This window comes from Vibrio sp. AIC-3, assembly GCF_013114515.1.
Lineage (GTDB): Bacteria > Pseudomonadota > Gammaproteobacteria > Enterobacterales > Vibrionaceae > Vibrio > Vibrio crassostreae_C.
Window position 1 is genome coordinate 1 of record NZ_VTXG01000010.1, and the last position, 115,343, is coordinate 115,343.

Consider the following 115,343-nt stretch of genomic DNA (forward strand, 5'->3'; position numbering starts at 1 on the left):
ATGACTGTTGAGCTAATCGCTCCAATCGCAATGGACGAAGGTCTACGTTTCGCAATCCGCGAAGGTGGCCGTACAGTTGGTGCTGGTGTTGTAGCTAAAATCTTTGCATAAGATTTGACGAACCACTAGTAAAAAGGGCATCATTTGATGCCCTTTTTCTGCGCTAAAAAAAGAGTTGGATGTTTTGACATCGATTTTTGCTCTTAGCAAAGAATTAAACGGTCTTTTTGACTAAAATGACTGTTAGATGTGTTGTTTTGCAACGCAAAGGAATGTGCCCTGCAACAGCGGGGTTATTGTCGTCTATATTTAAGACTTATCACAGGTTGGTTTTATGAAAGCAAACGCTGAAACTCCTGATAGCTCAGGTGCAGCAGATACAATGAAGTGGATTGTCGCTTTTGTTCTGTTGGCTGCTGCTGTTGTGGGTAATTACCTGTATGGTGAATTGTCTGTTGTAATTCGCGCTGCAGGTGTAGTTGTGCTGATTGCTGCCGCACTAGGCGTTGCAGCAACAACAACTAAAGGTAAAGCTGCGATCGATTTTGCAAAAGAATCTCGTATGGAGATTCGTAAAGTTGTTTGGCCTACTCGCCAAGAAACTATGCAAACTACATTGATCGTTTTAGCTGTATGTATTGTTATGTCTCTAGTGCTTTGGGGAATTGACGGCATTATGGTCCGTCTAGTTTCTCTAGCAACTGGGGTGTAGAGGGTTCTGATTCATGAGTGAAGCTCCAAAAAAACGTTGGTATGTAGTTCAAGCCTTTTCTGGCTTTGAAGGTCGTGTTGCACAGTCGCTACGCGAGCATATTAAAATGCACAACATGGAAGAACTATTTGGCGATGTGCTAGTACCTACTGAAGAAGTAGTGGAAATGCGTGCAGGCCAACGCCGTAAAAGTGAACGTAAATTCTTCCCTGGCTACGTATTAGTTCAAATGATCATGAATGATGAATCATGGCACTTAGTACGCAGCATTCCGCGTGTTATGGGCTTCATTGGTGGTACCTCTGATCGTCCTGCACCAATCACTGATAAAGAAGCTGATGCTATCTTGAACCGTCTAGAGAAAGCGAGCGAGTCTCCACGTCCTAAGACAATGTTCGAAGCGGGTGAAGTGGTTCGTGTGAACGATGGTCCATTTGCTGACTTCAACGGTACTGTTGAAGAAGTAGATTACGAGAAAAGCCGCATTAAGGTATCTGTATCGATCTTTGGTCGTGCAACACCGGTTGAGCTTGAATTTGGTCAGGTTGAAAAACTGGACTAAAACTCTAAGTTTTGAACAAGCTGTGGATAAATACTTCATAAGTTGTTCAAAATAAAAGAGTATAAAAAATCACCTTTTTAGGGTTGTTAAAGGCGCGAATTATGATTATAATTTCGCGCCTTTTTGCTTCTGTGGAAGTGAAAAAGAGTTAATTGAATTTATGGGGAGCTCGCCTTGCGGCTAGCGCATGTACCCAAAATATTAGGAAATATCATGGCTAAGAAAGTTGAAGCTTATATCAAACTGCAAGTTGCAGCTGGTATGGCAAACCCAAGTCCACCGGTTGGTCCTGCTCTAGGTCAACACGGCGTGAACATCATGGAATTCTGTAAAGCGTTCAACGCAAAAACAGAATCTGTTGAGAAAGGTCTACCTACTCCAGTAGTTATTACTGTTTACAACGACCGTTCTTTCACGTTCGTAACTAAGACTCCACCTGCTGCTGTTCTTCTTAAGAAAGCTGCTGGCGTTAAGTCTGGTTCAGGTCGTCCAAACACTGAGAAAGTTGGTACTGTTACTGACGCTCAAGTTCAGGAAATCGCAGAAACTAAAGCTGCTGATATGACTGGTGCTGACATCGAAGCAATGAAACGTTCTATTGCTGGTACTGCTCGTTCAATGGGCCTAGTGGTAGAGGGATAAGATCATGGCTAAACTTACTAAGCGTATGCGCGTAATCCGCGACAAAGTTGACTCAACTAAAGAATACGAAATCAGCGAAGCTGTTGCTCTTCTTAAAGAACTAGCGACTGCTAAATTCGTTGAGTCTGTAGATGTTGCTGTTAACCTAGGCATCGATGCTCGTAAATCTGACCAAAACGTTCGTGGCGCAACAGTGCTACCTCACGGTACTGGCCGTGACATCCGCGTTGCTGTTTTCACTCAAGGTGCAAACGCAGAAGCTGCTAAAGCTGCTGGCGCAGATATCGTTGGTATGGAAGATCTTGCTGAGCAAGTGAAAAAAGGCGAAATGAACTTCGACGTAGTTGTTGCTTCTCCAGATGCAATGCGTGTTGTTGGTCAACTAGGTACAATCCTAGGTCCACGCGGCCTTATGCCAAACCCTAAAGTTGGTACTGTAACTCCTAACGTTGCTGAAGCGGTTAAGAACGCTAAAGCTGGTCAGGTTCGTTACCGTAACGACAAGAACGGCATCATCCACACTACTATCGGTAAAGCATCTTTCGAAGCTAACCAGCTTCAAGAGAACCTAGAAGCACTTCTAGTTGCTCTTAAGAAAGCTAAGCCTTCTTCAGCTAAGGGTTCTTACCTGAAGAAAGTAAGCATCTCTACTACGATGGGTGCTGGTGTTGCTGTTGATCAAGCTAGTCTTGATACTCAAGCAAACTAATTTGCTTAGGCGCAGATTTAGTGTATACTTCTGCGCCTAATATTTGTGGTTGGGTGGTTTTAAAGCAATTTGAAATCATCTATCCCAAGACCGTAGGCGCTGTCGATTTTCATTAGATTATTGATAGCTTAATAAAACCTACGTAGGCGATGTTGTGGTTTGAAGTGGATTTATTCATTTTTAAATAACATCGTAAACGCTCAATACATTTTGTATTGGGTGCTGTAATCACAACCAGAGGTTAATCCAAATGGCTTTAAATCTTCAAGACAAAAAAGCAATTGTTGCTGAAGTCAACGAAGCTGCCAGTGGTGCACTTTCTGCAGTTGTAGCTGATTCTCGTGGCGTTGAAGTTGGCGCAATGACTTCTCTACGTAAACAAGCTCGCGAAGCGGGTGTTTACATGAAAGTTGTTCGTAACACACTAGCACGCCGTGCGGTTCAGGGTACAGACTACGAGTGTCTAGTAGACACTTTCACTGGTCCAACTCTGATCGCGTTCTCTAACGAGCACCCAGGTGCTGCAGCGCGTCTTTTCAAAGACTTCGCTAAAGAGAACAAAGATTTCGAGATCAAAGCTGCTGCATTTGAAGGCGCAGTTACTGATGCTGAAGTACTAGCGACACTACCAACTTACGACGAAGCTATCGCACGCCTAATGATGTGCATGAAAGAAGCTTCTGCTGGCAAGCTGGTTCGTACTATCGCTGCACTACGTGACCAAAAAGAAGAAGCAGCGGCTTAAGCCTTGCTTTTCACTGGTTGCAAATTAAACTTATTGTTGACTTAAAAGAGAATTGTTATGTCTATTACTAACGAGCAAATCCTAGACGCAGTTGCAGAAATGTCTGTAATGCAAGTTGTTGAGCTTATCGAAGCTATGGAAGAGAAATTCGGCGTTTCAGCTGCAGCTGCAGTTGTAGCTGGTGGCGCAGCTGGCGGCGACGCTGCTGCTGAGCAAACTGAATTCGACGTTATCCTAACTGCTGCTGGCGCTAACAAAGTACAAGTTATCAAAGCTGTACGTGGCGCAACTGGCCTAGGTCTTAAAGAAGCTAAAGGTCTTGTAGACTCAGCTCCTGCAGCGCTTAAAGAAGGCGTTGACAAAGCTGAAGCTGAAGCTCTTAAAGCACAGCTAGAAGAAGCTGGCGCTTCTGTTGAAATCAAGTAATTATTACTTAATTTCATAGCCGCAAGGCTAATGGCTGGTGGTTTATTAACCACCGGCCTTTTTGCGCTGTAGGGCTATGACGAAATTTCCGCTGTTTAACCGTCATAATCCGAGCAAAAAAACAGTCATTTTTTCGAAATGATTGTTCACTACCACTAAACAGCTGTTTGTCACCACCCCCTCTGAAGAGTGTTTTGGGTGGTTTGGGTCACTTATCAGCGAGCTGAGGAACCCCATGGTTTACTCTTATACCGAGAAAAAGCGCATCCGTAAGGATTTTGGTACTCGTCCACAAGTTTTGGACATTCCATACCTGTTATCGATCCAGCTTGATTCTTTCGACAAATTCATCGAACAGGATCCAGAAGGTCAATACGGTCTTGAAGCTGCTTTCCGTTCTGTATTTCCAATTCAGAGCTACAACGGCAATTCTGAGCTGCAATACGTTAGCTACCGTCTTGGTGAGCCAGTTTTTGACGTTAAAGAATGTCAAATCCGCGGTGTTACTTACTCAAAGCCACTACGCGTAAAACTACGTCTAGTTATCTTTGATCGAGATGCACCAGCAGGTACTGTAAAAGACATTAAAGAACAAGAAGTCTACATGGGCGAAATTCCGCTTATGACAGACAATGGTACTTTCGTAATTAATGGTACCGAGAGGGTTATCGTATCCCAGCTGCACCGAAGCCCAGGCGTGTTCTTCGACAGTGATAAGGGTAAGACCCACTCATCAGGTAAAGTTCTTTATAACGCACGTGTAATTCCTTACCGTGGCTCATGGTTAGACTTTGAGTTCGATCCTAAGGATAACTTATTCGTACGTATCGACCGTCGTCGTAAGCTACCAGCATCGATTATTCTTCGTGCACTTGGTAAATCGACTGAAGAGATCCTAGATCTGTTCTTCGACAAGGTGAACTTCGAAGTTAAAGACCAAACTCTTCTTATGGAGTTGGTTCCTGATCGTCTACGTGGTGAAACTGCGTCATTCGACATCGAAGCAAACGGAAAAACTTACGTTGAGACTGGTCGTCGTGTTACTGCTCGTCATATCCGTCAACTTGAAAAAGATGGCGTTGAGCACATCGAAGTACCAGTAGAGTACATCGTTGGTAAAGTTGCATCTAAAGATTACATCAATGAAGCAACTGGCGAGATCATCGTTGGCGCGAACCAAGAGATTAGCCTAGAAGCACTTGCTAACCTGTCTCAAGCAGGTCACAAGTCTCTACAAACTCTGTTCACGAATGACCTAGATCACGGTCCATTCATGTCAGACACTCTACGTGCAGATAGCACAGTAGATCGCATCTCTGCATTGGTAGAAATCTACCGCATGATGCGTCCTGGCGAGCCACCAACGAAAGAAGCTGCAGAGTCTCTATTCGAAAGCCTATTCTTCTCTGAAGAACGTTACGACCTATCAACTGTAGGCCGTATGAAGTTCAACAGCTCTATCGAGCGTGAAGAAGAAGAAGAGCGCGGTACTCTGGATGAATCAGACATCATCGAAGTGATGAAGAAACTGATTGGTATCCGTAACGGTATTGGTGAAGTGGACGATATCGACCACCTTGGCAACCGTCGTATCCGTTCTGTAGGTGAAATGGCAGAAAACCAATTCCGTGTTGGTCTAGTTCGTGTAGAACGTGCCGTTAAAGAGCGCCTAAGCCTTGGTGACCTTGATGCAATCATGCCTCAAGATCTTATCAACGCTAAGCCGATCTCTGCTGCAGTTAAAGAATTCTTTGGCTCTTCACAGCTTTCACAGTTCATGGACCAAAACAACCCATTGTCAGAAGTTACGCACAAACGTCGTATCTCTGCTTTAGGTCCTGGTGGTCTTACTCGTGAGCGCGCAGGCTTCGAAGTACGTGACGTTCACGTAACTCACTACGGTCGTCTATGTCCGATCGAAACGCCTGAAGGTCCAAACATCGGTCTAATTAACTCACTATCTGCGTTTGCACGTTGTAACGATTACGGTTTCCTAGAAACTCCGTACCGTCGTGTAGTAGATGGTGTAGTAACAGAAGAAGTTGATTACCTGTCTGCAATCCAGGAAGGTCAATTCGTAATCGCGCAAGCAAACACCATTCTTACTGAAGAAGGTACGTTTGCAGATGAGCTAATCACAGCTCGTCAAAAAGGTGAATCTGGTCTTCACCCACGCGATCACGTTGACTACATGGACGTTGCGACAAACCAAGTAGTATCTATCGCTGCTTCGCTTATCCCGTTCCTAGAACACGATGATGCGAACCGTGCATTGATGGGTGCCAACATGCAACGTCAAGCTGTACCAACACTTAAGGCTGATAAGCCTCTAGTAGGTACTGGTATCGAACGTAACATCGCAGTTGACTCTGGTGTTACAGCGGTTGCTAAACGTGGTGGTCAAGTTCAGTCTGTAGACGCTTCTCGTATCGTAGTTAAGGTTAACGAAGATGAATTGGTACCTGGCGAAGCTGGTATCGATATCTACAACCTAACTAAGTACACGCGTTCGAACCAAAACACATGTATTAACCAACGTCCAACTGTACTTCCTGGTGAACCAGTTGCACGTGGCGATGTTCTTGCTGATGGTCCTTCAACAGACCTTGGTGAACTAGCTCTTGGCCAAAACATGCGTATCGCATTCATGCCTTGGAACGGTTACAACTTCGAAGACTCGATCTTAGTATCTGAGCGCGTAGTTCAAGAAGACCGTTTCACGACAATCCACATCCAAGAACTATCTTGTGTGGCTCGTGATACTAAGCTGGGTTCTGAAGAGATCACAGCTGATATTCCAAACGTAGGTGAGTCTGCTCTGTCTAAACTAGACGAGTCAGGTATCGTTTACATTGGTGCTGAAGTTAAGGGTGGCGACATCCTAGTTGGTAAAGTAACCCCTAAAGGTGAAACTCAACTGACTCCTGAAGAGAAGCTGCTACGTGCTATCTTCGGTGAGAAAGCATCTGATGTTAAAGATACTTCTCTACGTGTACCAAACTCTGTTTCGGGTACTATCATCGATGTACAAGTCTTCACTCGCGATGGCGTAGAGAAAGACAAGCGTGCACTTGAAATCGAACAGATGCAGCTTAAAGAAGCTAAGAAAGACCTAACTGAAGAGTTCCAAATTCTTGAGGGTGGCCTTCTTAACCGTGTTAAAGCTGTACTTCTGTCTGGTGGTTACTCTGAAGCTAAGCTTGATACTATCGGTCGTAAGCAATGGCTAGAGCAAGTTCTAGAAGACGATGCGCTACAAACACAGCTTGAGCAACTTGCTGAGCAGTGGGATGAGCTAAAAGCAGACTTCGATAAGAAGTTTGAAACTAAGCGTCGTAAAATCACTCAAGGTGATGATCTAGCGCCTGGCGTTCTTAAGATTGTTAAAGTTTACCTAGCGGTTAAACGTCGTATCCAGCCTGGTGATAAGATGGCCGGTCGTCACGGTAACAAAGGTGTAATCTCTAAGATTAACCCTGTTGAAGACATGCCATACGATGAGAAAGGTCAGCCTGTAGACATCGTACTTAACCCGCTGGGTGTACCATCGCGTATGAACATCGGTCAGATCCTAGAAGTTCACTTAGGTTTGGCTGCGAAAGGTATCGGTGACAAGATCAACCAAATGGTTAAGGAACAACAAGAACTGCATAAGTTCCGTGAGTTCCTACAGAAGGTTTACGATCTTGGTGATACTCGTCAGAAAGTTGATATTGCTGAACTGTCTGATGATCAAGTTCGTACACTGATCAAGAACCTACGTGGCGGTCTACCGATTGCTACTCCTGTGTTCGACGGTGCTTCTGAGTCTCTAATCAAAGAACTACTTAAACTGGGTGATCTGCCAGAATCTGGTCAGCTTAAACTGTTTGATGGTCGTACTGGTGATTCGTTTGAGCGTCCTGTAACTGTTGGTTACATGTACATGCTGAAACTGAACCACTTGGTTGATGACAAGATGCATGCTCGTTCAACTGGTTCTTACAGCCTAGTAACTCAGCAACCACTTGGTGGTAAAGCTCAGTTCGGTGGTCAGCGTTTCGGTGAGATGGAAGTATGGGCACTAGAAGCATACGGTGCTGCATATACTCTACAAGAAATGCTAACAGTTAAGTCAGATGACGTTAACGGCCGTACTAAGATGTATAAGAACATCGTAGACGGTAACCATAGCATGGAACCTGGTATGCCTGAGTCGTTCAACGTACTGTTGAAAGAGATTCGCTCGCTAGGTATCAACATCGAGCTAGAAGACGAAGAGTAATCCCTCCTTCTTTTTAAAAGAAGATAGGATTATTTGGTAAAAGGGAGCTTGCTACAGCAGTGAGCTCCTTTAACTCCTTACAGGAGCTGAATGTGAAAGACTTATTAAACTTTCTAAAAGCACAGCATAAGACCGAAGAATTTGATGCAATCAAAATCGGTCTATCTTCACCAGACATGATCCGTTCATGGTCTTTTGGTGAAGTTAAAAAGCCGGAAACAATTAACTATCGTACGTTCAAACCTGAACGTGATGGTCTGTTCTGTGCACGTATTTTTGGTCCAGTTAAAGACTACGAATGTCTTTGTGGCAAATACAAGCGCCTGAAGCACCGTGGTGTTATCTGTGAGAAGTGTGGCGTTGAAGTTACACAAACTAAAGTTCGTCGTGACCGCATGGGCCACATCGAGCTAGCTTCACCAGTTGCTCACATCTGGTTCCTAAAATCACTGCCGTCTCGTATCGGTCTACTAATGGATATCCCTCTACGTGATATCGAACGTGTTCTTTACTTCGAGATGTACGTAGTAACTGAACCAGGTATGACTGATCTAGAAAAATCTCAGATGCTTACTGAAGAAGAGTATCTGGATCGTCTAGAAGAGTGGGGTGACGAATTTACTGCTAAGATGGGTGCTGAAGCGATCAAAGATCTGCTTGCAACAATGGACCTTCATCAAGAAGTGGAAGAAATGCGCGAAGAGTTAGAAACGACTAACTCAGAAACTAAGCGTAAAAAAGTTACTAAGCGCCTGAAGCTAGTTGAAGCGTTCATTGCATCGGGTAACGATCCGCAATGGATGATTCTGACTGTACTTCCGGTTCTGCCGCCAGATCTACGTCCTCTAGTACCACTAGATGGCGGTCGTTTTGCGACTTCAGATCTGAACGACCTTTACCGTCGTGTGATCAACCGTAACAACCGTTTGAAGCGCCTTCTAGAGCTAGCTGCTCCGGACATCATCGTACGTAACGAAAAGCGTATGCTGCAAGAGTCTGTTGATGCACTTCTAGATAACGGTCGTCGTGGTCGTGCTATCACTGGTTCTAACAAGCGTCCTCTGAAATCTCTTGCTGATATGATCAAGGGTAAACAAGGTCGTTTCCGTCAGAACCTTCTAGGTAAACGTGTAGACTACTCTGGCCGTTCTGTAATCACAGTAGGTCCATACCTTCGTCTACATCAGTGTGGTCTTCCTAAGAAGATGGCACTTGAGCTATTTAAGCCGTTCATCTACAGCAAGCTAGAAACTCGTGGCATGGCTACGACAATCAAAGCTGCTAAGAAGATGGTAGAGCGCGAAGAAGCTATCGTTTGGGATATCCTGGACGAAGTAATCCGCGAACACCCAGTACTGCTTAACCGTGCACCTACACTTCACCGTCTAGGTATCCAAGCGTTTGAACCAGTACTAATCGAAGGTAAAGCGATTCAGCTTCACCCACTAGTGTGTGCGGCATACAACGCCGACTTCGATGGTGACCAAATGGCGGTACACGTGCCTCTAACTCTAGAAGCACAGCTTGAAGCACGTACACTGATGATGTCGACGAATAACATTCTGTCGCCAGCGTCAGGTGATCCGATCATCGTACCTTCTCAGGACGTTGTATTGGGTCTTTACTACATGACACGTGACAAGATCAACGTGAAAGGCGAAGGTATGTACCTTGCTGGCCCTGCTGAGGCTGAAAAGGCATACCGTACTAAGACTGCTGAGCTACACGCTCGCGTTAAAGTACGTATCACCGAGACTGTAGTAGACGAAGATGGTAACAGCACTACTGAAACGAAGATGGTTGATACAACTGTCGGCCGTGCAATGCTATGGCAAATCGTTCCAGCTGGCCTACCGTACAGCATCGTTAACCAAAAGTTAGGTAAGAAGCAGATCTCTACTCTTCTTAACGAGTGTTACCGTAAGCTTGGTCTAAAAGATACAGTAGTATTTGCTGACCAAATCATGTACGCAGGTTTTGCATACGCTGCACTTTCTGGTGTTTCTGTAGGTATCGACGATATGGTTGTACCTCAAGCGAAATACGATGAAATTGAATCTGCTGAAGAAGAAGTTCGCGAAATCCAAGAGCAATTCCAATCTGGTCTTGTTACTGCGGGTGAGCGTTACAACAAAGTTATCGATATCTGGGCATCTACGAATGACCGCGTTGCGAAAGCAATGATGGATAACCTATCTTCTGAAACAGTTATCAACCGTGACGGCGAAGAAGAACAGCAAGAATCGTTCAACAGCATCTACATGATGGCCGACTCGGGCGCACGTGGTTCTGCAGCTCAGATTCGTCAGCTAGCAGGTATGCGTGGTCTGATGGCGCGTCCAGATGGTTCAATCATCGAAACGCCGATCACAGCGAACTTTAAAGAAGGTCTAAACGTCCTTCAGTACTTTATCTCAACGCACGGTGCTCGTAAGGGTCTTGCGGATACAGCACTGAAAACAGCAAACTCGGGTTACCTAACTCGTCGTCTAGTAGACGTTGCTCAAGACGTTGTAGTACACGAACATGACTGTGGCACGCATGAAGGTATCGACATGATGCCTCACATCGAAGGTGGTGACGTTAAAGTTGCACTTTCTGAGCTTGCTCTAGGTCGTGTAGTAGCTGAAGACGTTCTTAAGCCTGGTACTGAAGATGTACTGATTCCACGTAATACTCTGATTGATGAGAAGTGGTGTCAAATCATGGAAGACAACTCAGTAGATAGCATGAAAGTGCGCTCTGTTGTTACCTGTGATGCAGACTTCGGTTGTTGTGCACAGTGTTACGGTCGTGACCTAGCACGTGGTCACCTAGTGAACCAAGGTGAAGCAGTTGGTGTTATCGCTGCACAATCTATCGGTGAACCGGGTACACAGCTAACGATGCGTACGTTCCACATCGGTGGTGCGGCATCTACTGCAGCAGCAGAGAACAGCATCCAAGCTAAGACAACTGGTACTGTGAAACTTCACAATGCTAAGTTCGTAGTTAACAAAGATAAGAAACTGGTTATCACTTCTCGTGCATCTGAGATGACGATTATTGATGAATTCGGCCGTACTAAAGAGAAGCACAAACTTCCTTACGGTTCGATGCTAACCAAAGGCGACAACGCAGCAGTTACTGCTGGTGAAGTTGTAGCTAACTGGGAAGCGCATACCATGCCAATCATCACTGAAGTGGCAGGTCGTATCCAATTCGTAGATATGATCGATGGTATTACAGTTTCTCGTCAAACTGACGATCTAACGGGTCTTTCTTCAAGTGAAGTTACAGACGCAGCAGCTCGCCCAGCAGCAGGTAAAGATATGCGTCCAGCTATCAAACTTGTTGATGAGCAAGGTAACGACGTAATGATCCCTGGTACTGATATGCCAGCTCACTACTTCCTACCTGGCAAAGCGATTGTAAACATCGAAGATGGCGCTGAAGTTGGCATCGGTGACACACTATCTCGTATCCCTCAAAAATCGAGCGGAAACAAAGATATCACCGGTGGTCTACCACGCGTAGCTGACCTATTCGAAGCTCGTAAGCCTAAAGAGCCTGCGATCCTTGCTGAGCACACAGGTACTGTGTCTTTCGGTAAAGAAACGAAAGGTAAGCGTCGTCTAGTAATCACTCGTGAAGGCGGTGACGCTTACGAAGAGATGATTCCTAAGCATCGTCAATTGAACGTGTTCGAAGGTGAGAAGATTGAACGTGGTGATGTAATCGCCGACGGTCCTGAAACTCCACACGATATCCTGCGTCTACGTGGTATCCACGCAGTAACTCAGTACATCGCGAACGAAGTTCAAGAAGTTTACCGCTTACAAGGCGTAAAGATTAACGATAAGCACATCGAGACTATCGTTCGTCAAATGCTACGTAAGTGTACAATCACTCATTCTGGTGACTCTCCGTTCCTACCTGGCGAACAAGTTGAGTACCACAATGTTAAGATTGCTAACCGTAAGCTAGAAGCTGAAGGTAAAGAACTAGTACGTTTCGAACGTGATCTACTAGGTATTACTAAAGCATCTCTTGCAACTGAGTCATTCATCTCAGCTGCATCGTTCCAAGAAACGACTCGCGTACTAACAGAAGCTGCGGTTTCTGGTAAGCGTGATGACCTTCGCGGTCTGAAAGAGAACGTAATTGTTGGTCGTCTGATCCCAGCTGGTACTGGTTTCGCATACCACCAAGAGCGTCAAAAACAACGTGAAGAAGAGCAAGAAGGTCCTTCAGCTGAACAAGCTACTGACAATCTAGCAGCACTTCTAAACGCTGGTTTCTCTTCAGAAGAGTAAGCTCTACGAGTAGTCTCTAAGAGATAAGAAAAAGGCACCTTCGGGTGCCTTTTTTGTATCTGGCGTATTGGTATTTAGCTATGACTTATAAAGTGATAGGTGTGCTTATCTAGCTGGTGAGGTTGGATTTATGTCCTGAAGAGTGCTCTTTGAGGCCAGTAAGATAAAGGGTAGAGATGACTAGGCTGATTAGGGCTGTAACCATATGCTTATGGCTAAAGGTCAGGGCGAGCGAGTAAGCTCTGTCTGAAAGGTTCTGGGTAGTTTGGATAACCTTACAGACAAAACAAAAAGCTTGCACAGAGGCAAGCTTGTTAAGGATTCGGCTAACTAAGCGCCTGGTGGAATCGCTAAACTGTCTGCAATAAGCTGGATAAGATTATCTTCTACTTCAAAACGTAGTTCGAGTAGTTCACCTACTTTGGACATATCTCCTTCGAAGTTAGGCAACTCATCGTCTGCATTTACTTTAACGTACTTATCATTGAATTCTAGAAGCGGCTCGGTTGTAAGTACGATCTTCGCGTAAGTTGTATCAATCTCGTCATTGGTTTTAAAGCCTGTTGCTTGCCATTTTTTCATGACCATATCGTAGATCTTAAAATGACCCTCTGAGATATAATCGACAACATGATCACAGAATGAGCTTATTTCTTTAGGGGAAGGGAGTTCAACAACGTTTGATTGCCCGTTGCTAGCTGGCTGCAAGGCACCTAGCTTACAATACTCAACGATTAGAGACTGTCGAGTTTCGAGCCAATGATCGATGACCTCATTAGAGCCACCCCATTGTTCTTGTACTTGTTTGAATTTATTTAGCATGACCATGTCCTCATGATCTGATCACAACCTTGTGATCAAGTAATTGCCTAAGCAGGGTCCATTTTATTGGTAGCTACTAAAAGTAATAGTTTGAATTATTCTCTGCTACAACTCTAGTATGAAATTAGATTGCCAGTAAAATGAACGAACTGCAAGCAATGAGGCATAGGGATGTTAAAAAAAAGTGATAACAAAATGACAGAGCAAGCTTATTGGTGCGTCATTTCTGGTAGTGATATTTGGGTTAATAATGATCAGTTTCCGTTTGGCTCTGCTGAAGAGCTTGGGCTGAGTGTGGAGCATGCAATCTGTATTGGTCAGCATCAAGGTCGCAAGGTGTATTGGCTCAACGATTGTGATGTGGAGAATGAGCTGAGCATGGTCAGCCTAAGAGAGTTACTGCACTGGCCTGAAGTGAGTTTCTTGACTGCAAGCAAAGCCATCCAATATGGGCATATGACTCAAAGTATGCGTTTTTGCCCTCAGTGTGGTGGTCGAAATCATCTCAACCATAACCAGGTGGCGATGCAGTGTGGAGATTGCCGCACACTTCATTATCCTCGTATCTTCCCGTGCATCATTGTCGCTGTGCGAAACGACAACAAGATATTGCTTGCGCAGCACCCAAGACATAAAACAGGCATGTATACCGTGATAGCGGGCTTCCTAGAGGTTGGAGAGACCTTAGAGCAGTGTGTGGCAAGAGAAGTCAAAGAAGAAACGGGTATCGATGTCGATAATATTCGTTATTTTGGCAGCCAGCCATGGGCGTTTCCATCGAGTATGATGATGGGCTTTCTCGCAGATTATGCTGGTGGTACGCTTAAGCCTGACTACAGCGAGCTATCGGATGCTCAATGGTTTGACGTAACAAGCCTACCTGATGTTGCTCCTGTTGGAACCATTGCGAGACAGCTGATTGAGAAAACCGTTGATGACGTGATGAAAGATGGTGTGACGGAGCAGATGCTAGAGCACTAATTTGCCTGTGATAGTATTTGGCCTATGGGTGGTCAAAAGCTAAAAAAACCCTCCACAAGTGGAGGGGGTAAGTAAGATGTCGTTATGAGATGCTGAGTAGTGACTACTCAGATGTTATAATTGTAATTTTCGCTAGCGAACAAATTTTTAACATGCTCCCGTAGTTGGGTGCAAATTAAGCATTGATTTAAAAGTTAATAACTTGATCTAGGTTGCAAAGCACACAGCTTTTACCCTTCAATCAGTGTTAGAATACTTGCCATCAAAACTAGACAAGATTGAATTGGAATTTAACGGAATGACCGAATTAAAAAACGATCGCTATTTACGCGCACTTTTAAAACAGCCTGTTGATTACACACCGGTATGGATGATGCGCCAAGCTGGCCGCTATCTTCCTGAGTACAAAGCAACGCGCGCTGAAGCGGGCGATTTCATGTCTTTGTGCAAAAACGCTGAACTGGCATCAGAAGTAACACTTCAACCTTTACGTCGTTTCCCGCTTGATGCGGCAATCTTGTTCTCAGACATCCTAACTATCCCTGATGCAATGGGCTTAGGTTTGTACTTTGAAACAGGTGAAGGTCCTAAGTTTGAGCGTCCTATCACGTGTAAAGCTGACGTAGAGAAGATTGGCCTACCAGATCCAGAAGGTGAGCTTCAATACGTAATGAATGCCGTTCGTCAGATCCGTAAAGACCTGAAAGGCGAAGTGCCACTGATTGGTTTCTCTGGTAGCCCATGGACTCTAGCGACATACATGGTTGAAGGTGGAAGCTCTAAAGCATTCACTAAGATCAAGAAGATGATGTACGCAGAACCACAAACGCTGCACCTGCTTCTAGACAAGCTGGCTGACAGTGTTATCGAATACTTGAACGCGCAAATTAAAGCGGGTGCTCAATCGGTAATGGTATTTGATACATGGGGTGGTGTACTGACTCCTCGTGACTACAACCTATTCTCACTGCAATACATGCACAAAATCGTTGATGGCCTAATCCGTGAAAACGAAGGTCGCCGTGTACCGGTTACTCTGTTCACTAAGAACGGTGGCATGTGGCTTGAGTCTATCGCAGCAACAGGTTGTGATGCGGTTGGTCTAGACTGGACAATCAACATCGCAGATGCAAAAGCTCGCATCGGCGACAAAGTTGCTCTGCAAGGTAACATGGATCCTTCAATGCTTTACGCTCAGCCTGAACGTATTCGCGAAGAAGTGGGCAGCATCCTTGAAGGCTTCGGCGACGGTGGTACAGGTCATGTATTTAACCTAGGCCACGGTATCCACTTAGATGTACCGCCAGAGAACGCTGGTGTATTCGTTGACGCTGTTCACGAATTGTCTAAGCCTTACCACAAGTAATTCTGAGTAAGATTATTGAAAGCGCTGTTGGGAAACCAACAGCGCTTTTTTATTGTCTGAAATTGGCATTTGATGGCGGTTTAATCTTATTGTGTGCAGTTAATCAGGCATTTGGATCATGGTAGGCCAAATGCTCTGAGATGTGTTTCCTGATATAAGGAATGACTTCATTTTCAAACCAAGGGTTCTTCTTGAACCAGATATTATTGCGTGGCGAAGGGTGGGGTAATGGCAAAAACTCAGGCGCCCACCTTTGCCAATCACGCACGGTTTCGGTCAATGTGCTGGTGGTTTTGTTTGTTAGGTAATGGTTTTGTGCGTACTGGCCAATCAGCAGTGTCATTTGAACATTGGGTAGAGATTGCAGCACTTTGTTGTGCCAAAGCTCCGCGCACTCTTTGCGTGGTGGGAGATCACCACTTTTCCCTTTCCCCGGATAACAAAACCCCATAGGCACAATCGCGACTTTTTGCTCGTCGTAAAAAGTATCGCTATCTATCCCTAACCATCCTCTTAATCGTTCGCCACTGGCGTCATTCCAAGGGATGGACGACTCATGCACCTTGATACCCGGCGCTTGACCTATGATCAGCAAGCGCGCGTTTGGATGCGCTTGAATCACCGGGTTGGCACCGTGTGATAGGTGAGGCTCACAAGCTCGGCATTGTCGAATCTCTTTAAGTAACGAAGAGGACATCAGTAACCTTTATCAAAATCGATGACATGATTAAGTGTAAAGCCATCTCGCCACTGTTTGTAATTCTCTGCGAAGATCTCGACTACTTGTCTTGGCTCACTGAGTGCAGCGATGTGTGGAGTGATGGTGACTTGCGGTAGTTTCCAGAAAGGATGTTCCTGAGAGAGGGGTTCACTTTCAAACACATCTAAAAATGCGTGTTCTACCCATCTGTTTTTTATGGCGAGCAACAAGGCTTTATTGTCGATACTTTCCCCTCGACCGACATTAAACAGCAACACATTAGAGCAGTAACCTAACGTGGTTTGGTTCAACAGCTGATAGGTTTCAGCGGTTGATGGCAAGGTGTTGACCACAATATCGGCCTGCTTAAGGGCAGCCTCTATCTCATTGATGTGGAAAGTCTCTTTAAAGGTTTCTTGTTTGGATGGGATGCCGGTACGGTTGACACCTATGGTATGAATACCAAAAGCCGCCGCGGTTTTTGCCAAATGACTGCCGATTGAACCTGTTCCTAAAATCACCATAGTTTTGTCAGTTAGGCTAGTATAAAGCTGTGGCTGCCAGTTTCGTTGTTGTTGATGCTGGTGGTAATGAGGGAAGTGTCTACAGTGACTGATTGTGTAACCCAATACGTATTCTGCGATAGCCGGACCAAAGATGCCTTTGACGTTGGTTAGCGTATAGTCCTGACGCAGATCTGGCTGAGTGAGTTTATTGATTCCGGCATAGGTACTCTGTACCCAGTCTAGCTCTTTAAGCTCGCCGAGGCGCTCTGCGATTAGAGGTGGTGACGCCAAGACAATCTGTGCTGATTTGGGGTTTTGAGTGATTTCTAGGTCGGGTAAATCCTGGTTTAGAATCAGTTGCGTATAGGTATCGTCATGCTCAGTAAGAATATAGAGCTTATTCGTAAAATTGTTCATCGGCTTACCTTTTCCCCCCAGGGTTTATCAAGTACACTTTCGCTGTCTTTTTCTGCAATTATTGAGTGACTATGCTTCAGAATCCACTGCAGGTTCGTCTTGAAAAGTTAGAACCTTGGCAACAAATTACCTTTATGGCGTGTCTATGTGAGCGTATGTACCCTAACTATGCCATGTTTTGTGAGAATACAGAATTTGCGGAAGCTCGAATCTATCGTGATGTTTTGGATAGCATTTGGGAAATCCTGACGGTTAAAACAGCAAAGGTGAACTTTGAGCGTCAACTTGAGAAGGTTGAAGAGCTATTCCCTAGCGGTGATGATTTTGATTTTTATGGTGTTTATCCAGCAATGGACGCATGCCAAGGCCTAGCAACGCTAATTCATGGTCTGCTTGACCGTGAACATATGTTGGAAGCGGTAATTAAAGTGAGTCAACAATCGGTGAAGACGGTTGCTGAGCTTGAGTTTGCTCAAGGCGCTGAAGAAGTGACGAACGAAAACCAGAAAGAAAACGAAGCGGTGTGTGAAGAGTGGGACGTTCAGTGGGCCATTTTCCGACCTCTACGTGAAACGACTGAGCGTGACTTAGAGCTGATCAAAGACCTACGCCACGAACTGCGTGAAGACCCAGTCAGTAACATTGGTGTTGCGCTATAATTCGCAATTGCACCAAGGTACGAATAAAAACAAAGGCTCCCTAGGGAGCCTTTGTGGTATCTGACGGTATCAAATTGAGATTAAGCGTCTTTTTTGTCTTCGTTCTACACTTTGTCTTTTGATGCCTTATCTTTTGATGCGTCGTCGTCATTCGTTGATTTTGCATCTGAAGAGTCGTTGTCTGCTGGAGTTTCTTCCTCGTCCTCGTCATCGCGGTTTTCGATAACACCGTGTGTCTCTTTCCACTTCTCCCAGCGTTGGAACGCCAGTTCTTGCATGTCAGTCGTCTTATCCGCTTCGTCGACAATCTCTTCGCCCACTAGGTGCTCAAAGATGTCTTCTAGGGTGATGATGCCCTGAATAGTGCCGTATTCGTCCACAACTAAAGACAGTTGCAGGCGGTTTGCCATCATCTGGTCAAAGGCCTTAGCCAAGCCCATGTTGTTCAGCAACACGTGGATAGGGCGCATTACTTCACCCAAAGCTTTCTCACCACAACCGGCTTGCTGCAATCTAAACAGCTCTAAGCGGTGAACAAAACCGATGATGTTGTCACTCTGCTCGCTGTAAACCAGCGGACGTGAGAATGGCGTGTCTTTATGTTGTTCTAGGAACGTATTCACACTCATTTCCGCATCAACACGGAATACCACTGGGCGCGGCGTCATTACCTGAGTCACGGGTACATCTTGAATACCCAGTAGGTTGCTCAGGATTTTTGACTCGCCTTCTGCAAATTCACCGCTCTCTTTTGCCAAAATCGCCATTGCAGATAGCTCATCACGCATTTTTGGTGCTTGGTGGCCACGAGCAAGACGTTTGGTGATCTGTTCTGAGAACCATACAAACGGTGTTAGGAAGAACACCATCCAACGAAGCACGCTTGCCGAAGCAGGAGCAAGTTGACGCCAGTAGGTTGCACCAATGGTTTTTGGAACAATCTCAGATAATACCAAGATACCTAGCGTTAGCACGGCAGAGAAGACACCTAACCATTGGCTACCAAAAACGACAGCCGCTTGTGCACCTGCTGTCGCAGCACCGATAGTATGGGCGATGGTGTTGAGCGTTAAAATTGACGCAAGCGGGCGGTCAATATCTGTTTTCAGTTTGTCTAAAGACTCTGCTGCAGGGTGCCCATTTTGTTTTAGTTGAGCAATGTAGCTCGGACTAATACTCAAAAGTACAGCTTCCAAAACAGAACAAATGAAAGAAACTCCAATAGCAATGGAGACGTAAATAGATAGCAGCAGCATGTTTGCCCTTAAATTAAATTGTACGCTTTAGCAGCGATTCAGCGTGGATTATAGTGAAAAAGTAGTGGCTAGGTCATCATTAATTTTGCTCTCAGCCCCTTTTAAACAAGGGCTTGCTTAATAAAATCAGTAACAAATTGTGAGTTATTACTCATATTATGGCTAAAACTACGGCATTAGAGCTAAAGATCGACGACAAACCTTTGCCAGATGGGGCATTTATGTTTTAGAGTGAATTGAATTCAAAAATACAAAGAAGGGAAACCTAAAATGAACAAGACTCAATTAATCGACTTTATTGCTGAAAAAGCGGACCTTTCTAAAGCACAAGCTAAAGCTGCTCTAGAAGCGACTCTTGGCGGTGTTACAGATGCTCTTAAAGATGGCGATCAAGTTCAGCTAATTGGTTTTGGTACTTTTAAAGTAAACCACCGTGCAGCTCGCACTGGTCGTAACCCAAAAACTGGTGATGAGATCCAAATCGCTGCTGCAAATGTTCCAGCATTTGTTGCAGGTAAAGCGCTGAAAGATTCAGTGAAATAATCTAAACTGTACCGAGGTAGTCGTATTCCACCTCGGTACAGGTTTTTATGAAAAAAGCATTTCTTCTCGTTTCACTATTATCTACATTTCTTATTGGCTGTTCTTCAACAAGCCCTCGCAAAAACCTAGAGCAATTTGAAACTCACACTGGCGGCCAAGTCATGGGCGACGCGACGAGTTTCTACTGGGTTACAAACAAGCTAACACAACCTCATACTTCAGCTGACTACGTCACTGTCGGCGATTACGGCTGGTACCAAACTGATTATGCTTGGTCAGAAGGCGTGCTTCGTGAATTCATTCGTGAAGGCGAGCAGCGTAACTCTTCTAATGAGCTGGTTCCCTATCGAGTCCATGTGCGTTTCAATAAGTCAGGCGAAGCTGTGTATCAACAGTATCGTATTGATAGCAAAATCTTACCTATCCAAGCCAAGCAGCTTGAAAACTATCAGAAAGAAGCGACGTCGGTTCTAGAGACCACAACGAAGCAGCATGATGAAGGGCTTAGGCTGATTCAGGGTTACTGGAATGGCAGCTCTTTTAAAACGTGCGCTGGTGGTGAGTTTGATCGCATTGAATTTAACCAGACCTTGCCAGGCTTCGTGATTGACCGATTGGCGTCTGTGGAAAGCTATGCGGCGTTTCTTGGCAGTGACTTACTCGGTAAGATGAGCGTAGAAGAGTTACTGATGCTGGCTGAAGACAGTCATGATTGTGTCGTTAGGCCATCATTGTTGAAAGAATAGCGAGTAATCAAAGGATTGAGAGTATTTGGCCTACTGTAGGCCAAGTGCTGATTTGTCTGTACAGACGCGGATTCCTAGAAAGATTGAGTAATAAAAAAGGCGCCTATTGAGGCGCCTTTTGTTGTTATTCGCTTACTGTCATTTGCTTACTATTATGAAAAGTAAGCGAGTAACCAAATTGATTACTGCTCTTGCTCGCGCGCAATCGCACGGTAACCAATATCATTGCGGTGGAACATACCATTCCAGCTAACTTGCTTCGTCAACGCGTAAGCGCGCTCTTGAGCCTCAGAAACCGTATTGCCCAGTGCTGTTGCACAAAGTACACGACCGCCGTTTGTCACAACGTCGCCAGCTTCATTATTTGTCGTACCCGCGTGGAAAACCTTTTGGCCTTCAACTTCGCTTGTTGGTAGTGAAATAACGTCACCTTTTGCGTAGTCAGCAGGGTAACCGCCAGCCGCAAGAACAACACCGATAGAAGCGCGTGGATCCCACTTCGATTCTGCTTCGTCGAGCTTCTCGTCGATAGCCATTAGGCAAAGTTCAACAAGGTCTGACTCCATACGCATCATGATAGGTTGCGTTTCAGGGTCGCCAAAGCGGCAGTTGTATTCGATAACTTTAGGTGTGCCGTCAGCATCGATCATTAGGCCAGCGTAAAGGAAACCTGTGTAAGGTGCGCCTTCTGCGTCCATACCACGTACCGTTGGGTAGATAACTTCCTCAAGGATACGGTTGTGGATTTCTGGAGTTACAACCGGCGCAGGAGAGTAAGCACCCATGCCGCCCGTGTTCGGCCCAGTGTCTTTGTCGCCAACACGTTTGTGATCTTGGCTGGTGGCCATAGGAAGCACGCTAGAGCCGTCAACCATTACGATGAAGCTTGCTTCTTCGCCTTCGAGGAACTCTTCGATAACAACGCGGCTGCCTGCTTCGCCAAAGGCGTTGCCCGCTAGCATGTCTTTGATTGCGTCTTCTGCTTCTTCAAGGGTCATCGCAACGATAACGCCTTTACCTGCCGCAAGACCGTCAGCTTTCACTACGATAGGAGCGCCTTGCTCGCGAACGTAAGCGATAGCTGGCTCAATCTCAGTGAAGTTTGAGTAGTAACCTGTTGGGATATCATGACGAGCTAGGAAGTCTTTAGTGAATGCTTTAGAGCCTTCAAGCTGTGCTGCAGCTTTAGTAGGGCCGAAGATTGGCAAACCTACTTCGCGGAATGCATCAACCACACCGATAACCAATGGTGCTTCAGGGCCCACGATAGTCAGTTCGATTTTTTTATCTTGAGCAAACGCGACTAAACCAGCGATGTCTTCAACGCCGATGTTTACGTTCTCTAGTTTTGGCTCAAGTGCAGTACCTGCGTTACCTGGAGCGATGAATACTGTTTCAACGTTTGGGTTTTGTGCTGCTTTCCAACCAAGTGCATGCTCACGACCGCCGGCACCAATAATTAGTACATTCATTTTATTTTACCTTTGATAGCTTCATCAGATTGCCGATTTCGGCGTCAAACATGCTCACTTATTGTCATAAGCTCCGCGTGTTTTCCTTGAACTAGGCAATCTGATTTTGCTCTAAAAATTAAAATTTCTCTTAATGTTGATGATAAAAACGCCAACATTAATGAACGGTTAAACGAATAAAAAAGGCTCTAGGAAAACCTAGAGCCTTGTTTTGATTAGTGGCGGAAGTGACGCATGCCCGTAAAGATCATCGCCATGCCGTGTTCGTCTGCTGCTGCGATAACTTCGTCATCACGCATAGAGCCGCCCGGTTGGATAACACACTTGATGCCAGCCTCTGCAGCCGCGTCGATACCGTCACGGAATGGGAAGAATGCATCTGATGCCATCACACAGCCTTCAACCTGTAGACCTTCGTCTGCAGCTTTGATGCCTGCGATTTTCGCAGAGTAAACGCGGCTCATTTGGCCAGCGCCAACACCAATTGTCATGTCGCCTTTCGAGTAAACGATAGCGTTAGATTTAACGTATTTCGCTACTTTCCAGCAGAATAGAGCATCTTTCAATTCTTCAGCTGTAGGTTGGCGCTTAGAAACCACTTTAAGGTCATCTTCAGACACCATGCCTTGGTCGCGGTCTTGAACTAGCAAACCACCGTTAACGCGTTTAACGTCAAAGCCAGTTGTCTTCGTTGTCCACTCACCACACTCAAGTAGGCGAAGGTTTTTCTTAGCCGCTACGATTGCTACTGCTTCAGCAGAAACTGATGGTGCAATGATAACTTCAACGAATTGACGCTCAGTGATAGCCGTTGCTGTTGCAGCGTCTAGCTCACGGTTGAAAGCGATGATGCCGCCAAATGCAGACGTTGGGTCTGTTTTGAATGCACGGTCGTAAGCTTCTAGGATGTCTTCACCTAGTGCAACACCACATGGGTTAGCGTGCTTAACGATCACACATGCTGGCTGGTCGAACTCTTTCACACACTCAAGTGCTGCGTCGGTGTCAGCGATGTTGTTGTAAGAAAGGGCTTTACCTTGAATCTGGCGAGCTGTAGAAACTGATGCTTCTTCAGGGTTTGCTTCAACGTAGAATGCGGCTGCCTGGTGGCTGTTCTCACCGTAGCGCATGTCTTGCTTTTTCTCGAACTGTTGGTTGAACGTGCGAGGGAATTTGCTCTTGTTTTCAGGAGAAGGTTCGTCACCTTCTTTGTTCTCACCGTAAGATGGAACCATAGTGCCGAAGTAGTTTGCGATCATGCCGTCGTAAGAAGCGGTGTGCTCGAATGCTGCGATAGCGAGGTCGAAGCGAGTCTCTAGTGTTAGAGATTTATCGTTCGCGTCCATTTCAGCGACAACGCGCTCGTAGTCGTGTGCGTTAACAACGATCGTTACGTCTTTGTGGTTTTTCGCTGCAGAGCGAACCATTGTAGGGCCGCCGATGTCGATGTTCTCAACAGCATCAGCAAGGGTACAACCTTCTTTAGCAACGGTTTCTGCGAATGGGTATAGGTTTACAACAACCATATCGATAGGGTTGATACCGTGAGTTTCCATCACGTCATCATCTTGGCCACGACGGCCTAGAACACCACCATGAACTTTTGGGTGCAGAGTCTTAACACGGCCATCCATCATTTCTGGGAAACCAGTGTAGTCAGATACTTCTGTAACAGAGATGCCTTTTTCAGCAAGCAGGCGAGCAGTGCCACCGGTAGATAGGATATCTACACCACGGTTAGCAAGAGCTTGTGCAAATTCAACGATACCAGTTTTGTCTGATACGCTGATTAGAGCGCGGCGAATTGGACTAGCGTTATTCATGCTTCCATCTTCCTCAAATTCATGGGGTTAAAATAAAGATATTTGCCAAAAAAGAACTTGTTTCTATCTTCTTAGCGTGGATTATCTTAGATACCAGTAAGAGATAAAATATTGGCCAGTTTTGGTAAAGACCTTTTGGGTTAGTCTTATGATTAAGCTATAAGATAACCAACTCCAAATTTGATGGCGCAGATTCTAACTAATTTATTACAAAAAAGCTCGCGCAATCGTTTGGCATCTCAAAATTAATTATGAAAAGTGCCATTTCAGCCTGAAAAGTAACGATAAGGTTAATTGTGGAATGGACGAAACAGTAGGAAAAAACATGTTTCAGATCGGTGAATTAGCGAAGCGATGCGGTGTGACAGCCGATACCTTGCGATTTTATGAGAAGAATAACCTGATCGCGCCAGCCAGTCGCAGTGACTCGGGTTATCGCCTATATGATGAAAATAACCAGAAACAGGTGACGTTTATTCTCAAATCTAAAGCGTTGGGGCTGAGTTTGGACGAGATTAAAGAATTGCTTGAGATTCGCCTCGAGGCCACACAGCACAGTTGCGCTGAAGTGAAGTCGATTACCTCAGCAAAGCTAGAGATGATTGATGAGAAGATTACCGAGTTAACTAAGATTCGCACCGCACTTAAAAAGATTAATGATGCGTGTTGTGGTCACGTAGACGATGATGCAAGCCATTGTTCGATTCTAGCAGCCTTGGACTCAGCAAACGTCGACAAAGGTCGCTGTTGTCGCACTGGAGAGTAATCAGCCACTATCACGGATCGACAAGCCAAAAAAAAGCCAAACTCAACAATGAGCTTGGCTTTCAATTCAATAAATTACGAAAGAACGATTAGTTCATGCCGTATTTTTTAAGTTTCTTGCGAAGAGTACCGCGGTTAATACCCATCATGGTTGCTGCGCGAGTTTGGTTACCGCGAGTGTACTGCATGATAGTGTCTAGTAGTGGCTGTTCAACTTCAGCTAATACTAATTCGTATAACTCGCTGACTTCTTGACCGTTTAATTGAGCAAGGTAATTTTTCAATGATGCTTTAACTGAGTCACGTAGTGGCTTCTGCGTGATTTGGTCTTGTGATGTAACTGTAGTTACTGTCAATGCTTCTGAAGTCAGATTTTGTTCGAACATATTCGGTCTAGCTCTTCTCGTAATTATGGTGCAACGTTATCAAAAAAACCTTCTAGCGCTTCAAGCTGCAGATCACCTGCTTCGAATGCGTTGAAGGTACGGCGAAACTCACTCGCTTGTTCATGTTCTTTTAGATACCAACCCACATGCTTACGAGCGATGCGAGGGCCTAAAAACTCTCCATAAAATTCATGTAGAGCGTGCACATGACCAAGCATGATGTCTTTCACTTCCGAAATCGGGAGTGGGTCCATCGTGGTGCCGTTTTCCAAATAGTGTAGGATTTCGTTAAAAATCCAAGGACGTCCTTGGGCAGGTCGACCTATCATTAAAGCATCAGCGCCGGTGTACTCCAGCACAAACTTCGCTTTTTCCGGACTATCGATATCACCGTTAGCGATAACCGGAATAGATACTGCTTGTTTCGCTGCTTTAATGTGTTTGTATTCTGCCTCACCTTTGTACATACAAGCGCGAGTTCTTCCATGGAGCGCAAGAGCTTGTATGCCGCAGTCTTCGGCTATTTTCGCGATTTGGACACAGTTTCTATTGTCTGTATCCCAGCCTGTGCGCGTTTTCAACGTTACTGGAACGTCGACAGCATTTACCACCGCTTTCAGAATGTCTTCAATGAGTTCTGGATGCTGCAGTAAGGCTGAGCCCGCAAGCTTCTTATTCACTTTTTTGGCTGGACAACCCATGTTGATATCGATGATTTGCGCACCGTTATCGACATTAAATTGAGCAGCCTCGGCCATAAGCTGTGGATCTGCACCAGCGATTTGTACTGAACGAATGCCCGATTCGCCTTCATGTACCATACGCTGCTGAGACTTTGACGTTTTCCAAACTTTCGGATTGGAGGACATCATTTCACTGACTGCCATCCCCGCACCGTAGCGAAGACACAACTCACGGAATGGTCTATCCGTTACGCCAGCCATAGGAGCGACGATTAGATTGTTCTTAAGTTGATAATTTCCGATTTTCAAAAATGTCATCACAGTTCTGTACCAGCAAGGGCGCGCATTTTACGCATTTTTTCGCTGCGTGAAAAGACTAATATTTGAGCATTTACAATTTGTTTTTGTAATTTGTTTAAATTTCAGTCAATTAGCGCCCAAAGTCTTGTCTAGCCTTGCTTGCGACCTGAGATTCGACACCATTCTTGTTGTTCGATGATCGGATCAATGTGAAGCTCATCACGATAATAAGTGGCAACATCTTCTGCTTGTGTATCTAAAACACCCGACATCGCAAGTACACCATTTGGCTTAACTAGGCCCTTGATGATGCCAGAAAGGTCGCGTAATGGACCCGCAAGAATGTTGGCAACAACAACGTCTGCTAGCAAACCTTCCGGTTGATCTTGTGGCAAGAACACCTCTAGTTGCTCAGCAACGCCATTGCGTTGTGCGTTGTCTTTTGATGCAAGCAGAGCTTGAGGATCAATGTCGATCCCGATAACTTTTGCTGCGCCTAGTTTGATCGCAGCGATCGCTAGGATGCCTGAGCCACAACCGAAGTCGATCACGGTTTTGCCTGCAAGGTCTAAGCCTTCAAGCCACTCAAGACACAATGCCGTTGTCGGGTGAGTACCTGTACCAAATGCAAGGCCAGGGTCTAGCATTACGTTAACAGCGTCAGGTTCAGGGATATCGCGCCAGCTAGGGCAGATCCATAAACGCTCACCAAACTTCATTGGGTGGAAGTTGTCCATCCATTCACGCTCCCAATCCTTGTCTTCAATTTGCTCTACTTTATGAGCAAAGTCTGCAGGGAACATGTTGCTTGCTTTAATCTGCGCTAGAACGACACCAGTATCAGTCTCAGCGTCGTAAAGCGCGAGAATGTCAGTATCACCCCAAAGGCGAGTTTCGCCTGGCAGAGGCTCAAATACAGGGGTATCTCGTGCATCCAGGAAAGTTACAGAAAGAGCACCAGTCTCTTCCATTAACATGTCGCCGATTTGTTCGGCATTTTCATTGGTAGCATTAAGCTTGATTTGAATCCAAGGCATGGCTGCATCTTCTATATGAGAAAAATTGGATGGCGAGTCTAGCAGAAAATATGAGCAAATTCACCAAAACCCCACGGAATATAATGGGGATTAAAGATTGATTTTTTCGGCGGTTCAAAAACAAAAATGCTCACCGAAGTGAGCATTTTGACTGTTCTTAAACGAACGGATTATGACAAACCAAGTTTCTTCTCAAGGTAGTGGATGTTTGCACCACCGTGTTGGAAGTTTTCGTCGTTCATAATAGACAGTTGAAGCTCAGTATTAACGTTAATACCTTCAACAATCATTTCACCCAATGCGTTCTTCATACGAGCGATAGCAACATCACGGTTCTCACCGTAAGTGATCAGCTTACCAATCATTGAATCGTAGTGTGGTGGCACTGTGTAACCCGTGTAGATGTGAGATTCCCAACGTACGCCCATGCCGCCTGGTGCGTGGAAACGTTCAATCTTACCTGGTGAAGGTAGGAAACGAACTGGATCTTCAGCATTGATACGACATTCGATTGAGTGGCCACGCAGCTTAATGTCATCCTGAGTGAATGATAGAGGCTGACCAGCTGCAATACGTAGCTGTTCTTTCACTAGGTCGATACCCGTTACCATTTCAGTAATCGTGTGTTCAACCTGGATACGAGTGTTCATTTCGATGAAGTAGAATTCACCGTTCTCGTATAGGAATTCAAATGTACCTGCACCGCGGTAACCGATCTCAATACATGCACGAGTACAACGTTCGCCAATGTACTTACGCATCTCTTCAGTGATACCTGGAGCTGGCGCTTCTTCCACAACTTTCTGGTGACGACGTTGCATTGAACAGTCACGCTCACCTAGGTGGATAGCATTACCTTGGCCATCTGCAAGCACTTGTACTTCAATGTGACGTGGGTTTTCTAGGAATTTCTCCATGTAAACCATGTCGTTGTTGAAACATGCTTTTGCTTCAGCACGAGTCATCGCGATAGCTTCTGTTAATTCTGCTTCAGAACGAACAACACGCATACCACGACCGCCGCCGCCGCCAGATGCCTTGATGATAACTGGGAAGCCAATGCGTTTAGCGTGCGCTTTGTTTTTTGCTTCGTCGTCGTCAAGAGGGCCGTCAGAACCTGGTACACAAGGTACGCCAGCTTTCTTCATTGACGTGATAGCTGACACTTTGTCACCCATCATGCGAATGGTTTCAGCTTTAGGGCCAACGAAGATAAAGCCACTGCGCTCTACCTGTTCTGCAAAGTCTGCATTTTCAGATAGGAAGCCGTAGCCAGGGTGAACAGCTACTGCACCTGTAACTTCAGCTGCGCTGATGATACGAGGGATGTTTAGGTAGCTATCGATACCACGAGCTGGACCGATACAAATGGTTTCGTCTGCAAGCAGTACGTGCTTAAGGTCACGGTCAGCAGTTGAGTGAACCGCTACCGTTTTAATGCCAAGCTCTTTACATGCACGCAGAATACGTAGTGCAATCTCACCACGGTTCGCGATTACTAATTTATCTAACATAATGAGTGCTCTCTATTATTCGATAATTACTAGAGCTTGGTCGAATTCTACTGGTTGACCGTCTTCAACTAGGATAGCTGTTACAACACCAGATTTATCAGCTTCGATTTGGTTCATCATTTTCATTGCTTCAACGATACATAGCGTTTCGCCAGCAGTTACAGATTGACCAACTTTAACGAATGGTTTTGCGTCTGGGCTTGGAGCGCCGTAGAAAGTACCAACCATTGGAGAAAGAACTTGGTGACCAGCTGGAACTGCAGGAGCTGCTGCTTCTGCTGCTACAGGTGCCGCCGCAGGAGCTGCTGCCGCTACAGGTGCTGGAGCAGCTGCATATTGAACAGGTGCTACAGGTGCAGTGCTGTTACGACTGATTCGTACTGACTCTTCACCTTCAGAGATTTCTAGCTCAGAAATACCAGACTCTTCAACCAATTCGATTAGCTTTTTGATTTTGCGAATATCCATTGTTTCTTTCTCTTTATCTGTTAATTGAACTTACTCTATGACTGAGTAGGTTAGTAATAGTTCGTTGTTTATGTTTACTTTGAGTTGAGCTTGCTGAGCGCAGCGGTCAAAGCAAATTGATAACCTTGGGCACCTAAGCCACAAATCACACCTTCTGCTTTATCAGATAGGTAAGAGTGGTGACGGAATGGTTCACGCGCGTGAACATTCGATAGATGAACCTCAATAAATGGTATGGCAACGCCAAGTAGTGCATCACGCAGTGCCACACTGGTATGTGTAAAGGCTGCTGGGTTGATAATAATAAAATCAACATTTTGATAAGCACTATGGATAGCTTCAATCAGTTCGTACTCACGATTTGACTGTAAGTGAGATAGCTCAACATCGTGTGCTTTCGCTTGCTCGGTCAGTGAGCTAATAATCTGGTCAAGTGTTTGAGAACCGTAGTGTGCGGGCTCTCTAAGGCCTAACAGGTTAAGGTTTGGGCCATTTAAAACTAGAATGCGAAACTTTGTAGACATCGTGGGGCTATCTTCCTTTATCGTGTTTACGAACGTGAATGTTGCCATTTTATTGAAAATTTGCGGTTAATTTCCAGTGAAAAAAACCCAAATTTAAAAATTAGAACCAGATTATAGCTAATTCAGCGCAAATCGCAGCAATTTACTGGTCTAATCTCCTATTGATACAGCGTGGAATTGTTACCAACTTAACAAAAAAGCGTCATAGCCTTAATTTTGTCGAGGATATTTGAGATCAAGATCAGCCATAAAAAAACCGCCACATAGGTGACGGTTTAGGTAAGGTCTGTTTTAAACAGTAATTCAGAGTGTAACGGGTTGCTTATGCCAGTTCTGCTTTCTCAGCAATCAGCTTATCAACCACGCTTGGGTCGGCTAGTGTTGAGGTATCACCTAGGTTACCTGTATCTCCGGTAGCAATCTTACGCAGGATACGACGCATGATTTTACCTGAACGAGTTTTTGGCAGAGAGTCAGTCCAGTGCAGTACATCTGGCGTTGCAATTGGTCCAATTTCTTTACGTACCCAGTCTTTCACTTCTTTATGAAGCTCTGCGGTTGGGAACTCACCATCATTCAGCGTGATGTAAGCGTAAATTGCTTGGCCTTTAATATCATGAGGGATACCGACAATCGCAGCCTCTGCAATCTTATCGAACGCTACTAGAGCAGATTCAATCTCAGCAGTACCCATACGGTGACCAGAGACGTTAAGTACGTCATCGACACGACCAGTAATCCAGTAGTAACCGTCTTCATCGCGACGAGCGCCGTCACTGGTGAAGTACATGCCCTTAAATGTAGAGAAGTAAGTCTGTTCGAAGCGGTCATGATCGCCATGAACGGTACGCATTTGGCCTGGCCAAGAGTCTAGAATGACTAGGTTGCCGTCTGTTGCACCCTCAATGATATTACCCATGTTATCAACTAACGCAGGTTGCACACCGAAGAATGGACGCGTCGCTGAACCTGGTTTTAGATCGGTTGCGCCCGGTAGCGGTGCGATTAAGATGCCGCCCGTTTCTGTTTGCCACCAAGTATCGACAATTGGAGACTGTTCGTTACCAATCGTTTTGTAGTACCACTCCCAAGCTTCAGGGTTAATCGGTTCACCCACTGAGCCCATGATTCTTAGGCTGTCACGAGATGTGCCTTCAACGGCTTCATTGCCTTTCGCCATCAATGCACGAATCGCAGTTGGTGCTGTGTAAAGAATATTCACTTGGTGCTTATCGACCACTTCACTCATACGGCTTGTGTTCGGGTAGTTTGGCACGCCTTCAAACAAAATAGTTTTTGCACCATTAGCTAGTGGCCCGTAAACAAGGTATGTGTGACCCGTAATCCAGCCCACATCGGCTGTACACCAGAAAGTCTCGCCTTCTTGGTAATCGAACACGTATTTGAATGTCATCGCTGCATAAACAAGGTAACCACCTGTGGTGTGCATAACACCTTTAGGTTTACCCGTTGAGCCTGACGTATAAAGGATGAATAGTGGATCTTCTGCGTTCATCTCTTCTGGTGGGCAATCTGCAGATACATTAGCAATAGCATCGTGCCACCACACATCGCGATGTTCGTGCCATGCCACATCACCGCCAGTGCGTTTGAATACAACAACCTTCTCGATGTTTTTCACTTCAGGGTTCGTCAGTGCTTCATCGACATTCTTTTTCAGTGGAACAGCACGGCCGCCACGCACGCCTTCATCGGCAGTGATAACGACTTTAGAATTTGAATCGATAATACGACCAGACAGTGCTTCTGGTGAGAAACCACCAAATACGACTGTGTGAACCGCACCGATACGGGTACACGCCAGCATGGCTACTGCCGCTTCTGGCACCATTGGCATGTATAAACAAACCACATCACCTTTGCGCACGCCTTGCTCTTTTAGAGCATTCGAAAACAGGCACACTTCTTTATGCAGTTCATTAAAAGTTAGAGTTTTATCATCTGCCGGGTCATCGCCTTCCCAGATGATAGCGACTTCATCACCGCGCTCAGCAAGGTGGCGGTCGATACAGTTAGCCGAAACGTTAAGCGTGCCATCTTCAAACCAGCGAATATCAATGTGGCCAGGGTCGAAAGAGGTGTTTTTTACTTGTGTGAAAGGTTTGATCCAATCAACGATTTTTCCGTGTTCACCCCAAAAGCCTTCAGGGTCAGAAACAGATTGCTGGTACATGGCTAGGTAAGTGTCATTATCCGCGTGTGTGGTTGATTTAATATTTTCTTTTACCGGATAAACGTGGGCTTCACTCATTGCATCTCTCCTTGTGCCTACATTCCTAATGAACTGGCAACTTCCTTTGTGTTCAGTTTCTAGGTCTATTACAGAACCGTCTTTGTGTTATCACTCTCGGCTAGGACGGCGATTTCCACAATTAGACTTTAGGATGAGACGCTGCTTTTCACTTACAAAATAGCGAGTTAAGTTCATTTTTGCGATATTGCTCTCTATGTGAAGCGCCAGTGGTTGAATTAAGAATAAGAAGAGTTGAAACGGGGAAGGTCACCATGTTTCAGGCGCACAAAGATCAGCGCAGCGGAGATAGCGTCTTGTAATGCATCATGTTTATTGACCGGGATAGGTAAATCGAGTTGGCGACAGATGGCGTCCATACTGAGATCAAAATAGGCATTGGGCAGCTGTCTTTCGAGTTTGTCTTGATAGAGTTGGCTCACTTCGACTAATCGGTTAGGCAGTGGAAATCCAAGCTGTTTTAAACAGGCGCGGTCGAGAATTTTTTTATCATAGCGGATGTGATAGCCGACTAAAGGACGATTTCCAATGAAGTTCAGTAGCTCGATTAAAGCCTGTTTTTCTTCGATGCCGTGCTTTAGATCTTGATGACGGATACGGTGGATTTTTATTGAATTGCAATCGAGCGATTGGGGGGCGCGCAACCGGACTTCAAAAGGTTGGCTGGTAATGATTCGGTTACCGATGATCTTGGTCGCGGCAATGGTAACTAATTCTGCCTGATTGGGATCTAGGCTGGTGGTTTCACAATCGAGCGATACATATTCATGATCAATAGGCGCAGTAAACAGAGGCTGATAGAGGGAGCCTTTGAGCTTGTGATGCCAGTAATAGCGAACCAACCTATTCATCGTTCAATGCCTAATCCCGTATCTGATAGTGGTAGCCGAGCCATTGCTTGAATTTCTTCACCACGTGCAGGCTATGACGAAGCAGATCCCTGTCTGCTCGTTCCATCAGTTTGACGTTAATCTTGTTGCTGCTGTGCTGCTGAGAAAGCCTTTGGGCTAAGCGCCACTTAAAGAATTGCTTGAGTGCTTCACTGAGATTATCGGCAGTACTTTGCTCTAATACTTTCTTGCTGACCAGCTGCTCAATGCGTTCGAAGGTGTTGTTGACCGTGACACCATGTTCTAGGCAAAGCGCTCTCACACCATGCACGATAGGGAAAATACCGCCTTGTTTGATATCGAGTCCGGACTTGGATTGCTTCACATTACCAAACAGGGTCAGGGGAACTGAGAAGTTCAGCGCCGGGCGGCAGAACTCCGTCAGAATCAATTCTTGTCCGAGCATTAAATCACTGAGGTGCTGCTTTACAGGTTTTAATAACTCTCTATTCCCCGCTACTGCGTGTGCATCTGCCATGATCGCGATATCCATCACGGTGTCTGGCGTGGCTTTTTTTACCCAATGGGTAAGGGTTTGTTTCCACTCTTGCTCTGAATGCACCCATTTCGGATTGTTGACCATCACGTTGCCCGGGCACAGTGGGTAACCCAATTGTTGAAGGGTATGAGTGAGGTCGTTCATGGCACTTTGGCATTGATGCCACTCCAAGCCATCTTGAATTATGAGCGCGTTGTCTTGATCGGTTTTGAGAATTTGTTCCCCACGGCCTTCGGAACCCAACACGATTAGGCAGCAATGATTATGCAGTGCAGGTGGGATCACCAACTCAAAAGCCTTCTCTATGATCTGTTCGTTGACCGCAGAAATCAGCTCCATGATAAAGCGTGTGCGAATCCCATTACTGAGCAAGCTCTCGACCAGTTGACGTTGTTTGTTGGATGCCATTGCCAATTCTTCAACGCTGGTGGCGCGCGCAATACGCAAAGTAAGAACGTGGGAGTGTGTGGAGAATGCACTGAGAATCTGTGTCATATCCACCATGCCGACCGCATTTTTACCATCACAAACCATCAACCTTTTTACTCGATTTCTGGTCATGGTAATCATGGCGTTAAATAAGAAATCGCCTTGGTTCACGTGCATCACCGGAAACGTTGCGATCTCACCGACAGGCGCATCTAGTGTGAAATTATCGAGCATCACAGCATGCAATAAATTGGTTCGAGTGACGATTCCATACGACAAGGAACATGATGATCCAAAAGCTTTTGGATCATTATGTTCCAAATGGACTAGGGCCGAGTCTAACCCTTGTTCTTTAAGGGTTTGAGTGACTTGGTTGATCGGTTGGTTTGGTTCAAGTATCAGTGGTGGGTGATAGATAGAGTCATCCACTTTGGTTAATATAAACTCGGCAAGATTCTGTTGCTGCTGGGCGGCTTCTATCAAAGCTTTTCGTGTTGATAGGTTGCTATCAAAGTAGGCAGCGAATTGGCCATTGGCGTGGTAAAGCTCAAGAAAAATATCGGTGGGCAGCAGATAACTTAATGTATCTTCGAGTGCGATATATTGGTGTTTGGTGTGGGGTTCAAACTGGCTGCGGACATCAAAAATATCGTCATTGGCATAGTGTGCGTAAATCTCACCATCACTGCTCGCGCGCTCTTCAACAGCTCCTTTGATCAAAATATGCAGGTGTCGGCTCGGCCTTTCAGCTTCCAGTATCACTTCTTGAGAGCGGTAATACACCACGTCTAATGAAGAGCGAAGCTTCAACTGTTCGGCGTCGGACAGGCTATCGAAGGGCGGGTGCTGCATATTAAATTTGTCAGGCATAAGCATCACAAGAAGAAATGGGAGTCTTTAATCAGTCTGACAAAATACCAGCGAAGCTCCAGACGACTTTAGTCTAAATGCGAGTATGAGTATTGATGAGCGTGAAATCTCTTGTTGAAATGCGATATCCAGACCCATTGAATATGGGAATACTATCCCAGTAATAATTCCCTTTTTCATCGTATGCGAGATAGGCATAATTGGTGCTGCCTTTTTCCGCACACTTTATAGGTCATTTATGTTTAGCCCTTCACCCTATGGCTGGATCTCTCAGTATTTTCTTGGTTTCTTTTTTGCGTATGGCGTGTATTTGCCATTTTGGGCGTTGTGGTTTGAAGACCAAGGCGTGTCTGCTGGTGATATTGGCGTATTGATTGGTATCGGCTTTGCGACTCGTTGTGTGGCCAACTTAGTGATTACGCCGCGTATCCATAAAGTGGAACACTTGATGCCAGCGCTACGCTGTTTGAGTTTCGCTGCGCTGCTGTTTGTCGGTTTCCACTTCTTCACCGGTGGCAGTTTTATACTGATGTTGTTGGCAACGGTACTGTTTAACCTCTGTTGTGGGCCGATCATTCCTCTTTCTGATGCGATGGCTAACCATTACAGTCGTTTGAAAATGCTCGACTACGGCCGAACTCGCCTTTGGGGCTCAATTGCCTTTATCGTAGGTTCAACGGTTGTTGGCTATTTGGTGGCACAATTTGGCACCGACATGATTTTGTATACTGCACTTGCGGGCGTGTTGTTGTCATTAATTCTGGCGATGAGAAATCCTAACGTGATGCCAGTAACGCAATCTGAGCAACAAGCGGCGCGACCAAAACTAGGTGAACTGCTGCGTGAGTCGTCAGTGGTAAAGTTTTTAGCCTTGATGGCGCTGCTGCAAGGTAGTCATGCGGCTTACTACAGTTTTAGTGCGATTTATTGGAAAGAAGCGGGTCACTCAGAAGCTATCATCGGTTACTTGTGGAGTTTAGGTGTTGTTGCTGAAGTGGCCGTATTTGCTCTGAGTAAGCGATTATTCTCAGGCTGGTCACTGCGTACTTTGTTTGTCGTCGCGGCTATTGGGGTGATGGCGCGTTGGGGTATTACCGCATCAACGACAGCGATTTTCGCACTGGTTATGGTGCAGCTACTGCATGGCGTGACCTTTGCCATGGCACACATCGCCGCGATTCAATACATCCAATCTGAAGAACAAAACAAGATGGTTGCGCTACAAGCTCTGTATAACGCGATTCCATTAGGTGCCTTTATTGCACTGATGACCACCTTAAGTGGTTGGGGTTATGAGCTTTGGGGTGCAAATATCTTCTGGGGTATGGCTGCTATGGGTGCACTTGCTCTGTTCATTAAGTTGGATGAAAGAAGTTCAGTGGTTGAGATTAATCAATCAGATTCGGAACAGTCAGAATCTCACAGCAAATGCTGATAATTAGAGTCTAAAGCACAGAATTTAAGCGATGCGATTGAGTTAATCACCCATCCTTAGTTAAATGAAACCTCTCCCTTATGGAGAGGTTTTTTTATGGATGAAAAAAGGGTTTTCAATGCAAGGATGGATAGTAATTCCAGTCTCTTTAGCCTACTTGGGCGTGTTATTTCTGATCGCTTGGTATGGAGACAGGCAGGTTCGTTGGCTATCGCGTTGGCGCCCGTGGATCTATAGCCTTTCGATTGCCGTGTATTGTACCTCTTGGACCTTCTATGGAACGGTCGGGCAGGCGAGTAACAACCCTTGGTCTTTTTTACCCATTTACCTCGCCCCGATTCTAGTCTTTACACTAGGCTGGCGGATCTTGGCGCGGCTGATCCTGATTGCGAAGCGGGAACATATCACCTCCATTGCCGACTTTATCGCGGCTCGTTATGGAAAATCTCAGGGCTTAGCGGTGGCGGTGACGGTTATCGCCGTGGTTGGTATCCTTCCTTATATTGCTCTGCAACTGCGTGGTATTACCATGGGGTTGGATATTGTTGCACCCAACCTAGCGGCTGACTTCGGTTATCAGGACTATCATGTGTCTTGGTTTGTGGTCGGTGCTTTGGCTATTTTCACCATGCTGTTTGGTACAAGACACATTGATAACACAGAGCATCACCGTGGCATGATGATGGCGGTGGCGTTTGAATCCATCGTTAAGCTCGCGGCATTCCTGATCGTTGGCCTATTCATCATGTATCTGGCGATGAGCAGCGACAAGATCGACTTGCTTGATGTGGCGGCTTCCACCTACGAATCACCCAATATTCCGACCTTAATTATTCATACCGTTTTAACCATGTTGGCGATTGTCTGTCTGCCACGCCAGTTCCATACCATGGTGGTAGAGAACGAACGTCCTCAAGACCTGCATACCGCTCGTTGGTTGTTTCCGCTTTACCTGATTTTGATGGGACTGTTCGTGCTGCCAATTGCTTGGGCAGGACAAGGACTACTTACTGGTATGCCAGCGGATACCTATGTGATCAGTGTGCCAATGTCAGAAGGCGCTAATCACATTGCCTTGCTGGCTTTCCTTGGTGGTACGTCTGCGGCAAGTGGCATGGTGATAGTGTCGACCATCGCCTTGGCGATCATGGTGTCGAATGATTTAGTGATGCCACTGTTACTGCGCCGTATGCGCCTAACCCAAAGAACCCATCGACACTTTTCTGGCCTGCTATTGGTGATTCGCCGCGGGCTAATTTTACTGCTGTTACTGGGTGCTTGGCTGTTTTATCAAGCGCTCGATACCATCCATTCACTGTCAGCGATTGGCTTTCTTTCCTTTGCGGCGATTGCTCAATTCGCGCCAGCACTTATTGGTGGTTTGTACTGGCGCCCGGGTAACCGCAAGGGCGTGTATGTCGGCTTAATGGTGGGCTCGTTGATTTGGCTGATTACCTTGATGAGCCAAACCAGCATGTTGGCTGGCGACAGTGAAAGTAACCTTTTACTGTGGATTATCACGCCGCCAGAACTGCTCAGTAGCTGGAATATCAGCAGTTCAAACTGGGGCATTGTGCTGAGTATTGTACTTAATACCTTGTGCTATGCCGTAGTTTCGATGTCGACCAGGCCAAGCCTAAGTGAGCGCTTACAATCAGCAGCATTTGTTGGCACGCCGCTGCCTGAAAACGAGAATATCAGCCTTTACCAGAACCGAGTGACGGTCGCTGAATTAGAGATGCTGGCGTCGCGTTTTGTGGGTCGCAAACGTGCGAAAAGTGCCTTACACAGCTATTGGCAACAACACGGTCAGCCGCTGCTTCCTAATCAACAAGCGCCTGCAAGTCTGATTCGACACGCAGAGCGCGTGCTCGCCGGAGTATTCGGTGCTTCGTCTGCTAAGTTAGTACTTACTTCCGCTTTACAGGGAAGAAACATGCAGCTTGAAGAAGTCGCGACCATCGTGGATGAAGCTTCGGAACTGTACGACTTCAGCCGTGGTTTACTGCAAGGCGCGATTGAACATATTGGCCAAGGTATTGCAGTAATCGACAAACAAATGAGGCTGGTGGCGTGGAATCAACGTTACTTAGAACTGTTTGAGTTCCCTGCTGGCTTGATTCAGGTTGGTCGACCCATTTCAGATGTGATTCGTCATAATGCTGAACAAGGTTTGTGTGGCCCGGGTGACCCGGAAGATCACGTTCGCCGCCGTGTTTATCACCTTGAGCAAGGAACACGACACACCTCTTCTCGTATTCGTCCTGATGGTCGAGTGATTGAGGTGCAAGGTAATCCGATGCCAAGCGGTGGCTTTGTGATGAGCTTTACCGACATCACGGTATTCCGACAAGCAGAGCAAGCGCTAAAAGATGCTAACGAAAGTTTGGAATCGAGAGTTCATGAACGAACTCAAGAACTCGAGAAGCTTAACCATCGCTTGGTAAAGGCGACGCAAATCTCTGACCAAGAATCACAATCCAAGAGTCGTTTTCTTGCGGCTGTGAGTCACGATTTGATGCAGCCATTAAATGCTGCTCGCTTGTTTGCTTCTTCGCTATCTGAGGTCGCCAAAGAACAAGAGGTCAAACAGCTTTCATCCCACATCGAGAGTGCCCTTGGTGCGGCTGAAGATCTGATTGGTGATTTGTTGGATATCTCGCGCTTGGAATCCGGTAAGTTAGAAACCAACATTCATGCGATTGCCGTGCATGATGTACTAACCAATTTGAATGCGGAATTTAGCGCTTTAGCGATACAACAAAAAATCCAGTTTCAAATGATCCCATCGTCATTGTTCATTCATTCTGACCCTAAATTATTAAGACGAGTGATTCAGAACTTTTTGACCAATGCGTTTCGTTACAACCCGGAAGGGAAAGTAGTACTGGGTGCGAGACGAGTGAATGGTCAGGTTAGAATTGATGTGTGGGATAACGGAACCGGTATCGATGAAGACAAGCAACAAGAGATCTTCGAAGAATTTACTCGTGGTAGCCAAGTGCGTGCTGATCAGGGGTTAGGGCTAGGATTAGCCATCTCCAAAGGTATTGCCCATGTGCTTGGTCATCAAATATCGATGCGCTCATGGCCGGGGCAAGGCAGTGTCTTTTCCATCACCTTAGCTAGAGCGGAAAAAGTGGCTCCAGTTGTGCAAGCTTCGACGCCAATGGCGACCAGCGACATCGAACATCTCAAGATATTGTGTGTCGATAATGAACGAGAAATCTTAGTCGGTATGGAAAACCTGATCGGACGTTGGGGCTGTGAGGTTAAGACGGCGGTTGATTTGGTCGAAAGCTTGCAGTGCCTAGATGAGGGTTGGCTACCTGATGTGATTTTCTCTGATTACCGTTTAGATAATGGCAGAACGGGTCTCGAAGTCCTGCAGCAGTGTCGCTTGCGCCTCGGAGACTCTTTTGAAGGGGTCATCATTAGTGCCGATAGAACCGATGACATGTTGGCAGCGATAAAGGCCAACAGCTTTCGCTTTATTGCCAAGCCAGTGAAGCCACTTAAGTTAAGAGCGGTCTTGAATCGAGTGAGCTAGTTTGGGTTAACAGGCTCGGATTAGTACGTTCGTGAGCGGATAGTGAAAAGGCCTCAGATGAGGCCTTTTTTGTCTCTGTTTTTTTTGCGAACGCCGATTCGCTTGTTAATTCAATAACTAACCAGCAATGCCACCTTGTGTCAGTGTGGTTGGATCAAGCAGTTTACTGAGCTCTTCTCGGCTAAGATCGGTTTCTCTTTCTGCGACATCCAGAATTGGTAAGCCTTCTTTGTAAGCTTTCTTGGCAATATCAGCCGCCTTCAAGTAGCCAATCACAGGGTTAAGTGCGGTCACTAGGATTGGGTTCTTTGACAGTGCCAAATCGAGATTGTCTTGGCGTACCGTGAAGGTCGCGATGGCTTTGTCCGCTAAAGCGACTGAGCTGTTTGCCAATAACTCAATACTTTCCAACACGTTATGAGCAATCACTGGCAGCATCACATTAAGTTGGAAGTTACCTGATTGTCCGGCTACGGTAATGGTGGTGTCGTTGCCAATGATTTGCGCCGCCGCCATAGCTGCAGCTTCTGGAATCACAGGATTTACCTTGCCAGGCATGATCGATGAGCCTGGTTGTAGAGCCTGTAATTCAATTTCCCCTAAGCCAGCCAACGGCCCAGAGTTCATCCAGCGAAGATCGTTTGAGATCTTCATGATCGCAACTGCTGCCGTTTTGAGCTGACCTGACAGCGCAACGATCGCGTCTTGACTGCTGAGGTTAAAAAAGAAGTTTTCACTCGAGCTAAAACTGATCTTTGTCGATTGAGACAGGTTACTCGCAAACTTATCGGCAAAGCGTGGGTCAGCATTGATCCCTGTTCCAACCGCAGTACCACCTTGTGCTAAAGCCTTGATAGCGGGCAGGGTGTTCTCTATTGCTTGCTTAGCGTGTTCTATCTGAAATTTCCAACCACCTAGCTCTTGAGCAAAGGTCATTGGCATCGCATCCATTAGATGAGTGCGGCCGGTCTTCACGACCTCTGCAAGTTCCTGTTGCTTGATAGTGAGTGCTTCAGAAAGGTGAGTTAATGCAGGTAATAGCTTATTTTCAGCCATCAAAGCAACGCTCACTTGAATTGCGGTTGGCACCACATCGTTACTGCTTTGGCCCATGTTGACGTGATCATTGGGGTTCACGTCGCCTTGCAAGCTTCTTGAGGCAAGCGTAGCAATCACTTCATTGGCATTCATGTTGGAACTGGTACCTGAACCGGTTTGGTAGACATCGATAGGGAATTGATCGAGGTGTTTACCCTCAATGATCTCTTGGCTGGCTTCGGCTATCGCGTTGGCAATATCACCTTCCAGTAGACCTAACTGAGCATTGGTATCTGCCGCTGCCTGTTTAATTAACGCCAGTGCTTGAATAAAACTGGTCGGCATCTTGTGAGAGCTAAACGCGAAGTTATCCGCTGCACGCTGAGTTTGTGCTTGGTATAGCGCATCGGCAGGGACTTTCACTTCGCCCATGCTGTCTTTTTCAATCCGAAATTGTAGGGTCATGTTCTATCCTTGTTAGCCAAGTGGGGCTTGGACTTGTTTTAGTGTTTGGCTGAGATTCAAAAAACGCGCTTGGCCTTGAGGTTGCTGGCAGTAGTGGCGCTTCAAATAAAATAGTGGTGAGTGAATAGAGTCTAGGCAGATATGACGAAAGGCGAAACTGCGCTGAGGAGACTCAATCGCTTCAATCAAATGAAAGAAAACTTGGCGTAGATACAGCTCGCACAACAAGATGTTTTCTTGAGCGGCATGCTTTTCATAGTAAGCCGAAAGCGTCAGTGCACACTCGATATACTCTCGAATTACAAACGGCTCATGGCCTTGAACTTGTTCTAATGAAGCAAAGCGATCCTGTGCTTTGTAAAATCTCGAATAGAGAACCTGCTGCTCTTTCATCATCATCTGCATCTCTTTATTGGATGTTAATGATAATTATTATCAAATAAAATTTTAAAAACAACCCTTTGTTTATCTTTTTATAAAGTGAGCAGAAAAAGAAAAAGCCGATACACGAAGTATCGGCTTTCTGGAGTTAGTACCTAATCCCTACAATGTAAGTACTGATTCATTTTTTGCTAAACATCTTTGTTTAATGGTCGTGCTTAGTGGTCGTGAGCTTCACCTGCACCTTTCGGGTAACGGATGTTCTCAACCATATCTTGTACATCTTGTGGTACTTCAGCAGTTACTTTGTTTACAGCAATCGATACTACGAAGTTTAGACACATACCTAGCGTACCGATGCCTTCTGGGCTGATACCAAACCACCAGTTTTCAGGTGTGCTTGCTGCTGGGTTAATGAACTTGAAGTAGATGATGTAGCTTGCTGTGAAGGCAATACCTGACAACATACCTGCAATTGCGCCTTCCTTGTTCATCTTCTTGTAGAAGATACCTAGGATAATCGCTGGGAAGAAGGATGCTGCGGCTAAGCCGAAGGCAAACGCTACTACCTGTGCTACAAAGCCTGGTGGGTTAATACCTAAGTAACCGGCACCGACAATCGCGACCATGGCTGCCAGACGAGCGGCTAACAGCTCCTGCTTGTCGGTCATGTTTGGTCTGAAGCCTTTCTTCAACAAGTCATGTGAAATCGACGTTGAGATGACCAATAGTAGACCCGCGGCTGTTGATAGTGCGGCTGCTAGGCCACCGGCTGCAAGCAGTGCTACAACCCAGTTTGGTAGTTTCGCTAGCTCTGGAGAAGCCAGTACGATGATGTCGCGGTTAATCTTCATCTCGTTACGCTCATCGCCCGAGTAGAACATTTTGCCATCGCCGTTCTTATCTTCCCAACCTACTAGGCCAGTGCTTTCCCAGTTTTTGTACCAGCTTGGTGCGTCCGCTGCAGCGACACCTTGCATGTCAGGGCCGTTGATTGTTTCGATCATGTTTACACGAGCGAATGCTGCAACGCCTGGTGCTGTTGTGTATAGCAATGAGATGAACAGTAGTGCCCAACCCGCTGAGATACGAGCATCACGTACTTTTGGTACCGTGAAGAAACGAATGATTACGTGTGGAAGACCCGCAGTACCGACCATTAGAGCCGCACAGATGAAGAATACATCTACCATGCTCTTGTTACCTTCGGTATAGGCGGTAAATCCGAGTTCTTCGGTCAGTCCATCCAGTTTATCAAGAAGGTAAACATCTGTGCCTGATAGCGTAGAGCCCATACCAACTTGTGGAAGTGGGTTACCTGTCATCATGATTGAGGTAAAGATTGCTGGAACAAGGAAGGCGAAAATGAGGACACAGAATTGAGCTACCTGCGTATAAGTGATGCCTTTCATGCCACCTAGTACTGCGTAGAAGAACACAATACCCATACCAATGATGATGCCTAGGTTAATATCAACTTCTAGGAAACGAGAGAATACAACGCCCACACCACGCATCTGGCCTGCAACGTACGTAAACGATACGAAGATTGCACAGAATACCGCTACCATACGTGCCGTTTTCGAGTAGTAACGCTCACCGATGAAATCAGGAACCGTAAACTGACCGAACTTACGTAGGTAAGGTGCTAAACATAGCGCAAGTAGTACATAACCACCTGTCCAACCCATTAGGTAAACCGCACCGTCGTAACCAACGAATGAGATGATACCTGCCATTGAGATGAATGATGCTGCCGACATCCAGTCAGCGGCGGTCGCCATGCCGTTTGCTACTGGGTGTACACCACCGCCAGCAACGTAGAACTCACTAGTAGACCCTGCACGAGCCCAGATTGCGATGCCGATATATACCGCGAAAGTAATACCGACGAGAATAAACGTCCAAGTTTGAATATCCATGTTCTAGCCTCTAGTCTTCCTGTACGTTGTATTTTTTGTCGAGCGCATTCATGCGGACAACGTAAATAAATATCAGCGCCACGAAGGTGTATATCGAACCTTGCTGAGCGAACCAAAATCCTAGCTTGAACCCGCCAAACTGAACGGTATTGAGGGCATCCACAAATAAGATGCCAGCGCCGTAAGACACCGCAAACCAGACCGCGAGCAGTGTTCCCATAATTCCCAAGTTTTCCTTCCAGTAGGCTTGAGCATGTTCCGTAGATTCGAACGCCATTGCCTTCTCCTTTATTCCGTTTTCGTAGAAACTGTTTTTGTGAAACCGTTTTGTAAAATAGCGTGTTAACGTAATGTTACGATTTAGAATGTAGCAAGGATAAGTCAAGGGATCTGTGCAACTTTAGTCGGGATGGTATTAGCGCTAATGTACTGAAATATGGGAGCTAGGAGACATAACCATAGAAAAATGCGATGTTAAAATGTTGTTAAATTAGCCAAAGGTCTAACAAAAAGGGATGAATTAGACTGCGAGTCATAAAATTTAACAACTAAATGACCGAGAAACGGTATTTAGCCCTGCTTATGACACGAAGCGAAACATAAGTTTGTTATAGTAACAACGGCACTTTCACCGACCGTGCCTTGCTAAACGGCAGAAGATCAACAAGCTAGTGGCAAAAGATCAACAGGCTTAAAGCTCGGATTTTATTCTTTGGGGGAACGAATTGGACGCAATAACCATTAACCACTTATTCTTGACTGGTGCCGTACTCATCGCCATCAGCGTGCTTTTCTCACAAGTGTCCTCTCGATTGGGCGTTCCTATTCTTTTGATCTTTTTGTTCGTTGGTATGTTAGCGGGTGAAGATGGACCCGGTAATATTCATTTCGATGATTACTCACTGACCTACTTGGTGAGTAACCTTGCGCTTGCCGTGATTCTGTTGGATGGCGGTATGCGAACCAAGGTGGCGAGCTTCAAGGTCGCTTTCTGGCCTTCGCTCTCGCTGGCGACGATAGGTGTCGCATGTACAGCAACCTTAACCGGATTAATGGCGGCTTGGCTGTTTGACTTGTCATTAATGCAGGGCATCTTGGTCGGGGCGATTGTTGGTTCAACCGATGCGGCAGCGGTATTCTCTTTGCTGAAAGGACAGAGTCTCAATGAGCGTGTTGGCTCAACCCTAGAGATCGAATCGGGCACTAACGACCCAATGGCGGTCTTCCTGACGGTGACCTTAATTGCGCTGTTAGGTAACCCTGACGCTGAGATGGGAATGAACTTCCTACTGCAAAGTTTTGCGATGCAGTTTGGTATCGGTACTCTTGTTGGTATTGGCGGCGGCTGGGTTCTATGGAGCTTAATCAATCGAGTACAATTGGCTGATGGCCTTTATTCCATTCTGGTACTCAGTGGGGGCGTGGCTCTGTTTGCGTTCTCTAACATGCTTGGCGGCAGCGGCATCTTATCGATTTACCTAGTGGGCTTGTTCATTGGTAATCGTCCGACGCGCTCGCGACACTCGATTCTTAATGTTCTTGATGGCATGACGTGGCTAAGCCAGATCGTGATGTTCTTAGTATTGGGTTTATTGGTGACGCCATCAACGTTGATGGACATTGCTCTGCCTGCGCTGGCACTGGCCTTCGGTATGATTTTGTTTGCTCGTCCGCTGTCGGTTTGGTTGGGTTTGCTGCCGTTCAGAAGCTTTACCACCAAGGAACGTTGGTTTGTTTCTTGGGTCGGTCTACGCGGCGCGGTACCGATCATTCTGGCGGTGTTCCCGATGATGGCTGGCCTGCCTAATGCTCAGCTTTACTTCAACATCGCGTTCTTCGTGGTTATGGTGTCGCTGATTGTTCAAGGCGGCAGCTTGATGAAAGTCGCGAGATTGGCTCAAGTGACGCTACCTCCAACGCCGACACCGATTTCTCGTACTGGCATTGAAATTTACCCTGCTAGTGAGTGGGAGATGTTTGTCTACAAGCTGAAAGAAGAGAAGTGGTGTGTCGGCGAACCACTAAAGCGTTTGTCTATGCCGGAAGGAACGCGAATTACTGCACTGTTTAGAAAGGATGCCTTGCTTCACCCATCAGGCAGCACCGTGTTAGAGGCGAACGATATCTTATGTGTGCTTGGTCAAGACAAAGATTTGGACAGCTTAAGTTCGTTGTTCAGTGAGGCGCCTCTAGCAGAAGAGGCGGCACGATTCTTTGGTGACTTCTTCTTGGATGTTGAGCTATCAGTTGCGGCAGTGAGTGATTGTTATGGTATTGAACTTGGCTCGGAAGAAGAGCGAGAAATGACGCTAAAACAATTGGTTGCTCAAGAGCTTGGCGCACACTCTGTATTGGGTGATAGCTTTGAGTGGCATGACATCACTTGGGTGGTTGCAGAGATAGATGATCATAAAGTCGTCAGGTTGGGTTTATGTTTACCTAAGACGACTTTAGAAGAGGATATCAGTGAAGCTTAATTGTGGACTTCTTGTAGCAAGATAACCGCTTGAGTACGATTTTTCACATCCAGTTTACGGAAGATGGCCGTCATATGTGCTTTGATGGTCGCTTCCGAAACATTCAATTCATACGCGATTTGCTTGTTAAGCAAGCCGTCAGAAAGCATCCCTAATACCTTGTATTGCTGAGGCGTCAGTGTGGAAATCTTTTCTGCAAGGTCGCTACACGCTGCATTATTGGTGATAAGCCCTTCAGGGAAGAACGGGTCGCCATTCAGCACTTGATTCAGTGCACTCACCAACTCACGCATATCGCTCGACTTAGGAATAAAGCCAAACGCACCGTGGCTCTTCACCTGAGTGACCACGCTGGCATCTTCACTGGCAGAAACCACCACAATCGGTAGATCTGGGTATTCAGCGCGCAGTTGAATTAAGCCTGACATGCCATTGGCGCCCGGCATTTTCAGATCGAGCAGTAATAGATCCGGCTCGCCTTCTTTCTTTAGCAGAGTCAGTAAGGCATCGAGAGAATCGGCCTCAAGCAGGTTCGCACCACTGATCGCCATATGAACTGACTGAAACAGGGCGTTGCGAAAGAGAGGGTGGTCATCAGCAATGATGATGGTATAGGTCGAGTCCATGACGTTCATACTTTTAACAATTTAGTTAATATTTATTATCATCCTGATTGAGTATGTGGACAATATCTATGCATTAAAAGTCTGAACCATATCGACTTTTATCCCCGGAATAAGAAAGCGTTACTCTGAATAGCAAAAAAGCCGCACTGCCATCTCGTTACGGAGGGGCGGTGTGGCTTTCGATTCGGCTTATGTTTTAGTGAATATTGCCGTTATAGCTGGTGGTTTTGCATGTGTTTTAAGAATACATCAGCAGGCATAAAACCGGTTACACGAGCATTTGGAACATGGTTACCCTCGCCATCCCAGAACTCAATCGTCGGTAAGCCAAGTACCTGTAATTGTTTAAGCAGTTCAATGTCTTGAGGCATGTTTCTCGTTACATCGGCTTGTAGCAGTACAAAGTCAGAAAGCTTGTTTTCCACATCAGCTTGATGGAAGGTGTACTTCTCGAACTCTTTACACGCCACACACCAATCGGCGTAGAAGTCGAGCATCACAGGCTTACCGAGTTTCTTCGCTTCGATGAGCTGGATTTCTAGTTCTTCAACCGTGTTGATGCGTGCAAATTGGATGTGTTGTTCTACCGTCACGCTCTTTTCTGCAAACCAGTAATTGAGCGCAGGTTGAGCTGATGCGAACAGGCCAAGCATCGCGATGATGCCTACCGCACTCTGCTTCCAGCCGCCGAATGGCAGTGCATTCTTGCTATGGTACAGCCAACCAAAGGCGATGAAGCCAAGGCCAGACCAAAGCACGGTTGCCCACAATTCAGGAATGATGCGCTCTAGCAGGAAGATAGGTGCTGCCAGCAAGATAAAGCCGAATACGATCTTCACCTTGTTCATCCAGCTGCCCGCTTTAGGCAATAGCTTATTACCAAACACTGCCACTAAAATCAGCGGAATACCCATACCCATAGCCAACGCGTACAGAGCAATTGCACCGGTAAATAGGTCACCACTCTGAGCCACATACAGCAGTGCGCCTGACAATGGCGCCGTGGTACAAGGTGAACACACCAAGCCAGAGATAGCGCCCATTGCGAATACGCCCAAGGTATTGCCACCTTGCTGCTTGTTGCTTTGGTTGTTGAGCCAAGTTTGGATGCTGCTTGGCAGTTGCAGGTTATAAACGCCAAACATCGACATTGCTAACGCCACGAACAGAACACTCAGCGCGATCAGCACGTAAGGGTGCTGCATAGCGGCTTGGAATTGCATGCCTGCTGAAGCAACCACTAAACCTAATAAGGTGTAGGTTAACGCCATGCCTTGCACGTAAATAAAGGACAGCATCAGCGCGCGACCTTGGCTGAGTTTGCCACCACCTAAAACGATACCCGTTAGAATCGGATACATAGGCAGCACACACGGCGTAAAGGCTAAACCAACACCGAGTGCTAAGAATAATAGAGGGGTCCACCAACTGTCACCGAGCTTATCGGCTAAGCCTGCTTCTTTTGAAACAGGGGCATTTGGCTGTTGAGTCGTGTTACTTACAACGTCTGCTTTCGGAGATGTTGGTTGCGTAGAAACATCGGTTTCGTTGCCAGCAGAAGATGAAGCTTGTGAGTCACTACCTTGCGAATTAGCAGAACCTGTTGCTGTGAAAGGTTCAATGTCGATGATACGAGTCTCTGGTGGGTAGCAGAACCCTGCGTCCGCACAGCCTTGATACTTAACGATCAGCTGTGAGCCATCTTGGTAACTCTGCAGAGGAACTTGCACGAATAACGGCTGAGTATAAATGCTCACCTCACCGAAGAATTCATCTTGGTGCGGCTTACCATCTTCTAATTCAACATTACCGATAACGAGATTTTGCCCGGTGAACGAGAGGCTATGTTGATAGAGGTAGTAGCCCTCTTTTACTTGCCAGTCGAGAAGGACTTTGTCGTCTTGCTGGTAGTAATTGAAAGGGAAAGCTTGGTCTACAGGGACAAAACCATTGTTATTGCCTCCGAAGCTTGGCTCGGCGTTGTCGTTCCCAAATAGCGCCCACGCAGGCTGGGTGAATAGGGAAACACAAACAAAAAGTAATGTGGCAAGTCGTCGCATACTATTTAGTCATCAAAATGGAGTTGAAGGTATCTTAACTCAATCAGACCGTAATAGTTTGCTATTAGTTTCATCGGCAAACAAATATCCCCTAAGGCGGGATAGCGATTTTATTGGGTAATCGAGTGGGGAGCTGCAATTCAACTTGAGTGCCTTGCCTTTGTAAAAGAGACATTTAAGCTACACCCAAGCGTGCTTTTACTACTTGTTCGCAAGCATCAATATTCATCGTATCTTTTGGAATAATAAGCACGGTATCATTACCGCCAACGGTGCCGATAATCTCAGTGTGTGGGTCGATATCAACTAATCTTGCGACTAGTTGTGCACAACCTGGATGAGTTTTTACGATGACCATCGCTTGGTTATGAGTGATGAATTCGATTTGCGATGAGATGGATGCATCGACACGAACCGGTGCACTTTCAACCGTGATGCAGTAAACCTTTTTACCGCAAGCATTCTGAATTTTGACAACACCAAGCTGTGACAAAATACGAGATACGGTCGATTGGCTGATACCGGTATAGCCAATATCGACGAGTTTCTCTCGCAGTTGATTTTGGGTCGAGAAGCTTTGTTGTTGTAGTAAGCGTTTGCACGCTGCAGTCAGTGTTTTATCTTCAGCTGAATACAAGCAACCGTGCTCAGTGATTGGGTTCATGAACAACTCCTTAAGGTCAACATGTGGTTATCGCTTGTCCATAGCGCCGAGCGTACTCCCAAAGCCGTAGAGTACGATTGTTAAATAGGGCTTACCGATGAATCCCGAAATAGAGAGGGAAGGTATGCGTGATGTATGATCGTCTATCCATTGAGTCTACCACTAAAGAATAGTTATCTTTTTGAAGGGGATCACCAAATAAAATTCTAGTTAATTGCTTTTATTTTGGAGTTTTATTCTTTTGTTAAATGGATATTTATTCCAAGTTTGGCATAAATATCCATCGGTATTAGGGTGCTTTGGAGACCGTGATAATGGCGCTAAGGGTTAGCGAATTTCACTCATGATCTCGCGAGAGAATACTTTTTCACAGTAGTGACATTTTAGCTGCACGTTTTCCTGTTTTAGCTGCACTTTAAAGCTGCTTTCGACAGGTTCACCGTGCGAAATACAGTTGCTATTCGGGCAAGAGTAGACACTGTGGATTTGCTCTGGCAGCACAAGGGTTAGCTTATTAACCACTTTATACTCTTCAATCTGATTGACCGTTGCCTGCGGAGCATAAAGAGCCAATTGGTTGGCTTGTTCCTTGGTCAGGAAGATGTTCTCAATCTTGATTAGATCTTTATGGCCAAGTGCCGATGATGGCAGGTTTAAGCCCATAGTGATGCGCTGTTCTGTCTTGTGTAGCTTAAACAGTTTAAGGATTTTGATACCAAGGTGAGCAGGGATGTGGTCAATCACGCTGCCGTTACGGATCGCTTCTACTTGTAGCTGAGTTTGTTTAACCATGACTGTTTCTCCTGCTTATAAAGTGTCGTTAAGAACTAGGGCCAATAGGGCTTCGCGAGCGTATACACCGTTTTCAGCTTGTTCGAAGTAGTAAGCGTGTGGCGTTTTATCAACGTCGGTGGTGATTTCGTCGACGCGTGGCAGCGGGTGAAGTACCTTCATGTTTTGACGAGCGTCTTTCAATGTATCGGCGGTGAGGATGTAAGCCGATTTCATGTGTGCGTATTCCGACGCATCAAAGCGCTCTTTCTGCACGCGAGTCATGTACAGAACATCCAGTTCCGGCACGACTTCTTCAATGCTGCTGTGAGTGCTGTATTGGATGCCCATCTCTTCCAATTCTTCACAGATGTAATCTGGCATCTCTAAGACTTCTGGCGCGATAAAGAAGAAACGCACGTTATTGAATTTCGATAGTGCTTGCGTCAATGAGTGCACGGTACGGCCATATTTTAGGTCGCCGACGAACGCCACATTGAGGTTATCGAGCGTGCCTTGTGTTTCGTAAATCGAGAACAGGTCCAGCAAGGTTTGCGTCGGGTGCTGGTTAGCACCGTCGCCGCCGTTTACTACCGGCACACCGTTAGAAAATTCAGACGCTAAACGTGCTGCCCCTTCTTGTGGGTGACGCATTACAAAGGCATCGACGTAGGATGAAATAACCTGCACTGAATCGGCAAGTGTTTCGCCTTTCTTCGCCAGTGAGGTGTTACCGCCATTATCAAAGCCAATGACCGTGCCACCAAGGCGCTGGACGGCGGTCTCAAATGAAAGGCGAGTTCGAGTTGAAGGCTCAAAGAAGCAGCTCGCAACGACTTTATTTTTCAGCAACTCTGGGTTTGGCTCGGCCTTGAGTCTTGCTGCTGTGTCGACGATAAGCTCCAGTTCATTACGAGTGAGCTCAGGTATGGAGATGATGTGCTTGTTAAATAACGAATGCGCCATAACGGGTCTTCCTTCTATGCATACAGTCAAATTGCGGACAAAAAAAAGCCCCCTAAAAATAGGAGGCTTCGAAACGATCAATAGAGCAAAATAAAAATGACACCACCGCCACTCTTTGGCGTGTAGTTTGACAATCATGTGCGACAGAATTGCAGTTCATTTTTTGCTCTCTTAAGACAAATTGCGGAGGATTATACTCAGATAAAAACGGCATGCAATACTTTCTGTAAAGTATTCATTTAATGGATTTTTATGCGAAATAACCTCTACATTTTGCTTTGATTTAAGCCCTTGTTGAAACAGAAAATCTCAGGGTTTTTGGGGCGATAATGCCCTCAAGTACATGAAAAAAAATGCGGGCTTTATCCAAGGGCTAAATCCCAAGTTCGCCGCCCGCATTTCCCTGTCATTACACTTAACTTGTCAATGTCTCGCGAACAAGTGAGTGCTTAACTTCTTAGTTGTTTCGATTCTTAGCTGTTTAGGTAATTAACTGCCTAGTGTTGCAACCATTACTGCTTTGATGGTGTGCATGCGGTTTTCAGCTTCATCGAACACGATAGAGTATTCAGACTCAACTACCTCATCAGTCACTTCCACACCGTCTTTTAGCTGTGGATATTCAGCCGCAAGTTGTTTGCCTACCGTGGTATCTTCGCCATGGAAAGCTGGCAGACAGTGCATGAATTTCACATGTGGGTTGCCTGTTGCCTTGATCATGTCCATATTGACTTGGTAAGGCATCATTAGGTTGATACGCTCAGCCCATGCTTCTTTCGCTTCGCCCATCGATACCCAAACGTCGGTGTAAAGGAAGTCACAACCTTGCACGCCTTCTTGAACATCTTCAGTCAGTGTGATTTTGCCGCCTGTGTGCTCTGCAATTTCACGACACTGAGCCAATAGCTCTTCTTGTGGCCAGAACTGTTTTGGAGCAACAAGGCGAATGTCCATGCCCATTTTCGCAGCGCCAACCATCAGAGAGTTACCCATGTTGTTACGAGCATCACCTAGGTAAGCAAAGCTGATTTCATGCAGTTGTTTACCACGGCCATATTCGGTCATGGTTAGGAAGTCAGCAAGAATTTGTGTTGGGTGGAATTCGTCAGTTAGACCATTCCATACTGGCACGCCAGCGTAAGCGCCTAGCTCTTCAACGATTTCTTGACCGAAGCCGCGATATTCAATGCCATCGTACATGCGGCCAAGAACGCGAGCGGTATCTTTCATTGATTCTTTGTGGCCAATTTGAGAGCCAGATGGGCCTAAGTAAGACACTCGAGCGCCTTGGTCGAATGCCGCTACTTCGAATGCGCAGCGAGTACGAGTAGAGGTTTTCTCAAAGATAAGCGCAATGTTTTTGCCAGTTAGTGTTGGCTGTTCGTAACCGTTGTACTTCGCTTTTTTTAGCTCCATAGAAAGATCTAACAAGTGTTGAATTTCGCGTGGAGTGAAATCTAGTAATTTTAGGAAGTTACGATTGCGTAGGTTAAAAGCCATGATGTATTCCTTCTTAGATTTAGGCGCTTTCTTGTTACAGGGAAAGAAAATTCAAGAAAGCGCGATTCAATTTTTGTGTATTAATTTCAGTTCAAACGGTGATTCAGTTTTCTCGCAAGGTTTGAAAAGCTCGCGAGTAGATTAATCTTTGGTGATGTTGGTGCCCGCCAAGCCTTGCAGGATTTGCAAACCATCTTCGAGTGCACCAATACCGACGACTTTGCCGCCTTGCTGAATGAATTCGCACGATGCTTCAATTTTTGGTCCCATAGAGCCTGCATCAAATTCGAATTTCGCCAGTTCACTTGGTGTGGTGCTGCGCAGTGCGTGTTGAGTCGGTTTGCCCCAATCAAGGTAAACAGCGTCCGCGTCGGTCAAAATAAGCAGTGCATCCGCATCCAGTTGTTTCGCTAAGAAAGCCGCTGACATGTCTTTGTCGATAACCGCTTCAACACCCACTAATTTGCCGTTCTCTTTTTTCACTGGGATGCCACCGCCGCCAGTACAAATCACTAGGTGGCCTGCATCGATAAGTTGGGTGATCGCTTCGTGCTCAACAATGCCAGTAGGGCGTGGGCTTGGCACAACGCGACGGAAGTGTTGGCCGTCTGGTTTGACGATCCAGTGGAATTTCTCCGCCAATTCACGCGCTTCCGCTTCTTCGTAGATCGGGCCAATCGGCTTCGTTGGATCGGCGAATGCAGGATCGTTTGGATCAACGGTCATTTGCGTCAACATGCACGAGATGTTGCGGTTAGGTAGATAGTTCTTGAACTCTTGCATCAGCATGTAGCCGATCATGCCTTGAGTCTCACTGCCCAATACATCTAGCGGATACGGGTTTACTTTTTTGTATTCCAAACCTTGCAGAGCCAGTAAACCAACTTGTGGGCCATTACCATGTACTAGAACCACGTTGTACACTTTCGCGATTTCAGAGATGGTTTTAACCGCTGTTTCAATATTACGGCGTTGAACATCGGCTTCTAACGGCTCACCGCGACGAAGTAAGGCATTACCGCCGAGTGCAACAACAACAGTTTGCTTAGTCATAATTGTGTTCTCTCATTTTGGCCAAGCTGAGATTATTTAAGATCATTCAACTTGGCCGTTTTCGTCTTAGTGATTAGATACCATCACGCTCAATTGGGCAGCTCATGCAGCGTGCGCCACCGCGACCGCGGCCAAGTTCATCTCCAGGGATAGGAAGAACTGTGATGCCTGCTTTATCGTATTTTTCATTGGTGTAGGTGTTGCCTTCGTAGCCAATCACAACGCCAGGTTTAACCGTTAGAACGTTGTTTGCATCGTTCCACTGCTCACGTTCTGCATGGAAGTTGTCACCACCGGTCGTGATTAGGTTTAGCTTGTCTACGCCAAGTGCTTTTTCGATAGCTGTTACGAAGTAGCCTTCTTCTTTCACTTTCACTGCGCCAGACTCATCACCAGTTAGGTTCCAGCACTGTACGTCTTTACTCACCACTTCAGGGTAAACAGAGAACGTATCTTCGTTCATGTGCGTCATAACGGTGTCTAAGTGCATGCAAGAGCGGTGTTTTGGTAGCTGCATTGCGATAACTTGTTTCGCTTGACCGTGTTTGAATAGGCTCGATGCTAAGTGCTCAACACCTTGTGCTGTTGTACGCTCAGACATACCGATAAGAACCGTACCGCGACCGATTACAAGAACGTCACCGCCTTCAATGGTTGAGTTGTCGTAGCTGATGTTTTCTTCATCGCCGAAGTACTTAATGAAGTCTTGGCCAGCAAATGTTGGGTGCCAGCGGTAAATAGCGCGAACGTGGTTGGTTTCACGTTGACGAGCAGGTTTCGCCATCGGGTTGATGGATACGCCACCGTATACCCAGCAAGATGTGTCACGAGTAAATAGGTGGTTTGGTAGCGGTTCGATAATGAAGTCGGTTGGTGCGTGCATGCCTTGCATCATTGAAGATGATTTCATTGGCATCTCAGCGTAAGACAGACCACCCGTTAGGATTTTTGCTAGTTCTAGGTTTGGTAAGTCGCCCAAGTAGCAGCGCACATCGTTAGCAAAGGTTTTGCCTAAGCGGTAATCAGAAACTTGATGATTCAAAAGCCAATCTTTCGCTTCTGGCACTGCTAGCGTGTCTGCTAGTAGGTCAGTAAGAAGAAGAACTTCAACACCTTGAGCACGCAGCGTTTGAGTAAATGCGTCATGCTCTTTACCAGCACGTTCAACAGCCAGTACGTCATCAAATAGTAAATCGTGACAGTTAGAGGGTGTTAGGTGAGTCAGTGCGCGTCTTGGACGGTGAACTAGAACGCGGCGTAATTGACCTATTTCAGAACCTACATAGAACTTACTCATGATCGTCTCTCTCTTATATATTTGAATTACTTTTATCGCTAAGAGTAATTATTTATTTTCAGTTGAGAAGAATGAATTATTTATTCATATCTCTTGTCTGGAATTAATATTACGCCTGCTAGTCAGGTATTCTTAGAGATCTATCACAAATCGTTTTTTATCCCGCAGCCCTTTAAAATTAAGGGTTTTAACAAACTTTATGCACTTTCAGTTATGAATAATACATTCTAAATAGTTAGCAGTTAGGGAACTTTATGCACGCTTTTTTGACGAAACTTACTAGAATCTAATTTACGAGGGATTATATGCAGAATAGTTTTATTGATAAGAGTGTACTTAGCTTGGAAGTATGCAGTGTTTTTATTTAGATATTTAATTTTGGATGTGGAATTAATTGTTTATTAACAAAGTAAATGCGAATAAAGCTGTTGCGATCACATTTTTAAATCGGCTGTTTAAGTGTGTTTTTTGATAGAAAAGGGCATTAATCCTCGTCTGTTTATTAGGCTATTAATTACTTTAAATATAATTAACGCTAATAAGTGACTAACTATTTGTTTAAACATCATGGTTGAAAATAGAGTGTTATTTCATCAAGAAAATTAGATGTTTAAAAGTAGGATTGATTCTTCTATTGCGAGTGCTTTGAGTTTAGTTGAGCTTGGCTACGAACAGAAGAACCTTGAATATCGCGTGTATGGCTTTGAGGATCTGTTTCAGTGGCAGAGGGTTACATTGAGAGGGAACAATAAAAAAGCCGCTGTGAGAAGCGGCTTTGGATGAGAAAGGAGTGAAGTGCTGTTAGTTAGATCAGCGCACCAATACTCAGTACAGCAATGCAGAACACCATCAATATACCGACTAGTGGCATCACCCATTTAACCCAGCGCACGTAAGGGACACGAGCAATCGCCAAACCACCCATCACCACCGCGGAGGTTGGGGTGATTAGGTTCACCAAGCCAGATGCAGATTGGTACGCAGTGATAACCAAGTCACGACCTACGCCAGCAAAGTCGGCCAGTGGTGCCATGATTGGCATGGTCAGTACCGCTAAGCCAGAGGTCGATGGCACTAAGAACGACAGTAGAATCTCTAAGAAGAACATCACGTTAATGAAGATAACCGAAGAAAGCCCCGTTACCATCTGTTCTGCTGAGAAGAGAATGGTATCGGTGATCATACCGCGGTCCATCACCACTACGATACCACGTGCAATACCTATGATGAGCGCAACGCCAAGTAGGTCGCGGGCACCATCAATGAAGCTGGTGGTAAACTCTTCTTCGCTCATGCGAGCCACAATACCAACGATGATGGTTGCTGCTAAGAACATCGCTGAGATCTCAGCCATCCACCATCCAGCAACGGATACACCATAAATCATTACAGCGAACGAGCCACCAAAAATGGTCAGAATCAGTTTGCGAGTCGCGGTGAATTCAAGTTTTTCGCCGCTCGCATTACCTAAGAAGTGCGCTTTGTTCTCTTCGTATTTGTCGTAGACAATTGATGTTGTTGGATCGGCTTGAACCATTCTTGCGTAACGCATTACGTAGGCAACACAAATACCCCAACCAATAATCAACATCGCAATGCGCAACACGATACCGTCTGTAAATGGAATACCAGAGGCGTTGGCAGCGATCACGGTTGCGAATGGGTTAATCGTTGAACCCAGCACCCCAATACCTGCACCAAGCAGTACGGTCGCAGCGGCAACAAGAGGGTCAAAGCGAGCTGCCATCATTACCGGCACTAGCAATGTATAGAAGGGCAGTGATTCTTCCGCCATGCCGTAGACGGTACCACCTGCGGCAAATAGCGCCATCAGTATTGGTATCATCAACTCTTCTCGCCCTTCTAAGCGGGCGGTGACGCGCTCGATACCGGCATCAATGGCACCCGTTTTGGTTACTAGCCCTAAGAAGCCACCAATGATTAAGATGAACAGCGAAACGTCGATAGCCGCCGCTTCATAGCTATTGTGGTCATAGAAGCCGTCAATAGGCGCGAGCAGTATATCAATCACGCCTTGAGGGTTACCTTCTACCGCTTGATAGGTTCCGGTTACGGGTACTTCTCGGCCTAGCTCTTCATTCATTGCACGGTCGTATTGGCCTGCTGGAACAATCCAGGTAAGCAGTGCGACGAACGCAATCAGAATAAATAGAATGGTGTAGGCAGAAGGGAATTTAAAGTTGGCAAAGAAGCCGCCCTTTTTTTTCTCGCTTGGTATCGTTTGAGTTGTCATGGCTATCTCCTTACATCATCTTAAATAGAAGTGATGTGAATTAGCGACTAATGATTTATAGATTGTAAATACACGGACACTTATAAAGCACTCAACGATATAAAGTTGCTGACTTTAAATTAAGGTTGTTTTTATATTTACTAATCCAAATGAAGTTAGATTTAATTTAGCTGCGGTTATTTTATTCCTTACTCCGGTATTTAAGTTTGGTGCTGTTCACAAAAATAATGGCTAATAAAAGGGCTAAAAAATGGCAGAAAATCGTCAAGGTTTTTTGGTTAGTTAGCTTGGATTAATATTCGTTGTGGATTAACTGGAAGTGGAAGGAGATTGATTTGGTAGGTGTTGTTTATGATTAGGCAGAATAATCTTGGAATTTTATTCAAACTTTATTTTTAGGCGGTTTTTAAAGTTTATAATGGTTATTTGATGCGTATCAAATAACACATTGAGCAGAAAACAAAAAAGGAAGCCGAAGCTTCCTTTTAAATGTTCAATCACCAGCGAATGTTAGATAAACAGACCGCCGAATGCGAAGCCGAGTGCTACCGCAGTACTGATTGTTACCACACCTGGAATGAAGAATGGGTGGTTGAATACGTAGTTACCGATACGCGTTGAGCCTGTGTCATCCATCTCAACCGCTGCTAGTAGCGTAGGGTAAGTTGGAAGTACGAACAGCGCACTTACCGCAGCAAAAGAAGCAACGGCTGTTAGTGGTGCTACGCCAATCGCTAGTGCTGCAGGCATCAGTGCAACTGTTGTTGCGCCTTGAGAGTAAAGCAGCATAGAAGCGAAGAACAGAACAAGAGCCAGCATCCATGGGTAGTCAGCCAGTAGAGCGCCTGCTACGTCTTTGATTTCAGCAACGTGTGCGTTTACAAACGTTGAACCTAACCAAGCCACACCAAGTACACATACACATGCCGTCATACCAGAACGGAACGTTGGTGCTGAAGAAATCTTCGCTGCATCAATCTTAGTGAACATCACGATAGCCGCTGCTGCTGCCAGCATTACAGACATGATCGCTTCGTTACGACCTAGCGCCGGGTTTTCAATTAGGCCAACAGAGCTAGAGATAGCCGCTGCGTAACAAACCACGAAACCAATTGCAGCTAGGAAGATGTACGTTGCTTTCTTCGCTGTAGGTAGAATTTCGCGTTTCTCTTCTGTTGCTAGCTTGATTAGACCTTTCTCTAGACGTTCTTGATAAACAGGATCGTCTTTCAATTCGCTACCCATGTAGTTAGCAACAACCGCACCAACCATACAAGCGATGAAGGTTGTTGGGATACAAACCATCAATAGCGTTAGGTAATCAACACCAAATGGTGCCAACATTGCTGCGAAAGCCACAACTGCAGCCGAGATTGGCGAAGCTGTGATAGCAATTTGAGAAGCGACAACTGCGATAGACAGTGGACGAGAAGGACGAACACCTTGGCCTTTCGCTACTTCTGCAATAACAGGAAGCGTAGAGAATGCTGTGTGACCAGTACCCGCCATTAATGTCATTACAAAGGTCACAATCGGCGCGTAAAAGGTGATGCGTTCAGGGTGTTTACGCAAAAAGTTTTCGGCAATTTGTACCAACCAGTCCATACCGCCAGCAACTTGCATTGCAGCAATTGCGGTGATAACTGACATGATGATCAAGATTACGTCGATCGGGATGAAAGATTGGCTTGTTGGAACGCCAAGAATAAGTGAAAGGGCAATAACACCAGCACCACCGGCAAAACCAATACCGATACCGCCAATTCTGGCCCCCAAAAAGATAAAGAGCAGGACGACAAACAGTTCTACTGCAATCATAAGTAACACCTCATTTAGATTTTATTATGTGAACATTCGCCGCTGGAATGTTCACATAATAGTTCTATGGTTTAGATTCAATTTGGCAAAAGCGCAACCAACGGAAATCCACAAAATAATCATGGTTAACCGTATTGGAGCCTAAAAAAGGGCTCCGTTTGGAACCCTTTCTCGCTAACTTTATTCGTAGCGCTTCGCTTTATACTGAGGATGCATCAAATTTTCAACAGAGAAAATGTCATCAAGTTCTTCTTCGGTTAATAAACCGCGCTCTAGAATCACATCACGAACGCTCTTACCTGTCTCAGCACAGATCTTACCAACAATGTCACCCTCGTGGTGGCCAATGTATGGGTTTAGGTAAGTGACGATACCGATAGAGTTAAATACGTGCGCTTCACATACTTCTTTGTTCACCGTAATGCCGTCTACACACTTGTCGCGTAGGTTCACACAAGCGTTTGTTAGGATGTCTAGAGACTCAAACATGCTTTGTGCAATAACAGGTTCCATTACGTTCAGTTGAAGTTGACCACCTTCCGCAGCGAAAGAAACCGTGTTGTCGTTACCTAGAACTTTGAAGCAAACTTGGTTTACTACTTCAGGTACAACTGGGTTTACTTTAGCAGGCATGATTGAAGAACCTGCTTGCAGTTCAGGTAGGTTTAGCTCGTTCAAACCAGTACGTGGACCTGAAGAAAGTAGACGCAAGTCGTTACAGATCTTAGATAGCTTAACTGCTAGACGCTTAAGTGCGCCGTGCGTCATTACGTATGCGCCACAGTCAGACGTTGCTTCGATTAAATCTTCAGCCGCTACACACTCTAGGCCTGTTACTTCTGCTAGGTGTTTCACTGCTAGGCCTTGGTAACCCGGTGCTGCGTTCAGACCTGTACCGATAGCCGTTGCGCCTAGGTTTACTTCAAGCAGTAGTTTTGAAGTGTATTCTAGGTTTTTGATTTCTTCATTGATGGTTACAGCCCAAGCGTGGAACTCTTGGCCAACCGTCATTGGAACTGCGTCTTGAAGCTGAGTACGACCCATCTTCAAAATCGTGTTGAATTCTTGGCTCTTAAGCTCGAATGCACCTTTTAGGTATTCGATCGCATCAATCAGTTTACGAACGCTGTTGTAAACAGAGATACGGAAGCCAGTTGGGTAAGCACAGTTTGTAGATTGGCTGCGGTTTACATGGTCGTTCGGGTTGATGAACTCGTATTGGCCTTTTTCTTTGCCCATAAGTTCAAGAGCCACGTTCGCAACAACTTCGTTTGCGTTCATGTTTACAGAAGTACCAGCACCACCTTGGAAAACGTCCGATGGGAACTGATCCATGCACTTACCCGTGTCTAGAATTAGGTCACAAGCTTGGATGATGTATTTAGCCACTTCGCTTGGAATTACACCTAACTCTTTGTTTGCTAAAGCCGCTGCTTTCTTAGTCATCACCATACCGCGAACGAATTCAGGTACATCTGAGATCGTTACATTTGAGATGTTGAAGTTTTCAACTGCGCGTAGAGTGTGGATGCCGTAGTAAGCATCAGCCGGAACATGACGTTGACCTAATAGATCTTCTTCGAGACGAGTAGCTTGAGGAGCTTCAACTTGAGCTTCTGATTGAGTAGCCATAACAGGATCCTTAGAGAATTATTCTGATTATATAGTTAGTTATTAGCCTATTCTGTGTGCAAATACTCCGTTCGCTAGAATATTGGGCTGATAAATCCGTCCTGACTTATGTGGCACATGATACTGTACTTAGCGCATAAAAATATTAAGTGGATCACCTTTTTCGGTTTTGTTTCGTCAATATTTTGCAAAGTTATTCTTGGTCAATAAACACGCTTATTTACAGGATAAATTTGAGATTGTTAGGGCTTTCAGCGTAAACTGCAAGTAACAAAGGAGGGCGTGTGTTTCCTATCTTATTATTACTATTTATCTTCGTACCCATCATTGAGATTGGGCTATTTATTCAAGTTGGTGGCTTCTTAGGATTGTGGCCAACTATTGCGTTGGTTTTGATCACTGCATTTGTGGGTGCATCGCTGGTTCGTAGCCAAGGCATTCAGACACTTATGTCTGTGCAAGGTCGTTTGCAACAAGGCGAAATGCCAGCACAACAGATTCTTGAAGGCGTGATGCTTGCAGTTGCCGGTGTATTGCTGCTGACTCCGGGTTTTATGACGGACGCACTCGGTATGTTGGTATTATTGCCAGCACCAAGAGCGATGATTGCCAAGAAAATGATGGAAAAAATGGTGGTGACTAATATGTCTGGCGGTTTCCATGCCGGTGGACAAGCTGGTTTTGGCCAGAGCCCATTTGGACAAGACCCATTCAATCGCGATCCATCTGATCAATCAAAAGACGGCAACACCTTTGAGGGTGAGTTTGAGAAGAAAGACGACGACAACGATCGTAATCGCTTAAACTAATTAATCTTTTTTCTCTTTAGATAGAGGGAAAACAGAAAAGGCTCTTACCTTTATCCTTCGCAAGAAAGTGATAATGGTAAGAGCCTTTTTTATTGTCTGTCGCTAGCTGTTACTTATTGTTTACTATCGATAACAGATAACAGATAACAGATAACAGATAAGCTTGAGTGTTCGGTTATACCGCGCCTTCAAAGCCCATTTGTCGCCATGCTTCAAAAGCAATGATTGCCACTGCGTTAGACAGGTTGAGGCTGCGTGCGTCTGGCATCATTGGAATACGAATACGTTGCTCCATTGGCATGCTTTCAATGAACTCAGCAGGCAGGCCGCGAGTCTCAGGGCCAAACATCAGCACATCGCCTTGTTGGAATTTCGCATCAACGTGGTGGCCTGTCGTTTTTGTGGTGCAAGCAAAGATGCGGAAATCACCCTCACGTTCATTCTCTAGATACTCAAGGAAAGCTTCTAGGTTCTTGTGACGCTTAACTCGCGCAAGGTCGTGGTAATCCAATCCAGCACGACGAACCTTCTTCTCTTCAAAATCAAAGCCAAGCGGTTCAATCAGGTGCAGGTTTGCGCCGCAGTTAGCACATAGGCGGATGATGTTACCCGTATTGGGTGCAATTTCTGGTTCGTATAGAGCGATATCAAACATGTTGGTTCACAAGAGTAATCAAAGATAGCCCGAGTATACGGTGGCAAGCTGAGTGAGTACAGTTCGCCACCGTCACCATTCGCTTACGCTTGGTTCGTTAGTGCTTGCGCGTAGTTTTCAGAAACCGCCTTCCAATTCACCACATTCCACCATGCGTTGATGTAATCAGGGCGACGGTTTTGGTAGCTGATGTAGTAGGCGTGTTCCCAAACATCCAATGCAAGAATCGGCTCACCGTTGCTAGCGATGGTATCCATCCATGGGTTGTCTTGATTTGAGGTCGAGATGATCTTCAGTTGTCCTTGCTCTACCACTAGCCAAGCAAAGCCCGAGCCAAAGGTATTGAGCGCCGCTTGAGCGAACTGATCTTGGAAGGTCTCGAAATCTCCGAAGGTACTCTTGATAGCCTCACCAAGCTCGCCCGTAGGTTCACCACCGCCGTCTCGCGACATGCAGTTCCAGTACAAGATGTGATTGTAGTAGCCACCGCCATTGTTACGAACAGCCGGGCTGTGCTGAGAGATGTTGGCGAAGATCTCGGTCAGAGATTGCTGTTCTAGCTCGCTGCCAGACACCGCCGCAACAAACTTATCGTAGTAGGTTCTATGGTGCTTGCTGTAATGCACTTCCATTGTCTTAGCGTCAATGTAAGGCTCTAGGGCATCGTAAGCGTAGGGTAAAGCAGGGAAAGTGTGCGACATGGTAAATCCTCCTTAATTAGAAGATTTACCATAATGGTAATGACAATCATTATCAACTGCGATCTTTGTGGGGGTATTACACCGGTAAGATAGGCAGGGTGATTTCGAGTTGTAATCCACCGAGCTGGCTGCGGGTTGCGGTGATGGTTCCGCTGTGTTGGCGAATCGCACTTTCAGTAATGGTTAATCCAAGCCCTGTGCCGCCAGAGTTTCTGTCACGCGCTGTTGAGACACGGTAAAAAGGTCTGAAGATAGAATCGAGTTCATCCTCTGGAACACCATCACCATTATCATTGACGCAAATTGTTAGCTGATCTTGAACCACATGGAACTGTACATCCACTTGGTCTTTACCGTAGTAGATGGCATTGCGTGTAATGTTGTCTAGCGCACTCATCAGCAGTTTAGGGTTCCCCGAAATAGAGCGTTCTGGGATCTTCGAAAACGTCAGTTGTTTGCCCATCTGTTCGGCTTCAAACTCTGCGTCTTTTAAGATCTCTTCCCATAGGCTCGAGATAGGCTGAACCTCACGAGTAATATGGCTGTCGACCTGCATACGAGATAGCGTTAGCAGCTCACTGATCATCTGTTCCAAACGCTGTGCTTCGGTATCAATGCGTTCTAACTCTTGGCTCTCGCCTTGTTTACGAATCGCCAGTGCATTGGCCATGCGAAGACGTGTCAGTGGCGAGCGGAGCTCGTGTGAGATATCAGAGAGCAGGCGTTGTTGCCCCGAAATCATCTGGTTCACCGCTTCGACCATCTGGTTAAAGCTCTCACCTGCTTGTCTGAATTCAGACGTACCTTTTTCAAGTGTTGGATCAACTTCAAACTGACCTTTCGCCACGCGTTGTGCCGCGCGTTCTAGCCTGCGAGCGGGTTGACTCAGTGCCCAAGCTAACCAAAGTAATAGCGGGGTACTCGCCAACATCACGGCAAGCAATAGCTGCAGAGGTCTATCAAACAGGCGCAGTAAGAATGGCGGTGGTTGGTTCCACTTCACTCCGGCATACATCAGCAACTCTTCACCAGCGAGAGTAATTGGCACTGGCCCTGCGACCATGTAGTGTCCGTAGAGTTTTTGCTTCGGTATCTCAGGGTTATCAATCGAGGTAACAAAGTTACGAATCGCCTTTAGCTTATAGTCTGAATGCCTTTTCGAGGTAAGGACTGCGCCCTCAAGATCGGTCAGGTAGATGCGAGCTCTAGAATCCTTGCGGCTGCGTGGCGCCTCCAGTTGGAAGACAATCTTGCCCAGATTAGGTTCTTTGGCGTAGCGTTTCTCTGTGATTTTAGCGATACGCTCGAGTTTATCGAGGTGATCTGCGGGCACATCTCGCGCGACTCGAGGGTCTAAATGGGGAAGTGACAGCACCGACAAAAGCACCAGTAACATGGTGAACCAAAAGATAGCAAAGATACGTCCATATAAGCTGGTGATTTTAGGTATACGCATTAATCTTCCTCTACCAATAAGTAGCCACGGCCTCGTAAGGTTTTGATACGTGATTTGCCGTCAGTGCGCTCAGGAATCTTCTTACGTAGATTAGAGATGTGCATGTCTATCGCGCGGTCAAACGCTGCGAGCCTTTTACCCAGCACATCCAAACTCAATGCTTCTTTGGTGATCACTTGCCCTGGGTTTTGGATAAGGTGACTCAGTAGGGCGAACTCGGTTGTGGTGAGGTCGATGAGCTCCCCATTGCAGTAGGCTTCTTGTTTGCCCGGGAAGACTTCGATGTCTTGATATTGAACTCTATCACTGGCCGCCTTAGGTGCGGTGTTGGTTTGAGTACGACGCAAGATAGCTCGAATACGAGCTAACAACTCTCGGTCACTGAAAGGTTTAGGCAGGTAATCATCCGCGCCAAGTTCAAGACCAATCACACGGTCGATCTCTTCGCCTTTTGCGGTCAGCATTAGTACCGGCGTTTCCCAATTTTCCCTCAGCTTTTTTAGCGTTTCCATGCCATTAAGGCGCGGCATCATCACATCCAAAAGGACCAGATCAATCTCATCATTGATCGCTTCAAGCCCGGCATAGCCATCATTGGCTTCGGAGACAGTGAAGCCCTCAAAGCTCAAAATGTCTTTAAGTAAGCTGGTTAACTCTGTGTCGTCATCAATAAGAAGAATGTTCGCCATTGGGAAGCCTTAATCATTTAGTTAGGTTAATAATACTGCTAATTATTCGTCAACTTTCACTCTTTACGATTCTTTACGCTTTCTAAACGTCACTTTACGAGGGAAAGACTAATCTATATTCAAGCGCTGAGAAACAGACGCAACACATGACTTATTATACCGAATTGAGGCAACAATTATGAAAATGACTAAGAAACTTGTACTAGCAGCTGCGGCACTTCCACTTATTTTTGGTACAGCAAGCGCGTATGCTTACGGTGGTGGTGATAAAGGTGACCACAAAGGTATGCACGACAAGTGTGGCGGTTTCGATAAAAAAGTAATGCGCCAACTAGACCTAACCGACGCTCAAAAAGAACAGTTAAAAGAGATGCGTGAAGCAGACCGTGCTGAGATGAAAGCAAAGCGCGGTGCAAACAAAACGGCAAAAATGGCGCAAATGAAAGCGCATCACGAAAAGGTTCAAGCATTGGTACTTGCTGACAACTTTGACGAAGCAGCAGCAAACGACCTAGCAAGCCAAATGGTTGAGAAGCAAACTGAGCGTCGCGTAGCAATGCTTAAGAAGCAACACCAAATGATGAGCGTACTAACGGCTGAGCAAAAGACTCAACTGAAAGAAATCCAACAAGAGCGCATGACTAAGTGTGCTGACAAAATGGGAAAACGCATGAACAAAGACAAGTAATCCATTGCTTGAAAAATCAGCGTTGAATGAAAGTGTTTCGAAAGAAGCGGCCGAGTGCCGCTTTTTTTGATCCTTAAAAATGAATGTTTTACATCATAGCTGTCATATTCAATTGGTTGTTTGCAGGTTATACTTTGTGCTATCAGTCACTTTATAGCCAAGTTATGAAACAAGAATACGCACGTTTAGTTACGCTCGCCGCTTGGGCAGCCACCACCATCGCCACTATTTTATTGATAGTGAAAGTCGCAGCGTGGTGGGTAACAGGTTCTGTGAGTCTGTTGGCTTCCGTCGTGGACTCCATGCTTGATATCGCAGCCTCTGTCGTTAACCTTATCGTGGTTCGCTACTCTCTGCAGCCTGCCGACAAAGAGCACACCTTTGGTCATGGTAAGGCTGAATCTCTCGCTGCATTAGCGCAGGCAATGTTTATTTCAGGCTCTGCATGTTTCCTTATTCTCAATGGTATTGAACGCTTCTTCCGACCTCATGAACTGAACTCTCCAGAAATTGGTATCTACGTCAGCCTGTTCGCGATAGTGATGACCTTTGGTCTGGTTCGCTTCCAAAAACATGTGGTCAACAAAACGGGTAGCCAAGCTATTGCAGCCGATTCATTGCACTATCAATCAGACCTTTATATGAACGCCGCGATTATGCTGGCACTGGCATTGAGTTGGTTTGGGCTTGGCCAAGCGGACTCTGTATTTGCGGTGGGTATAGGTATCTACATTCTGTACAGCGCTTATCAAATGGCGATGGAAGCGGTTCAGTCTCTGCTTGATCATAAGCTGCCAGATGATGAGCTGAAACAGATTAAAGAGACATCATTGAGCGTGGAAGGCGTGTTGGGTGTGCATCAATTACGAACGCGTCGCTCGGGGCCAATACGCTTCATCCAACTGCATCTAGAATTGGAAGATAATATCCCACTTATTGAAGCGCATCGCATTTCTGACGAAGTAGAGGCTAAGCTTATCTCCGTGTTCCCTGATGCTGATGTATTAATTCACCAAGACCCGTATTCGGTCGTATTTGGACCAGAGAAGCAGCAGAAATTCCACTCGTGGTAATGCGTGCTAAAAATCAGCGGGCAAATGGTAAGTGAGTGGCTTTTGAACTAAAGTGAGTAAAAATTATTAACTGTTAGGTGATTCAAAAACCACCTTAGTAACAATTAATGTTGATTCTGATGTGAATCAACAAAGTTATTGAGTAAAACTGTAATACTCTTACAGAAGTAGAAATGTTACATAATTTTACGCGATTTGAGTGCTATTCCTGTTGAGGAAATGTAACATAACGCACAAATATAGATTTAAAATCTTGTTGATATACAATCAGCAAGAACAAGAATTGAATAATAGATTCCCAAAAATCGAGGGTGAGCATGATTAAGAAGATCGGTGTTTTGACCAGTGGTGGTGACGCTCCAGGTATGAACGCAGCAGTTCGCGGCGTTGTTCGTACTGCGTTATCAGTTGGCATTGAAGTTTACGGTATTTACGATGGCTACCAAGGCCTTGTTGAAGACCGTATCGAAAAGCTTGACCGTTCAAGCGTATCTGACGTGATCAACCGTGGTGGTACTTTCTTAGGTTCTGCACGTTTCCCTGAATTTAAAGACGTTGCTGTTCGTGAGAAAGGCATTGAGAACCTTAAGAAGCACGGTATCGAAGCACTTGTTGTTATCGGTGGTGACGGTTCTTACATGGGTGCTAAGAAGCTGACTGAAATGGGTTACCCATGTATCGGTCTTCCAGGCACAATCGATAACGATATCGCGGGTACTGACTACACAATCGGTTACCTAACAGCGCTTAACACTGTTATTGATTCAATTGACCGTCTACGTGACACGTCTTCTTCTCACCAACGTATTTCTATTGTTGAAATCATGGGCCGTCACTGTGGTGACCTTACGCTTATGTCAGCAATCGCGGGTGGTTGTGAGTACATCATTACTCCAGAGACTGGCCTAGATAAAGAACAGCTTATCAGCAACATCCAAGATGGTATTGCGAAAGGTAAGAAGCACGCAATCATCGCTCTAACTGAGCTAATGATGGATGCTAACGAACTGGCTAAAGAGATCGAATCTTCAACAGGTCGTGAAACTCGTGCAACGGTTCTTGGTCACATCCAACGTGGTGGTCGTCCTACTGCATTTGACCGTGTATTGGCTTCTCGTATGGGTAACTACGCTGTTCACCTTCTTCAAGAAGGTCACGGTGGTCGTTGTGTGGGTATCGAGAAAGAAGAACTTGTTCACCACGACATCATCGATTGTATCGAGAACATGCAGAACCCAGACCGTTCTGAGCTGTTCCGCGTTGCAGAAGAGTTGTTCTAAGCCACGCTTAGCGTTCGCTTAAAGAATTTAAAAACCGCTGATTATTCAGCGGTTTTTTTGTGCCCGCCGTTCTTTAGATTCATTGTAAAATCCCCTCCTAGCCTCCCCTTATGTCAGGTTTCTAGATCCCTTTAGCTTTCATTGGAAAGGGGAGGAACCGTTCCGTAGTTGTTGGAGCATATACCGACTACAACTAATTTTAGCGATTAACGTAAGCTTTCCTATTAGCGATTTATTGAACATTTTATGGTTTCAGTAAGCCTAGGAACCTAAGTGAACAAAGAAAGTTCTCCCCCTTTACCTTAGATCGGCAGGGTAATCGAAAATGTTGAAATAAGGGGGAGTTAGAGGGGGATGCGTACACAGAAGTTTATTTGGGGATTGAATTCATGATTTTCACCAAAACTTCTTCAAGATTCTGATTAACTTCATTATTGGTAAAGCGAAGCACCTTGATTCCAATCTTGTTTAAGTCTCGTGTACGCTGATGATCGTAAGCCTGTGCTTGTTCTGAAAAGTGGCTATTACCATCTATCTCAATGGCCAGTTTTAGTTCACAGCTGAAGAAATCCACGACGTACTTTCCGATGCTATGTTGTCTGCGAAACTTAATACCAAGCTGCTTGTTCCGTATATAAAACCATAGCTTGCGTTCTGGTTGAGGCATGTTGTTTCGGAGCTGTTTTCGAAATGTGTTTAGATGAGCTTGTGTATAAATCTTCATAACGCAGTCTAATAAACCGGAATGTTATTAAGTTACAAAGAGCTCAGTGCAAAAAAGAGGTTGGGAGTGGCGGTTTTCGAGCGAGATCAAAAAAGGCCAACCTAAGTTGACCTTTCATCTAATCTAAACGGTGAGGTTTAAATTAAGCTTTTGCTTCAGCTGCTGCTTTAGCGATAGCTGCGAAGCTTTTCGCGTCTAGAGCTGCGCCGCCAACTAGAGCACCGTCGATGTCTGGTTGTGCGAAGTAAGCTGCTGCGTTTTCTGGCTTAACAGAACCGCCGTATTGGATAACAACTTTCTTAGCAACTTCTTCAGATTTCTCTGCGATGTGTGCACGGATTTGAGCGTGGATGCGCTGTGCATCTTCAGCTGTAGCTGCTTTACCAGTACCGATAGCCCAGATTGGTTCGTAAGCGATGATAGCGCCTTCAAGAGCTTCAACACCTTGAGTGTTGATAACAGCGTCCAGTTGACGAGCACATACTGCAACAGTTTCGCCTGCTTCGTTTTGTGCTTCAGATTCACCGATACAAAGAACTGGAGTTAGGCCGTTCTCTTTTAGGAATGCGAATTTCTTAGCTACGAACTCATCTGATTCGTTGTGGTATTCACGACGCTCAGAGTGACCGATGATGATGTGAGATGCGCCGAACTCTTTAAGCATTGCTGGAGACATGTCGCCAGTGAATGCACCGCTGTTGTTTAGGTCAGAGTTTTGAGCACCTAGGATGATCGCGCTGCCCGCTTCAGTAAGCGTACGCTCTGCTAGATCAACGAAAAGTGCTGGTGGAGCAACTGCTACGTCTACGCCTGTTACACCTTCAAGTTCAGCGTTAAGACCGTTTAGTAGATCAACAACCATTTCTTTGCTGCCGTTTAGTTTCCAGTTACCCATAACTACAGGATGACGCATAGGAATATCTCCAAAGTATTTAAATAAATCGAATGTAAAAAAGTAAACTTTATTACGAAATAATATAACAGATTAATATCAACAGATCATGACTGTGGTCATGACTTTCTTGGATCTTACTCAATGGTCAGAGTAGATTTTGAGCATATATCAGTGATCCGGCAGACAGAATAATAGCTAACTTCTCGGATTTTTCATCGTTAGTTGTTATTAAGGGACAAACGATTGCGTTAACAACAGGAAGTAACAATGCCGAATCTAGTTCTAGAGTACTCCAATTCAGTGGATGAGCGAGTAAATATCCAAGGCTTACTGGAAGATCTCCACCAAGTCGCTCTCACATGTGGCTTGTTTGATGTGCCATCAGTGAAATCTCGTTCACTGCGTTGCCATAATTGGTTGGTCGGTGATGAGGAAGATAGTGTAGACTTTATTCATATCAGCTTTGAGTTACTTTCGGGACGAACGGAAGAGCAAAAGCGAGAATTGTCACGATCGTTAATGCAGATCCTGCAAGAACAAGCGAGTCATGTAAGAAGCTTAACGGTGAATATTCGTGATATGGATAAAAGTTGCTTTCAAAAAGTAATAAACTAACCATTGCTGCTGACTTTTAGCGGCGTATAAATTTGAGTATTTAAGATGTCGATGAAAGAATTACTGCTCTCTTTCAAGGGGAGAATTGGTCGTAAGACTTACTGGATTTGGAATGTTTTCTACTACATAGCGATTACCGGTTTTGCTTCAGGTATCTCTGTGTTGTTCCCTGCTTACTCTTATATCCTGCTACCAATCATCCTATTGATGCTTGTGATCCCAGACCTTGCGGTAACCGCTAAGCGCTGGCACGACCGCAATAAGTCTAATTACTGGCTACTATTGAATGTGCCATTAGTATTGGGTCGTTTAGCTTCGCCAATGGTTGCAACGACGACAGAGCCGGTATCGCCAATTCATATGGCGGCAACCGTCGCGGCATTAGTGTGTGGTTTCTGGATTCTGATTGAGTGTGGTTTGTTGAAAGGTACAGAAGGCCGTAATGACTACGGCGAAGACCCATGTGAATATTGAACAGCGAACCAATAAGAAGGGGGCATTACGCTCCCTTTTTCTTTTTAGTGCTTTGCTAATTTCAGTACATTTTAGGTTCGGTATTCGGCTTAAAAGGCACGACATTTTCAGGCAGAGATTCTTCAAAGCCGCAGCGCCCTTCGAGTGCATCTTGGAACTTACAGACCTGACAGCGCAGCTCTTGCATGAGTACGACATTGGCGTGGTGTGGGTTTTTACAACGGCTAACCACTAAGTCGATGTGACTTTGCTGCGCACGAAGTCGGTCTTGCATCACGTCTGAAGCCGAACAAATCATCTGTTCGCACATCTCGTGTTTGAATTGATTGAATGCTTTCGGGTCGCTTTTCGCGAGTTGGACAAGTTCATCAAAGGGTGGCAGTTTTTGAGCGGGTTGTGGATGCGCCATCATTCCTTCCTTAGCATTAAGCGTGTTTCATATGCTCTAAGCTTAAGAAAGAAATCTGTACAAATTTTAATCTATTTGTATTTTCTCAATATTGAGACGGTATTAGCCGATTACCTTTGCAATCAAAGGGCGGGTGTTAAGGTGTAAGTGCAGCGTCGTTCGCCAGCAATGATGTGCTCTGTACGGCTCACGTGACACTCATCTTTTAGTAACTCAGTAAACACGTTGAGCTCAGATTGGCACAGGCTAGGGCAGCGAGTTGCAGCCTTACAGATAGGGCAGTGGTTCTCAATCAAGATGTAGTGATCATCATGCTCTTGAAGCTCAGCCATGTAGCCTTCGTCTTCACGAAGCTGGGTGAGTTTTTTAAGCTTGCTGATGAGTGAATCACAGCCAGACAGCGCAGTTTGATACTGCTTAAGAGTGTGTTGTTCACGCTCGGCAGCAACCTTAGCCAGCCCTTCTTTACCAAATAGATTCTCGACAGCATCAATCACTTGAATGGTGAGTTCACCATGTCGGTCTGAAAATTGGTTATGACCTTGTTGAGTCAGGGACCAGTGGCGAGTCGGGCGACCCACTTTCACTTTCACATCATGAAACGCAAGAATACCGTCATCTTCCAGGCTTTGCAGATGTTGCCTTGCCCCCATTGTCGTCATGCCAAATTCTTCTGACAGTTGTTTCGCGGTTACCGCGCCTTGACGCTTAATGGTCTGTAAGATTCTGTCGCTTGTTTTCATACTATCCCTACCTAATGAACCTTACTATTATGAGGCAAGGTGTTTATAAAGCAAACCATTTACTATATTGATGATAATTTACTCTATAGATAGCGTTTTACTCTATTGGCTGCCATGGTCAGATTCTGGTGCGCTAATAAAACAAAAGGCTGATACTAGGTATCAGCCTTGGAATATTCTGTTTCACCGAATTTAGGCTTACAGGATATGACCTACTACTTCTGGATCTTTACGCTCTAGGTAGTGGATAGATTTGATGCGGCGAATTGTACGGCAGCGGCCACGGATAAGCAGGGTTTCTGTGGTTGCGATATTACCTTGACGAGAAATACCTTCTAGCAAGTCACCCTTAGTGATGCCTGTTGCTGAGAATACAACGTTGTCGCTGCGTGCCATGTCTTCCATCTTCAATACGATACCCGCCGTTACGCCCATTTCTGCGCAGCGCTCAAGTTCAAGTTCACCGTGCTTGCGGTTCTCTTCTGTGTCGCCTTTCACTTCGTGGCGAGGTAGAAGACGACCGTGCATGTCGCCGTCGAGTGCGCGAATTACCGCAGCCGAGACCACACCTTCAGGTGCGCCGCCGATGCAGTACATGACGTCTACTTCACTGTCTGGCATACAGGTTAAGATAGAAGCCGCAACATCACCGTCTGGCACAGCAAATACACGAACGCCCATTGCTTGCATGTCGGCGATGACTTGATCATGACGAGGCTTAGCAAGCGTGGTTACGACTAGAGTATCAAGTGTTTTACCTAGTGCTTTAGCGATGTTTTCTAGGTTTTCTGTTAGTGGCAGTTCTAGGTCAATCACGCCTTTAGCGCCAGGGCCAACAACCAACTTTTCCATGTACATATCAGGCGCTTTAAGGAAGCTGCCTTTTTCGCCCGCAGCCAATACAGCCAATGCATTTGATTGGCCCATTGCTGTCATGCGTGTCCCTTCAATTGGGTCAACTGCGATGTCGACAGCGTCGCCGCCCACACCTACGTTTTCGCCGATGTATAGCATAGGTGCATCATCGATTTCACCTTCGCCGATAACAATCTCACCGCTAATTTCGGTTTTGTTTAATAGGCTACGCATTACTTCTACAGCAGCGCCATCTGCAGCGTTTTTATCGCCACGGCCAAGCCACTTGTAACCAGCTAGTGCTGCACCTTCTGTGACACGAGAGAATGACATTGCTAAATCGCGTTTCATGCGGACTCCAAAATTTTCAAAGGGGGAATAGAAATTTCGCGGCGAATTTTACCATATCCAAAAGGAAACGTTTGCCTTTTTGTTTTTTGGGGATTGCTCTCGATCAATTCGCAGTGGAAAACAGTTATTATTCATCAAAATAATCGGTTTGCCGTTGTGGCGGTAATCGTTCACGTCAATATTCGGTAAAAAGTGCTGTTTTTTTCATCGAATGGCGCAAAATATCGAATATATTGAGTGTTTATCCTTGCTCTGCTGAGTAGAATGGGGAAATAAGTGGAGTGAACCTTCACCATCAAACGGATAACTTAAAGGTAGGCCAGAATGTCTTTTGAAGTACTAGAGCAGCTAGAAGCAAAAATTCAAACAGCAGTAGATACAATTGCACTTCTTCAAATGGAAGTGGAAGAGCTTAAAGAAGAGAAACAAGCACTAGCAACAGAAGCTGGTGAGCTTAAAGCAAGCCGTCACGAGCTAGAGCAAAAAACTCAGCAAATGCAGGAAGAGCATTCAGCATGGCAAGATCGCATCCGTAACCTTCTTGGTAAAATGGATGACGTAGAGTAATTGACTCTTCAGATTTAAAAAAACGCCCGCTACTGAGTAGCGGGCGTTTTTGTTTGTATTCTTATGCTTCGTGTTCTTATGGTTTGTTTTATTATTTGAAGCTGAGTGAGAGTTACTCGATCTCTTCTTCTTCAACATCCAGATCAAGTTCTACATCTAAAGGCTCTGCCGAAAGAATAATGCCGGTGTTGTCAGCGTAGAGGTAATCTTCCGGCAAGAAGGTTACGCTGCCAAAGTTGACCGGTACGTCCAATTCGCCGACACCTTCTTGGCTCGCACCAACAGGGATAGAAGCCAAAGCCTGAATACCAATGTTCATGTCTTCTAGCTCATCGACTTCACGAACGCAGCCGTAAACCACAATACCTTCCCACTCATTGTCTTCAGCAAGTAGGGCAATCTCAGCATCGATCAGCGCTTTGCGTAGTGAGCCGCCACCATCGATTAACAACACACGTCCCAGACCATCTTGCTCTAATACGGAGCGAATCAAAGCATTGTCTTCAAAACACTTTAATGTCGTGATCTGTCCTGCGAAGGATGCACGTCCACCGAAGTTGCTGAACATTGGCTCCACGACATCAACTTGATCCAAATATATGTCGCACAGTGCTGAAGTGTTGTATTCCATTAGTATACCTTTTGAACAATGAGCTTACTTTGAGTATATCGGCGCTTGATCCCTTTGCAATGATTAGTCTCATTTAACTCAATAGAGTTTGAGCTACGACAACCCCTGCAAACAATAGGTTAGTGACCAGTGAGCATTTCACAATCACGGGCATCATTGGTGCAATTTGCGCTGGCTTTTCGGTTTCCCAAACGGCTTTGCCATGCTTGTAAACAATAATAATGCTCAGCAAAAACGGCAGGCTGATCCAGACCGGCTTTTCTTGAATAAGCAGGTAGATAGCGAAAGACGCAAGGGCGAGGCCAAGCAGAGCAAAATGATAGTGTTTGGCTTTGCGTTGTCCTAGGCGAACCGCCATGGTGCGCTTACCACATTCGCTGTCGTTTTCGATATCACGCATGTTGTTGATATTGAGTACCGCAACCGCCATCAAGCCACAGCCCAATGCCGGAAGGAATAGGCTTGGTTCAACATGGCCAGTGTGCAAGAAGTAAGTCCCTGAAACACCTAATAAACCGAAGAAGATAAATACCGATAAGTCGCCAAGGCCAATATAGCCATAAGGCTTATTACCGACGGTATAAGCGATGGCAGCAACAATGGCTAATATGCCTAACGCAATGAAAGATAAGATACTTTCAATCGAGGTTAAGGCATGAAAAATAAGAATCAGCCCAGCGACCATAGTAAACACGATGTTGAGGATGATCGCTTGCTTCATGGTTTTCGCTGTTACCGCGCCAGATTGCATGGCACGTGTTGGCCCCAGACGATTTTCGTTGTCTGTGCCTTTTACGGCGTCGCCATAGTCATTGGCTAGGTTCGATAAAATCTGTAATAGGGTGGCGGTTAAAAATGCCAGTAGGGCTATCGATAAAGAAAACTGACCACCGGCGAACGCTAAACTACTTCCTGTAAGAATAGAGACAAGTGCGAGAGGCAGAGTTTTTGGTCGTGCGGCATCAAGCCAGATCAGTAGAGATTGTTTCATCGTAGGTCTAATTCTTTGTAAGTCTTCGTTTCATACTGTGATTTGAGTATACGCCCATTTTTCGGGTAATAAAAAGCCCACTCGAAAGTGGGCCTTGAATTCGCTTATTAGCTGCTATTTCTTTGAGATAGAGCAATAAGTTAGAGTTTGGTGTGCTACAGGATGAAGCGGCTTAGGTCTTCGTCTTCAACGAATTCGCCAAGTTTCGATGTTACGTAAGCTTCATCAATCACTAGCTTGCTGCCAGCTTTGTCTGTTGCTTCGAATGAAATCTCATCCATTAGACGCTCCATCACTGTGTGTAGACGACGCGCACCGATGTTCTCAGTGGTTTCGTTTACGCGCCATGCTGCGTCCGCAATCTGGTTGATGCCATCTTCAGTGAACTCAATGTTGACATCTTCTGTTTTCATTAGGGCAATGTATTGCTCTGTTAGAGATGCTTTTGGCTCAGTTAGGATGCGTTTGAAGTCATGTGCTGATAGTGCTTCAAGTTCTACGCGGATTGGTAGACGACCTTGTAGCTCAGGGATCAGGTCAGATGGCTTAGCCACTTGGAATGCGCCTGATGTGATAAACAAGATGTGGTCAGTTTTAACCATACCGTGCTTGGTTGATACTGTGCTGCCTTCGATAAGAGGCAGTAGGTCACGCTGAACACCTTCGCGAGATACATCTGGGCCTGAACTGTCGCCACGCTTACAGATTTTGTCGATCTCATCGATGAATACGATGCCGTTGTTTTCAGCGTTGAAGATCGCGTTCTCTTTCAGCTCTTCTTGGTTCACAAGCTTCGCAGCTTCTTCTTCCGTCAGTGCTTTGAATGCGTCTTTGATTTTCATCTTACGCTTTTTCTTGGTGTCGCCCGCTAGGTTTTGGAACATGCCTTGCAGCTGGTTTGTCATCTCTTCCATGCCTGGAGGTGACATGATTTCAACGCCCATTTGCGGTGCGGCTACATCAACTTCAATCTCTTTGTCATCTAGCTTACCTTCACGCAGTTTCTTGCGGAAAATCTGACGAGTGTTTGAAGAGGTTGTGTCTTCAGTTGATTGCTCGTTCTGACCCCAAGTATCACGCGCTGGTGGTAGAAGGGCATCAAGAATGCGTTCTTCAGCTTGTTCTTCAGCGCGGTATTGTACTTTTTCCATCGCTTGTTGGTGCGTCATCTTGATCGCAACGTCCGTTAGATCACGGATGATGGTTTCAACTTCTTTACCAACGTAACCCACTTCGGTGAACTTAGTCGCTTCTACCTTGATGAAAGGCGCGTTTGCTAATTTCGCTAGGCGGCGAGCGATTTCAGTTTTACCTACACCCGTTGGGCCAATCATCAGGATGTTTTTTGGCGATACTTCAACACGTAGGCTTTCTTCAAGCTGCATACGGCGCCAGCGGTTACGAAGAGCGATAGCCACTGAGCGCTTAGCGTTGTCTTGGCCGATAATGTGGCGATTGAGTTCGTGAACAATTTCGCGAGGAGTCATCTCAGACATGGTTTTTCCTTAATTCTTTAATCACTGTTGAATACAACGTTATTGATGGAAGCGGTCGTTACTCTGGCTTTGGCAGCTCAACGGTGCTTTCTAGTTCTTCAATAGTGTGGTGATGGTTGGTGAAGACACAGATGTCGCCTGCAATGTTCAGCGACTTTTCTGCGATTTCACGCGCATCTAAATCAGTATTTTCTAATAGTGCAGTAGCGGCTGCTTGAGCGAAGTTTCCGCCCGAACCGATCGCAATCAGGTCGTTCTCAGGTTGAACTACGTCACCGTTACCTGTGATGATCAGTGAAGCGGTCTCATCCGCTACTGCTAACAGTGCTTCTAACTTACGTAGAGCACGGTCGCTACGCCAATCCTTCGCTAGCTCAACTGCCGCTTTGGTGAGATGGCCTTGGTGCATTTGCAGCTTGCTTTCAAATTTTTCGAATAGCGTGAAAGCATCAGCCGTACCGCCAGCAAAACCGGCCAGTACTTTGTTGTTGTATAGGCGACGTACTTTACGGGCGTTGCCCTTCATTACTGTATTGCCCAGAGATACTTGTCCATCACCCGCGATGACGACTTTATTATTACGACGTACAGATACAATGGTAGTCACGAGTCGACCTCTTTTGATTATTATTTATGGTTACTACTTATATGTGGCTCCACTATCATGAATTCAAGTGCCACTTTTAATGGTATGTCATATCAAAAAAACTAAATGTTACCAGTTGTTTCAAGCATCCATTACCTGTTGAGCCTATGTGTGGCAAGGGTTGGTGGGTTAATAGTTTGTGATAAATATAAAAAAAGATAAAACAAATTTCTAACGTGAAATGGTTAACACTTTTTGTTTGATTTATAAGGAATGATGTTCACTAATCAGTGGTATTCACTGCATAAGGAGTAGTGTGATGAATAGTGACAATATCAGTTTTTTTAATAGAGATATGGATCTGGATGAGCTGTCTATACTGCATCATCTGATGTATCAGGAGGCGGGCGAGTGTTCAACAGAACATCTAAAAAACTCGGTCAACGTTTTTCTTAAACGTCCATTTCCTAACGTTTTAGCGCACTTGGATTTTTTTGGTTACATCGAGATAAATAAGGAGCAGGTCTACCTGACTGACTTTGGGCTTGAGTACTACGAACAAGTACCTCAGTTTCGTTAAAACGCACTCTTTTGATTAACATACTGGTATTGCTTGTGCGATGAACTATTGAACGCTTTCAAACAGCAATAGGGGGAATCCTCTTCCCCCTATTATATATTGAGTTGATTAAGACCCGTCTTTCCAAATAGCGCAAGGTTCAATTTTCGCTCGTTGCAGCTTATGGCGATCGCGTTCTGCGTCACGCTTCAACTTGTATGGCCCTAAAACCACACGGTACCAGCTACTGCCATCTTTCTTGCGGATCTCACTTGAGATACCTTGGAAGGCAATATCCAACTTACGTGCTTCTGCCTGCGACGAGGTTTTGTAAGCGCCACACTGCATGATGTAAGGGATCTTAGAGATCTGTTGCTCTTTGGCTTTTACTTCAATCTCGCGGCTTGGCAGCGTTTCAACGTAGTCCCACTTCTCTTCAGGAGGCGGCGGAATCACTTTCGCTGGTTTTGGCTTAGGTTTTGGTTTGGTTGCCACAGGCGTTGGTGCAGGCGGCTCAGGATCATTACTCAATAGGTAAAGTCCGTAACCAAAACCACCGGCAAGGAGGATCGCCAAAAGACCACTGCGCCAAGGTTTACGGCGAGGGGCTTGTTTTTTGGTCGGTTTTTTCGTGCCACGACCGCGCTTTACATAATCTCTATTAGCCACAAGACAATTCAATAGTTGCTGATTCTGCCCTCATGGTAATCCAGATTGCGCGAGGATAATAGTGCAGAAATGGAAGCGGCACATCAAAATGTGCCGCAGATTTATAAGGGTATTTCTAAGGGTTATATTCGAGGTGGCGCTGTACTGCCTCGAACCACTAATTTAGCTTCAAGTAGACGCGAACCTGCTTGCACATCGTTGCCCTTCAATAGATCAAGCATCATCAACATCGCTTGGCGTCCAATCTCATAGCGAGGCTGAGAAATAGTGGTTAGCGGTGGATCGCAGTATTGAGCGAATTGGATGTCATCGAAGCCAACAATCGATAGGTCTTGAGGAACGCGTAAACCTAGCTTCTTCGCTTCTTGAATCGCACCAATCGCCATCGCATCGTTATGACAGAAGATAGCTGTAGGTTGTTCAGGAAGTGCCAGTAATTGACGAACCGCTTGAGCGCCCGCTTCAAAGGTGAAGTCACCGACCGTGCTATAGGCTGGATTCATTGAGACTCCGGCGCGACGCAGCGCTTGCTGGTAGCCTTGTTGGCGGAACTTACACAGTGTTGCCGATACTGGTCCTGAAATTTGAGCAATACGCTTATGACCTAACTGAGCTAGGTAGTTCACCGCTTCAAAGGCAGAGGTCAGGTTATCGATGTGTACCGTAGGCAGTTCAAGCTCAGGGGCAAACTCACACGCCATTACCATCGGCGGTAAATTCTTTTGTTCAGGTTTGCTGACATCAAACGGATGGTCAGTACCCAGCAGCAACATGCCGTCGGCTTGTTTGGTGAAAACTAAGTTAACAAACGAAGACTCGCGCTTCTTTTGCTGGCCGCTATCACCCAGTAGAACAAGGTAATCATTTTCTACTGCGGCATCTTCGATACCACGAATGATCTCGGCGAAATAAGGGTCACAGATATCAGGAACAATAGTGATGATGGTTTTTGATTCGTTGCGACGTAAGTTTCTAGCTAATGTATTGGGTGAGTATCCAGCTTCAAGTACTGCTGTTTCCACTCGTTTGCGAGTCGAAACTGAGACTTTCTCAGGGTTCATCAATGCACGTGATACCGTGGCTGTTGAGACGCCTGCTAGCTGGGCAACATCCTTCATTGTCGCCATAAATTAAACCCTCTTTTAAGTTCCTTTGCCGCCTAAGCATCTAAGGCGTGAATAATAAATGTAATCGAATAGATATTATGAAAGTGTTGCTAACACTTTTTTTATTGCAATATTTTATTCGTTTAATCCGTGTAAAGTTACGGCTAGATTAACAAAAATCACATGACTAGTGTGAAGTTGCTCACGAGAAATATGAAATATTTGTGAACAAACTTATCATTAGTTTTAACCCAAGTGGGTTTAACTCAAATCTTGCGGCTCAATATCGAGTGACCAGCGAACTTTTTTCGCAGCAGGTAACATATTGATGGCCGGCTTGGCACTCATCAATAGCTTCTGCATTAACGAGCGCGTCTGAGTTTGTAAGATTAACTGCCAGCGCGATTTGCCCGCTCGTTTTGCTAACGGAGCCGGGGTTGGCCCTAACACCATGCAATATTGGTCAAACAGCGGGTGCGATTCCAATGTGTGACGAACCTGACGCAAGAACTCTTCCACCAAGCGAGTGTCATTGGCTTCTGCTCTAAACAGCGTCATAAAGGTATAGGGCGGTAACATTGCCTGCTTACGTTCTGCCAGCGCCGTCTGAGCAAAATGGTTGTAGTCTTTGTGTAGCAAGGCTTGCAGCAACCCATGTTCTGGGTGGTGAGTCTGTAAGATCACCTCACCGGGTTTGCTTGCTCGTCCTGCTCGTCCCGCGACTTGGATGAATAGCTGGGCAAGACGTTCAGACGCTCGGAAGTCACTGCTATATAAAGAGCCATCCACATCTAATAACGCCACAAGTGTCACGTCAGGGAAATGGTGACCCTTAGCGAGCATCTGCGTGCCGATAAGAATTTGGAATTCACCCTTACGAATCGACTCGAGTGCGCTTTCTAAGCTGCCTTTACGGCGGGTGCTGTCGCGGTCAATACGAATGGTTTTGTATTCAGGGAATAGTTGACCAAGTTGAGCTTCTAACTGCTCGGTCCCTACACCCACTGTCACTAAGTTTGCAGATCCACAGCCTTGGCAGTTGTGCACGATATGCTGCTGAGAACCACAGTGGTGGCAGCGCATCTCATTGCTGTATTGGTGATAGGTGTAGTAAGCATCGCAACGTTTACACTCGGCTGTCCAACCACAATCGTGACACATCAATGCGGGAGAAAAACCTCGGCGATTGAGGAATAGCATCACTTGGTTGCCAGCTTTGAGGTGTCTTTGCATCTCTGCAATTAACGACGCAGACAAACCACTTTCTAGATATTCACCTTTAACGTCCAACACCTTATTGGTGGTCGGCAGTGCGACACCCGCACGTGAAGTCAGGGTGAGATAACTGTATTTGCCGATCTGAGCGTTGTGCAGCGTCTCAAAGGCCGGAGTCGCCGAGCCTAACACAACTGGAATCTGCGCTTTGTGCGCACGCATGATCGCCACATCACGAGCGTGGTAGCGCAGGCTATCTTGCTGTTTATAAGACGCGTCGTGCTCTTCATCGACAATGATAATACCTAGGTCAGCAAACGGCGTGAACAGAGCTGAACGGGTACCAATCACGATGCCTGCTATTTTATCGCGCGCCGATAACCACGCATTCAGGCGTTCTGAATCGTTTAAACCTGAGTGGATAACCTCAACAGGCACATTAAAGCGTCGCTTGAAGCGGTTAATCGTTTGAGGAGTGAGAGCAATCTCGGGCACGAGCACTAACGCTTGTTTACCTTGATCGAGAATCGGCTTAATCATATTCAGGTAAACCTCGGTCTTACCTGAGCCAGTAACGCCCTCTAACAGGAAACAACCAAAGTCGGTTTGGCTATTTACGGTCGCAATCGCGATGGCTTGTTCGGCATTGAGCTTAGGTTTGTCTTGGTCATTCTCAAGTTCAACTGGCCAAGGTTGGCGCTTCGGCTTTTTCTCTACCGATTCAATCCAGCCTTTCTCTTCTAGCGTTTTGAGTACGGCGCTGCCAACTTCTTCATCAATGAACTCTTGATGAGGAACCGGGCCGTGTTCAAGCATGTGCATCACTTTGGCTTGCTTGACCGCGCGACCAAAACCTTGCATCAGTTGGTCTTTGCCTGATGGCGTTAACTGCCACTCAACCAGCGTCGCGAAGTCGGCGGCTTTGCCTTTTCTTAGAGCGCTCGGAAGGGCGTTAGCAAAGGTTTCGCCAAGGGGGTACTGATAAAACTGACTGCACCACATTAACAGTGAATAGACAGATTCCGGCCAAACGGGTTGGTTGTCTAATAAGGCTTTAATGGGCTTGAGCTTGTCTAGCTCGAATTCTGATTCGTTAACCAGAGCCGTGACAATCCCAGTTAAGGTTTGTCGTCCAAAAGGCACAGAGACGCGACCACCAATAATCGGGAATAGGTGGTTTGGAATCTTGTAATCGAACTGCTTGTCGAGTGGAACAGGCAGCGCCACACGGGCAATCATTGGACGCATAAAGGGACGGCTTTATCTGAGTTGACGAGAGCGAACAGTCTAAAGGATAAGGCGCTTAAATTCGAGAAGCAGTTTGGTTGAAGGCGGCGAGTTAGCGTATACAGACAACGACAGCCCGAAATCTCAGGCCGATAAAGGAAATAAAGAGAGAATTGGTGAAAAATGTATCAAATCAGTTGATCCTACCTTATAGATTCATTACTATACTGCGCCTTAAAGGTATGGCTTCATCACTCTTTTGTGTCGATGCGGTGTCTTTATTTCTTTTTTAAACTACGTGTGGTGTGCGGCTTAGAATCGTATAGCGACACGGCCTACTTGAGGTTATCCCATGAAAGCTGGAATCCACCCAGAATACAAAGCAGTTACTGCAACTTGTTCTTGCGGCAACACATTTGAGTTCAACTCAACTCTTGCAAAAGAATCTATCCACCTAGACGTATGTGACAAATGTCACCCGTTCTACACTGGTAAGCAACGTATCGTAGATACTGGCGGCCGTGTTGATCGCTTCAACAAGCGTTTCGGTGCTCTTTCTAGCAAGAAGTAATTCTCGCTATTTAGACATGAAAAAGGACACTTCGGTGTCCTTTTTTGTTGCCTGCAATTTAAGAAAGCACTGATTTTCATTCAAGCTTCAATCCCGCCCAACGATTAAGGTGCCTACCTTTCTATTGCAGGGCAATTCCTTGCGTATCTCTCTTCACCAAAATTCAGCTCGAAAGTTCAACAAGCGACAGTAATTTCAACTGCTCACTGGTCTTATTAGTAGTGAAATCTCGTTTTTTAATGAGACAGAGGCTCCAACCACCTAGGAACTTTGAAGTACATCCATTAACATGAGCAAGATCCCCCAAATAATAATATCCTAGGAACCTACACCTATGTCTGAAGACAGCAGCCAAGCTCAATCCTCTCAAGAATTATCGCCTCAAGAACAATTCCGTCAGCAAGCTCTTGATTATCATGAGTTCCCGATTCCAGGCAAAATTGCCGTAGAACTGACGAAGCCTGCAAACTCTGCAGAAGACCTAGCACTTGCATACAGCCCAGGCGTGGCTGAGCCTGTTCGCGAGATCGCACAGAACGTTGATAACGTCTATAAGTACACAGGTAAGGGCAACATGGTTGCTGTTATCTCTAACGGTACAGCGATTCTTGGCCTAGGTAACCTTGGTCCTATTGCTTCTAAACCTGTAATGGAAGGTAAAGCGCTACTGTTTAAGCGTTTTGCTGGTTTAGATTCTATCGATATTGAAGTAAAACACCGCACAATCGATGAGTTCGTTGATACGGTTGCGAATATCGCAGATACATTCGGCGGTATTAACCTGGAAGACATCAAAGCACCAGACTGTTTTGAGATTGAACGTCGCCTGATTGAGCGTTGTGATGTACCGGTATTCCACGATGACCAACACGGTACTGCGATTGTAACGGCAGCGGGTATGCTGAACGCGATCGAACTTCAAGGTAAGAAACTTGAAGAGTGTAAGATCGTTTGTTTAGGTGCTGGCGCAGCAGCGGTTGCATGTATGGAACTACTGATTAAGTGTGGCGCTCAGCGTGAGAAGATTTACATGCTTGACCGTAAAGGCGTGATTCACACTCGTCGTGATGATCTGAACGAATACAAAGAGCTATTCGCAAACAACACGGATAAGCGCACACTTGAAGATGTTATCGAAGGCGCTGACCTGTTCTTAGGTGTATCGGGTCCTAACCTACTGCCTGCTGAAGCACTAACGTTGATGGCTGATAAGCCAGTTGTGTTTGCATGTTCAAACCCAGATCCAGAGATCAAACCTGAGCTTGCACACGAAGTTCGTTCTGACCTTATCATGGGTACAGGCCGTAGTGATTACCCTAACCAAGTAAACAACGTACTTTGTTTCCCATTCATTTTCCGTGGTGCATTAGATGTGCGTGCAAGCGAAATCAATGACGAAATGAAGCTAGCGGCGGTTAAAGCGATTCGTGAACTGGCGAAAGAAGAAGTTCCAGCTGAAGTACTAGCAGCTGCGGGCGAGACTGCACTGGAGTTCGGTAAGGGTTACATCATTCCTAAGCCAATGGACCCACGTCTACTTCCTCGCGTAGCACGAGCAGTTGCGGAAGCGGCTGTTGAATCTGGCGTAGCTCGTATCGAGATGCCTGCTAACTATATGGCTTAATAGCTGTTGCTCTATTGAGCCAAAAAGAATAATAAAAAACCGACTCATCTGGAGTCGGTTTTTTTATGTCTATCATTCACAGCGCAATCATAAAAAGCTATGCGGGATGTGATAAATAAGGTTCAGCTAGAGCGAATCAATAATGAAGGCAGTGACTGAGTTGTTTTTATTCTTCGTCAAACGCTTCGAACTCGATACCCATCTCTGTCATCAGCTTTTTCACTTCAGCAGGAATATCGTCTGGGCGGTCTTTACGAAGGTCTTCATCCGTTGGTAGTGGTTGGCCTGTGTACGCATGTAGAAAGGCTTCGCACAGTAGCTCACTGTTTGTTGCATGGCGTAGGTTATTAATCTGGCGGCGAGTACGCTCGTCAGTAAGAACCTTTAACACTTTTAGAGGGATAGAAACTGTAATTTTCTTTACTTGTTCGCTTTTCTTTCCATGCTCAGCATATGGGCTTATGTATTCACCATTCCAGTCGGCCATTGCGTACCTTCATCACTTTAGTTGTTAGAATAAATTAATAGTGGTGATTTTAGCGGGATTTACTGCCATAAGCAAAGACATATAGACGTCTAGAAGTATTGACGTCTCACGTTTATGAAAGTAAAGTGAATAACATATATCTAACACAGCCGCAAAATGCCGACAAGCCGCTGTGATTCTCAGACGCAAAACTTGTAAGGAAGCACCTATGAGCAGCCGGAAGCCAGCAACAATCGCAGTACGTACTGGTATCGAGTCAGACACGCAACACCATGCCGTTGTCCCACCCATTTATCTTTCGACTAACTATGGGTTTCCCGCTTTTGGTGAAGTGCCAAAGTACGATTACACCCGTTCTGGTAACCCAAACCGCGGTTTATTAGAGACGGCACTGTTTGAGCTTGAATCAGGCAAAGGCGCGGTTGTGACTAACTGTGGTACTTCGGCGCTTAACTTATGGGTTTCGGCTTTCTTAGGCGGCGATGATCTTATTATTGCACCGCACGATTGCTACGGCGGTACTTACCGTCTGTTTAACACTCGCTCGCTAAAAGGTGACTTCAAAGTTCTGTTCGTTGATCAATCGGATCAAGCAGCGCTGGATGCGGCGCTCGCGCTTAAGCCAAAGTTGATCTTAATTGAAACCCCATCGAATCCACTGGTTCGCGTGGTTGATATTGCAGAAACTTGCCGTAAAGCGAAAGAGGTTGGTGCTCTGGTTGCTGTCGACAACACGTTTTTGACACCTGTGTTCCAAAAGCCTTTAGAGCTGGGTGCTGATTTTGTTATCCACTCAACCACTAAGTACATCAATGGACACTCAGATGTTATTGGTGGCGTTGTGGTCACTAAGACAGAAGAACACGCTGAAGAGTTAGCATGGTGGGGCAACTGTATTGGTGCGACTGGCACACCATTTGATAGCTACATGACTTTACGTGGTATTCGTACGCTAGGTGCGCGTATGCGAGTTCACGAAGAAAGCTCACGTGAAATTCTAGCGTCTCTGCAGCAACAAGATCTTGTTGGCACTATTTACCACCCAAGCCTTCCTGAACATCCGGGTCATGATATCGCGAAGAAACAGCAATCGGGCTTTGGTTCCATGCTCAGTTTTGAGTTTGCGGGCTCATTCGAGGCGCTTAAATACTTTGTTGATAAGTTAGAGCTGTTTTCTTTGGCAGAATCATTGGGCGGTGTTGAAAGCCTGATTTGTCACCCTGCGTCGATGACTCACCGCGCGATGGGTGAAGAAGCCTTAGCAGAAGCGGGTGTTTCTCAGCAACTACTGCGTCTATCTGTTGGCCTTGAAGATGCAGAAGACCTAATCGATGACCTCAAGCAAGCGTTTGAAAGAACACAGCGCTTTATCGCTGAAGGGGAGGGTTAATAATGGCAACCTTTCGCCAGCTACATAAATTTGGTGGCAGCAGTTTAGCGAATCCTGAATGTTACCAACGCGTGGTCAACATTCTTAGAGAATACTCATCAGCATCTGATTTGGTGGTGGTATCGGCAGCAGGCAAAACAACCAACCGTTTGATTGAATTTGTTGAAGCGCTCGACAAAGATGGTCGTATTGCCCATGAATGCCTACAAGCACTTCGTCAGTTCCAACTCGATCTGATTGAAGCACTGCTTGAGGGTGAATCAGCCGCACAACTTACTTCAACCATTCAACAAGAATTTACCGCTTTGGGTGAGCTAACGGCTCCCTTGAGCGAAGCACAAAAAGCAAAAGTGCTTGGACACGGTGAGGTTTGGTCTTCACGTCTACTAGCGGCTTTGTTGTGCCAGCATGACTTACAAGCAGTTGCTCAAGATGCGCGTGCTTTTTTACGTGCAGAAGTGGGTGCTCAGCCTGAAGTCGACCGCGCACGTTCTTACCCTCTGATCAAAGAAGCTCTGGCGCAGCATGCACATTGCCGCGTGGTGATTACGGGCTTTATGGCTCAGAACTGCGAGGGTGAAACCGTACTGCTTGGTCGCAACGGTTCGGATTACTCAGCGACCGTGATTGGTGCTTTGGCTGAAGTTGAACGCGTGACGATTTGGAGTGATGTGGCGGGCGTTTACAGCGCTGACCCTCGTCTGGTTTCAGATGCGTGTCTATTGCCTCTACTTCGCCTTGATGAAGCCAGCGAATTGGCTCGTCTTGCCGCTCCAGTGCTTCACAGCCGAACGCTACAGCCTGTGGCTCAAAGTGCTATGGATCTCAGCTTACGCTGCAGCTATCAGCCGGAGGCGGGCTCTACACAGATCGAGCGTGTACTGGCATCGGGTCGTGGCGCAAAAATCATTACCTCTTTGGATGAAGTGCTTATCGTGCAACTGACCTTTGGTCACGGGCACGATTTCGACCGTCTAGAAAGTGAGGTGCTTGAAGGGCTTAAGCGTGCTCAACTAGAGCCGCTGGCTTATGAGTTAGAACCGGATCAACACTGCTTGCGCCTTGCCTACACGGAAGAGATCGCTGGTGGTGCGCTGGAATATCTGCAAGATCACGCGATTGAAGCTGAGATTAAGCTGAAAGAGGGCTTCTCTCTTATTGCTGCTGTAGGTGCGGGCGTAACGAAGAACCCGAACCACTGCTACGGTTTTTATCATCAGCTAAAGAGTTCATCGGTTGAGTTTATCTCTGAAGCGAACTCTGGCCTGAGTTTAGTGGCAGTGATTCGTAAGAGTGAAACATCGAGCCTAGTGAAGGGCATTCACTCTCAACTATTCCAAGCGCAGAAGCGTGTTGCGATTGCCTTGTGTGGTAAGGGTAACATTGGTTCAAGCTGGTTAAGCCTGTTTGCTGAGCAAAAGGCTGAGCTCGAAAAGCGTCGCGGAATGAACTTTGAATTGGTTGCTGTGGTTGATAGCCAAACCTATTGGTTCGACGACCAAGGTATTGATGCAACCTCTGTCGGTGAGCGCTTCGATGATGAAGCGATTGCTAACAATGGAAACGACTGGCTGGAGCGTTTAGGCTCTATTCAGGGCTACGACGAAGCTGTGGTTTTGGATGTGACTGCGAGCCCAGTGCTTGCAGCAAAGTATCTGCAAATCGCACAACAAGGTATTCACCTAATCTCGGCGAACAAGGTGGCAGGTTCTGCATCGAGCGAGTATTACCATCAAGTACAAGATGCTTTCGCTAAGATCAGCCGTCATTGGTTGTACAACGCGACAGTGGGTGCTGGATTGCCGATTAACCACACGGTACGTGACCTACGTGAAAGTGGCGATGACATCATTGCGTTGTCTGGCATTTTCTCGGGCACGTTGTCTTGGTTGTTCCAACAGTTTGATGGCACCGTGCCGTTCAGCGAGTTGGTTGACTTAGCATGGCAACAAGGCCTTACGGAACCTGACCCTCGTGCTGACCTAGATGGCTCAGACGTGATGCGTAAGCTGGTGATTCTGGCGCGTGAATCTGGTTTGGATATCGAACCTGAAAACGTAAAAGTGGAATCACTGGTCCCTGAAGAACTGCAAGACCTATCGGTGGATGACTTCTTTGACAAAGCTTCTGTGCTGAGTGAAGAGTTGGCTGAGCGTTTGGAGAAAGCGCACTCTCAACAGAAAGTTCTGCGTTACGTAGCGCGTTTGGAGAAGAACGGTAAGGCAACCGTAGGCGTTGAAGCACTGTCTAAAGAACACGCTCTAGCGAACTTGCTGCCTTGCGATAACATCTTTGCGATTGAGAGCAAATGGTACAAAGATAATCCGTTGGTTATTCGTGGCCCAGGTGCCGGTCGTGAAGTAACGGCAGGTGCAATTCAATCTGATCTAAACAGAATGTCTAGTCTGTTCTGATACTCATATCGGTTGGTTTGAAACTCAGATCAATTGTTTTAGTACGTAAATGGCATACTATTCACTAAGATAAATAAGGCTGAAAGCACGATGTGTTTTTCAGCCTTTTTTCTACATTATTTCTGCTTTGCGACCCATCTAACGACTTGAGTTTTACTCACGATCTACTTGAGAAAAATTCATAATGGATCTGTTGACATTAAATCGTATTCAATACATTCTACAGACATATAGACGTCTAAACGTCGTTTAAGGATTTGAGTTTTTAGTGGTTGCTTTTGCCACAGGGAGAGTAAGATGGGATACACACACGCTAGTCATATCGACGCTTTAAATCAGAATATCGCTGAGCTTTCTGACAACATCAATGTGTCATTTGAGTTTTTTCCACCGAGCAGTGAGAAGATGGAAGAGACCCTGTGGAACTCTGTTCACCGCCTTAAAACACTTCAACCAAAATTTGTATCGGTAACTTACGGTGCAAACTCGGGTGAACGTGACCGTACCCACTCAATCATTAAAGAAATTAAAAACCAAACCGGCCTAGTGGCTGCACCGCACCTAACGTGTATTGATGCAAGCCGTGAAGAGCTGATTCAAATTGCCGACGATTACTGGGCAAATGGTATCGAGAGTATTGTTGCGCTACGTGGTGATATTCCAGCAGGCGGCGGCGCGCCAGAGATGTACGCATCTGACCTAGTCGAGCTACTTAAATCTCGCCACGATTTTGATATCTCAGTAGCGGCATTCCCTGAGGTTCACCCTGAAGCAAAAAGCGCTCAATCTGATCTTATTAACCTAAAGCGTAAAGTGGATGCGGGTGCCAACCGTGCCATCACTCAGTTCTTCTTTGATGTAGAGAGCTACCTACGCTTTCGTGACCGCTGTGTAGCGGCTGGCGTTGATGTTGAGATTGTACCGGGCATTCTGCCGGTTTCTAACTTCAAGCAAGCATCTCGCTTTGCTGCGATGAACAACGTAAAAGTACCGGGCTGGATGGCGAAGCAGTTTGAAGGTTTGGATGATGATCCAACGACTCGTCAGCTTGTTGGTGCTAGCCAAGCAATTGATATGGTTCGTACACTGAGCCGTGAAGGTGTGAAAGATTTCCACTTCTACACGCTAAACCGTGCAGAAATGACTTATGCACTTTGCCATACGCTAGGTGTTCGTCCGCAAGTCGCTGCGCTGTAAGAAAAGTCTAAGAAGTAAAGCCTAAGCACTTGTAAAAAGCCTCTGGCAGTAACATTTCAAATCCTATAGATACAAAAAAGGCTTGGACTCATAGAGTTCAAGCCTTTTGCTTTTCTAGCTTAACTTAAGCTAGAGCGCCAAGTTCAAGCAGTACTTCTTCAGCCCATACAATCCATGCTTCACGGATAAGTAGGTTACGACGAAGTGTTAGACGCTCAAGGCGTGCTTGCTTGTCTAGTGTCGATGGCGTTGCGTAGTAAGCTGCTTCGATTTCACGGTAGTGAGAAACCAGTTTGCGAGACTCTTCTACTAGCTCAGCAAGTTGTACACGGTAAGCGTCAGAAGGTTGTACAGCACAAGCCATTAGCTTAGCTGAGAACTCGTCACGAACGGTTGGGTGTGCAGTTGGTTGTTCAAACCATTCACCTAGCGCGCCACGGCCAGCATCAGTGATAGAGTAAACTTTACGATCAGGTTTGCCTTCTTGAGGCTCAAGCACGCAAGTTACCTGGTCGTTCTGAGCCATTTTATTTAGCTCGCGGTAAACTTGTTGATGGCTAGCTTTCCAGAAGTAACCAATGCTTGCGGAGAATTCTTTTGTGATATCGTAACCAGTAGCATCGCGTGTACTTAAAACGGTTAGAATTACGTGTGGTAATGACATGTCTGAAATCCAAATGGTAAACAGTAAACAAATACTTAAACAACAAGTGTGCTTCTAATGGCACGTTATATTGGTTATGTCTAAGTAGCACCAACTCATCGGTTGGTTATGTCACCTTACAAAGCCGTTTATCACCTAGGTTGACCAGTTTATTGGTCAAGATGCTGCAGATTATTTTTTGGAGTGTTTCCGCAGCGGAGCAGTAGTATATCTAAATAATAAGCATAAAGTAGAATACATGGACAAAATAACCCAAAAAACTGACAAAAAACTCAGTATTGCTTATTTTGTGAAATAAAAAGGTCGCACTGGGCGACCTTTTGTCTGTTGAATGGTAGGAATCACTAATTAACCAGTGTTTCGCATGCCTGCTGCAATGCCTGCAATCGTCACCATTAGCGCTTCTTCAAGCTCTGCTGGTGGTGTTTCACACTTACGAGTACGGTAAAGCAGTTCAGCTTGAAGCATGTTTAGTGGCTCAACGTAGATGTTACGTAGGCGGATTGACTCAAGTCCCCAAGGGTCGCTCTGCATTAGGTTCTCGTTGTTTTCTACATTCAGTACCGCTTTGATGTCTTTTTGCAGCTGTTCACGCAGTAACTCACCTAACGGCAGTAGTTCTTTATCAACAAGACGTTGGTCGTAGTACTTCGCAATTTCCATGTTGCACTTCGAGTACACCATTTCCAACATACCCAGACGAGTTGAGAAGAACGGCCACTCGCGACACATCTCTTCGAGCAGGGCTTGATGGCCTTGATCTACAGAGTACTGAATCGCTTCACCAGCGCCTAACCATGCAGGCAGTACCAAACGGTTTTGGCTCCAAGAGAAGATCCATGGAATCGCACGTAGGCTTTCTACGCCGCCGTTCGGGTTACGTTTCGCAGGGCGAGAGCCAAGAGGCAGTTTACCTAGCTCCAGTTCAGGTGTCGCTTGACGGAAGTAAGGTACGAATTTCTCTTCGCCACGAACCACGTTGCGGTAAGCCTCACAAGATACTTGAGATAGCACTTCCATTAGGTCGCGCCACTCTTGTTTTGGCTCTGGTGGCGGCAGAAGGTTCGCTTCTAGAATCGCACTTGCGTAAAGGTTAAAGCTGTTTACAGCAACGTCTGGTAAACCAAGCTTAAAGCGGATCATTTCGCCTTGCTCAGTTACACGTAAACCGCCTTTCAAGCTCTTAGGTGGCTGAGAAAGAAGAGCAGCGTGCGCTGGCGCACCACCACGACCAACCGTACCGCCACGACCGTGGAATAGAGTCAGTTCAATGCCTTCTTCATCACAAACTTTAACCAGCTTGTCCATCGCGTCATACTGGGCCCAACCTGCAGACATTACGCCCGCATCTTTCGCTGAGTCAGAGTATCCGATCATCACCATTTGGTGGTTCTGGATAAATCCACGGTACAAGTCGATGCTCATTAGCTGCTTCATTACCGCTTCTGAGTTGTTCAAATCGTCTAGCGTTTCGAACAGTGGACATACGTCCATGCGGTATGGGCAACCACATTCTTGCAGAAGCAAGTGAACAGCCAGTACATCCGATGCAGTACGAGCCATAGAAATCACATAAGCGCCGAAGGCTTCACGAGGTTGAGCTGCAATTACCTTACAGGTGTCCAAAACCTCTTTGACCTGTTCAGATGGCTCCCAGTCGCGCGGTAGCAGTGGGCGTTTTGAGCTTAATTCATTGGTTAAGAAAGCAATCTTGTCTTGCTCGCTCCACTGGTCGTAATCGCCAATGCCTAGGTAGCGAGTCAGTTCAGATAGGACATCTGAGTGACGGGTACTTTCTTGACGAACATCGAGACGAACTAAATGCACACCGAATGCTTTTAGGCGACGTAGGGTATCAAGCAGAGAACCATCTGCGATTACGCCCATGCCACATTCGTGCAGCGATTGGTAACACGCGTAAAGTGGTGTCCAAAGTTGGTCGATGTTCTGCAGTGTTTCTTTCTTCGGAACCTCTGTGTCATGCAGTTTTGCGTCAAGCACTTCTAGCGTGTTGTTCAGCAGAGTGCGTAGGCTCTTAAGGATTGCACGGTAAGCTTCGTGCTCATCACCTGCTAGTTCACGAACCGCATCATTACACTTAGTCATCGACAGCTCGGTAATCAGCTCATTAACGTCGCCTAGGTAAAGGTCTGCAGCTTTCCAGCGAGATAGGCGCAGCACTTCTTTAGTGATGGTGTGCGTTACGAATGGGTTACCATCGCGGTCACCGCCCATCCAAGATGAGAAGTGTACTGGGCGTGCATCGATCGGCAGGCCTTCACCAAGGTAGCCTTTTAGTCGGCCATCCATGTCGCGTAGAAAATCTGGTACTGCTTCCCATAGAGAGTTTTCTACAACCGCAAAGCCCCACTTAGCTTCATCAAGTGGCGTTGGGCGTTGTTGACGAATCACATCTGAGTGCCAACCTTGAGCGATAAGTTGCTCTAGGCGACGTTCGGTTTTCACGCGCTCTTTGTGTGATAGGTCGCTTAATTCTAATTTAGACAGACACTCGTTGATCTTAACCAGCTTGTTGATCATGGTGCGACGAGTGATCTCTGTTGGGTGTGCAGTCAAAACGAGTTCAATGTTCAGGTCGCGAACAGCTTGAGCCGCATCTAGCTTGCTGATGTCGTTTTGGTTTAATTTGGAAAATAGAGATTGCAGCACGTCTGGTTCGCAAACATGCTCCTCACAGTGGCGAGAGATGGTGTGGTACTGCTCTGCCATGTTGGTGAGGTTGAGAAATTGGTTAAATGCACGAGCAACAGGAGTGAGTTGTTCGTTCGGCAGGTTTTTGATTTCTTCAACTAGGCTGTCACGGTCAGCTTTGTTGCCTGCGCGGGCGGATTTGGAAAGTTTACGGATAGTTTCCACTTTCTCTAAGATAACGTCACCATGTGCATCTTGGATTGTGTTACCTAGCAAGCGTCCCAGCATGCTTACGTTACTCTTGAGAGCGGCGTATTTCTCGTTCATTGTCATCCTGCCTCGTAAAAAAATTACATCCATTGTTCCTTGTTAAGTACACAATCTAGCGAAAACTGCTGTATCTAGTCAAATAAAGCATTCTAAGTTTGCAATTATTAGGTTTAGAAATGTGGGAGAAGTAAATTTTTCAATACTGTGGAATAAAGTGAAATTTAATTACAAGAACAGGCTATGTCAGAGATAACAGAATAAAAGCCACCTTTTGGGGTAGCTTTTGTATAAAAATATCGAACGGGTAGCAATAACTAGAAACAATATTTACGGATCGATTTACTCAGAACATCAATTGTTGGGTCAATAAAATCGAAGCTTAAGAACTCATCCGGTTGGTGAGCCTGGTCGATTGACCCCGGACCTAGTACTAAGGTTGGACACAGCTCTTGAAGGAAAGGTGCCTCTGTACAGTAGTTCACGGTTTGCGATTCAATCTCGCACACCGATTCCATACCACCAATAAATGGATGATCGTGTTGGCACTCGTAACCCGGAATCGGCTCATGCAGCGGAGTAATGTCAATTCTGCCCGGCCATTTTGCTTCTACTTCCTTGAGTGCGCTGCGCAGCATGTTATCCAACCCATCTAAGCTGATGCCTGGTAAAGGACGAACGTCGTAATGTAGTTCACAACAGCCACAGATTCGGTTAGCGCTATCACCGCCGTGAATATGGCCAAGGTTTAGAGTCGGACTTGGAATAGCGAAACCTGGGTGGTGATACTCTTTGACTAACTTGTCACGCAGCTGCATCAAAGCAAACAGCACTTCATGCATGATTTCGATGGCGTTGACACCTAATGCAGGATCCGAAGAGTGACCTGATTTACCGGTTACTCGCACGGCATTGGCGACATGACCTTTATGACCACGTATAGGCACAAGGCTGGTTGGCTCACCAATGATGCAGTAATCCGGTTTAAATGGTGCATTCTCCGTGAAGTGACGTGCGCCTAGCATGGTGGTCTCTTCATCACAGGTTGCCAATACATAAAGTGGCTTCGCCTGTTTGCTCCAATCCATCTTCTTTGCCGCTTCATAAACGAAAGCGAAAAAGCCTTTCATATCGGCCGTGCCTAACCCATAGAAGCGATTGTTGTGTTCTGTTAGTGCGTGAGGATCGAAGTTCCAACGCCCTTCATCGAATGGCACTGTGTCGCTGTGTCCCGCTAATAACAAGCCACCTTCACCTGAGCCCATCTTTGCGACCATATTATGCTTGCCGGGCTCGACCTCCACGACCTCAACGCTAAAGCCTAAGTCTTTAAACCATTGAGCCATTTTTTCGATCACTTTTTCGTTGCCATGATCCCAGCTTGGATCGGTAGAACTAATAGAGTCGGTGGAAATTAGGCCTTTGTAGACCTCAAGAAAACTCGGTAATTGCATAATATCTTCACTTCTACTATTGACAGGAAAACTATAAGTCGGTAAAACACATATTAAATCATATTTAATGCATAAGAAATCAAATAAAGCCAAAAATTAAGTATGAATAGTCAAATTTTGAAATGTAACTTACCTCAGGAATGGATGTGTTGAGATGTTGAAAACCACGATCATTGGCGCAAGCGGCTACACAGGAGCAGAACTGGCTCTAATGATAAACAGACACCCTGAGCTCACGCTATCAGGTTTATATGTCTCAGCCAATAGTGTAGACGCAGGTAAACCTATTGCGGCACTGCACGGTAAGTTAGCTGGCTTGATTGATATGCCAGTACAGCCATTAACGAATCCAGAAGAAGTAGCAAAGCAGTCTGATGTGATTTTCTTAGCTACCGCACACGAAGTAAGTCACGACCTAGCGCCAATTTTTCTAGAAAACGATTGCCAAGTCTTCGACCTATCGGGTGCATTCAGAGTTAAAGGCGAGAACTTCTACCAAGAGTTCTACGGTTTTGAACACCAACACGAACAATGGCTAGATAAAGCCGCTTACGGTTTAGCGGAATGGAATGAGCAAGCGATTAAAGAAGCTCAACTTGTTGCAGTCGCGGGTTGTTATCCAACCGCATCACAATTGGCGATTAAGCCTTTGGTTGAAGCGAAGTTACTGGATGAGAACCAATGGCCTGTGATTAACGCGACCAGCGGTGTTACTGGAGCGGGTCGTAAGGCGACTATGGTTAACAGCTTCTGCGAAGTGAGTCTGCAAGCTTACGGCGTATTCAATCACCGTCATCAACCTGAAATGGCTGCACATTTAGGATGTGATGTGATTTTCACTCCGCACCTCGGCAACTTTAAGCGCGGTATTTTAGCGACCATCACCATGAAACTGGCTGAAGGCGTGACAGAGCAACAGATACAAGATGCCTTTGAGCAAGCTTACCAAGGTAAACCTGCAGTGAGACTACTCGAAGAGACACTGCCAAGAATTCAAGATGTAGAACAGACGCCTTTCTGCGACTTAGGTTGGAAGGTTCAAGGTCAGCACATCATCGTTGTTTCAGCGATTGATAACTTATTAAAGGGTGCATCTAGCCAAGCGATGCAGTGTTTAAATTTACGTTATGGTTTTGCGCCATTAACTGCGTTAGTGTAAAGGAATCTAGATATGAGCCTTAATAATCAACCATTAATCATAAAGTTAGGTGGCGCTGCGCTATCTTGTGGTGAAACACTCAGCAAGTTATTTGGTGCTATTTCAGCTTACCAACAGCAGGCACAGCGACCTATCGTGATTGTTCACGGCGGTGGTTACCTTGTTGACGACCTAATGAATAAGTTGAACCTCGAAACCGTCAAGAAAGAAGGGCTACGTGTTACTCCTTATGACCAGATCCCTGTGATCGCTGGTGCACTAGCGGGCACGGCCAACAAACTACTTCAAGGTCAGGCAATTAAAGATGGTATCAATGCCGTTGGTTTGAGCCTTGCAGACGGTGGTTTATGCAAAGTGAGCGAACTGAACCCTGAGCTGGGCGCAGTAGGAAAAGCGGAGCCGGGCGACTCAACCGTTCTGCAAGCGATTCTTAATGCGGGCGCACTGCCAATCATTAGCTCAATTGGTCTGACTGAGCAAGGCCAACTGATGAACGTCAATGCCGATCAAGCAGCGGTTGCCGTTGCAGGCGCACTTGATGCTGAACTGGTGCTACTTTCTGATGTAAGTGGTGTGTTGGATGGCAAAGGCCACCTCATTCCAAGCCTTAATCAACAGCAAGCTGATGACCTTATTACAGGCAAAGTGATTACTGACGGCATGATCGTTAAGGTTCAAGCTGCACTAGAAGCCGCTAACGACCTTGGACGACCAATCGAAGTTGCCACTTGGCGATACCCAGAAAAGCTAACACAACTGTTTTCAGGTAAAAGCATAGGAACACAGTTTTTACCTCAGTAGGTCTTACAACGAGTCACTACTTAAAGAATTTAGACAAATTAAATAAACATATAATTATGAAGTCATTTCCAACGCTGACCGCCATGTGCAGTATGGAAACTAGGAGAAAGAAAATGAGCAAAGTTAACGTAAAGAAAGTTGTAGTAGCCTACTCTGGCGGTCTAGACACATCAGTAATCATTCCATGGTTGAAAGAGAACTATGACTGTGAAGTGGTTGCGTTTGTTGCGGATGTTGGTCAAGGCGACGAAGAGTTGATTGGTATCGAAGAGAAAGCGAAAGCTTCGGGTGCTTCTGAGTGTTACATCGCTGACCTTAAAGAAGAGATGGTGGCAGATTACATCTACCCAACGCTAAAAACGGGCGCTTACTACGAAGGCAAATACCTACTAGGTACTTCTATGGCTCGTCCAATCATTGCGAAAGCGCAGGTTGAAGTTGCTCGTAAAGTAGGAGCAGACGCACTGTGTCACGGTTGTACTGGTAAAGGTAATGACCAAGTTCGTTTTGAAGGTGCATTCGCAGCACTGGCACCAGACCTACACGTAATTGCACCATGGCGTGAGTGGGATCTAGTGAGCCGTGAAGAGTGTCTAGATTACCTAGCAGAACGTAACATTCCTTGTACTGCTTCTCTGACTAAGATTTACTCGCGTGATGCAAACGCATGGCACATCTCTACAGAAGGTGGCGTTCTAGAAGATACATGGAACGCGCCAAACGAAGATTGCTGGGCTTGGACTGTAGACCCAGAGCAGGCACCAAACGAATCTGAAACAGTGACGCTTAAAGTTGAAAAAGGCGAAGTGGTTGCGGTTGATGGTGAAACAATGACGCCATACAACGCACTGGTTTACCTAAATGAGAAGGGCGCTAAGCACGGTGTTGGTCGTATCGATATCGTAGAAAACCGTCTTGTTGGTATGAAGTCTCGTGGTTGTTATGAAACTCCGGGTGGCACAATCATGATGGAAGCACTGCGTGCAGTAGAGCAGCTGGTTCTTGATAAAGCGGCATTCGAATTCCGTGAAGAGCTAGGTGTTAAAGCATCTCACCTTGTATACGATGGTCGTTGGTTCACTCCGCTATGTAAGTCAATCCTTGCAGCGACAGAAGAACTAGCACAAGACGTGAATGGCGAAGTGGTTATCAAACTTTACAAAGGCCATGCAACGGTGACTCAGAAGCGTTCTGACAACAGCCTGTACTCAGAAGAGTTTGCAACCTTTGGTGAAGATGAAGTTTACGACCAAAGCCACGCTGAAGGCTTCATCCGTCTTTACTCGCTATCAAGCCGTATTCGTGCTCTGAATAGCCAAAAGTAATGCTAACAATGAGTTAGTGAGCTAGCCTTTGATGAAAGCTTAAAGGTCAGTAAACAGACATTATTATGCAAAGCCCATTCACTATTGATTAGTGAGTGGGCTTTTTAGTTTCTATTCGCCGAATAAATCAGCTTCGGTTTTTACTATCGAATGGCATATAATTCGCGCTCCACGCTGAAAATAATCAATGGATTGAACTTCTGGTGAATAAATATGTTAAAATAATGAATTAATACTTTATTTTCATTTTGAATTGCCGTAAGTTTAAACCATCAGAAAAATACTGAATCTTAATCAGAATTATCATTTGCAAAAACAGTGAGCACTGTGCAATTAGGAGATACACAATGGCATTATGGGGCGGTAGATTTACCCAAGCAGCAGACACCCGGTTCAAAGATTTTAACGATTCTCTTCGTTTTGATTACCGATTGGCTGAGCAAGACATTGTGGGCTCAATTGCCTGGTCTAAGGCTCTACTGTCGGTCAACGTATTAACAGAAGAAGAGCAGCAGAAGCTTGAGTTAGCGCTGAATGAGCTAAAACTTGAGGTGATGGAAGATCCTGAACAGATTCTACGTTCTGATGCAGAAGATATTCACAGCTGGGTTGAGCAACAACTTATCGGCAAAGTCGGTGATTTGGGCAAAAAGCTTCACACAGGCCGTTCTCGTAATGACCAAGTGGCGACCGACCTGAAACTGTGGTGTCGTCAGCAAGGTAACCAACTGCTATTGGCATTGGATCGCCTACAGAGCCAAATGGTCAACGTTGCTTCTCAGCATCAAGAAACTGTGCTTCCTGGCTACACTCACTTACAACGTGCTCAGCCGGTAACTTTTGCTCACTGGTGCTTGGCTTACGTTGAAATGCTTGAGCGTGATTATTCTCGTTTGAATGATGCGATTAAGCGTCTAGATACATGTCCGCTGGGTTCTGGTGCCCTTGCCGGAACTGCTTACCCGATGGACCGTGAAGAGTTAGCTCACAACTTAGGTTTCCGTCGTGCAACGCGCAACTCTCTAGATTCAGTCTCTGACCGTGACCATGTGATGGAGCTGATGTCGATCGCTTCTATCTCTATGCTTCACCTTTCGCGTCTTGCAGAAGATATGATTTTCTACAACTCAGGTGAATCAAACTTCATCGAGTTAGCAGATACCGTGACTTCAGGTTCATCTCTGATGCCACAAAAGAAAAACCCGGATGCGTTAGAACTTATCCGTGGCAAAACTGGCCGTGTTTACGGTTCACTAGCTGCAATGATGATGACAGTAAAAGCTCTGCCTTTGGCGTACAACAAAGACATGCAAGAAGATAAAGAAGGTCTGTTCGACGCTTTAGATACTTGGAATGATTGTATGGAAATGGCAGCGCTCTGTTTTGACGGCATTAAAGTGAACGGCGAACGTACACTTGAAGCGGCGAAACAAGGCTACGCGAACTCAACTGAACTGGCTGATTACCTAGTAGCGAAAGGGATTCCTTTCCGTGAAGCTCACCATATTGTCGGTGTAACAGTAGTAGCGGCGATTGCTAAAGGCTGTGCATTAGAAGAATTAACCATCGCAGAGATGAAAGAGTTCTCTGAGGTGATTGAAGAGGATGTATATGACATCCTGACCATTGAATCGTGTCTTGAAAAACGTAGCGCGCTAGGTGGTGTATCTCCACAGCAAGTGGCTTACGCGGTTGACCAAGCTGAGAAACGTTTATCACAGCGTGACACTTCCATCGTTAAGGTTCGTCCTGCTCGTCTGACTGATATTGAAGCGTTAGAAGGCATGGTCGCTTACTGGGCGAACATGGGTGAAAATCTACCTCGTTCTCGTAATGAACTGGTGCGTGATATTGGCTCGTTTGCGGTCGCGGAACATCATGGAGAGGTGACAGGTTGTGCATCACTCTATGTGTATGACTCTGGCTTAGCAGAAATTCGCTCACTCGGTGTTGAGGCTGGCTGGCAAGGTCAAGGGCAGGGTACTGCGATTGTGCAGCACTTGGTTGAGAAAGCGCGACAAATGGCCATCAAGAAGGTGTTTGTGCTGACTCGTACACCAGAGTTCTTCATGAAGCATGATTTCTTACCGACATCGAAATCTCTACTGCCTGAGAAGGTACTGAAAGATTGTGACCAGTGTCCTCGTCAACATGCGTGTGATGAAGTGGCGTTGGAAGTGAACTTGGTAGAGCAGATTATCGCTAAGGTTAATGTTGCATAAGACATTGATTTTATAGCTCCTAAAAAAAAGATCAAAAATCTGATCTTTTTTGGGAACAAACTAAGAAAAGCCCGGTCTATTAAAGTACCACTGCTTTTTCTTAGAATTTTCTAAGAAAGCCCTAGAATCGATTGGTTCTGGGGCTTTTTTCTATCCGCTGTTTGGTAAATGATAATAGCTCGATAATTACGGTGCACGATTGATGTATTGAACCTATCATCTAACCATTATTGCCTATCCAGCAAACTCCTCAGCTAACGCTTTTTGTTCCTTAAAGGCAGCACCACTAACTTCATTATCCAATGCAGCGATAACAAGCCACTGAACGCGAAAGCGGCCATCATCAAGGCGATGGCATTGATGGTTTTCGGGTCTTCCCTGAAAAGTAACCACCATGTTCCCCAACTCAAGAGCGACAGCACCATGAGTTGGTTCATACAACGTTGGCAGCGACCGAGTTTGTTGAAGATTTTTTCATTTTTATTGCAATGAATACATGTCATCTTGGGCTTGATTCGCGTTATGCTTGTTGCCCTGATAATACCACGTCACAAGATATTGGATCACGGTGACATAGAGAGAGAAGATCGATGATTGAGCGCCAAGAAACCAAGCAACGTATGAGCCGTATTGTTAAACACAACGGTACTATCTACCTATGTGGCCAAGTTTGTGCTGATGCAACTAAAGACATCACTGAACAAACACAGACCATGCTAGATAAAGTAGAAGCGCTACTTGAGCAAGCAGGCAGCGACAAAGAGCACATGCTGTCAGCAACGATTTACTTGAAAGACATGAAAGACTTCCAAGAAATGAACGCAGTATGGGATGCATGGGTTCCAGAAGGTCACGCTCCAGCTCGCGCATGTGTGACTGGCGACATGGCTCGCGAAGCACTGCTAGTTGAGATCTCTGTGATTGCAGCTGAGAAGTAATTCTCTCGCATTTAGCGATAAGTAACGGTTTTAAGAGATTCCAGATACCTCGTCCCTCGGTTCTGGAATGACGGTTTAAGTTTTGGTTTAGTGGCTTAAATAAATCAACGTCATTCCCGAAAGCGACGAAGGAGCGTAGTCGGGAATCTGTTATTTGTTCGTTGCCGAAAAACAAAAAGGAAAGCCAATGGCTTTCCTTTTTAGTATCTAATTTATGTGTTCTGTCTCAATCAACCGAGATTAACAACCAGGTCCACAATCTAGACAGTGTTTCACCATCTCTGGGCCTAAGTGCAGTTTCGCGTTGAGGTCACGCAGCGCTGTTCGTACACCCTCTTCAATTACTGGGTGATAGAACGGCATGTCTAGCATTTCAGAAACCGTCATCTTGTTCTGGTGTGCCCATGCTAACAAGTGAGCTAAGTGTTCTGCGTTTGGTCCCATCATCTCAGCACCAAGGAAGCGGCCTGTACCTTGCTCGCCGTAAACGTGCAGAATACCTTTGTTGCGTAGCATCACTCGTGAACGACCTTGGTTCTCGAACGACACTTCACCCGTTGCGAAACAACCACATGTGCCTAAGCGGGTGGTGATCTCTTTGTAGGATTCACCAACCATCGCGATTTGCGGGTCAGAGAATACCGCTGAGATTTTAGAGCGGCGTAGACCTGCACGAATCTCAGGGAAGCGACCAGCGTTGTCACCTGCAATGCGGGCTTGGTCTGCTGCTTCATGTAGCAGAGGTAGTTGGTTGCTTGCATCACCTGCAATGAATACTGATGGCAATGATGTTTGTAGCGTGTAGTGGTCAGCGATTGGAACACCACGCTCATCAAGTTCTAGAGAGGTATTCTCTAAGCCAAGCTTGTCAGTGTTAGGGCGACGACCTGTTGCTGCTAGTACGTATTCAACGACGTTAGTTTCTAATTCACCTTGTTTATTGATGAACTGGATTTCGACACGTGGCTCACCCGATTCAGTGGTAATGCGCTGCATGCTTTCGATTTTCACGTCGGCATCGAGATAGAACTCTTCATTGAAAGCTTTATCTGCATAAGCCATGATCTCTGGATCAGTTACTGGGCCAACTTGACCACCCAAACCGAACAGTTTGGTCTTCACGCCTAAGCGGTGCAGTGACTGACCAAGCTCAAGACCAATAACACCAGGGCCAAATACCGCAACCGATTCTGGTAAATCATCCCAGCTGAACACGTCGTCGTTAATGATCAGGCGATCGCCAAGCTCATTCCAAACGGCAGGGTATGCAGGGCGAGAACCGGTCGCGATAACAATACGCTTAGCGGTGACAACCGTGTGGTCATCAATTTGTAGTGTGTTGTCATCTAAGAACTTTGCGTAGCCAGAGATCTTGTCTTGCTCTGGGATTTCATCAACACCTTCTAAAACAAAACCAACAAAACGGTCACGCTCAAACTTCACTCGGTCCATCACTTCACGGCCGTTAATCACGATATCACCTTGTGGGTGAACGCCAAAAGCCGGAGCTTTCTCGATTTGGTGTACGCTTTCTGCAGCTGCAATAAGCAGTTTAGATGGCATACAACCAACGCGAGCACAGGTAGTACCGTAAGGGCCGCCTTCAATCATCACGACACTGTCAGTGTGTGCTTTTGCAGCGCGGTAAGAACCTAGACCTGCCGTACCGCCCCCGATAACTGCTACATCTACATTGACTTGTTTCATAATAATTTTCTCGCAATGGCTGAATTTAGTTTGAACGAACCCCTCCAACTCTGGTGATTTTTTTGAGAGTCAGGATAACGGGTCAGTTTTGTGATTCTGTTTTATTAGGTTTAGCTTGTGACTCTGCTTTTATTGCTAACTATAGGTTAGTAAAAGACAGGCGAGTCACCAGCTATATTCTTTTTCCCAAAACTCAGATAAGAGTGTTTGGAATGGCTAACCCACAAGAGGGTGGGTTAGCTGATACTTCTAAGCCTATATCGGCGATGAAGCGATTAGCCTAGGAAAGTTTCTAGTTCTTCACTACCACCGATGTGTTTGCCACCGATGAATACTTGAGGAACGGTAGTACGACCAGAGATTGCACGTAGGCTTACTGTTGTTGCATCTTTACCTAGAACCACTTCTTCGTAGTTCAGACCTTTGTCGATTAGGTTCTGTTTTGCTTTCATACAGAAAGGACAGCCTGGCTTAGTGAATACTGTGATTGACTCTTGCTCTTTGTGCTCAGGAGCAAGGTAGTTCAGCATAGTGTCTGCATCAGAAACCTTGAACGGGTCGCCTGGTACGTCTTCTTCGATAAACATTTTTTCTACCACGCCGTTTTTAACCAGCATGCTGTAGCGCCATGAACGTTTGCCGAAGCCGATGTCGTTTTTCTCAACTAGCATACCCATGCCGTCTGTGAAATCACCGTTACCATCAGGGATGAATGTGATGTTTTCCGCTTCTTGGTCTGCTTTCCATGCGTTCATTACGAACGTGTCGTTTACAGAAACACAAAGGATGTCATCAACGCCGTTTTCTTTGAACACTGAATGTAGTTCGTTGTAACGAGGTAGGTGGCTTGAAGAACATGTTGGAGTAAACGCACCTGGTAGGCTGAATACGATAACTGTCTTGTCTTTGAAAAGCTCTTCTGTCGTTACGTTAACCCATGCATCGCCTTGGCGAGTTGGGAATGTTACTTGAGGGATTGATTGACCTTCTTTAGATGCAAACATATTGATTTCCTTAAATAGTATTTTTAATTTTGTTCTATTAGAGCTTAACGTTTTTCGTTGCTCTGTTTCGTTTTGTTGAGCCCATTATTAGATAAATTCTTTGATAGCTCTAATCGTTTGATGTTATGGTTTTGATAGGTAAATTCTATCAAGAGCATTTTTCTTTTAAATGTTTCTATGAAACCCCTTGTTCTTATTAAAACCTGAGGTAAGAGACTGATCATGAATATTCGTGACTTTGAATACTTGGTGGCGCTCGCAGAGCATAAACACTTCCGAAAAGCGGCAGAAGCGTGCTTTGTCAGTCAGCCGACACTAAGCGGTCAAATACGCAAACTCGAAGATGAAATTGGACTTCAGTTAACCGAGCGTAGTCCAAGGAAGGTAATATTTACAGAATCAGGGTTACAACTTGTTGAACAAGCCAAGCGTATTCTCAATGAAGTGAAAACTTTTAAAGATATGGCGAGTGGACACGGTGAAGCGATGACGGGGCCAATGCACATTGGTTTTATTCCAACCGTGGGTCCTTACATCTTGCCTAAGATTGTTCCTCATCTAAAAGAGAGCTTCCCAGATCTTGAGCTTTACCTGCATGAAGCTCAGACCCATCAGTTAGTGAGCCAACTTGAAGATGGCAAGCTTGATTGCTTAGTACTGGCTGCGGTTGATGAAACGGCGGTGTTCAAAGAGATCGATGTGTATGACGAGCCGTTAAGTGTTGCCGTTCCATGTGACCACGAGTGGGCTCAGCAAGACACTGTCGATATGCTGCAGCTAAATGGACAAACCGTACTTGCGCTAGGTGACGGTCACTGTTTGAGAGACCAAGCCTTGGGCTTCTGTTTTGCTGCGGGCGCCAAAGATGATGAGCGCTTTAAGGCAACCAGCTTAGAAACGCTGCGTAACATGGTCGCGGCGGGGGCGGGGATTACCTTGCTTCCTCAGCTATCGGTGCCGAAAGAGAAGCAGAAAGACGGTGTGTGTTACGTACCTGCTGTGAATCCAACACCTTCACGTCGCATTGTTGTTGCCTACCGTCCGGGCTCTCCATTGAAGGGACGTTTCGAGCAATTGGCTGAGACGATTCGAACTCAACTGGAGAAGACGGCTTAGCGCTTGAATTTAGAGCCTAGTCTGGTCAGATATAGATATAAAAAAAGGGTTGATATGAATGCATATCAACCCTTTTTGTTGGTTCATGTTACTAGGTTCTACAAACCTTAGTTAGAACAGTTCTTCTACTGCTTCACCTGATGAGGTTGAGTAGATGTCATCATTGAAACGTTCAGTGATGTACTCGGTTGGCTCTGTGCCTTTCTCGAAGTACTCGAACATTGATGAGCTATCGAACTTGTTGGTCAGTAAGCCAGTTTCACGGTCGATACGAACACGGACGATGTTCTCAGGAATCTCTTTACGCTCAGCAGGAACACCCGCTAACGCCGTACCCATGAAATCAACCCATGCAGGTTCTGCTGTTTTCGCGCCAGCTTCTGCACCCGTAATTTGGTTCTTACCAAGATTTGAGTTCGCTTTGGTTCTGCCTAGGTTGCGGTTGTGGTTATCAAAACCAACCCATACCGTTGCAACCATGCCAGGGCCGTAACCGCTGTACCAAGTATCTTTCGAATCGTTGGTGGTACCCGTTTTTCCGCCAATGTCACGACGCTTCAACGGCTGTGCACGCCAACCTGTACCGTTCCAACCCGTACCTGCGCTCCAATCACCGCCACCCCAGATGTTGCTGTACATCATTTCACGAACAAGGAATGCGTTCTGTTCAGAGATAACTTGAGGTGCGTATTGTACTTTGGCATCCACATCTTGCTCTGCAAACTCATCAGCCATTGGGTCTGAGGTCATTTGCTGTTGGCAATCGTCTTTACAAACCACTTTTGGTGTCGCTTCAAATTCAGTCTCACCAAATGGTGTCTCAATGCGACTGATGTAGAAAGGTTCAACGTAGTAGCCGCCATTAGCGAATACTGAGTAACCTTGAGCTACTTTCATTGGCGTTAAGCTACCCGCACCCAGAGCAATGGTCTCTGAACGAGGCACTTCGTCAATATCAAAACCAAATCGAGTTAGGTAGTTACGAGTATCATCTAGGCCTACTTCGCGCAGTACACGTACCGCCATTACGTTTTTAGACTGAGCTAAGCCAATACGTAAACGAGTTGGACCCACGTAAGTCGGTGGCGAGTTCTTTGGTCGCCATGCGGTACCTTGGCTCTTATCCCATTGGTTAATCGGTGCATCGTTGATCAGTGAGGCTAGCGTTAAGCCTTTCTCAATCGCTGCTGAGTAGATAAAGGGTTTGATACCAGAACCCACCTGACGAATAGATTGCGTTGCACGGTTGAACTTGTTGTGGACAAAGTTAAAGCCACCGACCATCGACAATACCGCGCCGTTGTTCGGGTTCATTGCAACAAATGCTGTGTTCGCATTCGGTACTTGGCTTAGTCGCCATACAATCGGTGTTTCTGATTCTGCAGTCGCTGACTCTTCTGTCGGCTCTTCAGAGACTTCATCGCCGGTAACGGCTTCATGGCGAACCCAGATTTGTTCACCAACCGCCAGAATTTCTTTCGCTTGAGAAGGCGCTGGTCCTTGGCGGTTATCCGTTAGGAATTTACGCGCCCAGTTCATGCCTTGCCATTCGATAGTGCCTTCACCTTGGTTCTTAACCCAAATTTGAGCACTTTTCGAATCAACCGCGGTAACAACAGCAGGGACTAGGTCACCATAGGTTGGTTGAGACTTAAGGTGTTTAACGATTTGTTCTTGATCCCACGCTGATTGCGCAGTCTGCCACAATACTTTTTCAGCACCACGGTAGCCGTGACGCTCATCGTAGCCAAGTAGGTTCTTAATTGCGGCTTGGTTCGCTGCTTTTTGCAGTTTCGAATCAACGGTCGTGTAGACCTTCATGCCTGATGTATAAGCTTCTTCACCATAGCGTTCCACCATCCAAGCACGTGCAACTTCAGCAACATATGGCGCGCTCAGTTCGATCTCTGCACCGTGGTATTTCGAGATAAGCTCTTCGCTACGAGCGTCATCGAACTCTGCTTGAGTGATGTATTTCTCGTCTAACATACGACGCAATACAACGTTACGACGGTTAGTCGCGCGCTCAACAGAGTAAATAGGGTTCATTGTCGAAGGTGCTTTTGGCATACCCGCAAGGGTCGCAATTTCACTCAGCGTGAGATCAGGAAGATCTTTACCGAAGTAAACACGTGCTGCCGCGCCAAAACCATACGAACGGTGACCAAGGAAGATCTTGTTGACGTAAAGCTCCATGATCTCTTCTTTACTAAGAAGTTGCTCAATGTGGATCGCAATGAAGATCTCTTTGATCTTACGCATAATCTTTTTCTCATTAGATAAGAAGAAGTTACGCGCAAGCTGCTGAGTAATGGTACTCGCACCTTGTTTGGCTGAACCCGACATTGCAACCACGAGTGCTGCACGTGTGATACCGATTGGGTCAATACCTGGGTGTTCATAGAAACGGCTATCTTCGGTGGCAATCAGAGCCTCAACTAAGTGGCGAGGAATCTCGTCATAAGTGACTGGATTACGACGCTTTTCACCAAATTGAGAGATCAGCTTACCGTCTTGACTGAAGACTTGCATCGGCGTTTGGAGTTCTACGTCGCGCAAAGTGGCAACATCAGGCAACTCTGGTTTTACGTAAAAATAAAACCCGAAAATTGTACTGACTCCAAGAATCATGCAAATCAATGTAAATATGAATAATCGCTTTATGAACTTCACCGGATAATCCCTGATTAGTTAAGGCTGATAAGCAGCAAACCCTTGTACTCTAGGCTAAAAACTTAGCTTTCGTTTATTAACGCTTATTTAACTAATAATCACAACCCCTAGATAATCAACGAAATGCTTGGCACTTCAGGAGCTAGGTCACATGGGTTCATCATTAATTACAGGTATAGATATAAATCATCACAGCATCAAAGCCGTGGTACTAAAACCCGTGGGGGAGTTGTATGCCCTAGTGGGATACAAAGAGCTGCCGATTTCGGACGACATTTTTACAGCTAACCATACTTTGGAGTATCAGAAAACTGTTAAGAAACTTAAAGAACTTAGGAAAGGACTGCCTTTTGGCTGTCGCAACGTCGCCATTTCGGTACCTGATAACACGGTGATCAGCAAAGTACTGCAAATAGAGAGTGAGTTAGAAGACAGAGAAAAAGAGTTTTCTATCTATCAAACCTTCGCCCATCAATCTCCCTTTCCTATCGAGGAGCTGAGTTTAGATTTTGTAAAGCTGGAAGACAAACGATTTGGTAAAGGTTCGACAAGCAGTTATCAGGTATACGCCACTCGTAAGGAAGTCGTCGATAGCCGAGCGGATGCATTAACTAAGGCTGGTTTTAAACCTGTGGTGGTAGATACACAAGCACATGGGCTGCTAAACATCTGGCAATTAGCTTCGCGCTTGTATCCCGATAAGAATAACTGGCTGCTGGTGGATGTTGGAATCGACCAAACGTCGTTAGGAGTTATCCCGCAGAATTCAGCGCCTTTCTATAAAGACATCGCTTTTGGTACTCAAGCTCTTCGCAGCACGGATAACCCAAGTGATATAGAAGGTGTGTTCGGCACGGCTGAAGATACCCATCAATTCATTGTTCATTTGATTGAGAAGCTCAAGCGCCAATTACAGCTCTATTCATCGGGAAATGCGCAGCAACCTATCTCTGGGATCTGGCTGATGGGTGAGGGTGCGAGCATCCCAATGGTAACCGAAGAGTTAGAGCGCCATTTTCAGCTGAGCTGTGAGTCATTGAATCCTTTGTCTCTGTTTGATAACAAGGTCGCCAAGAGACGTCGACTGCCAATGGACTGGCAACACTTTGGTATTGCCGCGGGTATGGCGATGAGTGGACTCAAGTGGCAGGGAGAAAAGCATGTTGCATCAAATTAACCTGCTGCCGTGGCGTGATGAGATTCGTGCTCAGCATAAAAAGCGTTTTGTTCATTTAGTTATTCTTGGCGTCATGTTTGCGCTTGGTGGGCAATGGGCGGTCGGTAACTACTTTTATGACCAACAAGCCAGGCAGCAAGCGCGCCTCAATTATCTTAATCAATACATCGCTGAGCTCGACCGACAAATTCAGTCATTAAAAGTCGCCGAACAAGAGCACAAAGCCATTCTCACTCGACTTGATGTGGTGGAGTCTTTGCAGCTTGGCCGCAACAAAACCACCGACTTCATGAACCTGATGCCAGAGCTGATTCCTGAGGGCGTGTATGTCGACAAGATAAAGATGAATGGTCAGGAGATTGAGATGTCGGGCATCAGTGACAGTACCGCTCGTCTTGCGACTATGTTGGACAACTTAGAGCGCTCAGATTCCCTGGAAGGGGTCGAGATGCACTCTATCGTTCATAACCGCAAACGCTTCAATAAAGAATTTCAGACCTTCAAGGTCTCTTTTGTGTTTAGCCCTGTCTCTTTAGAAAACACAACCGCGAGCAGAAAAGATAAGGGGGCGCATCATGGCTAACCTTCAAAATAGGATTAGTAGGCAAAACAGGATGAGCTTGCAAGATCTCGATGTTGATGAGATCACCGAATGGCCATTGTTGCCTCAGCTTCTCGTGATTCTGGTGTTGATAGTGTTAATCCAAGGTGTTGGCACTTGGCTGTATCTGCTGCCGCTCGACGAGGAACTGAAACAGATGAAGCAACAGGAGCAGACCTTAAAAACGACCTTGAGGATAAAGGCGAATAAGGTTGCAGCCTTGCCTAAGTTGCAGAGCCAGTTGGATGAGCTAACTAGTCGCTACGATTATCTATTAGAGCAGCTGCCCGTTCAAAAGGAGTTAGCGAGCATGTTGGCCTCCGTGAATGAGCTCGGCTTGGATAACTCGCTGACCTTCACACGAATCGATTGGGGGCAAAAGCAGAATAAGGAGTTTCTCTATCGATTGCCTCTCAATATAGAGCTGACAGGTGACTATCACGAGATTGGTGACTTCTCTGCTGCCATCGCCAAGCTGCCGCGTATTATTAGCTTTGATGATGTGAATTGGCAGCGAGTCAGTCAAGAAAGTAGCACGCTGCACTTTAGGGTTCGAGCTTATACCTACCAGTTTAAATCGGGGGTTAATGATGAAACCCAATAGCGCGTTTTACTCAATCGTATTGATGCTTGCGTTGTCAGGCTGCAAAGCTAATCAAGACTCACTGCAAGATTTTGTGGCGCAGGTTGAAGCCAAGGCGAGAAAAGATGTCGAGCAACTTGTCCCAGCAACTGAATTCACGGCGGCGACTTATCAGCGCCGATCTTTGCGTCCTCCCTTTGAACTGCCTAAAGAAGCCATTGTGCAAAACCAACCCTTGGTTAAGAAAGACTGTTGGCAACCCAGCGCCCGTTCTCGTAATGGCAAGTTAGAGAAGTACCCGCTGAGTAAGCTTCGTTTAAGAGGCGTGATGGGCAGTGGCTCAAGCGTGTTCGGCTTAGTGCAAACACCCAAAGGCAACGTGGTAAACGTCAAGAAAGGCCAGTTTATCGGCTTAAACAATGGCCGAGTTACTAAGGTGACCAGCCAGTACGTTCAGATTAATGAAACTCTTCCAGATGGCTTAGGTTGTTGGCATAAGCGCAACGTTAGGCTGGCTCTGAAGTAAACCAATGTCACATGATGTGGATATGAGATGTAAATATGATTAAAGGAATAAGTGAGTCAATGAACAAAGGGCTGAAAGGCTTGATGGTGTCTGTGATGTTGGTTTTTAGCGTATTTAGTTACGCAGAGAGCCTACCAAATAAATTAGAGAATATTGATTTTAGGGTCAATAAGGATAAAGACGCCGTCATCATTATTGAGCTAGCGACCAGCACCGCTGTGGTGGATGTTCAACGTGCTCAGGAAGGGTTAAGTATCGAGTTGATCAATACTCAGGTTGATGATGACAAGCTTTACCTACTAGATGTAAAAGACTTCGCTACCTTGGTTGAAGGCATTGAAGTCTATAAAGAGACACCAAGCACTCGGCTTCTAGCGACGATTAGCAATGACTATCAGTATGAATACAACCTAAAGGGGCGCTTTATTGAGGTGGTGATCAGCAAACCGGTGCTCGATGAAGCGACCAAAGAAAAAAGCGTTCTAGAGAAAGAGGGCAAGCTGATATCGATTAACTTCCAGGATATCCCGGTACGAAATGTAATGCAACTGATTGCCGATTACAACGACTTCAATCTCGTGGTGTCTGATTCGGTAGCCGGAAACCTGACGTTACGCTTAGATGGAGTACCTTGGCAGCAAGTTCTCGACATTATCTTGCAAGTTAAAGGCTTGGATAAGCGTGTTGATGGCAATGTTATCTTGGTCGCGCCGAAAGCGGAGCTCGACCTTCGAGAGCAACAAGCGTTAGAGAAATCGCGCTTAGAAGAGGAGTTAGGGGAGCTTAAATCGGAAATCATCAAGATTAACTTTGCTAAAGCCACCGACATCGCTGACATGATTGGAGGTGAAGGTGCGGTCAGCATGTTGTCCGATCGTGGTTCGATTACCATTGATGAGCGCACCAACTCACTGCTCATTCGTGAATTGGAAGAAAACATTGCCGTGATCCGAGGCATTATTGAATCGTTAGACATTCCCGTGAAGCAGGTACAGATAGAGGCACGTATTGTCACGGTTACTGAGGGTAATCTTGATGAGCTTGGCGTGCGCTGGGGCGTTTCCTCAACCAACGGAAGCTTCACCGTTGGTGGCTCAATCGAAGGTAACCACCCATCAGCGATTACGCCGTATGACGACGATAGCGGCAGCAGCGTGATTGATGACTATCTCAACGTTAATTTAGGGGCAACATCGCCGAACGCCTCGAGTATTGCGTTTCAGGTGGCCAAACTGGGTTCAGATACCTTACTCGATCTTGAACTGTCGGCACTGCAACAAGAGTCAAAAGCTGAAATCATTTCTAGTCCACGCTTAATCACCACCAATAAAAAGCCGGCTTATATTGAGCAAGGTACTGAAATTCCTTACTTAGAGTCATCTTCAAGTGGCGCTACGTCGGTTGCATTTAAGAAAGCCGTGTTGAGTCTTAAGGTGACACCGCAGATCACGCCCGATAATCGTTTGGTATTGGATTTGAGCGTGACTCAAGATAGGCCAGGGCAAGTGGTAAAAACTGGAACCGGTGAAGCGGTCGCCATTGATACGCAAAGAATAGGTACGCAAGTGCTTGTTAATAATGGTGAAACTGTCGTGCTTGGCGGGATATTTCAGCACAGCGTGAGCAGTACAGTGGATAAAGTTCCTCTGTTGGGGGACCTGCCAGTTTTGGGCGCATTGTTCCGTCGCAGCTATGAAAATGTGGGTAAAAGTGAACTACTTATTTTTGTCACACCCAAAGTTGTGATTCAGTAATGAACAATTAGATTAAAAATAAAGTTGCATTAGTGGCACCTAACCTTGATAATTTCGGGTCTTATCACGAATTATCTGTGAGGAATCGGTGCCACGGGCCTTTTAATTTCAGTACTTGTACTGACCTACCTTGTGGCGATGTCATTGAATTAACGTTGTAAATTACTGCTAAAAACATGGCTGAGAAACGCAATATTTTTCTTGTTGGCCCAATGGGCGCCGGCAAAAGTACAATTGGTAGACACCTAGCTTCCCAACTTCATATGGAGTTTCTAGACTCTGACACTGTGATCGAAGAGCGCACTGGCGCAGACATCGCATGGGTTTTTGATGTTGAGGGCGAAGAAGGTTTCCGTAAGCGCGAAGAATCTGTAATCAATGATCTGACAGAAGAACAAGGTATTGTTCTTGCGACAGGTGGTGGTTCAGTGTTGAGCAAAGAAAACCGTAACCGTCTATCTGCACGAGGCATTGTTGTATACCTAGAGACAACAATTGAAAAGCAACTTGCTCGCACTAACCGCGACAAGAAACGCCCTCTACTTCAAACAGACAACCCGCGTGATGTGCTAGAAGATCTAGCTGTATCTCGCAACGCACTATACGAAGAAGTGGCGGACTACACAGTTCGTACTGACGACCAAAGTGCAAAAGTGGTAGCCAACCAGATCGTAAAAATGCTAGAAGAACGTTAAGTTCATTTTTTCGGAGAGCAAACCCATGGAACGGATTACGGTCAATCTAGCTGAGCGTAGCTACCCTATCTCTATTGGCGCCGGGTTATTTGAAGACCCGGCGTACCTTTCTTTTTTATCAGGTAAGCAGAAAGTTGTTGTTATCAGTAATGTGACAGTAGCGCCTCTTTATGCTGATAAAATTTTATCGCTATTGGATCAAGTCGGCTGTCAGACATCTCTTCTCGAGCTGCCAGACGGTGAACAGTACAAAACCCTTGAAACGTTCAATTCAGTGATGAGCTACATGCTTGAAGGAAATTACAGCCGCGATGTGGTGGTGATTGCTTTAGGAGGTGGTGTTATCGGTGACTTGGTCGGTTTTGCTGCCTCTTGTTACCAGCGCGGTATTGATTTCATTCAAATCCCGACGACCCTTCTTTCTCAAGTGGACTCTTCTGTTGGTGGTAAAACCGCAGTAAACCATCCTCTTGGTAAGAATATGATCGGCGCTTTTTACCAACCGAAATCTGTGCTCATCGATACCAACTGTTTATCAACGCTTCCAGAGCGTGAGTTTGCAGCGGGCATTGCTGAGGTGATCAAATACGGCATCATTTACGATGAAGCCTTCTTTGATTGGTTGGAGCTGAATCTAGAGAAACTTTATCAACTTGATGAAGAAGCACTGATTACCGCGATTGCTCGTTGTTGTGCAATTAAGGCTGAAGTGGTGGCTCTAGATGAAAAAGAGTCAGGAATCAGAGCGTTATTGAACCTAGGTCATACATTTGGTCATGCGATTGAAGCAGAACTAGGCTATGGTAATTGGCTACATGGTGAAGCTGTGTCGTCAGGCACTGTAATGGCAGCTAAAACAGCTCAATTACAGGGACTGATCTCTCAGCAGCAACTTGAGCGAATTATTTCTATACTCAAGAATGCGAAACTACCAATCCATACGCCAGAAAGCATGTCTTTTGAAGACTTTATGAAGCACATGATGCGCGATAAAAAAGTGCTGTCTGGTCAGTTGCGTTTGGTATTACCAACAAGTATTGGTACTGCTGAAGTGGTTGCTGATGTGCCTCAAGACATCATTAAACAAGCGATCGATTTCTGCCGTACTCTTTAAATTTGGTTGTGAGGTTGCCTAGCTAAACTCTAGGCAACTGAAGCGTTTTACTGATCGATCTTATCAGTAGGGATCCCCAATGAGTTTGGCTCATGAATTAAGAGTATTAGAGTTAGAATCTCAAGTTGAGCTGCTAGAGCGCTTACAGCTTTTGACTAACTTTGGTTCAAACCTTGTGACGGTGGCGGGCAAAGCTGGCTCTGGCCGATCTTGGTTGGCTCAGCGTTATCTTGAAGCATGGTCGACAGAAAAAAATCAGTGTTTACTGCTTTGTCATCCAAGCCAAGACGATCAACAACGCCGTGCGCTCATTCTTAGCCAAATTGTTTCTGATCCCCTGTTTAATCAACATGATTCTTTATCGGATAGCCTAACAAGGTTACTGGATGGAGAACCGTGTAATGTGGTTATCGTCGTTGATGATGCCCAACGACTTTCTGAGCTATTGGTATCCGAATTATGGATGTTGGTACTGGAAGCTCAATCAAACCCTCAATGGACGATCAATATCGTTCTCTTCTCGGAACCTGGCCACTTAGATACGTTATTAACGCGTTTGAGTTACGGTCAACAACACAAGCCTATCGATCTCGAGATCGATGACCTTTCGCAACCAGAAGCTGAACATTTCTTTGAATCACTGGTGATTCGATATGTTGATGATGAGTCTGAAACTCGCGTGCGACGTGCGTTTAATAAAGCGCAACCTCTGCCCGGTGAGTTAATGGCTTTAGGAGAATTGAAAGTGGAAAAAAGGATTATTATTCGCTCAATTATTGGCTCACCCATCAATATCGCGATTGTGGTGGCCTTGCTGTTGATTTTAATTGGTGGTGGTTATTGGTGGATGTTCAGTCAACCAACCCCTGACGATAAAGCGCAATCTCTTATCGCTCCGATTGAACAGACAGCTATCCCAACTTTTGAAGTGGAAAGTGGTACCGAGCAAGCTGGAATCGACGGAATGGACGATTCTGAAGCCGAAGCTGACATGAGTTATCAAGGTGCTGATGACGACAGCTCATCTTTGCCACCGACTGTCGTTGAAGATACCGCGAGTGTTGGAGAAGTCGAACAAGATCAGCTGCGTGTCGTAATCACCTCTGATGTGGTTGATGCCTTGCTTGATGATAAACCTGAAAGTGCCGATACCAGTGCGATTGATGCTGCTGTTGAAGAAAACACAGGTGCCGCGGTGAGTTCGCAATCAGATGCAGACAAAGTGGAGTCACAGCCTTCAGCCGATGAAGCAACAGACCTAACACAGTCCACGCCACCGACTAAGAAAATTACATTCTCATTTTCTCGCGAAGAGTTACAAGCTATCTCTCCGCGAGCTTATACTTTGCAGTTGAGTGCGATGACCTCATTGGACGACGTACAGTCTTTCATTGAAGAGTATGACCTTGAGAACAAGGTTCGTATTTACCCAACACTTCGCAACGACACCAAGTGGTTTATTATCACTTATCAAGATTACCCAACGATTCAAGTGGCGAGAGACGCGGTAAGTGCGTTATCAAAACCCCTTCAACAGTTGGAACCTTGGGCAAAATCGATGAATCAAGTGCA

At 45.8% G+C, this 115,343-nt stretch carries 99 protein-coding genes and 1 pseudogene (1 of these 100 running past the window's edge); 45 read left to right on the forward strand and 55 right to left on the reverse strand.

Translation table 11 applies throughout. The features are described from left to right. The 9 genes and pseudogenes from F0229_RS09135 to rpoC form a co-directional block, all read left to right on the forward strand. Positions 1-111, forward strand: a pseudogene (locus tag F0229_RS09135) (elongation factor Tu); the annotation flags it as partial. A 223-nt stretch (positions 112-334) separates the two neighbouring features. Further along, positions 335-712, forward strand: coding sequence for a preprotein translocase subunit SecE (secE, locus tag F0229_RS09140; protein WP_010435558.1), 378 nt, complete (start codon positions 335-337; stop codon positions 710-712). A 13-nt stretch (positions 713-725) separates the two neighbouring features. Further along, positions 726-1,274, forward strand: a complete 549-nt coding sequence (gene nusG, locus F0229_RS09145; protein ID WP_010435556.1) for a transcription termination/antitermination protein NusG — start codon at positions 726-728, stop codon at positions 1,272-1,274. 213 nt (positions 1,275-1,487) lie between these two features. After that, entirely contained in the window at positions 1,488-1,916 is a 429-nt protein-coding gene (gene rplK / locus F0229_RS09150; RefSeq protein ID WP_010435555.1) for a 50S ribosomal protein L11, read from the forward strand. A gap of 4 nt (positions 1,917-1,920) precedes the next feature. After that, on the forward strand, positions 1,921-2,625 hold the full coding sequence (gene rplA, locus F0229_RS09155; RefSeq protein ID WP_017063651.1) for a 50S ribosomal protein L1: 705 nt from the start codon (positions 1,921-1,923) through the stop codon (positions 2,623-2,625). 250 nt (positions 2,626-2,875) lie between these two features. Continuing rightward, complete coding sequence (rplJ, locus tag F0229_RS09160) at positions 2,876-3,370, forward strand: 50S ribosomal protein L10 (protein WP_017060524.1); 495 nt, start codon at positions 2,876-2,878, stop codon at positions 3,368-3,370. Positions 3,371-3,427: 57 nt separating this feature from the next. After that, positions 3,428-3,796: a 50S ribosomal protein L7/L12 gene (rplL, locus tag F0229_RS09165; protein ID WP_017060525.1), complete on the forward strand. Its 369-nt coding sequence runs from the start codon at positions 3,428-3,430 to the stop codon at positions 3,794-3,796. Between the two features lie 235 nt (positions 3,797-4,031). Further along, positions 4,032-8,060 (forward strand): DNA-directed RNA polymerase subunit beta, encoded by a 4,029-nt coding sequence (gene rpoB, locus F0229_RS09170; protein ID WP_017065638.1) that lies wholly within the window; start codon positions 4,032-4,034, stop codon positions 8,058-8,060. Positions 8,061-8,152: 92 nt separating this feature from the next. Then, entirely contained in the window at positions 8,153-12,355 is a 4,203-nt protein-coding gene (gene rpoC, locus F0229_RS09175; RefSeq protein ID WP_017060527.1) for a DNA-directed RNA polymerase subunit beta', read from the forward strand. 330 nt (positions 12,356-12,685) lie between these two features. Here the strand turns inward: rpoC and rsd are convergent, their stop codons facing one another. After that, positions 12,686-13,183, reverse strand: a complete 498-nt coding sequence (rsd, locus tag F0229_RS09180) for a sigma D regulator (RefSeq protein WP_171732696.1) — start codon at positions 13,181-13,183, stop codon at positions 12,686-12,688. A 165-nt stretch (positions 13,184-13,348) separates the two neighbouring features. Here rsd and nudC point away from each other — a divergent pair, with 165 nt between their 5' ends. Continuing rightward, entirely contained in the window at positions 13,349-14,158 is an 810-nt protein-coding gene (gene nudC, locus F0229_RS09185) for an NAD(+) diphosphatase (RefSeq protein WP_171732697.1), read from the forward strand. A 298-nt stretch (positions 14,159-14,456) separates the two neighbouring features. Continuing rightward, positions 14,457-15,524, forward strand: a complete 1,068-nt coding sequence (hemE, locus tag F0229_RS09190; protein ID WP_017060530.1) for a uroporphyrinogen decarboxylase — start codon at positions 14,457-14,459, stop codon at positions 15,522-15,524. Between the two features lie 103 nt (positions 15,525-15,627). Here the strand turns inward: hemE and F0229_RS09195 are convergent, their stop codons facing one another. Together F0229_RS09195 and F0229_RS09200 are read right to left on the reverse strand one after the other, a co-directional pair. Further along, a complete protein-coding gene (locus F0229_RS09195; protein WP_171732698.1) occupies positions 15,628-16,221 on the reverse strand; it encodes a uracil-DNA glycosylase family protein in 594 nt (197 codons plus the stop codon). Further along, the gene (locus tag F0229_RS09200) at positions 16,221-17,147 is read right to left on the reverse strand and encodes a D-2-hydroxyacid dehydrogenase (RefSeq protein ID WP_171732699.1); all 927 of its coding nucleotides are present in this window, start codon (positions 17,145-17,147) and stop codon (positions 16,221-16,223) included. Before F0229_RS09200 ends, F0229_RS09195 begins: the two co-directional genes overlap by 1 nt. 71 nt (positions 17,148-17,218) lie before the next feature. Here F0229_RS09200 and F0229_RS09205 point away from each other — a divergent pair, with 71 nt between their 5' ends. Continuing rightward, entirely contained in the window at positions 17,219-17,806 is a 588-nt protein-coding gene (locus F0229_RS09205; protein WP_017062699.1) for a YjaG family protein, read from the forward strand. A gap of 104 nt (positions 17,807-17,910) precedes the next feature. Here the strand turns inward: F0229_RS09205 and F0229_RS09210 are convergent, their stop codons facing one another. Further along, positions 17,911-19,062 (reverse strand): CNNM domain-containing protein, encoded by a 1,152-nt coding sequence (locus F0229_RS09210; protein WP_017062700.1) that lies wholly within the window; start codon positions 19,060-19,062, stop codon positions 17,911-17,913. A gap of 270 nt (positions 19,063-19,332) precedes the next feature. Between F0229_RS09210 and hupA the strand changes: the two genes are divergently transcribed. Together hupA and F0229_RS09220 are read left to right on the forward strand one after the other, a co-directional pair. Next, complete coding sequence (gene hupA / locus F0229_RS09215; RefSeq protein WP_004729753.1) at positions 19,333-19,605, forward strand: nucleoid-associated protein HU-alpha; 273 nt, start codon at positions 19,333-19,335, stop codon at positions 19,603-19,605. Positions 19,606-19,652: 47 nt separating this feature from the next. Continuing rightward, complete coding sequence (locus F0229_RS09220) at positions 19,653-20,351, forward strand: DUF1481 domain-containing protein (RefSeq protein ID WP_137001879.1); 699 nt, start codon at positions 19,653-19,655, stop codon at positions 20,349-20,351. A 182-nt stretch (positions 20,352-20,533) separates the two neighbouring features. Here F0229_RS09220 and purD read toward each other — a convergent pair whose 3' ends face one another. Then, on the reverse strand, positions 20,534-21,823 hold the full coding sequence (gene purD, locus F0229_RS09225) for a phosphoribosylamine--glycine ligase (RefSeq protein ID WP_171732700.1): 1,290 nt from the start codon (positions 21,821-21,823) through the stop codon (positions 20,534-20,536). 215 nt (positions 21,824-22,038) lie between these two features. Beyond that, positions 22,039-23,646, reverse strand: a complete 1,608-nt coding sequence (gene purH, locus F0229_RS09230; RefSeq protein ID WP_171732701.1) for a bifunctional phosphoribosylaminoimidazolecarboxamide formyltransferase/IMP cyclohydrolase — start codon at positions 23,644-23,646, stop codon at positions 22,039-22,041. Between the two features lie 325 nt (positions 23,647-23,971). On the opposite strand from purH, the gene zntR reads away from it, so the two are divergent. Beyond that, complete coding sequence (gene zntR, locus F0229_RS09235; protein WP_017062704.1) at positions 23,972-24,412, forward strand: Zn(2+)-responsive transcriptional regulator; 441 nt, start codon at positions 23,972-23,974, stop codon at positions 24,410-24,412. A gap of 88 nt (positions 24,413-24,500) precedes the next feature. On the opposite strand, the gene fis is transcribed toward zntR, so the two are convergent. The 9 genes from fis to F0229_RS09280 all read right to left on the reverse strand — a co-directional run bounded on the left by fis (position 24,501) and on the right by F0229_RS09280 (position 34,289). Next, the gene (gene fis, locus F0229_RS09240; RefSeq protein WP_004729744.1) at positions 24,501-24,797 is read right to left on the reverse strand and encodes a DNA-binding transcriptional regulator Fis; all 297 of its coding nucleotides are present in this window, start codon (positions 24,795-24,797) and stop codon (positions 24,501-24,503) included. Between the two features lie 23 nt (positions 24,798-24,820). Further along, on the reverse strand, positions 24,821-25,789 hold the full coding sequence (dusB, locus tag F0229_RS09245) for a tRNA dihydrouridine synthase DusB (RefSeq protein WP_032546269.1): 969 nt from the start codon (positions 25,787-25,789) through the stop codon (positions 24,821-24,823). A gap of 140 nt (positions 25,790-25,929) precedes the next feature. Next, entirely contained in the window at positions 25,930-26,817 is an 888-nt protein-coding gene (prmA, locus tag F0229_RS09250) for a 50S ribosomal protein L11 methyltransferase (protein ID WP_171732702.1), read from the reverse strand. A 170-nt stretch (positions 26,818-26,987) separates the two neighbouring features. Beyond that, positions 26,988-28,331, reverse strand: a complete 1,344-nt coding sequence (gene accC / locus F0229_RS09255) for an acetyl-CoA carboxylase biotin carboxylase subunit (RefSeq protein WP_017062706.1) — start codon at positions 28,329-28,331, stop codon at positions 26,988-26,990. Between the two features lie 15 nt (positions 28,332-28,346). Then, positions 28,347-28,799, reverse strand: a complete 453-nt coding sequence (accB, locus tag F0229_RS09260; protein WP_017062707.1) for an acetyl-CoA carboxylase biotin carboxyl carrier protein — start codon at positions 28,797-28,799, stop codon at positions 28,347-28,349. Between the two features lie 74 nt (positions 28,800-28,873). After that, the gene (gene aroQ / locus F0229_RS09265; protein WP_010435475.1) at positions 28,874-29,323 is read right to left on the reverse strand and encodes a type II 3-dehydroquinate dehydratase; all 450 of its coding nucleotides are present in this window, start codon (positions 29,321-29,323) and stop codon (positions 28,874-28,876) included. Between the two features lie 322 nt (positions 29,324-29,645). Next, entirely contained in the window at positions 29,646-31,595 is a 1,950-nt protein-coding gene (gene acs, locus F0229_RS09270) for an acetate--CoA ligase (RefSeq protein WP_009844693.1), read from the reverse strand. 218 nt (positions 31,596-31,813) lie between these two features. Continuing rightward, positions 31,814-32,446, reverse strand: coding sequence for a 3'-5' exonuclease (locus F0229_RS09275; protein WP_017062708.1), 633 nt, complete (start codon positions 32,444-32,446; stop codon positions 31,814-31,816). 10 nt (positions 32,447-32,456) lie between these two features. Then, the gene (locus F0229_RS09280; RefSeq protein WP_102429028.1) at positions 32,457-34,289 is read right to left on the reverse strand and encodes a DUF294 nucleotidyltransferase-like domain-containing protein; all 1,833 of its coding nucleotides are present in this window, start codon (positions 34,287-34,289) and stop codon (positions 32,457-32,459) included. A 232-nt stretch (positions 34,290-34,521) separates the two neighbouring features. On the opposite strand from F0229_RS09280, the gene F0229_RS09285 reads away from it, so the two are divergent. After that, positions 34,522-35,718, forward strand: a complete 1,197-nt coding sequence (locus F0229_RS09285; RefSeq protein ID WP_171732703.1) for a 3-phenylpropionate MFS transporter — start codon at positions 34,522-34,524, stop codon at positions 35,716-35,718. A 118-nt stretch (positions 35,719-35,836) separates the two neighbouring features. After that, positions 35,837-39,268 carry a PAS domain-containing hybrid sensor histidine kinase/response regulator gene (locus tag F0229_RS09290; RefSeq protein WP_171732704.1) on the forward strand — a complete coding sequence of 1,144 codons (3,432 nt, stop codon included), beginning with the start codon at positions 35,837-35,839 and terminating at the stop codon, positions 39,266-39,268. 117 nt (positions 39,269-39,385) lie between these two features. On the opposite strand, the gene F0229_RS09295 is transcribed toward F0229_RS09290, so the two are convergent. The 4 genes from F0229_RS09295 to F0229_RS09310 form a co-directional block, all read right to left on the reverse strand. Further along, the gene (locus F0229_RS09295; protein ID WP_171732705.1) at positions 39,386-40,771 is read right to left on the reverse strand and encodes a lyase family protein; all 1,386 of its coding nucleotides are present in this window, start codon (positions 40,769-40,771) and stop codon (positions 39,386-39,388) included. 12 nt (positions 40,772-40,783) lie between these two features. After that, on the reverse strand, positions 40,784-41,170 hold the full coding sequence (locus F0229_RS09300; protein WP_017068852.1) for a hypothetical protein: 387 nt from the start codon (positions 41,168-41,170) through the stop codon (positions 40,784-40,786). Positions 41,171-41,370: 200 nt separating this feature from the next. Beyond that, the gene (locus F0229_RS09305) at positions 41,371-43,074 is read right to left on the reverse strand and encodes a sodium:solute symporter family protein (protein WP_017062715.1); all 1,704 of its coding nucleotides are present in this window, start codon (positions 43,072-43,074) and stop codon (positions 41,371-41,373) included. A 10-nt stretch (positions 43,075-43,084) separates the two neighbouring features. Next, the gene (locus tag F0229_RS09310) at positions 43,085-43,351 is read right to left on the reverse strand and encodes a DUF4212 domain-containing protein (RefSeq protein WP_010435433.1); all 267 of its coding nucleotides are present in this window, start codon (positions 43,349-43,351) and stop codon (positions 43,085-43,087) included. A gap of 448 nt (positions 43,352-43,799) precedes the next feature. On the opposite strand from F0229_RS09310, the gene F0229_RS09315 reads away from it, so the two are divergent. Next, positions 43,800-45,551: a potassium/proton antiporter gene (locus F0229_RS09315; RefSeq protein WP_017066561.1), complete on the forward strand. Its 1,752-nt coding sequence runs from the start codon at positions 43,800-43,802 to the stop codon at positions 45,549-45,551. On the opposite strand, the gene F0229_RS09320 is transcribed toward F0229_RS09315, so the two are convergent. The 11 genes from F0229_RS09320 to aspA all read right to left on the reverse strand — a co-directional run bounded on the left by F0229_RS09320 (position 45,548) and on the right by aspA (position 60,192). Beyond that, positions 45,548-46,177, reverse strand: coding sequence for a response regulator transcription factor (locus F0229_RS09320; protein ID WP_017062717.1), 630 nt, complete (start codon positions 46,175-46,177; stop codon positions 45,548-45,550). The genes F0229_RS09315 and F0229_RS09320 overlap by 4 nt on opposite strands. 212 nt (positions 46,178-46,389) lie before the next feature. Beyond that, entirely contained in the window at positions 46,390-48,237 is a 1,848-nt protein-coding gene (locus tag F0229_RS09325; RefSeq protein ID WP_171732706.1) for a protein-disulfide reductase DsbD, read from the reverse strand. Positions 48,238-48,412: 175 nt separating this feature from the next. Then, positions 48,413-48,901, reverse strand: coding sequence for an arginine repressor (locus tag F0229_RS09330; protein WP_017063664.1), 489 nt, complete (start codon positions 48,899-48,901; stop codon positions 48,413-48,415). A 327-nt stretch (positions 48,902-49,228) separates the two neighbouring features. Continuing rightward, positions 49,229-49,693, reverse strand: a complete 465-nt coding sequence (pyrI, locus tag F0229_RS09335) for an aspartate carbamoyltransferase regulatory subunit (protein ID WP_017062720.1) — start codon at positions 49,691-49,693, stop codon at positions 49,229-49,231. A gap of 15 nt (positions 49,694-49,708) precedes the next feature. Further along, positions 49,709-50,638 (reverse strand): aspartate carbamoyltransferase, encoded by a 930-nt coding sequence (pyrB, locus tag F0229_RS09340; RefSeq protein ID WP_017062721.1) that lies wholly within the window; start codon positions 50,636-50,638, stop codon positions 49,709-49,711. Between the two features lie 489 nt (positions 50,639-51,127). Further along, positions 51,128-52,138 carry an ornithine carbamoyltransferase gene (locus F0229_RS09345; RefSeq protein WP_004729719.1) on the reverse strand — a complete coding sequence of 337 codons (1,011 nt, stop codon included), beginning with the start codon at positions 52,136-52,138 and terminating at the stop codon, positions 51,128-51,130. A gap of 141 nt (positions 52,139-52,279) precedes the next feature. Beyond that, complete coding sequence (gene arcC, locus F0229_RS09350; protein WP_017062723.1) at positions 52,280-53,191, reverse strand: carbamate kinase; 912 nt, start codon at positions 53,189-53,191, stop codon at positions 52,280-52,282. Positions 53,192-53,264: 73 nt separating this feature from the next. After that, positions 53,265-54,488 (reverse strand): arginine deiminase, encoded by a 1,224-nt coding sequence (gene arcA / locus F0229_RS09355; RefSeq protein ID WP_171732707.1) that lies wholly within the window; start codon positions 54,486-54,488, stop codon positions 53,265-53,267. An 805-nt stretch (positions 54,489-55,293) separates the two neighbouring features. Continuing rightward, on the reverse strand, positions 55,294-56,742 hold the full coding sequence (locus tag F0229_RS09360) for a YfcC family protein (protein WP_171732708.1): 1,449 nt from the start codon (positions 56,740-56,742) through the stop codon (positions 55,294-55,296). 510 nt (positions 56,743-57,252) lie between these two features. Next, positions 57,253-58,560: an anaerobic C4-dicarboxylate transporter gene (locus F0229_RS09365; protein WP_017061168.1), complete on the reverse strand. Its 1,308-nt coding sequence runs from the start codon at positions 58,558-58,560 to the stop codon at positions 57,253-57,255. A gap of 180 nt (positions 58,561-58,740) precedes the next feature. Further along, positions 58,741-60,192, reverse strand: coding sequence for an aspartate ammonia-lyase (aspA, locus tag F0229_RS09370; protein ID WP_171732709.1), 1,452 nt, complete (start codon positions 60,190-60,192; stop codon positions 58,741-58,743). Positions 60,193-60,476: 284 nt separating this feature from the next. On the opposite strand from aspA, the gene F0229_RS09375 reads away from it, so the two are divergent. Then, positions 60,477-61,001, forward strand: a complete 525-nt coding sequence (locus F0229_RS09375) for an FxsA family protein (RefSeq protein WP_012604974.1) — start codon at positions 60,477-60,479, stop codon at positions 60,999-61,001. Between the two features lie 175 nt (positions 61,002-61,176). Here the strand turns inward: F0229_RS09375 and trmL are convergent, their stop codons facing one another. The 4 genes from trmL to F0229_RS09395 all read right to left on the reverse strand — a co-directional run bounded on the left by trmL (position 61,177) and on the right by F0229_RS09395 (position 64,502). Next, the gene (trmL, locus tag F0229_RS09380; protein WP_009844716.1) at positions 61,177-61,656 is read right to left on the reverse strand and encodes a tRNA (uridine(34)/cytosine(34)/5-carboxymethylaminomethyluridine(34)-2'-O)-methyltransferase TrmL; all 480 of its coding nucleotides are present in this window, start codon (positions 61,654-61,656) and stop codon (positions 61,177-61,179) included. Positions 61,657-61,739: 83 nt separating this feature from the next. Further along, positions 61,740-62,357 (reverse strand): superoxide dismutase, encoded by a 618-nt coding sequence (locus F0229_RS09385; RefSeq protein WP_017071177.1) that lies wholly within the window; start codon positions 62,355-62,357, stop codon positions 61,740-61,742. 76 nt (positions 62,358-62,433) lie between these two features. Then, positions 62,434-63,813 (reverse strand): envelope stress sensor histidine kinase CpxA, encoded by a 1,380-nt coding sequence (gene cpxA, locus F0229_RS09390; protein WP_171732710.1) that lies wholly within the window; start codon positions 63,811-63,813, stop codon positions 62,434-62,436. Further along, positions 63,813-64,502, reverse strand: a complete 690-nt coding sequence (locus F0229_RS09395; protein ID WP_017066566.1) for a response regulator — start codon at positions 64,500-64,502, stop codon at positions 63,813-63,815. Before F0229_RS09395 ends, cpxA begins: the two co-directional genes overlap by 1 nt. Positions 64,503-64,680: 178 nt before the next feature. On the opposite strand from F0229_RS09395, the gene F0229_RS09400 reads away from it, so the two are divergent. The 3 genes from F0229_RS09400 (at position 64,681) to pfkA (ending at position 67,543) form a co-directional block, all read left to right on the forward strand. Continuing rightward, positions 64,681-65,190 (forward strand): CpxP family protein, encoded by a 510-nt coding sequence (locus tag F0229_RS09400; RefSeq protein ID WP_017063671.1) that lies wholly within the window; start codon positions 64,681-64,683, stop codon positions 65,188-65,190. 164 nt (positions 65,191-65,354) lie between these two features. Further along, positions 65,355-66,263, forward strand: a complete 909-nt coding sequence (gene fieF / locus F0229_RS09405; RefSeq protein WP_017066567.1) for a CDF family cation-efflux transporter FieF — start codon at positions 65,355-65,357, stop codon at positions 66,261-66,263. A 317-nt stretch (positions 66,264-66,580) separates the two neighbouring features. Continuing rightward, complete coding sequence (pfkA, locus tag F0229_RS09410; RefSeq protein WP_017061160.1) at positions 66,581-67,543, forward strand: 6-phosphofructokinase; 963 nt, start codon at positions 66,581-66,583, stop codon at positions 67,541-67,543. Positions 67,544-67,913: 370 nt separating this feature from the next. On the opposite strand, the gene F0229_RS09415 is transcribed toward pfkA, so the two are convergent. Beyond that, complete coding sequence (locus tag F0229_RS09415; protein ID WP_017061159.1) at positions 67,914-68,267, reverse strand: endonuclease domain-containing protein; 354 nt, start codon at positions 68,265-68,267, stop codon at positions 67,914-67,916. Positions 68,268-68,409: 142 nt separating this feature from the next. Beyond that, positions 68,410-69,180: a triose-phosphate isomerase gene (tpiA, locus tag F0229_RS09420; protein WP_017061158.1), complete on the reverse strand. Its 771-nt coding sequence runs from the start codon at positions 69,178-69,180 to the stop codon at positions 68,410-68,412. Positions 69,181-69,429: 249 nt separating this feature from the next. Here tpiA and F0229_RS09425 point away from each other — a divergent pair, with 249 nt between their 5' ends. Both F0229_RS09425 and F0229_RS09430 read left to right on the forward strand, forming a co-directional pair. Further along, positions 69,430-69,777: a 5-carboxymethyl-2-hydroxymuconate Delta-isomerase gene (locus F0229_RS09425; RefSeq protein WP_017061157.1), complete on the forward strand. Its 348-nt coding sequence runs from the start codon at positions 69,430-69,432 to the stop codon at positions 69,775-69,777. 45 nt (positions 69,778-69,822) lie between these two features. Continuing rightward, the gene (locus F0229_RS09430) at positions 69,823-70,251 is read left to right on the forward strand and encodes a DUF805 domain-containing protein (protein ID WP_017061156.1); all 429 of its coding nucleotides are present in this window, start codon (positions 69,823-69,825) and stop codon (positions 70,249-70,251) included. 61 nt (positions 70,252-70,312) lie between these two features. On the opposite strand, the gene F0229_RS09435 is transcribed toward F0229_RS09430, so the two are convergent. The 3 genes from F0229_RS09435 to glpX all read right to left on the reverse strand — a co-directional run bounded on the left by F0229_RS09435 (position 70,313) and on the right by glpX (position 72,609). Further along, a complete protein-coding gene (locus F0229_RS09435) occupies positions 70,313-70,660 on the reverse strand; it encodes a DUF3135 domain-containing protein (RefSeq protein ID WP_017061155.1) in 348 nt (115 codons plus the stop codon). A 122-nt stretch (positions 70,661-70,782) separates the two neighbouring features. After that, a complete protein-coding gene (locus F0229_RS09440) occupies positions 70,783-71,403 on the reverse strand; it encodes a metalloregulator ArsR/SmtB family transcription factor (protein ID WP_017063674.1) in 621 nt (206 codons plus the stop codon). Positions 71,404-71,601: 198 nt separating this feature from the next. Next, on the reverse strand, positions 71,602-72,609 hold the full coding sequence (gene glpX / locus F0229_RS09445; protein WP_017061153.1) for a class II fructose-bisphosphatase: 1,008 nt from the start codon (positions 72,607-72,609) through the stop codon (positions 71,602-71,604). A gap of 324 nt (positions 72,610-72,933) precedes the next feature. On the opposite strand from glpX, the gene zapB reads away from it, so the two are divergent. Beyond that, positions 72,934-73,176, forward strand: coding sequence for a cell division protein ZapB (gene zapB / locus F0229_RS09450; protein ID WP_009848877.1), 243 nt, complete (start codon positions 72,934-72,936; stop codon positions 73,174-73,176). A 112-nt stretch (positions 73,177-73,288) separates the two neighbouring features. Here the strand turns inward: zapB and rraA are convergent, their stop codons facing one another. The 4 genes from rraA to hslV form a co-directional block, all read right to left on the reverse strand. Then, positions 73,289-73,807: a ribonuclease E activity regulator RraA gene (gene rraA, locus F0229_RS09455; RefSeq protein ID WP_004729695.1), complete on the reverse strand. Its 519-nt coding sequence runs from the start codon at positions 73,805-73,807 to the stop codon at positions 73,289-73,291. 73 nt (positions 73,808-73,880) lie between these two features. Further along, positions 73,881-74,798, reverse strand: a complete 918-nt coding sequence (locus F0229_RS09460) for a 1,4-dihydroxy-2-naphthoate polyprenyltransferase (protein ID WP_017061151.1) — start codon at positions 74,796-74,798, stop codon at positions 73,881-73,883. A 155-nt stretch (positions 74,799-74,953) separates the two neighbouring features. After that, a complete protein-coding gene (gene hslU / locus F0229_RS09465; protein ID WP_171732711.1) occupies positions 74,954-76,294 on the reverse strand; it encodes an HslU--HslV peptidase ATPase subunit in 1,341 nt (446 codons plus the stop codon). 58 nt (positions 76,295-76,352) lie between these two features. Further along, positions 76,353-76,901 carry an ATP-dependent protease subunit HslV gene (gene hslV / locus F0229_RS09470; RefSeq protein ID WP_004729692.1) on the reverse strand — a complete coding sequence of 183 codons (549 nt, stop codon included), beginning with the start codon at positions 76,899-76,901 and terminating at the stop codon, positions 76,353-76,355. Positions 76,902-77,199: 298 nt separating this feature from the next. Here hslV and F0229_RS09475 point away from each other — a divergent pair, with 298 nt between their 5' ends. Next, positions 77,200-77,460: a hypothetical protein gene (locus tag F0229_RS09475; RefSeq protein WP_017061149.1), complete on the forward strand. Its 261-nt coding sequence runs from the start codon at positions 77,200-77,202 to the stop codon at positions 77,458-77,460. A 108-nt stretch (positions 77,461-77,568) separates the two neighbouring features. Here F0229_RS09475 and F0229_RS09480 read toward each other — a convergent pair whose 3' ends face one another. The 3 genes from F0229_RS09480 to priA all read right to left on the reverse strand — a co-directional run bounded on the left by F0229_RS09480 (position 77,569) and on the right by priA (position 81,677). Beyond that, complete coding sequence (locus F0229_RS09480; protein WP_017061148.1) at positions 77,569-78,108, reverse strand: SPOR domain-containing protein; 540 nt, start codon at positions 78,106-78,108, stop codon at positions 77,569-77,571. Positions 78,109-78,230: 122 nt separating this feature from the next. After that, positions 78,231-79,235: a DNA-binding transcriptional regulator CytR gene (cytR, locus tag F0229_RS09485; protein WP_061039586.1), complete on the reverse strand. Its 1,005-nt coding sequence runs from the start codon at positions 79,233-79,235 to the stop codon at positions 78,231-78,233. 240 nt (positions 79,236-79,475) lie between these two features. Continuing rightward, positions 79,476-81,677, reverse strand: a complete 2,202-nt coding sequence (gene priA / locus F0229_RS09490) for a primosomal protein N' (protein ID WP_171732712.1) — start codon at positions 81,675-81,677, stop codon at positions 79,476-79,478. Between the two features lie 331 nt (positions 81,678-82,008). On the opposite strand from priA, the gene rpmE reads away from it, so the two are divergent. Together rpmE and F0229_RS09500 are read left to right on the forward strand one after the other, a co-directional pair. Continuing rightward, on the forward strand, positions 82,009-82,227 hold the full coding sequence (rpmE, locus tag F0229_RS09495) for a 50S ribosomal protein L31 (protein WP_004737142.1): 219 nt from the start codon (positions 82,009-82,011) through the stop codon (positions 82,225-82,227). A 334-nt stretch (positions 82,228-82,561) separates the two neighbouring features. Then, complete coding sequence (locus F0229_RS09500; RefSeq protein WP_017061144.1) at positions 82,562-83,851, forward strand: malic enzyme-like NAD(P)-binding protein; 1,290 nt, start codon at positions 82,562-82,564, stop codon at positions 83,849-83,851. 166 nt (positions 83,852-84,017) lie between these two features. On the opposite strand, the gene metJ is transcribed toward F0229_RS09500, so the two are convergent. After that, the gene (gene metJ / locus F0229_RS09505; RefSeq protein WP_004415993.1) at positions 84,018-84,338 is read right to left on the reverse strand and encodes a met regulon transcriptional regulator MetJ; all 321 of its coding nucleotides are present in this window, start codon (positions 84,336-84,338) and stop codon (positions 84,018-84,020) included. Positions 84,339-84,546: 208 nt separating this feature from the next. On the opposite strand from metJ, the gene F0229_RS09510 reads away from it, so the two are divergent. The 3 genes from F0229_RS09510 (at position 84,547) to metF (ending at position 89,339) form a co-directional block, all read left to right on the forward strand. Then, positions 84,547-85,728: an O-succinylhomoserine (thiol)-lyase gene (locus F0229_RS09510; protein WP_017063681.1), complete on the forward strand. Its 1,182-nt coding sequence runs from the start codon at positions 84,547-84,549 to the stop codon at positions 85,726-85,728. Between the two features lie 2 nt (positions 85,729-85,730). Further along, positions 85,731-88,142 (forward strand): bifunctional aspartate kinase/homoserine dehydrogenase II, encoded by a 2,412-nt coding sequence (locus tag F0229_RS09515; RefSeq protein WP_171732713.1) that lies wholly within the window; start codon positions 85,731-85,733, stop codon positions 88,140-88,142. Between the two features lie 297 nt (positions 88,143-88,439). Further along, on the forward strand, positions 88,440-89,339 hold the full coding sequence (gene metF, locus F0229_RS09520; protein ID WP_004729683.1) for a methylenetetrahydrofolate reductase: 900 nt from the start codon (positions 88,440-88,442) through the stop codon (positions 89,337-89,339). Between the two features lie 124 nt (positions 89,340-89,463). Here the strand turns inward: metF and F0229_RS09525 are convergent, their stop codons facing one another. From F0229_RS09525 to argE, 3 genes are all read right to left on the reverse strand, one after another. Further along, positions 89,464-90,003 (reverse strand): PadR family transcriptional regulator, encoded by a 540-nt coding sequence (locus F0229_RS09525; protein ID WP_017061141.1) that lies wholly within the window; start codon positions 90,001-90,003, stop codon positions 89,464-89,466. Between the two features lie 348 nt (positions 90,004-90,351). Beyond that, a complete protein-coding gene (ppc, locus tag F0229_RS09530) occupies positions 90,352-92,988 on the reverse strand; it encodes a phosphoenolpyruvate carboxylase (protein ID WP_171732714.1) in 2,637 nt (878 codons plus the stop codon). Positions 92,989-93,239: 251 nt separating this feature from the next. Then, complete coding sequence (gene argE, locus F0229_RS09535) at positions 93,240-94,376, reverse strand: acetylornithine deacetylase (protein WP_102530065.1); 1,137 nt, start codon at positions 94,374-94,376, stop codon at positions 93,240-93,242. Positions 94,377-94,530: 154 nt separating this feature from the next. Here argE and argC point away from each other — a divergent pair, with 154 nt between their 5' ends. From argC to argH, 4 genes are all read left to right on the forward strand, one after another. Continuing rightward, positions 94,531-95,535, forward strand: coding sequence for an N-acetyl-gamma-glutamyl-phosphate reductase (argC, locus tag F0229_RS09540; protein WP_102433309.1), 1,005 nt, complete (start codon positions 94,531-94,533; stop codon positions 95,533-95,535). Positions 95,536-95,547: 12 nt separating this feature from the next. Further along, entirely contained in the window at positions 95,548-96,336 is a 789-nt protein-coding gene (gene argB / locus F0229_RS09545; protein ID WP_017061138.1) for an acetylglutamate kinase, read from the forward strand. A 113-nt stretch (positions 96,337-96,449) separates the two neighbouring features. Beyond that, positions 96,450-97,661 (forward strand): argininosuccinate synthase, encoded by a 1,212-nt coding sequence (locus tag F0229_RS09550; protein ID WP_017632086.1) that lies wholly within the window; start codon positions 96,450-96,452, stop codon positions 97,659-97,661. A gap of 347 nt (positions 97,662-98,008) precedes the next feature. After that, entirely contained in the window at positions 98,009-99,883 is a 1,875-nt protein-coding gene (argH, locus tag F0229_RS09555; protein WP_017061136.1) for an argininosuccinate lyase, read from the forward strand. Positions 99,884-100,137: 254 nt separating this feature from the next. On the opposite strand, the gene F0229_RS09560 is transcribed toward argH, so the two are convergent. Next, positions 100,138-100,386, reverse strand: a complete 249-nt coding sequence (locus F0229_RS09560; protein ID WP_080967687.1) for a DUF3624 domain-containing protein — start codon at positions 100,384-100,386, stop codon at positions 100,138-100,140. Positions 100,387-100,473: 87 nt separating this feature from the next. Here F0229_RS09560 and F0229_RS09565 point away from each other — a divergent pair, with 87 nt between their 5' ends. Further along, a complete protein-coding gene (locus F0229_RS09565) occupies positions 100,474-100,821 on the forward strand; it encodes a RidA family protein (protein ID WP_004729674.1) in 348 nt (115 codons plus the stop codon). Positions 100,822-101,061: 240 nt separating this feature from the next. On the opposite strand, the gene F0229_RS09570 is transcribed toward F0229_RS09565, so the two are convergent. The 3 genes from F0229_RS09570 to F0229_RS22060 form a co-directional block, all read right to left on the reverse strand. Continuing rightward, the gene (locus tag F0229_RS09570; protein ID WP_171732715.1) at positions 101,062-102,528 is read right to left on the reverse strand and encodes a dihydrolipoyl dehydrogenase; all 1,467 of its coding nucleotides are present in this window, start codon (positions 102,526-102,528) and stop codon (positions 101,062-101,064) included. A gap of 275 nt (positions 102,529-102,803) precedes the next feature. Continuing rightward, the gene (locus F0229_RS09575; RefSeq protein ID WP_017061133.1) at positions 102,804-103,532 is read right to left on the reverse strand and encodes a glutathione peroxidase; all 729 of its coding nucleotides are present in this window, start codon (positions 103,530-103,532) and stop codon (positions 102,804-102,806) included. Positions 103,533-103,576: 44 nt separating this feature from the next. Further along, positions 103,577-103,756 carry a hypothetical protein gene (locus F0229_RS22060; protein WP_017068839.1) on the reverse strand — a complete coding sequence of 60 codons (180 nt, stop codon included), beginning with the start codon at positions 103,754-103,756 and terminating at the stop codon, positions 103,577-103,579. On the opposite strand from F0229_RS22060, the gene oxyR reads away from it, so the two are divergent. Then, positions 103,755-104,648, forward strand: a complete 894-nt coding sequence (oxyR, locus tag F0229_RS09580; protein ID WP_017061132.1) for a DNA-binding transcriptional regulator OxyR — start codon at positions 103,755-103,757, stop codon at positions 104,646-104,648. The two genes, F0229_RS22060 and oxyR, sit on opposite strands and share 2 nt — an antisense overlap. A gap of 111 nt (positions 104,649-104,759) precedes the next feature. Here oxyR and F0229_RS09585 read toward each other — a convergent pair whose 3' ends face one another. Then, on the reverse strand, positions 104,760-107,321 hold the full coding sequence (locus tag F0229_RS09585) for a penicillin-binding protein 1A (RefSeq protein ID WP_032546261.1): 2,562 nt from the start codon (positions 107,319-107,321) through the stop codon (positions 104,760-104,762). A 151-nt stretch (positions 107,322-107,472) separates the two neighbouring features. On the opposite strand from F0229_RS09585, the gene pilM reads away from it, so the two are divergent. From pilM to F0229_RS09625, 8 genes are all read left to right on the forward strand, one after another. Then, positions 107,473-108,498 carry a type IV pilus assembly protein PilM gene (pilM, locus tag F0229_RS09590; protein WP_048663002.1) on the forward strand — a complete coding sequence of 342 codons (1,026 nt, stop codon included), beginning with the start codon at positions 107,473-107,475 and terminating at the stop codon, positions 108,496-108,498. Next, positions 108,482-109,081 (forward strand): PilN domain-containing protein, encoded by a 600-nt coding sequence (locus F0229_RS09595; RefSeq protein ID WP_171732716.1) that lies wholly within the window; start codon positions 108,482-108,484, stop codon positions 109,079-109,081. The genes pilM and F0229_RS09595 overlap by 17 nt, the downstream gene beginning before the upstream one ends. Continuing rightward, the gene (locus F0229_RS09600) at positions 109,074-109,703 is read left to right on the forward strand and encodes a type 4a pilus biogenesis protein PilO (RefSeq protein ID WP_171732717.1); all 630 of its coding nucleotides are present in this window, start codon (positions 109,074-109,076) and stop codon (positions 109,701-109,703) included. The genes F0229_RS09595 and F0229_RS09600 overlap by 8 nt, the downstream gene beginning before the upstream one ends. Continuing rightward, a complete protein-coding gene (locus F0229_RS09605; protein ID WP_017063694.1) occupies positions 109,690-110,208 on the forward strand; it encodes a pilus assembly protein PilP in 519 nt (172 codons plus the stop codon). Before F0229_RS09600 ends, F0229_RS09605 begins: the two co-directional genes overlap by 14 nt. A 59-nt stretch (positions 110,209-110,267) precedes the next feature. Next, positions 110,268-111,962 carry a type IV pilus secretin PilQ gene (locus F0229_RS09610; protein WP_171732723.1) on the forward strand — a complete coding sequence of 565 codons (1,695 nt, stop codon included), beginning with the start codon at positions 110,268-110,270 and terminating at the stop codon, positions 111,960-111,962. A 176-nt stretch (positions 111,963-112,138) separates the two neighbouring features. Beyond that, positions 112,139-112,657, forward strand: coding sequence for a shikimate kinase AroK (aroK, locus tag F0229_RS09615; protein ID WP_017061125.1), 519 nt, complete (start codon positions 112,139-112,141; stop codon positions 112,655-112,657). A 25-nt stretch (positions 112,658-112,682) separates the two neighbouring features. Then, on the forward strand, positions 112,683-113,771 hold the full coding sequence (gene aroB, locus F0229_RS09620; protein WP_171732718.1) for a 3-dehydroquinate synthase: 1,089 nt from the start codon (positions 112,683-112,685) through the stop codon (positions 113,769-113,771). A gap of 79 nt (positions 113,772-113,850) precedes the next feature. Then, positions 113,851-115,343, forward strand: the 5' portion of a protein-coding gene (locus F0229_RS09625; protein WP_171732719.1) for an SPOR domain-containing protein. 25 nt of this gene lie beyond the right edge of the window; 1,493 of the gene's 1,518 nt are visible here — the first part of the coding sequence; it begins with the start codon at positions 113,851-113,853; its stop codon lies beyond the right edge, outside the window.

Bases quoted from the DNA above. Each gene is read 5' to 3' on its own strand.
- F0229_RS09560 (WP_080967687.1), bottom strand. From the start codon at position 100,386: ATGACATGTATTCATTGCAATAAAAATGAAAAAATCTTCAACAAACTC.
- F0229_RS09425 (WP_017061157.1), top strand. From the start codon at position 69,430: ATGCCGAATCTAGTTCTAGAGTACTCCAATTCAGTGGATGAGCGAGTA.
- aroK (WP_017061125.1), top strand. From the start codon at position 112,139: ATGGCTGAGAAACGCAATATTTTTCTTGTTGGCCCAATGGGCGCCGGC.
- aroQ (WP_010435475.1), bottom strand. From the start codon at position 29,323: ATGTCTACAAAGTTTCGCATTCTAGTTTTAAATGGCCCAAACCTTAAC.
- F0229_RS09550 (WP_017632086.1), top strand. From the start codon at position 96,450: ATGAGCAAAGTTAACGTAAAGAAAGTTGTAGTAGCCTACTCTGGCGGT.
- zntR (WP_017062704.1), top strand. From the start codon at position 23,972: ATGTTTCAGATCGGTGAATTAGCGAAGCGATGCGGTGTGACAGCCGAT.
- F0229_RS09320 (WP_017062717.1), bottom strand. From the start codon at position 46,177: ATGGACTCGACCTATACCATCATCATTGCTGATGACCACCCTCTCTTT.
- trmL (WP_009844716.1), bottom strand. From the start codon at position 61,656: ATGTTTGATATCGCTCTATACGAACCAGAAATTGCACCCAATACGGGT.
- F0229_RS09395 (WP_017066566.1), bottom strand. From the start codon at position 64,502: ATGGCGAACATTCTTCTTATTGATGACGACACAGAGTTAACCAGCTTA.
- F0229_RS09415 (WP_017061159.1), bottom strand. From the start codon at position 68,267: ATGAAGATTTATACACAAGCTCATCTAAACACATTTCGAAAACAGCTC.
- F0229_RS09440 (WP_017063674.1), bottom strand. From the start codon at position 71,403: ATGAAAACAAGCGACAGAATCTTACAGACCATTAAGCGTCAAGGCGCG.
- pyrI (WP_017062720.1), bottom strand. From the start codon at position 49,693: ATGGTTAAACAAACTCAGCTACAAGTAGAAGCGATCCGTAACGGCAGC.
- arcC (WP_017062723.1), bottom strand. From the start codon at position 53,191: ATGACTAAGCAAACTGTTGTTGTTGCACTCGGCGGTAATGCCTTACTT.
- priA (WP_171732712.1), bottom strand. From the start codon at position 81,677: ATGCGTCCAATGATTGCCCGTGTGGCGCTGCCTGTTCCACTCGACAAG.
- rplK (WP_010435555.1), top strand. From the start codon at position 1,488: ATGGCTAAGAAAGTTGAAGCTTATATCAAACTGCAAGTTGCAGCTGGT.
- glpX (WP_017061153.1), bottom strand. From the start codon at position 72,609: ATGAAACGCGATTTAGCAATGTCATTCTCTCGTGTCACAGAAGGTGCA.
- metF (WP_004729683.1), top strand. From the start codon at position 88,440: ATGGGATACACACACGCTAGTCATATCGACGCTTTAAATCAGAATATC.
- hslU (WP_171732711.1), bottom strand. From the start codon at position 76,294: ATGTCTGAGATGACTCCTCGCGAAATTGTTCACGAACTCAATCGCCAC.
- cpxA (WP_171732710.1), bottom strand. From the start codon at position 63,813: ATGCGTATACCTAAAATCACCAGCTTATATGGACGTATCTTTGCTATC.
- F0229_RS09600 (WP_171732717.1), top strand. From the start codon at position 109,074: ATGGCTAACCTTCAAAATAGGATTAGTAGGCAAAACAGGATGAGCTTG.
- oxyR (WP_017061132.1), top strand. From the start codon at position 103,755: ATGAATATTCGTGACTTTGAATACTTGGTGGCGCTCGCAGAGCATAAA.
- F0229_RS09460 (WP_017061151.1), bottom strand. From the start codon at position 74,798: ATGAAACAATCTCTACTGATCTGGCTTGATGCCGCACGACCAAAAACT.
- aroB (WP_171732718.1), top strand. From the start codon at position 112,683: ATGGAACGGATTACGGTCAATCTAGCTGAGCGTAGCTACCCTATCTCT.
- F0229_RS22060 (WP_017068839.1), bottom strand. From the start codon at position 103,756: ATGATCAGTCTCTTACCTCAGGTTTTAATAAGAACAAGGGGTTTCATA.
- rplA (WP_017063651.1), top strand. From the start codon at position 1,921: ATGGCTAAACTTACTAAGCGTATGCGCGTAATCCGCGACAAAGTTGAC.
- F0229_RS09385 (WP_017071177.1), bottom strand. From the start codon at position 62,357: ATGTCGCACACTTTCCCTGCTTTACCCTACGCTTACGATGCCCTAGAG.
- fieF (WP_017066567.1), top strand. From the start codon at position 65,355: ATGAAACAAGAATACGCACGTTTAGTTACGCTCGCCGCTTGGGCAGCC.
- F0229_RS09210 (WP_017062700.1), bottom strand. From the start codon at position 19,062: ATGCTGCTGCTATCTATTTACGTCTCCATTGCTATTGGAGTTTCTTTC.
- argB (WP_017061138.1), top strand. From the start codon at position 95,548: ATGAGCCTTAATAATCAACCATTAATCATAAAGTTAGGTGGCGCTGCG.
- accB (WP_017062707.1), bottom strand. From the start codon at position 28,799: ATGGATATTCGCAAAATCAAAAAGCTAATCGAATTGGTTGAAGAGTCT.
- F0229_RS09205 (WP_017062699.1), top strand. From the start codon at position 17,219: ATGCTTCAGAATCCACTGCAGGTTCGTCTTGAAAAGTTAGAACCTTGG.
- hupA (WP_004729753.1), top strand. From the start codon at position 19,333: ATGAACAAGACTCAATTAATCGACTTTATTGCTGAAAAAGCGGACCTT.
- F0229_RS09360 (WP_171732708.1), bottom strand. From the start codon at position 56,742: ATGACAACTCAAACGATACCAAGCGAGAAAAAAAAGGGCGGCTTCTTT.
- F0229_RS09305 (WP_017062715.1), bottom strand. From the start codon at position 43,074: ATGGATATTCAAACTTGGACGTTTATTCTCGTCGGTATTACTTTCGCG.
- F0229_RS09575 (WP_017061133.1), bottom strand. From the start codon at position 103,532: ATGTTTGCATCTAAAGAAGGTCAATCAATCCCTCAAGTAACATTCCCA.
- F0229_RS09195 (WP_171732698.1), bottom strand. From the start codon at position 16,221: ATGTCCTCTTCGTTACTTAAAGAGATTCGACAATGCCGAGCTTGTGAG.
- aspA (WP_171732709.1), bottom strand. From the start codon at position 60,192: ATGGCTACTCAATCAGAAGCTCAAGTTGAAGCTCCTCAAGCTACTCGT.
- rraA (WP_004729695.1), bottom strand. From the start codon at position 73,807: ATGGAATACAACACTTCAGCACTGTGCGACATATATTTGGATCAAGTT.
- pyrB (WP_017062721.1), bottom strand. From the start codon at position 50,638: ATGGCGCATTCGTTATTTAACAAGCACATCATCTCCATACCTGAGCTC.
- F0229_RS09325 (WP_171732706.1), bottom strand. From the start codon at position 48,237: ATGCGACGACTTGCCACATTACTTTTTGTTTGTGTTTCCCTATTCACC.
- rplL (WP_017060525.1), top strand. From the start codon at position 3,428: ATGTCTATTACTAACGAGCAAATCCTAGACGCAGTTGCAGAAATGTCT.
- F0229_RS09400 (WP_017063671.1), top strand. From the start codon at position 64,681: ATGAAAATGACTAAGAAACTTGTACTAGCAGCTGCGGCACTTCCACTT.
- F0229_RS09310 (WP_010435433.1), bottom strand. From the start codon at position 43,351: ATGGCGTTCGAATCTACGGAACATGCTCAAGCCTACTGGAAGGAAAAC.
- nudC (WP_171732697.1), top strand. From the start codon at position 13,349: ATGTTAAAAAAAAGTGATAACAAAATGACAGAGCAAGCTTATTGGTGC.
- cytR (WP_061039586.1), bottom strand. From the start codon at position 79,235: ATGGCGACAATGAAGGATGTTGCCCAGCTAGCAGGCGTCTCAACAGCC.
- rpmE (WP_004737142.1), top strand. From the start codon at position 82,009: ATGAAAGCTGGAATCCACCCAGAATACAAAGCAGTTACTGCAACTTGT.
- F0229_RS09525 (WP_017061141.1), bottom strand. From the start codon at position 90,003: ATGTCATTACCACACGTAATTCTAACCGTTTTAAGTACACGCGATGCT.
- F0229_RS09430 (WP_017061156.1), top strand. From the start codon at position 69,823: ATGTCGATGAAAGAATTACTGCTCTCTTTCAAGGGGAGAATTGGTCGT.
- F0229_RS09510 (WP_017063681.1), top strand. From the start codon at position 84,547: ATGAGCAGCCGGAAGCCAGCAACAATCGCAGTACGTACTGGTATCGAG.
- F0229_RS09330 (WP_017063664.1), bottom strand. From the start codon at position 48,901: ATGAACCCAATCACTGAGCACGGTTGCTTGTATTCAGCTGAAGATAAA.
- F0229_RS09570 (WP_171732715.1), bottom strand. From the start codon at position 102,528: ATGAAACAAGTCAATGTAGATGTAGCAGTTATCGGGGGCGGTACGGCA.
- nusG (WP_010435556.1), top strand. From the start codon at position 726: ATGAGTGAAGCTCCAAAAAAACGTTGGTATGTAGTTCAAGCCTTTTCT.
- F0229_RS09290 (WP_171732704.1), top strand. From the start codon at position 35,837: ATGCAAGGATGGATAGTAATTCCAGTCTCTTTAGCCTACTTGGGCGTG.
- metJ (WP_004415993.1), bottom strand. From the start codon at position 84,338: ATGGCCGACTGGAATGGTGAATACATAAGCCCATATGCTGAGCATGGA.
- pfkA (WP_017061160.1), top strand. From the start codon at position 66,581: ATGATTAAGAAGATCGGTGTTTTGACCAGTGGTGGTGACGCTCCAGGT.
- rsd (WP_171732696.1), bottom strand. From the start codon at position 13,183: ATGGTCATGCTAAATAAATTCAAACAAGTACAAGAACAATGGGGTGGC.
- F0229_RS09300 (WP_017068852.1), bottom strand. From the start codon at position 41,170: ATGATGATGAAAGAGCAGCAGGTTCTCTATTCGAGATTTTACAAAGCA.
- secE (WP_010435558.1), top strand. From the start codon at position 335: ATGAAAGCAAACGCTGAAACTCCTGATAGCTCAGGTGCAGCAGATACA.
- F0229_RS09200 (WP_171732699.1), bottom strand. From the start codon at position 17,147: ATGAACAATTTTACGAATAAGCTCTATATTCTTACTGAGCATGACGAT.
- F0229_RS09475 (WP_017061149.1), top strand. From the start codon at position 77,200: ATGAATAGTGACAATATCAGTTTTTTTAATAGAGATATGGATCTGGAT.
- F0229_RS09285 (WP_171732703.1), top strand. From the start codon at position 34,522: ATGTTTAGCCCTTCACCCTATGGCTGGATCTCTCAGTATTTTCTTGGT.
- purD (WP_171732700.1), bottom strand. From the start codon at position 21,823: ATGAATGTACTAATTATTGGTGCCGGCGGTCGTGAGCATGCACTTGGT.
- F0229_RS09435 (WP_017061155.1), bottom strand. From the start codon at position 70,660: ATGGCGCATCCACAACCCGCTCAAAAACTGCCACCCTTTGATGAACTT.
- arcA (WP_171732707.1), bottom strand. From the start codon at position 54,488: ATGAGTAAGTTCTATGTAGGTTCTGAAATAGGTCAATTACGCCGCGTT.
- pilM (WP_048663002.1), top strand. From the start codon at position 107,473: ATGGGTTCATCATTAATTACAGGTATAGATATAAATCATCACAGCATC.
- ppc (WP_171732714.1), bottom strand. From the start codon at position 92,988: ATGACAATGAACGAGAAATACGCCGCTCTCAAGAGTAACGTAAGCATG.
- rplJ (WP_017060524.1), top strand. From the start codon at position 2,876: ATGGCTTTAAATCTTCAAGACAAAAAAGCAATTGTTGCTGAAGTCAAC.
- F0229_RS09345 (WP_004729719.1), bottom strand. From the start codon at position 52,138: ATGGCTTTTAACCTACGCAATCGTAACTTCCTAAAATTACTAGATTTC.
- fis (WP_004729744.1), bottom strand. From the start codon at position 24,797: ATGTTCGAACAAAATCTGACTTCAGAAGCATTGACAGTAACTACAGTT.
- F0229_RS09500 (WP_017061144.1), top strand. From the start codon at position 82,562: ATGTCTGAAGACAGCAGCCAAGCTCAATCCTCTCAAGAATTATCGCCT.
- argC (WP_102433309.1), top strand. From the start codon at position 94,531: ATGTTGAAAACCACGATCATTGGCGCAAGCGGCTACACAGGAGCAGAA.
- argH (WP_017061136.1), top strand. From the start codon at position 98,009: ATGGCATTATGGGGCGGTAGATTTACCCAAGCAGCAGACACCCGGTTC.
- F0229_RS09610 (WP_171732723.1), top strand. From the start codon at position 110,268: ATGAACAAAGGGCTGAAAGGCTTGATGGTGTCTGTGATGTTGGTTTTT.
- zapB (WP_009848877.1), top strand. From the start codon at position 72,934: ATGTCTTTTGAAGTACTAGAGCAGCTAGAAGCAAAAATTCAAACAGCA.
- F0229_RS09295 (WP_171732705.1), bottom strand. From the start codon at position 40,771: ATGACCCTACAATTTCGGATTGAAAAAGACAGCATGGGCGAAGTGAAA.
- rpoB (WP_017065638.1), top strand. From the start codon at position 4,032: ATGGTTTACTCTTATACCGAGAAAAAGCGCATCCGTAAGGATTTTGGT.
- accC (WP_017062706.1), bottom strand. From the start codon at position 28,331: ATGTTAGATAAATTAGTAATCGCGAACCGTGGTGAGATTGCACTACGT.
- acs (WP_009844693.1), bottom strand. From the start codon at position 31,595: ATGAGTGAAGCCCACGTTTATCCGGTAAAAGAAAATATTAAATCAACC.
- F0229_RS09275 (WP_017062708.1), bottom strand. From the start codon at position 32,446: ATGAATAGGTTGGTTCGCTATTACTGGCATCACAAGCTCAAAGGCTCC.
- tpiA (WP_017061158.1), bottom strand. From the start codon at position 69,180: ATGCGTCATCCTGTAGTTATGGGTAACTGGAAACTAAACGGCAGCAAA.
- F0229_RS09515 (WP_171732713.1), top strand. From the start codon at position 85,731: ATGGCAACCTTTCGCCAGCTACATAAATTTGGTGGCAGCAGTTTAGCG.
- F0229_RS09280 (WP_102429028.1), bottom strand. From the start codon at position 34,289: ATGCTTATGCCTGACAAATTTAATATGCAGCACCCGCCCTTCGATAGC.
- argE (WP_102530065.1), bottom strand. From the start codon at position 94,376: ATGCAATTACCGAGTTTTCTTGAGGTCTACAAAGGCCTAATTTCCACC.
- prmA (WP_171732702.1), bottom strand. From the start codon at position 26,817: ATGCCTTGGATTCAAATCAAGCTTAATGCTACCAATGAAAATGCCGAA.
- F0229_RS09595 (WP_171732716.1), top strand. From the start codon at position 108,482: ATGTTGCATCAAATTAACCTGCTGCCGTGGCGTGATGAGATTCGTGCT.
- F0229_RS09365 (WP_017061168.1), bottom strand. From the start codon at position 58,560: ATGATTGCAGTAGAACTGTTTGTCGTCCTGCTCTTTATCTTTTTGGGG.
- purH (WP_171732701.1), bottom strand. From the start codon at position 23,646: ATGAATAACGCTAGTCCAATTCGCCGCGCTCTAATCAGCGTATCAGAC.
- F0229_RS09220 (WP_137001879.1), top strand. From the start codon at position 19,653: ATGAAAAAAGCATTTCTTCTCGTTTCACTATTATCTACATTTCTTATT.
- F0229_RS09565 (WP_004729674.1), top strand. From the start codon at position 100,474: ATGATTGAGCGCCAAGAAACCAAGCAACGTATGAGCCGTATTGTTAAA.
- F0229_RS09605 (WP_017063694.1), top strand. From the start codon at position 109,690: ATGAAACCCAATAGCGCGTTTTACTCAATCGTATTGATGCTTGCGTTG.
- hemE (WP_017060530.1), top strand. From the start codon at position 14,457: ATGACCGAATTAAAAAACGATCGCTATTTACGCGCACTTTTAAAACAG.